85 protein-coding genes, 1 tRNA gene and 1 pseudogene (1 of these 87 running past the window's edge) are annotated in these 88,590 nt (G+C 64.4%); 49 read left to right on the forward strand and 38 right to left on the reverse strand.

The window, feature by feature from the left end:
• The 3 genes in view from AB4Y73_RS08040 to AB4Y73_RS08050 are tightly spaced (at most 7 nt apart) and all read right to left on the reverse strand, a layout consistent with a single transcriptional unit that may run on beyond the window.
• A protein-coding gene (locus AB4Y73_RS08040) for a COX15/CtaA family protein (RefSeq protein WP_441870655.1) crosses the window boundary here: on the reverse strand, positions 1-188 show its 5' portion. The gene continues 757 nt to the left of window position 1, outside the view; only the first 188 of its 945 coding nucleotides appear in the window; the start codon lies at positions 186-188; its stop codon lies off the left edge, out of view.
• A 7-nt stretch (positions 189-195) separates the two neighbouring features.
• A complete protein-coding gene (locus tag AB4Y73_RS08045; RefSeq protein ID WP_441870657.1) occupies positions 196-966 on the reverse strand; it encodes an ABC transporter permease in 771 nt (256 codons plus the stop codon).
• A complete protein-coding gene (locus AB4Y73_RS08050) occupies positions 963-1,928 on the reverse strand; it encodes an ABC transporter ATP-binding protein (RefSeq protein WP_441870659.1) in 966 nt (321 codons plus the stop codon). Before AB4Y73_RS08050 ends, AB4Y73_RS08045 begins: the two co-directional genes overlap by 4 nt.
• Before the next feature lie 104 nt (positions 1,929-2,032).
• Between AB4Y73_RS08050 and AB4Y73_RS08055 the strand changes: the two genes are divergently transcribed.
• From AB4Y73_RS08055 to AB4Y73_RS08080, 6 genes are all read left to right on the forward strand, one after another.
• A complete protein-coding gene (locus AB4Y73_RS08055) occupies positions 2,033-2,875 on the forward strand; it encodes a helix-turn-helix transcriptional regulator (RefSeq protein WP_441870661.1) in 843 nt (280 codons plus the stop codon).
• Positions 2,875-4,338 carry a Fe-S cluster assembly protein SufB gene (gene sufB / locus AB4Y73_RS08060; protein WP_108599660.1) on the forward strand — a complete coding sequence of 488 codons (1,464 nt, stop codon included), beginning with the start codon at positions 2,875-2,877 and terminating at the stop codon, positions 4,336-4,338. The genes AB4Y73_RS08055 and sufB overlap by 1 nt, the downstream gene beginning before the upstream one ends.
• 2 nt (positions 4,339-4,340) lie before the next feature.
• Positions 4,341-5,627 carry a Fe-S cluster assembly protein SufD gene (sufD, locus tag AB4Y73_RS08065; protein ID WP_441870663.1) on the forward strand — a complete coding sequence of 429 codons (1,287 nt, stop codon included), beginning with the start codon at positions 4,341-4,343 and terminating at the stop codon, positions 5,625-5,627.
• A 16-nt stretch (positions 5,628-5,643) separates the two neighbouring features.
• Positions 5,644-6,003 carry a non-heme iron oxygenase ferredoxin subunit gene (locus AB4Y73_RS08070; protein WP_441870665.1) on the forward strand — a complete coding sequence of 120 codons (360 nt, stop codon included), beginning with the start codon at positions 5,644-5,646 and terminating at the stop codon, positions 6,001-6,003.
• 88 nt (positions 6,004-6,091) lie between these two features.
• Positions 6,092-6,877, forward strand: a complete 786-nt coding sequence (gene sufC / locus AB4Y73_RS08075; RefSeq protein ID WP_441870667.1) for a Fe-S cluster assembly ATPase SufC — start codon at positions 6,092-6,094, stop codon at positions 6,875-6,877.
• A gap of 12 nt (positions 6,878-6,889) precedes the next feature.
• Entirely contained in the window at positions 6,890-7,222 is a 333-nt protein-coding gene (locus AB4Y73_RS08080) for a metal-sulfur cluster assembly factor (RefSeq protein ID WP_441870669.1), read from the forward strand.
• An 88-nt stretch (positions 7,223-7,310) separates the two neighbouring features.
• Here the strand turns inward: AB4Y73_RS08080 and ypfJ are convergent, their stop codons facing one another.
• Positions 7,311-8,195, reverse strand: coding sequence for a KPN_02809 family neutral zinc metallopeptidase (ypfJ, locus tag AB4Y73_RS08085; protein WP_441870671.1), 885 nt, complete (start codon positions 8,193-8,195; stop codon positions 7,311-7,313).
• 57 nt (positions 8,196-8,252) lie between these two features.
• Here ypfJ and AB4Y73_RS08090 point away from each other — a divergent pair, with 57 nt between their 5' ends.
• Both AB4Y73_RS08090 and AB4Y73_RS08095 read left to right on the forward strand, forming a co-directional pair.
• Positions 8,253-9,656, forward strand: coding sequence for a class I adenylate-forming enzyme family protein (locus AB4Y73_RS08090; protein WP_441870673.1), 1,404 nt, complete (start codon positions 8,253-8,255; stop codon positions 9,654-9,656).
• Position 9,657: 1 nt separating this feature from the next.
• A complete protein-coding gene (locus tag AB4Y73_RS08095; protein ID WP_441870883.1) occupies positions 9,658-10,851 on the forward strand; it encodes a thiolase family protein in 1,194 nt (397 codons plus the stop codon).
• Between the two features lie 48 nt (positions 10,852-10,899).
• On the opposite strand, the gene AB4Y73_RS08100 is transcribed toward AB4Y73_RS08095, so the two are convergent.
• Genes AB4Y73_RS08100 through AB4Y73_RS08110 form a run of 3 tightly spaced genes read right to left on the reverse strand, consistent with a single transcriptional unit; the run spans position 10,900 to position 12,875 of the window.
• Positions 10,900-11,523, reverse strand: coding sequence for an energy-coupling factor transporter transmembrane component T family protein (locus tag AB4Y73_RS08100; RefSeq protein ID WP_441870675.1), 624 nt, complete (start codon positions 11,521-11,523; stop codon positions 10,900-10,902).
• The gene (locus AB4Y73_RS08105; RefSeq protein ID WP_441870677.1) at positions 11,520-12,236 is read right to left on the reverse strand and encodes an energy-coupling factor ABC transporter ATP-binding protein; all 717 of its coding nucleotides are present in this window, start codon (positions 12,234-12,236) and stop codon (positions 11,520-11,522) included. The genes AB4Y73_RS08100 and AB4Y73_RS08105 overlap by 4 nt, the downstream gene beginning before the upstream one ends.
• A 6-nt stretch (positions 12,237-12,242) precedes the next feature.
• Positions 12,243-12,875 carry a biotin transporter BioY gene (locus AB4Y73_RS08110; RefSeq protein WP_441870679.1) on the reverse strand — a complete coding sequence of 211 codons (633 nt, stop codon included), beginning with the start codon at positions 12,873-12,875 and terminating at the stop codon, positions 12,243-12,245.
• Positions 12,876-13,144: 269 nt separating this feature from the next.
• Here AB4Y73_RS08110 and AB4Y73_RS08115 point away from each other — a divergent pair, with 269 nt between their 5' ends.
• Positions 13,145-14,743 carry an ABC-F family ATP-binding cassette domain-containing protein gene (locus AB4Y73_RS08115; protein ID WP_441870681.1) on the forward strand — a complete coding sequence of 533 codons (1,599 nt, stop codon included), beginning with the start codon at positions 13,145-13,147 and terminating at the stop codon, positions 14,741-14,743.
• Positions 14,744-14,771: 28 nt separating this feature from the next.
• Here the strand turns inward: AB4Y73_RS08115 and map are convergent, their stop codons facing one another.
• The 4 genes from map to AB4Y73_RS08135 all read right to left on the reverse strand — a co-directional run bounded on the left by map (position 14,772) and on the right by AB4Y73_RS08135 (position 17,382).
• Positions 14,772-15,545, reverse strand: coding sequence for a type I methionyl aminopeptidase (gene map, locus AB4Y73_RS08120; protein WP_441870683.1), 774 nt, complete (start codon positions 15,543-15,545; stop codon positions 14,772-14,774).
• 227 nt (positions 15,546-15,772) lie between these two features.
• Complete coding sequence (locus AB4Y73_RS08125; protein ID WP_441870685.1) at positions 15,773-16,666, reverse strand: SURF1 family cytochrome oxidase biogenesis protein; 894 nt, start codon at positions 16,664-16,666, stop codon at positions 15,773-15,775.
• On the reverse strand, positions 16,667-16,954 hold the full coding sequence (locus AB4Y73_RS08130) for a hypothetical protein (RefSeq protein WP_441870687.1): 288 nt from the start codon (positions 16,952-16,954) through the stop codon (positions 16,667-16,669).
• Positions 16,951-17,382, reverse strand: coding sequence for a DUF3099 domain-containing protein (locus AB4Y73_RS08135; RefSeq protein WP_441870689.1), 432 nt, complete (start codon positions 17,380-17,382; stop codon positions 16,951-16,953). Before AB4Y73_RS08135 ends, AB4Y73_RS08130 begins: the two co-directional genes overlap by 4 nt.
• Before the next feature lie 143 nt (positions 17,383-17,525).
• Between AB4Y73_RS08135 and AB4Y73_RS08140 the strand changes: the two genes are divergently transcribed.
• Positions 17,526-18,248 (forward strand): beta-ketoacyl-ACP reductase, encoded by a 723-nt coding sequence (locus AB4Y73_RS08140; RefSeq protein WP_441870691.1) that lies wholly within the window; start codon positions 17,526-17,528, stop codon positions 18,246-18,248.
• Positions 18,249-18,410: 162 nt separating this feature from the next.
• Positions 18,411-19,163 carry an SDR family oxidoreductase gene (locus AB4Y73_RS08145; RefSeq protein ID WP_441870693.1) on the forward strand — a complete coding sequence of 251 codons (753 nt, stop codon included), beginning with the start codon at positions 18,411-18,413 and terminating at the stop codon, positions 19,161-19,163.
• 1 nt (position 19,164) lies between these two features.
• Here the strand turns inward: AB4Y73_RS08145 and serB are convergent, their stop codons facing one another.
• The gene (gene serB / locus AB4Y73_RS08150; protein ID WP_441870694.1) at positions 19,165-20,079 is read right to left on the reverse strand and encodes a phosphoserine phosphatase SerB; all 915 of its coding nucleotides are present in this window, start codon (positions 20,077-20,079) and stop codon (positions 19,165-19,167) included.
• Between the two features lie 155 nt (positions 20,080-20,234).
• Between serB and AB4Y73_RS08155 the strand changes: the two genes are divergently transcribed.
• The 5 genes from AB4Y73_RS08155 to AB4Y73_RS08175 all read left to right on the forward strand — a co-directional run bounded on the left by AB4Y73_RS08155 (position 20,235) and on the right by AB4Y73_RS08175 (position 24,234).
• Entirely contained in the window at positions 20,235-21,020 is a 786-nt protein-coding gene (locus AB4Y73_RS08155) for an ABC transporter ATP-binding protein (RefSeq protein ID WP_441870696.1), read from the forward strand.
• A gap of 15 nt (positions 21,021-21,035) precedes the next feature.
• Positions 21,036-21,821: a sulfite exporter TauE/SafE family protein gene (locus AB4Y73_RS08160; RefSeq protein ID WP_441870699.1), complete on the forward strand. Its 786-nt coding sequence runs from the start codon at positions 21,036-21,038 to the stop codon at positions 21,819-21,821.
• 7 nt (positions 21,822-21,828) lie between these two features.
• Complete coding sequence (locus AB4Y73_RS08165) at positions 21,829-22,653, forward strand: TrmH family RNA methyltransferase (RefSeq protein WP_441870701.1); 825 nt, start codon at positions 21,829-21,831, stop codon at positions 22,651-22,653.
• A gap of 137 nt (positions 22,654-22,790) precedes the next feature.
• Positions 22,791-23,048, forward strand: a complete 258-nt coding sequence (locus AB4Y73_RS08170) for a type B 50S ribosomal protein L31 (RefSeq protein ID WP_024365679.1) — start codon at positions 22,791-22,793, stop codon at positions 23,046-23,048.
• Positions 23,049-23,142: 94 nt separating this feature from the next.
• Complete coding sequence (locus tag AB4Y73_RS08175) at positions 23,143-24,234, forward strand: lipoate--protein ligase family protein (RefSeq protein WP_441870704.1); 1,092 nt, start codon at positions 23,143-23,145, stop codon at positions 24,232-24,234.
• A 13-nt stretch (positions 24,235-24,247) separates the two neighbouring features.
• Here AB4Y73_RS08175 and pepN read toward each other — a convergent pair whose 3' ends face one another.
• Positions 24,248-26,866, reverse strand: coding sequence for an aminopeptidase N (gene pepN, locus AB4Y73_RS08180; RefSeq protein WP_441870707.1), 2,619 nt, complete (start codon positions 26,864-26,866; stop codon positions 24,248-24,250).
• 54 nt (positions 26,867-26,920) lie between these two features.
• A complete protein-coding gene (locus AB4Y73_RS08185) occupies positions 26,921-27,838 on the reverse strand; it encodes a YeiH family protein (RefSeq protein ID WP_441870886.1) in 918 nt (305 codons plus the stop codon).
• 269 nt (positions 27,839-28,107) lie between these two features.
• On the opposite strand from AB4Y73_RS08185, the gene AB4Y73_RS08190 reads away from it, so the two are divergent.
• The 3 genes from AB4Y73_RS08190 to AB4Y73_RS08200 all read left to right on the forward strand — a co-directional run bounded on the left by AB4Y73_RS08190 (position 28,108) and on the right by AB4Y73_RS08200 (position 31,517).
• Positions 28,108-29,667 (forward strand): circularly permuted type 2 ATP-grasp protein, encoded by a 1,560-nt coding sequence (locus tag AB4Y73_RS08190; protein WP_441870710.1) that lies wholly within the window; start codon positions 28,108-28,110, stop codon positions 29,665-29,667.
• 75 nt (positions 29,668-29,742) lie between these two features.
• Positions 29,743-30,669 carry an alpha-E domain-containing protein gene (locus AB4Y73_RS08195; RefSeq protein ID WP_441870713.1) on the forward strand — a complete coding sequence of 309 codons (927 nt, stop codon included), beginning with the start codon at positions 29,743-29,745 and terminating at the stop codon, positions 30,667-30,669.
• Positions 30,666-31,517 carry a transglutaminase family protein gene (locus tag AB4Y73_RS08200; RefSeq protein ID WP_441870716.1) on the forward strand — a complete coding sequence of 284 codons (852 nt, stop codon included), beginning with the start codon at positions 30,666-30,668 and terminating at the stop codon, positions 31,515-31,517. The genes AB4Y73_RS08195 and AB4Y73_RS08200 overlap by 4 nt, the downstream gene beginning before the upstream one ends.
• A gap of 12 nt (positions 31,518-31,529) precedes the next feature.
• On the opposite strand, the gene AB4Y73_RS08205 is transcribed toward AB4Y73_RS08200, so the two are convergent.
• The 3 genes from AB4Y73_RS08205 to glgC all read right to left on the reverse strand — a co-directional run bounded on the left by AB4Y73_RS08205 (position 31,530) and on the right by glgC (position 34,988).
• Positions 31,530-31,997, reverse strand: coding sequence for a pyridoxamine 5'-phosphate oxidase family protein (locus AB4Y73_RS08205; RefSeq protein ID WP_441870718.1), 468 nt, complete (start codon positions 31,995-31,997; stop codon positions 31,530-31,532).
• 48 nt (positions 31,998-32,045) lie between these two features.
• Positions 32,046-33,509: an SDR family NAD(P)-dependent oxidoreductase gene (locus tag AB4Y73_RS08210; RefSeq protein WP_441870720.1), complete on the reverse strand. Its 1,464-nt coding sequence runs from the start codon at positions 33,507-33,509 to the stop codon at positions 32,046-32,048.
• Between the two features lie 66 nt (positions 33,510-33,575).
• Entirely contained in the window at positions 33,576-34,988 is a 1,413-nt protein-coding gene (glgC, locus tag AB4Y73_RS08215; RefSeq protein WP_441870723.1) for a glucose-1-phosphate adenylyltransferase, read from the reverse strand.
• Between the two features lie 101 nt (positions 34,989-35,089).
• On the opposite strand from glgC, the gene glgA reads away from it, so the two are divergent.
• Complete coding sequence (gene glgA / locus AB4Y73_RS08220; RefSeq protein ID WP_441870725.1) at positions 35,090-36,286, forward strand: glycogen synthase; 1,197 nt, start codon at positions 35,090-35,092, stop codon at positions 36,284-36,286.
• 104 nt (positions 36,287-36,390) lie between these two features.
• On the opposite strand, the gene AB4Y73_RS08225 is transcribed toward glgA, so the two are convergent.
• Together AB4Y73_RS08225 and AB4Y73_RS08230 are read right to left on the reverse strand one after the other, a co-directional pair.
• Complete coding sequence (locus AB4Y73_RS08225) at positions 36,391-38,559, reverse strand: acyl-CoA dehydrogenase family protein (RefSeq protein ID WP_441870728.1); 2,169 nt, start codon at positions 38,557-38,559, stop codon at positions 36,391-36,393.
• A gap of 1 nt (position 38,560) precedes the next feature.
• Positions 38,561-39,241: a TetR/AcrR family transcriptional regulator gene (locus AB4Y73_RS08230; protein ID WP_441870889.1), complete on the reverse strand. Its 681-nt coding sequence runs from the start codon at positions 39,239-39,241 to the stop codon at positions 38,561-38,563.
• 88 nt (positions 39,242-39,329) lie between these two features.
• Between AB4Y73_RS08230 and AB4Y73_RS08235 the strand changes: the two genes are divergently transcribed.
• Genes AB4Y73_RS08235 through AB4Y73_RS08245 form a run of 3 tightly spaced genes read left to right on the forward strand, consistent with a single transcriptional unit; the run spans position 39,330 to position 42,955 of the window.
• On the forward strand, positions 39,330-40,697 hold the full coding sequence (locus tag AB4Y73_RS08235; protein WP_441870730.1) for an acetyl-CoA C-acetyltransferase: 1,368 nt from the start codon (positions 39,330-39,332) through the stop codon (positions 40,695-40,697).
• Positions 40,698-40,706: 9 nt separating this feature from the next.
• Positions 40,707-42,047, forward strand: a complete 1,341-nt coding sequence (locus AB4Y73_RS08240; RefSeq protein ID WP_441870732.1) for a 3-oxoacyl-ACP reductase — start codon at positions 40,707-40,709, stop codon at positions 42,045-42,047.
• Entirely contained in the window at positions 42,044-42,955 is a 912-nt protein-coding gene (locus tag AB4Y73_RS08245) for a MaoC family dehydratase (RefSeq protein WP_441870735.1), read from the forward strand. Before AB4Y73_RS08240 ends, AB4Y73_RS08245 begins: the two co-directional genes overlap by 4 nt.
• Here the strand turns inward: AB4Y73_RS08245 and AB4Y73_RS08250 are convergent.
• From AB4Y73_RS08250 to AB4Y73_RS08260, 3 genes are all read right to left on the reverse strand, one after another.
• A complete protein-coding gene (locus tag AB4Y73_RS08250; RefSeq protein WP_441870737.1) occupies positions 42,952-44,016 on the reverse strand; it encodes an FUSC family protein in 1,065 nt (354 codons plus the stop codon). The genes AB4Y73_RS08245 and AB4Y73_RS08250 overlap by 4 nt on opposite strands.
• Positions 44,017-44,124: 108 nt before the next feature.
• Positions 44,125-45,264: a glutathione S-transferase family protein gene (locus tag AB4Y73_RS08255; protein ID WP_441870739.1), complete on the reverse strand. Its 1,140-nt coding sequence runs from the start codon at positions 45,262-45,264 to the stop codon at positions 44,125-44,127.
• Positions 45,265-45,274: 10 nt separating this feature from the next.
• Positions 45,275-46,018, reverse strand: coding sequence for a M50 family metallopeptidase (locus AB4Y73_RS08260; RefSeq protein WP_441870741.1), 744 nt, complete (start codon positions 46,016-46,018; stop codon positions 45,275-45,277).
• Between the two features lie 102 nt (positions 46,019-46,120).
• Between AB4Y73_RS08260 and AB4Y73_RS08265 the strand changes: the two genes are divergently transcribed.
• Entirely contained in the window at positions 46,121-46,585 is a 465-nt protein-coding gene (locus tag AB4Y73_RS08265; RefSeq protein ID WP_441870743.1) for a GatB/YqeY domain-containing protein, read from the forward strand.
• Positions 46,586-46,691: 106 nt separating this feature from the next.
• Here the strand turns inward: AB4Y73_RS08265 and AB4Y73_RS08270 are convergent, their stop codons facing one another.
• On the reverse strand, positions 46,692-46,994 hold the full coding sequence (locus AB4Y73_RS08270) for a DUF4193 domain-containing protein (RefSeq protein ID WP_056339942.1): 303 nt from the start codon (positions 46,992-46,994) through the stop codon (positions 46,692-46,694).
• 428 nt (positions 46,995-47,422) lie between these two features.
• Positions 47,423-47,505: transfer RNA gene (locus AB4Y73_RS08275), tRNA-Leu, on the reverse strand.
• Positions 47,506-47,678: 173 nt separating this feature from the next.
• Here AB4Y73_RS08275 and AB4Y73_RS08280 point away from each other — a divergent pair.
• Together AB4Y73_RS08280 and AB4Y73_RS08285 are read left to right on the forward strand one after the other, a co-directional pair.
• A complete protein-coding gene (locus AB4Y73_RS08280) occupies positions 47,679-48,983 on the forward strand; it encodes a M20/M25/M40 family metallo-hydrolase (RefSeq protein WP_441870746.1) in 1,305 nt (434 codons plus the stop codon).
• A gap of 11 nt (positions 48,984-48,994) precedes the next feature.
• On the forward strand, positions 48,995-50,155 hold the full coding sequence (locus AB4Y73_RS08285) for an acyl-CoA dehydrogenase family protein (RefSeq protein ID WP_441870748.1): 1,161 nt from the start codon (positions 48,995-48,997) through the stop codon (positions 50,153-50,155).
• Here the strand turns inward: AB4Y73_RS08285 and AB4Y73_RS08290 are convergent.
• Positions 50,152-50,385: a DUF5703 family protein gene (locus AB4Y73_RS08290; RefSeq protein WP_190988403.1), complete on the reverse strand. Its 234-nt coding sequence runs from the start codon at positions 50,383-50,385 to the stop codon at positions 50,152-50,154. The genes AB4Y73_RS08285 and AB4Y73_RS08290 overlap by 4 nt on opposite strands.
• A gap of 39 nt (positions 50,386-50,424) precedes the next feature.
• Between AB4Y73_RS08290 and AB4Y73_RS08295 the strand changes: the two genes are divergently transcribed.
• Positions 50,425-50,691, forward strand: a complete 267-nt coding sequence (locus AB4Y73_RS08295) for a hypothetical protein (protein WP_441870751.1) — start codon at positions 50,425-50,427, stop codon at positions 50,689-50,691.
• Positions 50,692-50,737: 46 nt separating this feature from the next.
• On the opposite strand, the gene AB4Y73_RS08300 is transcribed toward AB4Y73_RS08295, so the two are convergent.
• Positions 50,738-51,673 (reverse strand): aldo/keto reductase, encoded by a 936-nt coding sequence (locus AB4Y73_RS08300; RefSeq protein ID WP_441870754.1) that lies wholly within the window; start codon positions 51,671-51,673, stop codon positions 50,738-50,740.
• Positions 51,674-51,723: 50 nt separating this feature from the next.
• On the opposite strand from AB4Y73_RS08300, the gene AB4Y73_RS08305 reads away from it, so the two are divergent.
• Entirely contained in the window at positions 51,724-52,557 is an 834-nt protein-coding gene (locus AB4Y73_RS08305; RefSeq protein WP_441870756.1) for an undecaprenyl-diphosphate phosphatase, read from the forward strand.
• A gap of 15 nt (positions 52,558-52,572) precedes the next feature.
• Entirely contained in the window at positions 52,573-53,850 is a 1,278-nt protein-coding gene (gene mshC, locus AB4Y73_RS08310) for a cysteine--1-D-myo-inosityl 2-amino-2-deoxy-alpha-D-glucopyranoside ligase (protein WP_441870759.1), read from the forward strand.
• Positions 53,851-53,918: 68 nt separating this feature from the next.
• Here the strand turns inward: mshC and AB4Y73_RS08315 are convergent, their stop codons facing one another.
• A complete protein-coding gene (locus tag AB4Y73_RS08315; protein ID WP_441870762.1) occupies positions 53,919-54,824 on the reverse strand; it encodes a PAC2 family protein in 906 nt (301 codons plus the stop codon).
• 150 nt (positions 54,825-54,974) lie between these two features.
• On the opposite strand from AB4Y73_RS08315, the gene AB4Y73_RS08320 reads away from it, so the two are divergent.
• From AB4Y73_RS08320 to AB4Y73_RS08405, 18 genes are all read left to right on the forward strand, one after another.
• Positions 54,975-55,700 (forward strand): HAD family hydrolase, encoded by a 726-nt coding sequence (locus tag AB4Y73_RS08320; RefSeq protein ID WP_441870765.1) that lies wholly within the window; start codon positions 54,975-54,977, stop codon positions 55,698-55,700.
• Entirely contained in the window at positions 55,697-56,860 is a 1,164-nt protein-coding gene (locus AB4Y73_RS08325) for a site-2 protease family protein (RefSeq protein ID WP_441870768.1), read from the forward strand. The genes AB4Y73_RS08320 and AB4Y73_RS08325 overlap by 4 nt, the downstream gene beginning before the upstream one ends.
• Positions 56,861-56,972: 112 nt before the next feature.
• Positions 56,973-58,031: a tRNA (adenine-N1)-methyltransferase gene (locus AB4Y73_RS08330; RefSeq protein WP_441870771.1), complete on the forward strand. Its 1,059-nt coding sequence runs from the start codon at positions 56,973-56,975 to the stop codon at positions 58,029-58,031.
• An 82-nt stretch (positions 58,032-58,113) separates the two neighbouring features.
• Entirely contained in the window at positions 58,114-59,865 is a 1,752-nt protein-coding gene (arc, locus tag AB4Y73_RS08335; RefSeq protein ID WP_441870774.1) for a proteasome ATPase, read from the forward strand.
• Complete coding sequence (gene dop / locus AB4Y73_RS08340; protein WP_441870777.1) at positions 59,862-61,535, forward strand: depupylase/deamidase Dop; 1,674 nt, start codon at positions 59,862-59,864, stop codon at positions 61,533-61,535. The genes arc and dop overlap by 4 nt, the downstream gene beginning before the upstream one ends.
• A gap of 85 nt (positions 61,536-61,620) precedes the next feature.
• Entirely contained in the window at positions 61,621-61,824 is a 204-nt protein-coding gene (locus AB4Y73_RS08345) for a ubiquitin-like protein Pup (RefSeq protein ID WP_441870780.1), read from the forward strand.
• Positions 61,825-61,903: 79 nt separating this feature from the next.
• Complete coding sequence (prcB, locus tag AB4Y73_RS08350) at positions 61,904-62,725, forward strand: proteasome subunit beta (protein ID WP_441870783.1); 822 nt, start codon at positions 61,904-61,906, stop codon at positions 62,723-62,725.
• A 1-nt stretch (position 62,726) separates the two neighbouring features.
• On the forward strand, positions 62,727-63,446 hold the full coding sequence (gene prcA, locus AB4Y73_RS08355) for a proteasome subunit alpha (protein ID WP_441870786.1): 720 nt from the start codon (positions 62,727-62,729) through the stop codon (positions 63,444-63,446).
• Between the two features lies 1 nt (position 63,447).
• Positions 63,448-64,812, forward strand: coding sequence for a Pup--protein ligase (pafA, locus tag AB4Y73_RS08360; protein ID WP_441870789.1), 1,365 nt, complete (start codon positions 63,448-63,450; stop codon positions 64,810-64,812).
• Positions 64,813-64,921: 109 nt separating this feature from the next.
• Entirely contained in the window at positions 64,922-65,893 is a 972-nt protein-coding gene (locus AB4Y73_RS08365) for an FKBP-type peptidyl-prolyl cis-trans isomerase (protein WP_441870792.1), read from the forward strand.
• Between the two features lie 38 nt (positions 65,894-65,931).
• Positions 65,932-66,327: an FKBP-type peptidyl-prolyl cis-trans isomerase gene (locus AB4Y73_RS08370; RefSeq protein WP_275214961.1), complete on the forward strand. Its 396-nt coding sequence runs from the start codon at positions 65,932-65,934 to the stop codon at positions 66,325-66,327.
• Positions 66,328-66,431: 104 nt separating this feature from the next.
• On the forward strand, positions 66,432-68,417 hold the full coding sequence (locus AB4Y73_RS08375; RefSeq protein ID WP_441870795.1) for a helix-turn-helix transcriptional regulator: 1,986 nt from the start codon (positions 66,432-66,434) through the stop codon (positions 68,415-68,417).
• A 10-nt stretch (positions 68,418-68,427) separates the two neighbouring features.
• The gene (locus AB4Y73_RS08380) at positions 68,428-68,784 is read left to right on the forward strand and encodes a hypothetical protein (protein WP_441870798.1); all 357 of its coding nucleotides are present in this window, start codon (positions 68,428-68,430) and stop codon (positions 68,782-68,784) included.
• A gap of 32 nt (positions 68,785-68,816) precedes the next feature.
• A complete protein-coding gene (gene tatA / locus AB4Y73_RS08385; protein ID WP_441870801.1) occupies positions 68,817-69,107 on the forward strand; it encodes a Sec-independent protein translocase subunit TatA in 291 nt (96 codons plus the stop codon).
• Between the two features lie 49 nt (positions 69,108-69,156).
• Positions 69,157-69,951: a twin-arginine translocase subunit TatC gene (tatC, locus tag AB4Y73_RS08390; protein WP_441870804.1), complete on the forward strand. Its 795-nt coding sequence runs from the start codon at positions 69,157-69,159 to the stop codon at positions 69,949-69,951.
• A 24-nt stretch (positions 69,952-69,975) separates the two neighbouring features.
• Positions 69,976-72,900: a DEAD/DEAH box helicase gene (locus AB4Y73_RS08395; protein WP_441870807.1), complete on the forward strand. Its 2,925-nt coding sequence runs from the start codon at positions 69,976-69,978 to the stop codon at positions 72,898-72,900.
• 85 nt (positions 72,901-72,985) lie between these two features.
• Positions 72,986-74,641: an amidohydrolase gene (locus tag AB4Y73_RS08400; protein ID WP_441870810.1), complete on the forward strand. Its 1,656-nt coding sequence runs from the start codon at positions 72,986-72,988 to the stop codon at positions 74,639-74,641.
• 104 nt (positions 74,642-74,745) lie between these two features.
• A complete protein-coding gene (locus AB4Y73_RS08405; protein ID WP_441870813.1) occupies positions 74,746-75,489 on the forward strand; it encodes a polyprenol monophosphomannose synthase in 744 nt (247 codons plus the stop codon).
• Positions 75,490-75,647: 158 nt separating this feature from the next.
• On the opposite strand, the gene AB4Y73_RS08410 is transcribed toward AB4Y73_RS08405, so the two are convergent.
• From AB4Y73_RS08410 to AB4Y73_RS08430, 5 genes are all read right to left on the reverse strand, one after another.
• Complete coding sequence (locus AB4Y73_RS08410) at positions 75,648-75,995, reverse strand: RNA polymerase-binding protein RbpA (protein ID WP_354216298.1); 348 nt, start codon at positions 75,993-75,995, stop codon at positions 75,648-75,650.
• A 271-nt stretch (positions 75,996-76,266) separates the two neighbouring features.
• Complete coding sequence (locus tag AB4Y73_RS08415; protein WP_441870817.1) at positions 76,267-77,208, reverse strand: SPFH domain-containing protein; 942 nt, start codon at positions 77,206-77,208, stop codon at positions 76,267-76,269.
• A gap of 56 nt (positions 77,209-77,264) precedes the next feature.
• On the reverse strand, positions 77,265-77,729 hold the full coding sequence (locus AB4Y73_RS08420; RefSeq protein ID WP_441870820.1) for an NfeD family protein: 465 nt from the start codon (positions 77,727-77,729) through the stop codon (positions 77,265-77,267).
• 102 nt (positions 77,730-77,831) lie between these two features.
• Positions 77,832-78,719 (reverse strand): putative RNA methyltransferase, encoded by an 888-nt coding sequence (locus tag AB4Y73_RS08425; protein WP_441870823.1) that lies wholly within the window; start codon positions 78,717-78,719, stop codon positions 77,832-77,834.
• A gap of 171 nt (positions 78,720-78,890) precedes the next feature.
• Positions 78,891-79,547, reverse strand: a complete 657-nt coding sequence (locus tag AB4Y73_RS08430; protein ID WP_441870826.1) for a peptide deformylase — start codon at positions 79,545-79,547, stop codon at positions 78,891-78,893.
• A 60-nt stretch (positions 79,548-79,607) separates the two neighbouring features.
• Between AB4Y73_RS08430 and AB4Y73_RS08435 the strand changes: the two genes are divergently transcribed.
• The gene (locus AB4Y73_RS08435; protein ID WP_441870829.1) at positions 79,608-80,027 is read left to right on the forward strand and encodes a nuclear transport factor 2 family protein; all 420 of its coding nucleotides are present in this window, start codon (positions 79,608-79,610) and stop codon (positions 80,025-80,027) included.
• 23 nt (positions 80,028-80,050) lie between these two features.
• Here the strand turns inward: AB4Y73_RS08435 and AB4Y73_RS08440 are convergent, their stop codons facing one another.
• The 4 genes from AB4Y73_RS08440 to AB4Y73_RS08455 all read right to left on the reverse strand — a co-directional run bounded on the left by AB4Y73_RS08440 (position 80,051) and on the right by AB4Y73_RS08455 (position 84,196).
• Positions 80,051-81,190, reverse strand: a complete 1,140-nt coding sequence (locus tag AB4Y73_RS08440) for an FAD-dependent oxidoreductase (protein WP_441870832.1) — start codon at positions 81,188-81,190, stop codon at positions 80,051-80,053.
• Positions 81,183-81,860 carry a class I SAM-dependent methyltransferase gene (locus AB4Y73_RS08445; RefSeq protein ID WP_441870835.1) on the reverse strand — a complete coding sequence of 226 codons (678 nt, stop codon included), beginning with the start codon at positions 81,858-81,860 and terminating at the stop codon, positions 81,183-81,185. The genes AB4Y73_RS08440 and AB4Y73_RS08445 overlap by 8 nt, the downstream gene beginning before the upstream one ends.
• 28 nt (positions 81,861-81,888) lie before the next feature.
• Entirely contained in the window at positions 81,889-83,106 is a 1,218-nt protein-coding gene (locus AB4Y73_RS08450; RefSeq protein ID WP_441870838.1) for a type III polyketide synthase, read from the reverse strand.
• Between the two features lie 172 nt (positions 83,107-83,278).
• Positions 83,279-84,196, reverse strand: coding sequence for a hypothetical protein (locus AB4Y73_RS08455; RefSeq protein ID WP_441870841.1), 918 nt, complete (start codon positions 84,194-84,196; stop codon positions 83,279-83,281).
• Positions 84,197-84,786: 590 nt separating this feature from the next.
• Here AB4Y73_RS08455 and AB4Y73_RS08460 point away from each other — a divergent pair.
• Complete coding sequence (locus AB4Y73_RS08460) at positions 84,787-86,013, forward strand: NAD-dependent epimerase/dehydratase family protein (RefSeq protein ID WP_441870844.1); 1,227 nt, start codon at positions 84,787-84,789, stop codon at positions 86,011-86,013.
• Positions 86,014-86,107: 94 nt separating this feature from the next.
• On the opposite strand, the pseudogene AB4Y73_RS08465 reads toward AB4Y73_RS08460, so the two are convergent.
• Both AB4Y73_RS08465 and AB4Y73_RS08470 read right to left on the reverse strand, forming a co-directional pair.
• Positions 86,108-86,258, reverse strand: a pseudogene (locus tag AB4Y73_RS08465) (IS5/IS1182 family transposase); the annotation flags it as partial.
• Positions 86,259-86,473: 215 nt separating this feature from the next.
• Positions 86,474-87,670 (reverse strand): aminotransferase class V-fold PLP-dependent enzyme, encoded by a 1,197-nt coding sequence (locus AB4Y73_RS08470; RefSeq protein WP_441870847.1) that lies wholly within the window; start codon positions 87,668-87,670, stop codon positions 86,474-86,476.
• Positions 87,671-88,590 lie beyond the last annotated feature (920 nt).

The raw sequence follows: 88,590 nt of genomic DNA on the forward strand, positions 1-88,590 counted from the left end.
GTACAGCGCGGCCAGGTGGGGCAGCCGAGCCCGGAGGCGGTCAGCCGGACTGCGCCGCCGGTGACCACCAGCAGGGTCTGGCCAACCAGTGAGGCCACGGCAAGCCGCCGTACGCGGGCGTCGACGGTACGGGGCAGCCGGGATGTCAGGCGGCCGGCAAACTCGGGGAGGCGTGAAGCCGTGCTCACGGATATCTCAATTCCACTTGAACCAACGGATGGCTGCCGCTCCGGCAAGGACTGTCCAGAGCAGCAATATTAGGGCGGCACCAAAATTAACGGTGCCGAAGAGGAAGGCCTCGCGCAAGGCCGCACCCAGTGCGCCCGAAGGCAGGTAATGCACAACCCCCTGGACGACGGCGGGCAGCCGGTCGGCGGGAATAACGATGCCTCCCAGCGCGCCGAGCAGGATCCACAACAGGTTGGTGATGGCCAGCGTGGCCTCGGGACGGACGGTGCCTGCGACCAGCAGCCCGAGCGCGGTGAACGCCGCTGCGCCCAGGACCAGAAACGCCAGGCCCGGGAGCCACCCGGCAGCGGGAGGGCTCCAGCCGAGAGGCAGCGCGACTGCCGTGACCACGGCGACCTGCAGCGCGAGCACGGTCAGGACCGCGAGCACCTTTCCTGCAATAAGGCCGGGGCGGCCAAGCGGTGTGGTGGAGAGGAATCGGAGGACTCCGTACCTGCGGTCGAACCCGGTGGCGATGCCCTGGCCCGTAAAGGCTGTAGAGAGTGCGCAAAGCGCCAGGATGCCGGGGACCGCGATGTTGATGCGGCTTCCCCCGAGTCCGTCCAGGAGCGGGGTAACGGTCAGGCCTACCAGCGCGAGCAGCGGCAGGACCACGGCGAGGATGAGCTGCTCACCGTTCCGGAGCATGGCGAGTGCTTCGTATTTGCCTTGAAGCAGGATGCGGCGGATGAGGCTCGCGGGCGCCTGGCGTGCGACGGCGTTCGGTGTGGCGGTCATCGGATTTCCTTTCCCGAAACATCCAGGAAGACGTCTTCGAGGCTTCGCGCCGCAAGACTGAGCGAGCTGGGCATTACCCCGTGGGCGGCCCACCACGACGCGAGTGCGGCCAGGTCCTGCGGCGTAAGCGGCCCATTGGCAACATAGCTGCCGGCGCGTGTTTCGCTGACGGTAATGGTCTCGGGAAGGACCCCGGCGAGGTTGAGCCCGGCTTCGGCTTCGAAGAGGAGCGTGCGGATATGCTCGCCGGACTCGACGGCGGGCTCCCGCTGGAGCAGCTGCGCCACGGTACCTTCCGCGACGTTCCGGCCGGCGTCGATGATGTAGACGTAGTCGGCCAGCCGCTGAGCGTCGTCCATGAGGTGGGTGGTGAGGATGATTCCCATGCCGGCGTCCCGCAGCTCGGCAATGAGCTCAAAGACGAGTTGCCGCGACTGCGGGTCCAGTCCGGCGCTGGGTTCGTCCAGGAAGAGGACCTCCGGATCGCCGATGAGGGCCGCTGCCAGGGCCAGCCGCTGCTTCTGGCCGCCGGAGAGCCGGCGCACGGACGTCCGGGCGAAGGAATAAATGCCAAGCCGTTCAACGAGTTCGTCAACGGAACGCGGCCGGGCGTACATCCCGGCAATGTGGCGCAGGAGGGGAATGGGCCTGGCCGACGGCGGGAGCCCGCCGTCCTGGAGCATCACGCCAACACGGGAGCGCAGGTCCGCCCCGGAACGACCGGGATCCTGTCCCAACAGCGAGATGGTTCCACCGCTGCGTGCCTGGAGGCCCTGGGCGCATTCGATGGTGGTGGTTTTTCCCGCCCCGTTGGCCCCCAGGAGTGCGGTCACCTGGCCGCGTTCAGCGATGAGGGAGACGCCGCTCACCACCCGGAGCATCTTTCCATCCAGGCTGGCCAGCGGACCAACATCTTTAATTAGCCCGCTGATGGACAGAACCGGGGATTCGGGGGATCGCACCCCAGCATTCTACGGGATGTAGTACTTCGGCCGGTGCCCGGCCGCCAGCGCAGGTCAGCCTCGCCTTACTGGATCGTGGGAGTAAATTACGACATGATTGTGTTGTGTATTCCATGACCAACGCTACTGCTGTGCCTGTTGCCGGGCTCGGAGCGCCGCGCACCACCCCGGACCGCGGCCACGTTGCCGTTTCCACGGTGGCGGATCCAGACGAGCGTACCCGTGACCGCGTGCTGGGTGCCGTTCTGGAGCATGGACCCATCAGCGCCGCGGAGCTCGGCGACATGCTCGGTTTCACCCCTGCGGCCGTCCGAAGGCATCTTGACCATCTGGACCGCAGCGGGGTCATTGAAGTCAAGCGCGTTGCCAAGGCGGGGGCCGGTGCCGGCCGCCCCGCACGCCGCTATGTCCTGAGTTCACAGGGCCAGTCAAAGCTTGGCAACGACTACCTTGATATTGCCACCCTCGCGCTCAAGCAGCTCCAGGAAGTGGCGGGCCAGGAAGCTGTCCGACAGTTCGCCGTCGAGCGCTTCTCGGACATGGAACGCCGCTACGCCCCGGAGATCGAGCAGGCCGGGCAGGACATCACTGCGCGTGCCCGGGTTCTGGCCGAGGCGCTCACCCGCGACGGGTTCGTCGCTTCGGCGGCGTCGATTGAGGCCAAGGCCCCGCTTCCGGCGGCCCTGTCCAGCGTTCAGCTGTGCCAGGGGCACTGCCCCATCCAGCAGCTCGCCGCCCATTTTCCTGTTTTCTGCGACGTGGAGACCGAAGTGTTCTCCCGGCTGGTCGGCGTTGACGTGCGGCGCCTGTCCACCCTGGCGCGTGGCGGGCACGTCTGCACCACCCACATACCCACAGGCCGACTGGCTGCCGGCGGACCCCAGGTCCCGCAGGCAGCCCCCGCCAGCCTGAATGAAGTAACCAACCATCAGCAAGAAAGGCCGTGATGACGGACCAACTATCAGAGAAAGCGGTAGCCGAAGACACTGTGATCTCCGAGATTCTGGAAAAGAATCCCGAGCTCCACGGCATCGGCACGTACGAATACGGCTGGTCCGACAAGAATGACGTCGGAGCCAACGCCCGCCGCGGCATCAATGACGAAGTCGTCCGTGACATTTCGGACAAAAAGAGCGAACCCGAGTGGATGCTCGACCTTCGCCTCAAGGGCCTGAAGTACTTCGACCGCAAGCCCATGCCCACCTGGGGTGCAGACCTCTCCGGCATCGACTTCGACAACATCAAGTACTTCGTCCGCTCCACGGAAAAGCAGGCTGCCACGTGGGAAGACCTGCCCGAGGACATCCGGAACACCTACGAAAAGCTGGGTATCCCGGAAGCTGAGCGCAGCCGCCTGGTTTCCGGCGTGGCCGCACAGTACGAGTCCGAGGTGGTCTACCACCAGATCCGCGAGGACCTGGAACAGCAGGGCGTCATCTTCCTGGACACCGACACCGCACTGCGCGAACACCCGGAGATCTTCCAGGAATACTTCGGCACCGTCATCCCCGTGGGCGACAACAAGTTCGCTTCGCTGAACACGGCTGTCTGGTCCGGCGGCTCCTTTGTGTACGTCCCCAAGGGCGTCCACGTGGACATCCCGCTGCAGGCATACTTCCGCATCAACACGGAAAACATGGGCCAGTTCGAGCGGACCCTGATCATCGCCGACGAGGACTCCTACGTCCACTACATCGAAGGCTGCACCGCGCCGATCTACACCTCGGACTCGCTGCACTCCGCCGTCGTCGAAATCATCGTGAAGAAGGGCGCCCGCGTCCGCTACACCACCATCCAGAACTGGTCCACCAACGTGTACAACCTGGTGACCAAGCGTGCCATCTGCGAAGAGGGCGCCACCATGGAGTGGGTTGACGGCAACATCGGCTCCAAGGTCACCATGAAGTACCCGGCCGTTTACCTGGTGGGCGAGCACGCCAAGGGCGAGACCCTGTCCATCGCCTTTGCCGGTGCCGGCCAGCACCAGGACACCGGTTCGAAGATGGTCCACATCGCGCCGAACACCAAGAGCTCCATTATCTCCAAATCCGTAGCGCGCGGCGGCGGCCGTGCGGCGTACCGCGGCCTGGTCCAGGTCAGGGAGGGTGCCAAGCATTCGGCCAACACGGTCCGTTGCGACGCCCTGCTGGTGGACACCATCAGCCGTTCGGACACGTACCCGTACATCGACATCCGTGAGGATGACGTGGTGATGGGCCATGAAGCAACTGTTTCCCGGGTCAGCGAAGAGCAGCTCTTCTACCTGATGTCCCGCGGCATGCGCGAAGACGAGGCCATGGCGATGATCGTCCGTGGCTTCATCGAGCCCATTGCCCGCGAGCTCCCGATGGAGTACGCACTCGAGCTGAACCGACTGATTGAACTGCAGATGGAAGGGTCCGTCGGATAACGATGACTGAAATCACTACTGAAAAGGCCCGCATCGGCGCGCCCTCGGCCCAGCCGTTTATCGACGGCTTCACGGAAGAGGGCGAAAGCCTGTCTCCGATCAACGCAGCCAACTCCAAGGCCCCGCTCGCCGGCGAGGCTGTCAAGAGCCACTCGCACGGCGGCGGCGTCGGCATTCCGGACAGCTCACGCGCCGGGCGGCTGACCTCCTACAAGCTGGCCGACTTCAAGCCGCTCACGGGCCTCGAAGAGGACTGGCGGTTCACGCCACTCAAGCGCCTCCGCGGCCTGCACAGCGAGGTCCTCGCCGGTGTTGCCCCCACCGTCACCGTCAGCGGCCCGGACCGCGTCACAGTGGAAACCGTGTCCCGCGACGATAAGCGCATCGGTTCCGCCGGCATCCCGGAGGACCGCGTATCCGCCAATGCCTGGGAGAACTTCACCGAGGCCACCGTCCTCACCGTCCCGGCAGAGTTTGAGGCCGACGCCGAGATCACCGTCGTGATCGAGGGCACCTCAACGGATGCCGCGGCGCAGCACCTGGTAATCGTTGCGCAGAAGTTCTCCAAGTCCGTCGTTGTCCTGGACCACCGGGGCTCGGCTGTGGTGTCCGAGAACATCGAGATCGTGGTTGAAGACGGCGCTGACCTCACCGTTGTTTCACTCCAGGAATGGAATGAAGATGCTGTGCACGCCTCCTCGCAGCAGGCCAGGATCGGCCGCGACGCCAAGCTCAAGCACGTGGTGGTCAGCCTCGGCGGGGACCTGGTCCGCGTGACGCCTTCGGCCCGTTTCACCGCTCCCGGCGGCGAGGCGGAAATGTTCGGCCTGTACTTCGCCGACGCCGGCCAGCACCTGGAGCAGCGCCTGTTTGTTGACCACGCAGTGGCCAACTGCACCTCCAACGTCCTGTACAAGGGCGCGCTGCAGGGCCGTAATGCCCACGCAGTGTGGGTGGGCGACGTCCTGATCCGCAAGGAAGCCGAAGGCACCGACAGCTACGAGGCCAACCGCAACCTGCTGCTCACCGACGGTGCCCGCGCCGACTCGGTTCCCAACCTGGAAATCGAGACCGGCCTGATCAAGGGAGCCGGCCACGCCAGTGCCACCGGCCGCCTGGACGACGAGCACCTGTTCTACCTGATGGCCCGCGGCATCCCTGAGGACGTTGCCCGCCGCCTGGTGGTCCGTGGCTTCCTCCACGAGATCATCCAGCAGATCAAGGTACCGGCCCTCGAAGAGCGGCTGACCGAGGCTGTTGAGCGCGAACTCGCCGTCACGAACAACTAAAGGCGCGGACCTACACATGACTGACCAGCCAAAGGGCGAACTTGTCTGCAAGACGGATGAAATCCAGCTTAAGCAGGCGCTGCGGATCCTGATCGACGACTACCCGGTAGCCATCGTCAAGGATTCCATGGGAGAAATCCACGCCATCGGGGACACCTGCTCGCATGCGGACATCTCGTTGTCCGAGGGCGAAGTGGAGGGGTGCATGATCGAATGCTGGGGCCACGGCTCCCAGTTCGACCTGCGCAGCGGCGAGCCGCTCCAGCTGCCCGCCTACGACCCCGTCCCGGTGTTCGCCGTCGAGATCCGCGGAGACGAGGTCTACGTGGACGTCACCAACGTCCTCAACGGGGCGGAAGCCCCGAACTTCAGCTAGCGCCAGTCTTTACCCAGCAACAGAACCAAACTTCCAGACACAGACCGCACCGCCGCCGAAGGGCCCGGTGCAGAGGAGAACAAGACGTATGTCTACTCTTGAGATCAAGGACCTGCACGTCAGCATTGACACGGAGCAGGGCACCAAGGAGATCCTGAAGGGCGTCAGCCTGACCATCAAGACCGGCCAGACCCACGCCATCATGGGCCCCAACGGTTCCGGCAAGTCCACCCTGGCCTCCACCATCGCCGGCCACCCGCGCTACAACGTCACCAGGGGCACCATTACGCTCGACGGCGAAGATGTCCTCGCGATGAGTGTTGACCAGCGCGCCCGCGCCGGAGTTTTCCTGGCCATGCAGTACCCGGTGGAGGTCCCCGGCGTCTCCATGACCAACTTCCTCCGCACAGCAAAGACCGCCATTGACGGCGAAGCACCCAAGCTGCGTACCTGGACCAAGGAAGTCAAGGACGCCATGGCCCAGCTGCGCATCGATGCGGACTTCGCACAGCGCAACGTCAACGAGGGCTTCTCCGGCGGCGAGAAGAAGCGTGTGGAGATCCTCCAGCTTGAGCTCTTCAAGCCGAAGTTCGCCATCCTGGACGAGACCGACTCCGGCCTGGACGTTGACGCGCTGAAGGTTGTCTCCGAGGGCGTCAACCGCGCCCACGCCACGGGCAACATGGGTACGCTGCTCATCACGCACTACACGCGGATCCTGCGTTACATCAAGCCTGACTTCGTCCACGTGTTCGTTGACGGCCAGGTTGTCGAAGAGGGCGGCCCGGAGCTCGCTGACCGCCTTGAAGAAGAAGGCTACGACCGTTACGCCACGGGCGCCGGCGCAGCCACCATCGCTGCAGCACAAGCCTAGTAAGGACTTGCCATGACCGAAATCAAAGCGGCCCAGACGGGCCTCGAGGATGTCGAAGAGGCTCTTAAGGACGTCATCGACCCGGAGCTTGGCGTGAACATCGTTGACCTAGGGCTGCTGTACGGCCTGAAGTACTCGGACGACGACGGCGCCCTGCTGATCGATATGACGCTCACCACGGCCGCCTGCCCGCTCACCGACGTGATCGAAGAGCAGGTGGGCAAAGCCCTGGACGGCATCGTGGATGACTGGCGCCTGAACTGGGTGTGGATGCCGCCGTGGGGTCCGGAACGGATCACCGACGACGGCAAAGATCAGATGCGGGCCCTCGGCTTCAACATCTGACCAGCTTCCCGAAAGTACGACGACGGCCGGTTACCTTCTCCGCGAAGGTCACCGGCCGTCGTCGTTCCGTTTTAGCGTGAAAACCGCGTTAAAGGCTAGGCGCCGAGAAGGTATCGCACTGGTTGATGTCGCCGGTCTGATACCCCCGGGCGAACCACCGCTGACGCTCTTCACTGGAACCGTGCGTCCAACCCTCGGGGGAGACCCGGCCGGTGGCCGCCTTCTGGATCCGGTCATCACCCACGGAGGAGGCGGCGGAGAGGGCGTCGTTGATGTCCTGCTGGGTCAGCTTTTCCAGGTACGGCTGACCGGTTGCCGGGTCCGGCGTGGAAGAAGCGTGCTTCGCCCACAGCCCTGCGTAGCAGTCTGCCTGCAGTTCGGTGCGGACAGAGCCGGATTCGGGCCCCTGCGGATCCTGCTGCGCCCGGTCCAGGTTGCCCAGAAGGTTCTGGACGTGGTGCCCGAATTCGTGGGCCACCACGTACTCCTGCGCGAGCGGGCCGCCCGATGAGCCGAACCGGTCCACAAGTTCCTGGAAAAAGCCCGGATCGAAGTAGGCGGTGGTGTCGGTGGGGCAGTAGAACGGACCCACCGCGGTTGTAGCCGCGCCACACCCGGTGTTGGTCCCGCCACTGAAAATTACAGCCTTGGGTTGTGGGTACTGCACCCCGTAGTCCTTCAAATAGGCCGGCCAGAACGCGTTCAAGCTGTTGACCGTCCCGGTAATACGGCAGTCCAACCGTGCGTCCGCGTCCGCGCCTGTTTTGCACGCCGGTGCCGTGCCCTGGCTCTGGTCGGGGGTACTTGCGCCACCGGTGAGGCCCTCCAGCAGGGCGGGGTTAACCCCGAGCAGGGCAGCCATGAGCAGGATGAGCCCGCCCCCGATGCCGCCGCCGACTTTGACGCCGCGGCCCATGCCACGACGGTCCTGCACCTGCGATGGGTCCAGTTGGACGTTGTCATTGAAGCTCATGAAGTCACAATAGCGCTTGCCGGAGCAGCTGAAGGGGTCCGCCGGTAAAGTTGAGAGATGCCTTTTCTCGACAAGATCCAGCGCTGGGCCGTTGAGCGCCCCCACGACACCGCAGTGGTGGTTGCGGGCCGCCGGATGCGCTGGGCCGAGCTTCGCGATGCCGCAAGGGCCGCTATCCCCGCCACTGCGGCTGTTAGCGTCCTGGCCGAACACAACTCGGTGGACTTCGCTGTCCGGTTCGCCGCCGCGCTGGCCGGTGAGCGTCAGTGCGCTGTCCTGGACCCCACCTGGCCAGAGGCGCTCCGCCGCGAAATCCGGGAAAGGCTCGACGCGGCAGCCCAACCAGGCGTGGTTTCCCGGGCGGATGCCCTGGCCGACGGCACGCCGGAATCGACCTTCCTGATCGGCCTCACCTCCGGCACCACGTCCGTGCCCAAGGCCTTCACCCGCACGCGGCAGTCCTGGCGCCAATCCTTCGACGCCTCCATCGAGTTCTTCGGCCTGCGTCAGGACGACGTGACCCTGGCCCCCGGCCCCCTTGCGGCCAGCCTCAACCTTTATGCTTTGGCCGAGTGCCTGTATGCGGGCTCGGAATTCCAGACGCTGGACGGTTTCGACGTCGGTGACGTCCACGCAGCGATAATGCACGACGGCGTCACCCGCCTGGTGCTGGTGCCAACCATGTTGCGGTTGCTCAGTGAGCGCGGCCTCACCGGCGGCGTGGATGCCGCCGGCGTGCGGACCATCATCTGCGCCGGCTCAAAGCTCGATGCCCGCACCCTTGAAGCCGCGCGCCGTTGGGCACCCCATGCCACCATCTATGAGTACTACGGGGCGTCGGAATTGAGCTTTGTGTCCGGCATGGGGCTGCCCGCCGGGGAGCTCGACGCCGGCGGCACCGGGATCGGCCGCCCGTTCCCGGGCGTGGAGGTCCGGATCCTCGACGACGACGGTTCCACCCGGCCGGACGGCGAGATCGGCAACATCTGCGTTCGCAGCGGCATGGTGAGCAATGGCTATTTGTGGGGTGACGACGGCCAGGCCCTCCGTTCATTCGGCGGCTGGCTTACGGTGGGGGACCAGGGCTACCTTGCCGGCGGCGAGCTGCACATCCTTGGCCGGCGCGCGGACATGATCGTCACTTCCGGCAAGAATGTTTATCCGCACGAGGTGGAGCTGGCGTTGGCGTCCGTCCCCGGCGTGGCTGCCGCCATAGCAGCCGGCATGCCCGACGACATCCGGGGCCAGCGGGTGGTGGCGGGCGTGGTGCCGGCCCACGGCGGCATCAGCGCGACGCAGCTGAAGGCCGGCGTCGAGAACTACCTGTCGCGCGACAAACGCCCGTTGCAGTATTTCTCGCTGACTGAGCTGCCCACCACCGACCGCGGCAAAATCAGCCGCAATATCCTGCTTGAATGGATCGGATCCCACGACACCAGGGTGCGCCAACTTGACGGCTGACATGCTGCCGGCAGACCGGCAACCCGTGATCATTGCCGCCCGGCGCACGGCTGTGCGTAGGGCCAACGGGTCCCTCAAGGACCTGCGTGCGCACCAACTGCTGGCGCCGGTCCTGCAGCAGCTCCTGACCGAGTGCCGGCTTTCCCCGCATGCAGTATCCGATGTCATGATCGGCAACGCCGTGGGCGGCGGCGGCAACGTAGCCAGGCTGGCCTTACTGGAGGCCGGGTTTCCTGTCAGCGTGCCCGGGCTGACGGTGGACCGGCAGTGCGGCTCGGGTCTGGACGCGATTGTCCTCGCAGCCAGGCTGGTGGCCGCCGGCGGCAGCCCTGTGTACCTCGCCGGGGGAGTGGAAAGTATCAGCACCGCCCCCTTGCGGGCGTACCGGAACGACGACGGCGAACCTGATTTCTTCGCGCGGGCCCAGTTTGTGCCGCACAGCTACGGCGACCCGGACATGGGCGTGGCTGCGGAGAACGTCGCCGCCCATTTTGAGGTGAGCCGTGAGCGGCAGGACGCCCTGGCACTGCGCAGCCATCAGCGTGCCCTGGCTGCCGCCGCGGCGGGCCATTTCAGCGGCGAGATTACCCCGCTGCAGACACCGGGTGGGACTGTCTGCGCCGACGACGGGCCGCGGCGGGGACTCAATGCCACAGTCCTGGCGCGGTTCCCCGCTGCCTTCGCGGGCGGCGGAACTGTCACCGCCGGGAACTCATGCTTCGACGCGGACGCCGCCTCCGCCGTCGTCATCACGTCGCTGCAGCGGGCCCGGGAACTCGGCGTGGCCGACGGACTCCTGGTGCTGGCAACGGAAACGGCGGGCGTGGACCCGGAGCTCCTGGGCATCGGCGCGGCGGTTGCCGCCGAGCGGATGCTGGCAGCCAGGCGAATTCCTGCGGCCAACGTGGACTTGGTGGAGTTCAACGAAGCTTTCGCTTCCCAGACCCTGGCTTGCCTGGACCGGCTGGGCATCGATCCGGAGCGGGTGAACCTCGACGGCGGTGCGCTGGCCTTGGGCCATGCCTACGGAGCATCGGGAGCGGTGCTGGTGACCCGGCTGCTGGCCCAGGCGCGGCGGTCCGGGAAGCACGGCTCACTGTCGCTGGCACTGATCAGCATCGCGGGCGGCATGGGGACTGCGGCGCTGCTGCGCTATGAAGCCATCACTGATCGAGCGGGGACGTCTCGGCGCTAAGAAACCGCCTTAAACCCGAGACGTCGCCGCTCGATGGCCGGGCACCTGTCAGTCCTCCGCCTCACCAAGTCCCCGGGCGGCCAGCGCCTCGCCGGTCTGGCGCGCGTACGCCACGGTGGTGATGAAGACAGGCAATACCAGCGCCCGCGGATTCCGTTCCAGCCCGCGGGCCCGGGCAGAATCCCGCACGTCCGCAAATGCGCCGGCAATGTAGGGGATGCTCCGCAGCATCACGCCGATGGTCAGCGCGAAGCGCTCCGGATCCGCACCGAAGCGGCGGAAGGGCATAGCCAAGGACACCACCCCGTCCAGGAGCCGCTGCATGGGGGTGGTGGCCGTCAACAGGGAGGCTGCCACCACACACACCAGGATGTTCAGGACAATGCGGGCGGCAGTTGGTCCGCCGAGCTGCCACCACTGGAACAGGCCGATGACCAAGAGCACCAGCAACAGGGGCCGGAGGGCATCCAGGAGCCGGCGCGGACCGGCGCCCGTCAGCAGGAAGAGTCCGCCCATCACGGCGAGGACGGCGGCGGACACCAGCCAGTCCACCACCAGGAACGACGCCAGGCCGCAGCCCACCACCAGCAGGAACTTCAGGGCCAGCGGCGCCCGGTGAATGATCGAATGGCCGGGGACGTAGTTCGCGAGCAGGAAGCCGTGCCCTCTCACGGCGCGGCCAGCCCGGTGGCGCACAGCGCACGGTACGTTTCGACGGCGGCTGCCGGGGCGCCGTCGAACACTACACGCCCCGCTTCAATCACCAGCACCCGGTCCATTTCCAGTGCCAGTTCAAGGTCGTGCGTGGACATGATGATCTGCTGCTCAAGCCCGGACAGCGTGCGGCGGAGCAGTTCGCGGTTCCGCAGGTCCAGCAGGGTGGACGGTTCATCGAGCACCAGCACCGACGGGTCCACGGCCAGTACTGCCGCCAGCGCCATCAGCTGGCGTTCGCCGCCGGAGAGCTCATAGATGCTCTGGTCTGCCAGGCCAAGCAGCCCGAACCGGTCCAGGGCTGCCCCGGCCAGGCGCCGACGTTCAGCACCGTTGCGGACCGAGCGACGGAGCGACAGTTCAACATCCTCGCGCCCCGTGGGCATTACCAGCTGCGAGAGCGGATCAGTAAAGACGAACCCCACCTGCCGGCGGACGGCCCGCACCGCCAGAACGGTATCGTCGCCGTCCACCGTCACAGTACCCGACGTCGGCTGGACCAGGCCGTTGAGCAGCCGCAGCAGCGTTGACTTGCCGGAGCCGTTGGCCCCGATCACGCCGATGCGCTGTTCGGTCAGGTCCAGCGTGACGTCAGCCAGCAGCGTCTTGGGCTCCGGGTGGCCGTCGACGGCCACTGCTACGGACACGTGCCGGAAGGAAATTGTTGCCATGGCTGGTTAGGCGCTGATCCGTTTGACCCGGCGGACCAGCAGGTCAGGAAAGGCGCGGTGCAGGGCGACTGCAATCACCGCGGCGACGATGTTCTTGATGACGTCGCCGGGGTAGAAGACCAGGTCGGCCAGGAAAGCCTCGCCAATGGTCGCTTTCGAGTTCACTGCCATGCCCAGGACACCGAGGGTGTGCACCAGGGCGATGCTTGTCACGGTGGCGGCCAGGAAAAACCACAACCCACGGGCTCGTGACGTGCGCCGGATGACGATGGTGGCGAGCCAGCCCACCAGGGCCGCAGCCAGGGGAAAAGCGATGATGTAGCCGGCCGACGGACCGGCTAGGATGCCCAGACCGCTGCGGCCCTGGCTGAAGATCGGCAGACCTGCAAGCCCCAGCAGCGTGTAAAGGCCGACGGCGGCGAAGCCGCGGGCAGGGCCAAGCATTAGCCCGGTAAGCATCACGGCGAGGGTCTGGAACGTGATGGGGACGCCGAACACGTTGGCCGCAATGCCGGGGACCAGCGCGGCACCGGCAACGAGCGCGGCGAACACGGCGATCAGGCCGAGGTCGGTGGCGTTCCAGCGGCTGCGTGCCCGGGAGGAGGCAGGGCCGGTGACGGCAGTGTCAGTCTGGCTCATGAGTAGTCCTGTTCGTGGTTGTAAAAGCGAAGCATGGGGATGATTCTGACGTTACCGGCCGCCGTCGGGCCCTATTTTGTAGGGGTGCTACTAAGCGGACGGCCGCAAGCTGACGGCTCGCCACAACAGCTCCCTTGACCGCGGTTATGGGCCGAAGCTGGGGCCGGTAGACTTGGACAGGCCGTTCTGTCCGGCCATTCTGCCCGGCTGCCTCCAGACTCCACCCGTTGAGCTCCGGCGTTTCCCTGTTGTGAAAGGCCTTACCTGCTGTGATTACTGTCCAGGATCTTGAACTGCGCGCCGGCGCCCGGCTCCTCATGGACCAGGTGAGCTTCCGCATCGACAAGGGCGACAAGATCGGCCTCGTAGGCCGAAACGGAGCAGGTAAAACCACCCTCACGCGGGTCCTGGCCGGTGAAGGCCTGCCTGCAGCGGGCAAGGTCACCCGCTCGGGCGAGATCGGCTACCTCCCGCAGGACCCGCGCACTCCGGACATGGAACAGCTGGCACGCGACCGCATCCTTGCAGCCAGGGGCCTGGACATCGCCGTTGGCAAGCTCCGGAAGGCGCACGATGAGATGGCCAGCGAAGACGCGGACGTCCAGCGCAAAGCCATGAACCGCTACGACCGGCTGGAATCGGAATTCCTGGCCGCCGGCGGCTACGCGGCCGAGGCTGAAGCGGCCGCAATCTGCTCCAACCTGGCGCTGCCGGACCGTATCCTGAACCAGCCGCTGAAGACCCTCTCGGGCGGCCAGCGCCGACGTGTTGAACTGGCCCGGATCCTTTACTCGGACGCCGAGACCATGCTCCTCGATGAGCCCACCAACCACCTTGATGCCGACTCCATCGCGTGGCTCCGGGAATTCCTCAAGAACCACCAGGGCGGCCTGATCGTCATCAGTCACGACACCGAACTCCTTGAAGCCACTGTTAACAAGGTCTTCCTGCTGGACGCCAACCGCGCGCAGATCGACTTTTACAACATGGACTGGAAGCGCTACCTCACCCAGCGTGAAACGGACGAGCGCGCCCGCAAGCGTGAACGCGCCAACGCCGAGAAGAAAGCCCAGGTCCTGTTCGACCAGGCCAACAAGATGCGTGCCAAGGCCACCAAGGCTGTTGCCGCGCAGAACATGGCCAAGCGGGCAGAGCGCCTCCTCAGCGGCCTGGAAGCCGTCCGCGAAAATGACCGTGTGGCCGCCTTGCGCTTCCCGGACCCGTCGCCCTGCGGCAAGACCCCGCTCACGGCCGAGGGGCTCAGCAAGTCCTACGGTTCGCTTGAGATCTTCACGGACGTGGACCTCGCCATTGACCGCGGCTCCAAAGTTGTCATCCTCGGCCTCAACGGCGCCGGCAAAACCACGCTCCTGCGGATGCTCGCCGGCGTTGACAAGCCGGATACCGGTGAAGTTGTTGCCGGGCACGGCCTCAAGGTGGGTTACTACGCCCAGGAACATGACACCCTGGACGTGAACCGGACCGTGCTGGAGAATATGCGTTCCTCCGCCCCGGACATGAAGGACGCGGAAGTCCGTGGCATCCTGGGTTCATTTCTGTTCTCCGGCGACGATGTCGAAAAGCCCGCGGGCGTCCTCTCCGGCGGCGAGAAGACCCGCCTTGCCCTGGCCACCATCGTCGCGTCCAGCGCCAACGTGCTGCTCCTCGACGAGCCGACCAACAACCTTGACCCGGCCAGCCGCGCTGAAATCCTCGGTGCGCTCCGGAACTACAGCGGCGCCGTCGTCCTGGTCAGCCACGATGAAGGCGCAGTCGAAGCCCTCAACCCCGAGCGTGTTGTGCTGCTTCCTGACGGGGTCGAGGATCACTGGAACGAAGACTACCTGGACCTGATTACGCTGGCTTAGGCCGTCCCGCCGGGTGTCACCGCCCGGTTTACTCGGTCGGCAGCGTGAGAATTTCGGCTCCGTCTTCAGTGATGGCGATCGTGTGCTCAGTGTGTGCTGTCCGGCAGCCAGTCGCGCTGCGGAGCGTCCACCCGTCGGCGTCAGTGACCAGTTCAGCGGTGTCGGTCATGACCCATGGTTCAAGCGCGAGCAGCAGCCCGGGGCGCAGTTTGTATCCACGGCCTGGCCGTCCGGTGTTTGGCACATGCGGGTCCTGATGCATCGTTGATCCGATGCCGTGGCCCCCGAATTGCGTGTTGACCGGGTAACCTGCCTCGCTGAGGACCGACCCGATGGCATGGGAGATGTCGCCGATGCGGGCACCGGGTCCGGCCGCGGCTATCCCTGCACCCAAGGCGCGCTCGGTCGCGTTGATCAGCGCCACGCTCCCGGCCGGCTTTGAGTCGCCCACTATGAAGCTGATGGCCGCGTCCGCGGCGACTCCTGCCAGGGAGACGGCGAGGTCCAGAGTCAGCAGGTCGCCGTCGGCAAGCGGGTAGTCGTGTGGCAGTCCGTGGAGCACTGCGTCGTTCACGCCAGTGCAGATGTAGTGTCCGAACGGGCCGTTTCCAAAGGAGGGCGCGTAGTCGACGTAACACGAGGCAGCGCCGGCCTCGAGGATCATGGCCTTGGCCCACTGGTCGATGTCCAGGAGGTTGGTGCCCACCATGCTTCGGCTCTTCAGCGCCTGCAGGATGTTAGCCACCAGCGTCCCCGTCTCTTTTGCCCGGCTAACCTCGGTGGGGTTCAGGATCTCGATCATGGGGCACCTTTCTCACGCATCCAATTCCGGCCTTTCACGGCCTCGCTGGCATACACCTAGCGCACCCTGAGCTCTTCGGCTTCAGTATTAGTTTTAGCTCATCGTAAGTGATGCTGAACATCGAATTGTGGCCTCCTGCCCCCGCCCAAAGGAAGGGGGGGCGGCCAAGGGCTCGTCCAGGAGGGTTCTCATCTTGGTGGGGCGGCAACTTCGAGCATGCTCATAAGTCAGTAGCCTTGTGCGTCCAGGAGGGCGTCTTCCTCTTCTTCGGACGTGGCGTGCTTGCGTTTGCGGGCCGCCGGCGTGCGACGGCGGGCTGCCGCGGCCGCGGAGTGGACGGGGCTCCCCGAATCCCGCGGCCCGTCCTCACTTTCGTCCTCATCTTCGGCATCGATGGCCGCGTTGCGGGCCTGCTGCCGCGCGGCGTAGCCGAACCCCACAAACATCAGCACCCCGAACGCGAACCACTGCAGCGAATAGGACAGGTGCGTCCCTTCCTCCGTGGCCGGCTTCGGGAACGGGAACGGCGAGTCGGCCGGAGCGGGAGATTCAGACGCCAACTGGCCGTAGGCGCCCGTGAGCACCGGGTAAGGCAACTGGTCCGCATAGGTGGGCAGGTCGATGGAGGCGAGCTGGCCGTCGGGCGCGCCGCGGTCCAGTTTGGGCTCGCCATGTTTCAGCCGGACAATCGCTGTCACGGGTCCGGACGGGGGCTCCGGAATGGAATCCGGGCTGCCCGGGTTCTTATTGCCGATGGGCAGCCAGCCGCGGTCAATCACCACGGTCTGGCCGGACTCGAGCTTAAACGGGACAACTACCTCGTACCCGGGCTGACCGTTCAGCGGACGGTTGCGGACAATCCGCTGGCCGTCGACGTCGTATGTACCCTTGAGCTCCACCTGCGTCCATTCCTTGGCGGGGTCCAGTCCGGAGAATTCTTCCCTGGCCTGGTCGAAGGAGATGGGCGTAGCCGAATAATTGGTGAGGACACGGTTGATCTCAGCAAGGGTCTCGGCGCGGCGGTCCATCTGCCACCTGCCCAGGAACACGCAGGCGGTGGCAAAGACGGCGGCCAGCAGGAGGTAACCCATCCATTTGCTGGAAAAGAGGAAGCGGTACATTCAGCCGTCCTGCCCCACCGGCGCCTGGCCGGATTCGCCGCCGGATTCGTGGCCGGCAACCAGGACAACAGTTTCCTTCCACAGCCCGCGGGTCTGCAGGTAGTCCTCCAGCCACTCACGGTGTTCCGCGCAGGCCAGCCAGATTTTGCGGCGCTCCGGGGTATGGATCTTGGGATTGTTCCACAACAGCTGCCACGAGGCTTCGCTGCGGCAGGCTTTCCGCGAGCACACGGGAGCCGTGGCTGGCGGGGGACCGGTGGTCCCTGCGGCCAGGTCGAAGATGTTCATGAAGCGCGCCGTTCCTGTCCGTGCGTTGGTTCGTCGTCGTCATCAATAAGTTCGCCCTGGAGCACCGCCGAGCCGTCTTCCTGCTCTGACTTCCATTGCGGGCTTTCCAGCTCACTCAGCGGCGCGTAGGCAAGGAGCGAGTCGCTGTGCACCTCTGCTTTGTCGCTGCCGTTGGCAATGACCACCGCAAACCAAGGGAGGAACACTGCGCCGGCCACCACAACAAGCTTGAACCAGCCGTCCACCACAAAAATGAGGATGAGGCAGACCATACGGATGCCCATGGCCAGCGCGTACTTCATCATGCGCCGGTGCATGTCCTCGGAGTGTGCCGTCGCGGCGTCCGTAATGCTGTGGACTGAGGTATCGCCGGAGAACCGTGGCAGGTTTCCGGGCACAAACTGTCCAGCATTGTTTTCAGGGGTCACGGCTGTTTGATCACGCTCCAAAGGCTTGCCTCCATTCTCCCACCATCGGCAGAAGCACCCAAACGGAGGCTAAGATCGGAGGCAGTAAAAATCCCACCTGTTTCTACAGCGGCGCTTTCTGCCGCAGATTCCCGGAGCGTCCCATGTCTGAAGCCACCACCGCCCGCAGCGTTCTCATTACCGGAGGCAACCGCGGCATCGGGCTGGCCATCGCTGAAGCCTTCCTGGCCAACGGCGACAAGGTGGCTGTGACGTACCGGAGCGAGTCCCAGTTACCGGAAGGAATCCTGGGCGTAAAGGCCGATGTCACCGATGAAGCATCCGTGGACGCGGCATTCACAGAGGTGGAGGCAGCCCACGGTCCGGTGGAGGTGCTGGTGGCGAACGCCGGGATCACCAAGGACACGCTGCTGCTGCGGATGAGCGAGGATGACTTCACCTCCGTGATTGACACCAACCTCACGGGCGCGTTCCGGGTCATCAAGCGGGCGTCCAAGGGCATGATCCGGATGCGGAAAGGCCGCGTGGTCCTGATTTCCTCGGTATCCGGGCTCTATGGTGCTCCCGGCCAGATCAACTATTCTGCGTCCAAAGCCGGGCTCGTGGGCGTAGCGCGCTCCCTGACCCGGGAACTGGGCTCCCGCGGCATCACCGCCAACGTTGTGGCGCCCGGCTTCATCAACACGGATATGACAGCCGAGCTTCCGGAAGGCACGCAGAAGGATTACCTTTCCAGCATCCCGGCGGGCCGTTTTGCCGAAGCTTCGGAGGTGGCGAACGTGGTCCGTTGGGTTGCCAGCGACGAAGCTGCCTACATCTCCGGTGCTGTCATTCCGGTCGACGGCGGCCTGGGAATGGGCCACTAACCGGTGTGAGCCTCTGCCCATCCGCCGGGTTTCCGGCGGCCCGTACCCAACTAGCCGGACCGCGCATCTTTGTGGGGGTCGCACAAGCGAACACTGGGCCGGCGCTGGCATGATGGACTGCAGACCCCGAGCGATTTAGACGTATCGAACAAAGGAGCCCTTGTGGGACTGCTGGACAACAAGACAGCCATTGTGACCGGATCCTCCCGCGGGATCGGCGCCGAAGTGGCCAAGATCCTGGCCGGAGAGGGTGCCGCCGTCGTCGTTAACTACCGTCAGAAGGCGCCGCGCGCCAACAAGGTTGTTGCGGGTATTGAGGCCGCCGGCGGCCGCGCCGTCGCCGTCGGAGCGGACCTGACGACGCTGGAGGGTGTTCAGGCCCTGGCCAGTGCGGCCATGGAGAACTTCGGCTCGTTGGATGTGCTGGTGCTGAACGCGTCCGGCGGCATGGAATCCGGCATGGCGGACGATTACGCGCTGAAGCTGAACCGTGACGCGCAGGTGAACATGCTCAACGCTGCCGTGCCGCTGATGAAGGCAGGGTCCCGGGTGGTCTTCGTGACCAGCCACCAGGCTCACTTCATCAACACGGTGCCCACCATGCCCGACTACGAGCCCGTCGCCCGCAGCAAGCGCGCCGGCGAGGACGCCCTGCGCGAACTCATCCCGCACCTGGCGGATATGGGCATTTCCCTGGTAGTCGTTTCCGGCGACATGATCGAAGGCACCGTCACCGCCACGCTGCTCGACCGATCCAGCCCGGGCGCTATCGAAGCCCGCCGCGCCGAGGCCGGCAAGCTCTACTCCGTGGAGGAGTTCGCTGAAGTAGTGGCCGGCATGGCCACCGCCGACGTCGAATCCGGCCACACGGAGTACGCCGGCGGCGCGGACTACTTCGGCAAGAGCGCCAAGTAAGTCACCACAGTCCGCGAGAGAGCAGTTCGCGGCAGTGTTCCASTGGAACACTGCCGCAGGGCATGTTGACGGCGGAATCTGCCACGGCGCGCACCGCGGGCTTGGCGTTGAACGCTACCCCGATTCCGGCGGCGCCGAGCATGTCGAGGTCGTTGGCGCCGTCACCCACCGCAATGGTGTGCTCCATGGCGATTCCCTCGGCGGCAGCCCATTCGCGCAGGTACTTCTCCTTGGCGGCCCGGTCAATGACGGCACCGAGCACCTTGCCGGTCAGGGCGCCGTCGACGATTTCAAGCTCGTTGGCAATCCAATAGTCCAGGCCGAGTTCCTCGGCGATGGGACGCAGGATCTGGTTGAATCCGCCGGAGACCACCGCCACCACGTGGCCCGCCTCCTTGAACGCGGCCACGAGCTCGGCGGCACCATCACTTAGCTTCACTTCGGCCCGGACGGACTCGACGACGGCGGCAGGCAGCCCTGCAAGCACCGCCACCCGCGCGTGGAGGCTTTGCGCGAAGTCCAGTTCCCCGCGCATGGCGGCTTCGGTGACGGCGGCCACTTCCTCGCGCTTGCCTGCGTAGGCCGCCAGAAGTTCAATGACTTCCTGCTGGATCAGTGTTGAGTCCACGTCCATGATCAGGAACTTCCGGGGAGCATCGCGCAGTGCCGCAGGAACGATGGCCGTGTCCAGCCCGTCCCGGGCCGTGTCTGCTACTGCCCTGCGAAGGGCCGCGATTCCGGCGGCGGTGGCGTCGGCCACGGCGAGCCCTGCGGTGATGACCTCAAACCTGTGGTCCCTGTTCCGCGACTCTGACTCGATGGTGGCGCCATTTCCGGCCCACAGGGAGCGCAGTCGCTCGAGCTCGGCGTCAGTCAGTTTGGGGCCATAGCTGACCGCAGTCACGTTCGGATTCATGGCTGCAATCTTAGCCAGCGCGGCACCGGGCCCCGAATTCGTGGCAAGTCATACAGGCATGACGGGCAACGTTTCGCCATGGCAGGTCCAAACACACGCAGCCGGCGGGGTATCAGTTATCAGTCGGCCCGGATTTTGTCCTAGTGTCTACTCCTATGAGTGATGTTCTTGAATTGGCTTCCGTCAGCGTTGTCCGAGGCAAAAAGACCCTGTTGGACAAGGTGGACTGGCAGGTCAATGAGGGGGAACGCTGGGTCATCCTGGGACCCAATGGCGCCGGCAAGACCACTCTCCTGCAGGTCGCGGCAGCGCGGCTCCACCCCAGCAGTGGGACGGCAGGGATTCTGGACGAGACCATGGGCCGCGTGGACGTTTTCGAACTCCGTCCCCGGATTGGCCTCTCGTCAGCCGCACTGGCCAGCCAGATTCCAGAGTCAGAGAATGTCCTGAACGTTGTGGTCACCGCAGCCTACGGCGTGACCGGCCGCTGGCGCGAAGGCTACGAGCGGCCGGACGAGCGGCGTGCTTTCCGTCTGCTGAACGACTGGGGTATGGGCCCGCTGCTGAACCGGACATTCGCCACGCTGTCCGAGGGGGAGCGCAAACGGGTCCAGATCGCCCGGGCCCTCATGACGGACCCCGAATTGCTCCTACTTGATGAGCCTGCCGCCGGACTGGATCTCGGCGGCCGCGAGGAACTCGTTCACAAGCTTGGCGAACTCGCCAGCGATGAGGGCTCGCCGGCCATGGTCCTGGTGACGCACCACCTTGAGGAAGTTCCGCCGGGGTTCACGCATGCCATGCTGCTGCGCGACGGCGGTGTCGTCGCCGCGGGCCCCATCAAGGATGTGCTCACGGACGAGCACCTCAGCAACACTTTCGGGCTGTCCCTGGACGTCACCGAAAACGCCGGCCGGTACACGGCCACTGCACGCCGCTAACGCGGCCCCGCCTCCGTGGAGCTTCTCAATAGCATCATTGTGTTTTTTGCCGGCCTGTGGGCCGGCACCATCAATGCCGTCGTCGGCTCCGGCACGCTGGTCACCTTTCCTGTCCTGATTGCCCTTGGCGTTGCACCGGTATCCGCCTCCATCAGTAACGCCATGGGCCTGGTAGCAGGCAATGCCGCCGGCGCATGGGGTTACCGGAAGGAACTCAAAGGCCGGGGCCAGCAGCTGCTCAGGCTGCTGCCTGCCTCCCTGCTCGGTGGCATCAGCGGAGCCTGGCTGCTGCTGCACCTCCCGGAAAAGGTGTTCTTTGTAGCCGCTCCGGTGCTGATTGTGCTGGCCCTGGTGATGGTGGTCTTCCAGCCCCGGCTCCAGCGGTGGGTACGGGCCAGGGAGGAAAACCCCGAGCACGCCATCAAGGACAAGAGCCACGGTGTGCTACTGATCGTGCTCGTGTACCTGGCCGGCGTCTACGGCGGCTACTTCGTAGCCGCCCAAGGCATCCTTCTGGTGGGCATCCTGGGCGTCTTCATGGCGGGAACCATCCAAAACGCCAACGCCATGAAAAACATCCTGGTCCTGGGCGTGAACATTGTGGCGGCGGCTTCCTACCTGCTGTTCGCGTTCGGGCGCATCAACTGGCCTGTGGTGGCCATCATCGCGGTCAGCTCGCTGATCGGCGGCCTCATCGGTTCCAAGGTGGGCCGCCGGCTGTCCCCGCCGGTCCTTCGCGGCGTGATCTTCGCGCTTGGCCTGGTTGCCCTGGGCTTCATGATCGCCAATCTGCTGAAATAATCAGCCGGTGACAATCCACTATCTTGAATCCGCCGCGGATCCCCGTGTGTCCGATTACACGCAGCTCACGGACGTCCACCTGCGGAAACTTCGCGAGCCGGCAGAAGGCATGTACATCGCCGAGTCGTCGCGGGTTCTGCGCCGTGCGCTGGCTGCCGGCCACCGACCGAGGTCGTTTTTCCTGGCCGAGAAATGGCTGGCAGACCTGCAGGATGTCCTGGGCGCCTACCCGGACGTACCCGCCTTCATCGGCAGCGCCGCCCTGCTCGAAGAGATCACCGGCTTCCACCTGCACCGCGGAGCCATGGCCGCGATGCATCGGCCGGCACCGGTGCCGCTCCACGAACTCCTGGCGGACGCGCGCCGGGTCGCCGTGCTGGAAGACATCGTGGACCATACCAACGTCGGTGCCATCTTCCGCTCCGCCGCTGCACTGGATATCGATGCCGTCCTGATTTCGCCGCGTTGTGGTGATCCGCTCTACCGCCGCAGTGTCCGCGTCAGCATGGGCACCGTCTTCCAGGTTCCTTGGGCGCGGCTGGAGTCCTGGCCGCAGGACATCTCGGTCCTCAAGCAGAATGGTTTCACGGTGGCCGCCCTGGAACTGACCGGGGACGCGGTCGACGTCGACCAGCTCGCGGCCCGCAACCCGGAGCGGCTTGCCCTGGTGCTGGGCACCGAAGGTGCCGGCATGAGCGCAGAGACGCTCGCCGCCGTCGACCTTGCCGTGAAGATCCCCATGCGTGCCGGGGTGGACTCCCTGAACGTGGCGGCGGCCTCGGCAGTGGCGTTCTGGGAACTCCGGCCGCGGAGTTCGCAGGGTCGGCGCTGATCCGCTATTATTAACAGCTGGCTGTCCTGCTCTTTCTGCCTCGCGTTTTTTAGACTTGCGGCAATGATGCGGGCACCAGCCATCCCATTCATACCTGGCAGCTGGCAAAATCCAGTTGTGCGAACAAAGGCCCCATTATGAAGTCTGATACACACCCGAAGTACGAAGCTGTTGTTTTCAACGACCTGGCTTCCGGCGTCAAATTCCTGACCAAGTCCACCGTGTCTTCCAAGAAGACCATCGAGTGGGAAGACGGAAACACCTACCCGGTCATCGACGTCGAAATCTCTTCAGAGTCCCACCCGTTCTACACGGGCAAGCAGCGCATCATGGACTCTGCAGGCCGCGTCGAGCGCTTCAACGCTCGCTTCAAGGGCTTCGGCGGCAAGAAGTAATTCACTTCCCCCAAGCTTTTCTCAAAACCCGCACCGGCAACGGTGCGGGTTTTGTTGTTTTCGGGAGTCAGGAGCGTGGGGGAGGATGGAGGACATGACTGCCACACCAAATGTGCCTGAAGACCGCTCCCGCAGCCACCACGGCGAGTACAAAGTCCCCGGCGGCAAACTTGTGGTGGTGGACTTCGATGTGGTGGACGGGGCCCTCTCCGATGTCTCCCTCAGCGGCGACTTCTTCCTGGAACCGGATGAGGCCCTGCAGGCCATCAACAAGTCCCTCACCGGCCTTCCGGAAAGCACGACGGCGGCTGACCTGTCCGGGGCAGTCACCGGTTCGCTGCCCCCCGACGCAGTCCTGTTTGGCTTCTCCGCCAACGCCGTGGCCACCACCGTCCGCCGAGCCCTGGCACAGGCAACTTCCTGGTCCGACCACCACTGGGACGTCATTGCGCCCACCGTGCTGCCCACGCACGTCAACGTAGCCCTGGACGAGGTGCTGACCGAAGAGGTGGGCGCCGGCCGCCGCAACCCCACGCTGCGGTTCTGGGACTGGGAGGAACCGTCTGTGGTGATCGGCAGCTTCCAGTCGGTGCGGAACGAGCTGCACCCCGGCGGAGTCGCCCGGCACGGCATCACCGTGGTGCGCCGGATCAGCGGCGGGGGAGCGATGTTCATGGAGGCCGGCAACTGCATCACGTACTCCCTCTACGTGCCCCAGACACTCGTGGACGGGATCAGTTTCGCCGACTCCTACGCCTTCCTTGATGCCTGGGTCATGGCCGCGCTGGAGAAGCTCGGCATCAGTGCCTTCTATGTCCCACTGAATGACATAGCCACCGAGCAGGGCAAGATCGGCGGGGCGGCGCAGAAGCGCCTGGCCAACGGCGGGATGCTGCATCACGTCACCATGAGCTACGACATCGACGCCGACAAAATGGTGGAGGTCCTGCGCATCGGCAAGGAAAAGCTGTCGGACAAGGGCACCCGCAGCGCCAAGAAGCGCGTGGACCCGTTGCGGCGCCAGACCGGGCTGGCGCGCACCGAGATTATCGCGGCCATGATGGACGTCTTCACGGAGCGGTACTCAGCCACTCCCTCGGAGTTGTCCAGCGCCGAGCTGGCCGTCGCCCGCGAGCGGGTGGCGGGCAAGTTCGGCACCGAGGAGTGGCTGCACCGCGTCCCCTGAGTATTTGCCCGGCCTATGACCTCAGCTGTGCGGTGAGCGCCCTAAGCAGGTGGCTGCGCTGTTCCACGATGATCCTCCGCAAAGCTCGGGGTGCATCTGCATTGGCCGCCAGCCAGGTGTCAGTGCGCTCCACCACTGGGTGCAGCTCCGGCTGGACGCCGGCCGGCAGGTCCTGCGCCGAGGGATACAGTCCCCGCACAATCCGGGTGGCGATCTCGATGCTCCGGTTCTCCCAGACGTCGCGGAGGCACTCGAAATACGGCTCCACATAGGGTTCCAGCAGCGCCGGGGCCGCAGTGGTGAAACCGGCGATGGTGGCGGTGAGGAGCTGGTTGGACAACTCAGTCCCGTGGACGGCTTCCCTCCACGCGGCAGCCTTCACCTCGGGATCAGGCCGGGCGGCCAGCGCCGTCGCGTGGCCGGCGCGGCCGGAGGCTGTGGTGTCGCGCGCCAGCTCGGCGTCCAGCTCCGCCACGGTGGCCTGGCCGTTGGCCGCCAGGGCGTGCCAGACGTTCCAGCGCAGTTCGGCGTCCACTGCCAGGCCCTCGTATGCCACAGTGCCGTCCAGGATGCCCCTGAGCCGGGCCAGGAGTGAGCTGTCGCGGCGGCTGACGGCAGCCACCGTCCTGGCCCAGCCAAGCTGGTGGTCCGAGCCCGGGGCGGCCAGTTCCAGTTGGCTGGCCGCAGCCGTCAGGAAGTCCCGGCGCACGGTGCCGCGTTCAGGCGCAGGGGTGTAGCGTTCGACGGCGGTCTCGGCGTTTTCGAGGATGTTCAGCAGCACGCCGATCCCGGTTTCGGACGGTCCGAACGCGGTGACCGCGTGCACGAAGCGCGTGGCGGGGCTGTCCGCGTCGCGGGCGGAGTTCCACAGCGCGGTCCAGCACAAGGCCCGGGCCATGGGGTCGTTAATCCGGCCCAGGGATGCCATCACTGTGGCTTCTGACACCGGATCGAGCCGGACCTTGGCGTAGGTCAGGTCGTCGTCGTTGAGCAACAGCAGCGCGGGCCGGCGCTGGCCGGCGAGCCCCGGTACCTCGGTCCTGGCGCCCACCGCGTCAGTTTCGACACTGCCCGTGCGGACCAGGGCACCGCCGTCGTCGAAGTTGTAGAGGCCCACGCGGAGCCGGTGCGGCCGCAGTTCCTCACGTCCGGTGACAGGGTCCAGGGCAGCCTGGACGATCGTCACCGAGCCGAGGACGTCGTCGTCGGCTGTTATATCCAATGACAGCGTGGAGATGCCGGAGGTCTGCAGCCATTGGGCAGCCCAGCCTGCCAGGTCCCGGCCCGAAGCCGCGCTCAGGGCGGACAGGAGGTCGGCCAGGCTGGTGTTTCCGTAAGCGTGGTCCCGGAAGTATTGCCGTGAGCCGGCGATGAACGCGTCGAAGCCGACATAGGCCACGAGCTGCTTGAGCACCGACGCGCCCTTGGCATACGTGATGCCGTCGAAGTTCTGCTTGGCGGCCTCGAGATCGGGGATGTCCGCGACGATGGGGTGGGTGGTGGGCAGCTGGTCCTGGACATAGGCCCAGCCCTTGCGTTTGTTCGCGAAGCCCACCCAGGCGGTCTTCCAGGCCGTGGCACGGTCAATGCCCAAGGTGCCCATGTAGTCGGCGAAGGATTCCTTGAGCCACAGATCGTTCCACCACTGCATGGTGACGAGGTCCCCGAACCACATGTGCGCCATCTCGTGCATCAGGGTGGTCGCGCGTGCCTGGTACTGGGCATCGGTGGCCCGCGAGGTGAACACGTAGCTTTCGGTGAACGTCACAAGTCCCGGGTTTTCCATGGCGCCCAGGTTGTATTCCGGCACAAAGGCCTGATCGTACTTGCCCCAGGGGTACGGGAAACCAAACAGCCGGTTGAAGAATGCCAGGCCGTCCTTGGTGAGGCGGAACAGCTCCGCAGTGTCGAAGGAATCCGCCATGGAAGCCCGGCAGTACAGTGCCAGCGGCACCTCAAGTTGCGTACCGTCGTCGAGCGTTCCGCTCCAATGGTCCTGCGCCTTGAAGTAGGGGCCGGCGAGGACCGTGGTGATATAGGTGGACATCGGCTTGGTGGTGGCGAAGTCCCAACGGCTGGTGTCGGGATCGCTCGTCAGCCGGGTCGAGGCGGCTTCCACCCCGTTGGAGGCGACTTCCCAGCCGGACGGGGCCATCACGTGGAAGGTGAATTCGGCCTTGAGGTCCGGCTGCTCAAAGTTGGCGAACACGCGGCGAGCATCGGCAGGTTCGTACTGTGTGTAGAGGTAGCACTGGCCGTCCGCGGGATCCACAAAACGGTGCATCCCCTCGCCCGACCGGCTGTACAGCGCTGTTCCCGTGACCGTCACCTGGTTCTCCGTCTGGAGGTTGTCCAGCCGGATGCGGGAACCCTCCACAATGTCCGCCACCGGCAGGGCCTTCCCGTTGAGGATCACGCTGTGCACCTCGCTGGAGATGAAATCCAGGAAGGTGGACGGCGGCTGCCCCTGGCCTGGGTCCGCGGCGGAGAAAGTGATGACGCTGCGGCTGGTGTACCCCGCCACGTCCGGATCCGCGGCTTGCCTCACGTCCAGGGAGACGTCGTAGCTGTGCGTGGCGATCAGGGCTGAACGGTGGGCGGCTTCGTTGCGCTGCAGATTCTCATGTGACACTGAGCTATCTAATCACGAGGGACCGACTGGGGAATGACGACGGCGGCCTGGTGGCTAGGCGGTGATGAGCAGTGCCGCTCCCAAGCCCAGCAGGGCGATCAGGAGCCACGCCGCGAGCGCAGCGAGCAGCGCCCGTGTTCCGGTGTGCAGGAGCGTGCGGATCCGCACTGCGGAGCCGAGACCGAAAAGCGCCGCGCCCAGCAGGACGTCCTGCAGCCCGGCGCCGGCGTCGAGCACTCCGGCAGGAAGCCATCCTGTGGACCGGAGGGCCACCATGGCCACAAATCCGATGACAAACAGCGGGATCACCGGCGGCATGGCGTGCTGTTGGGTCACGGTACTGGCCCGGTGGTGCATGCCAGCCACAGCCACCACCGGTGCAAGCAGCAGCACGCGGGTGAGTTTGACGATGACGGCGATCCCCAGCGCAGCTGTGCCGGCCGTCTGTGCCGTGGCCACCACCTGCCCGACGTCGTGCACGGACGCCCCGGTCCAAGCCCCGAACGCCAGAGGGCTCAGTTGCAGGGGATGCATCAACAGCGGCAGGAGGCCGATAGCGAGGGTGCCGCACAGTGTCACCAACGCCACGGGCAGGACGGTATCCACATGGCGGATGCGGCGCACTGCTGCCATGGCGCCAATGGCGGACGCTCCGCAGATCGAAAAGCCCGTGGCCACCAGCAGCGCGGTCTCACGCGGCAGCCGGAAGAGCCGCACCAGGAAGTAAGTGCCGGCGAACCCCAGCAGCACCACTCCGGTGATCAGGACCATGGCCAGCCAGCCCAGGCCCAGGATGTCCATGACGCTGACCTTGAGGCCCAGCAGGATAATGCCGCCCCTCATCAGGTGTTTGCCGGCGAAGTCGAGTCCCGGCCTGGCCCGGCCCGCGATCCACACTGCCGTGCCGGGCAGGTTCGCGGCGAGGAGCCCCAGGGCCACGGCAGCTGTCATGGCGGGCAATGCGGGCACCATGGCATGCAAGGCGAAGGCACCGGCCACGGCGAGGGCAGCCGTCAGCAGGCCCGGAAGCAGCCTGCCGGCATCCCGCGGCAGCCGGCCGGGGGGTCCTCCCCGGCGGCCACTGTTGCCTCCGCTTCCGGAGCTCCCTTTGTTAGTCTTCTCTGGCACTCACCTACCTTGCCGGATGTCGCGCGTATTCAGCGAACCGGCGGCAGCTGTGCAACACGCCACAATGGATGGCGGTAATGAATTCGAAACAAAAAGATGGTTGGCTAAAGGACATGTCAGACCTATTCCAGGATTACTCCGAGGCCGCCGGGCGGACCGGCGCCTACGACGAGATGTTCGCCCCCGGCCAGGAAGCCCGCGGCTCGTACGTTGAGGTGGCGGACGCGCTCCGCAAGCTTTCCCTCGCCGACGTCAGTGCGCGGGCGGACTCGATGGCGCGCACGTTCCTGGACCGTGGTGTGACCTTTGACTTTGCGGGGGAAGAACGGCCGTTCCCGCTCGATATCGTGCCCCGTGTCATTCCCGCCGATGAATGGACCGTGCTGGAAAAGGGCGTGGCGCAGCGCGTGCGGGCCCTGGAAGCCTTCCTTAACGACGTTTACGACAAGATGAACGTGGTGGCCGACGGCGTGATCCCGCGCCAGCTCGTTACCACCAGCGCCCACTTCCACCGCCAGGTGCACGGCTTTGAGCCCGCTGGCGGCGTCCGCGTGCACATCTCCGGCATTGACGTGGTCCGTGACGCCGCCGGAACGTTTCGTGTCCTGGAGGACAACGTGAGGGTGCCTTCGGGCGTCAGCTATGTCCTGGAGAACCGTCGCGCCATGGCCAAGGGCCTGCCGGAAGCCTTCGGCCAGCAGCTCATCCGGCCGGTGGAGGAATACCCGCGCCGGCTGCTGTCGGCGCTGCGCAAAACAGCGCCTGCCGGCGTCGACGATCCCACCGTGGTGGTCCTGACCCCCGGTGTCTTCAACAGTGCCTACTTTGAGCACACCCTCCTGGCAGGGCTGATGGGTGTGGAACTCGTGGAGGGCCGGGACCTCATCTGCCGCGGCAACCGCGTCTACATGCGCACCACGGCCGGCGAGCAGCGCGTTGACGTGATCTATAAGCGCATCGACGACGAATTCCTGGACCCGCTGCAGTTCCGTTCGGACTCCATGCTGGGTTGTCCGGGCCTGGTCAACGCTGCCCGAGCCGGCGGTGTGACGATCGCCAACGCCGTTGGCAACGGCGTGGCCGACGATAAACTGGTCTACAGCTACGTTCCGGACCTCATCCGCTACTACCTCAGCGAAGAACCCGTTATTGCCAACGTGGATACCTTCCGGCTCGAAGAAAAGGAAGCCCGGGAGTACGTCCTTGATAACCTCGCCGAGCTCGTAGTGAAGCCGGTGGACGGTTCCGGCGGTAAGGGCCTGGTGATCGGCCCGGACGCCTCCAACGATGAACTGGAAGCCCTCCGCCAGCGCGTCATCGCAGACCCCCGCGGCTGGATTGCCCAGCCGGTCCTGCAGCTCTCCACTGTCCCCACCCTCGGCGGGGACAAGTTCGGCCCCCGGCACGTGGACTTGCGCCCCTTCGCAGTGAACGACGGCGACGACGTCTGGGTACTGCCCGGCGGCCTGACCCGCGTTGCGCTGAAGGAAGGTTCCCTCATTGTGAATTCCAGCCAGGGCGGCGGGTCAAAGGACACGTGGGTGCTGGCCGGCTCGCCGCAGGTACCGGTAGAGACGCTTCCGCGGCCCACGATCTCCATCCGCGAGCGGGTGTCAGTCTGGCCGGTCGAAAGCAATTGGCGCGACCGCCAGCCGGAGCAGCAGCAGCAGTGAGCCGCGTTGTGAAACCGGCACTATTACCAATGGGTTCAACCCCACAGATTTCGGACGCCCAGGAGGTAGCCGCGAATGCTTAGCCGTATTGCTGAGTCCCTTTTTTGGATCGGACGGTATGTTGAACGCGCCGACGGTACTGCGCGCATCCTGGATGTGCACCTCGAACGCCTTAACCACTTGCCCATGGATGAGCGCCGCCGCGTGGCACAGGAACTGCTCGCGGTCATGGGCGCCAAGCCGCCGAGCGAAGATTTCGGCCTGCCCGAACTGTTGCACGCCCTGGCCTACGACAAAACCAGCGCTACGTCCATCGCGGGCTCCCTTGGCGCCGCCCGGGAAAACGCGCGGCGTGCCCGCGAGACCGTATCCTCCGGCCTGTGGGAGAGCCTGAACACCACGTACTACGGGCTGAGCCAGCACCGCAAGGACGTGGTGGGGACGTACCGGTTCTGCAACTGGACGCTGGAGCGGACGGCCATGGTCAGCGGCCTGGCCGACACCACCGTGAGCCACGACGAAAGCTGGCTGTTCCTGGTGCTGGGCCGCTCCCTGGAGCGCGCCGATATGACGGCGCGGATGCTTTCCACCCGGGATGTCCTGTCCGCAGGCATGTCCTGGGTGAACATGCTTCGCTGCGCCGGCGCCTACGAGTCCTTCCTGCGGACGCGGCGGGCAGCCTTCGGTGACCAGCATGCCGCCGAATTCCTGCTGTTGGACCGGCTGTTCCCGCGTTCCATTGTTTACGCCCTGCGTGACGCTGATGAGTGCCTCGCCAAGCTGGACCCATCCGCGCAGCGCGTGGGCTTCATCAATGACGCCCGCCGGATCGTGGGCCAGGCCCGCACGTTCCTCGAGTTCCACCGCACGGACGATCTGATGTCCGAACTGCCGGAGCATATGGAACGCGTGCAGAACGCCGTGGCCCAGGCTTCGGACGCCATTTCCCGTAAGTACTTCAATCAGGCGGACGAACTGGCCTGGGTGGGAGAAGTTTCATGACCCGGCTGAGTATCATCCACACCACGGCCTACAAGTACAACAAGCGCGTCACGCTGTCCTACAACGAGGCCCGCATGACGCCCCTGACGGATGCCCAGCAGGTGGTTCTTGAGTCGGTGCTCAAGGTGTCGCCCTCGCAGGCGGCCGTCAGCAGCTACCGTGATTATTGGGGCACCCGGGTAACCGCCTTCGACATGCAGATGCCGCATGACCACCTCGAGGTCGTTTCCAACATTACGGTCGAAGTGTACCGGGCAGAGAAAATCCCCTCCGAGGCGGACATCGTTGGCTGGGACGTGCTGGCATCGGATGAAACCCTGAACACGTTCAGCGATTGGCTGCCGCAGTCGCAGCTCAGCGGGCCGGGCGATGAGGTCCTGGGCATCATCCCAGGTGTGGTTGAGGGGAAGAACCCGCATGATGCCGCCATGGCCATTTTCGAGTGGATGCGCGGCGAGATGACGTACATGTCCGGTTCCACAGCGGTCACCACCAACGCGGAGGAAGCCTGGGGCCAGCGGCAGGGCGTCTGCCAGGACCTGGCGCACCTTGCCATCGGTGCACTGCGCAGCTGCGGGATCCCGGCGCGGTACGTGTCCGGCTACCTGCACCCGAGGTCGACGGCGGCGATCGGCGAGACAGTCGCCGGCCAGTCACATGCGTGGCTGGAGTTCTGGGACGGGGCGTGGCGCAGCTGGGACCCCACCAACCACAAGCCCGCGGGTGATTTCCATGTGACCGTGGCCAGGGGCCGGGACTACCGCGACGTGCCGCCGCTGAAGGGTATCCTCTCCGGCGGCGGCGGGTCGGCGCTGAGCGTGAGTGTGGAGATCAGCCGCCTGGCCTAGGCCGGCCGCGGATTACTCGGGGGAGGCCTTGGCCGCTCCACTGAGCTGGGTCCACCAGGTCATCGGAGCGGTGACCTTGAACCGGCGGCCGGTGAGGGTGTCGGGGCTGACCCGGATGAAGGTGTCCTTCTTGCCGGCCTGCCACGGGAACAGGTAGAGAGCGGCGGTGTCCAGGATGCCCTCGGTGCCCTTGACGACCACCGCGGGGCCCTTGAGCACCACGCTCCACGCGAGGCCGCTGACGGGGTCCACGCCGTCGGCCTCTACAGCCACCTGGGATCCACCGGAGGCACCGGCCAGCTTGGTCCCCTGGCCGGTGCGAAAGACGATGGTTCCGCCGTCCACGGTGTAGTTGATGGGGAAGATGTCCGGATGCCCGTCCACGAGGACGGCAAGCCGGCCCACGGAGACGGTCCGGAGGAGTTCCCAGCTCTCGTGGTGCTCCAGATTGTGAACTTCGGTAATTGATTCGCTGCTCATGACGCGAGCCTACGCTGTGCGGGCCTCCTCAGCACAGTGACCTTCTGCCTACCAGGGGCTGGGCTTGTAATCTTTCAGGAAAACCCCGTACTGGTCCTCGCCGTTCTCGCCCATCACGATCGGGTCATAAACCCGGGCGGCACCGTCCACCAGGTCCAGCGGCGCGTGGAAGCCCTCCTCCATGAGGCGGACCTTGGTGAAGTGCGGCCGCTCATCGGTGATCCAGCCGGTATCCACGGCTGTCATCAGGATGCCGTCGGCGTCCAGCATTTCCTGGGCGCTGGTCCGGGTCATCATGTTGAGGGCTGCTTTTGCCATGTTGGTGTGCGGATGCCCAGGGCCCTTGTAGGCGCGGGAGAACTGGCCTTCCATGGCGGAGACGTTCACGATGTACTTCCGGGGTGCAGTGGAACGCTTCATGGCGTCCCGGAGCCTGCTGACCAGCAGGAAAGGGGCAGTGACGTTGCAGAGCTGGACCTCGAGCATCTCCAGCGGATCCACCTCATCCACCACCTGAGTCCAGCTGTTGATGGTGGCAAGGTCCGGAACCAGCCCGCCGGCGTCGATCGCTGTGCCTGATGCGATGCGTTCCAGCGAAGCCGAACCGGTGGACAGCGCCAGCGAGGTGATGGCGTCGCCGGCCAGGACCGGATGATCAGTCACGCTGCCGGCCAGGGCGAGCGGGTGCTTGTCGTGGGCATGCCCGAAGGTCAGCAGCTCCGGGCCGCCGTTGGCGGGCTCCAGTTCGGCGGGCAGCGGTTCGTCTTCGGCGTCCACCAGCGGCTTGTATGCGTTGCCGGAACGCCGCACCGTCTGGGCCGCATTGTTGATGATGATGTCCAAAGGTCCGGCGGCATTCAGGGAATCCGTCAGTGCCATGACCTGTGAGGGGTCGCGGAGGTCAATGCCCACAATCCGAAGCCGGTGCAGCCAGTCACCGCTGTCCTCCATGGCAGCGAAACGGCGCGCCGCATCCTTGGGGAACCTGGTGGTGATGGTGGTGTGTGCTCCGTCTCGAAGCAGGCGCAGGGCGATGTACATGCCGATCTTGGCGCGTCCGCCCGTGAGCAGTGCCCGCCGGCCGGTGAGGTCCGTCCGGGCGTCCCGCTTGCCATGATTGAAGGCCGCACACTCGGGACAGAGCTGATGGTAAAACGCATCCACCTGCGTGTAGTGCTGTTTGCAGATATAGCAGGGCCGGGACCGGATGAGGTGGCCCGCGACTTCGCCGGTCGCCGAGGTGGCCAGCTTGTTGCCGCGCGTCTCGTCGTCAATACGGTCCGGCGCTGCAGTGGCTGTCTGGGCGATGACTGCCCGGTCGGCTTCGGAGATCAGGTCGCGCTTGGTGACGCGACGGTGGCGCTTCACTGCCTTGAACATTTTCCCGGTCGCCCGGCGCACCGAGACATAGTCCGGGTGTTCCTCGTCGTAGGCGTGGATGGTGTTCAGAACCTTGAGGCAGGCCTGGATTTCCTCAGGCGTCAGCCCGGCTGACAGATCGGGGGAGCTCATTGCCCCAATTTTACAGCCTGCAAGGAGCCCGGCCCAACGGCGGGAGTGCCGGGCTCCTGACGTGCCTTACGACTTGGTTGAGTGGCCGTGCACCGAGACTCCAACGGCGGCAGCCTGTACTTCGGCGACCTTGTCCACCGACTCCCGCAGCTCGGACCATCTTTCCGTTGCAGCCCGCACGGCGTCCGGTACCAGGATGAGGTTGGCAGCCGACAGGGCGCGCTCGGCTTCGTCCGGTTCGGGGACCGCCTGCCCTTTCGACAGCACGGTGATGCCGGAGTCGGTCACCTTGAAGCCGCGGGCCCGGTCGAGGTCATGATCGAGGCCGATCGCGGCGCCCGCCGGGACCTTGACGTTTTTGTCGATGATGGCGCGCTTGACCACGGCCCCTTCACCGATATTGACCTTATCCATCAGCACCGAGTCGAGGACGCGGCTGGACCTGCCGACGAACACGTCGTTGGAGAGCACCGAGCCTTCCACGATGCCGCCGGAGATCACGCACCCGCTCGCAACAATGGAATCCAACGCCGAGCCGACTGTATTGCCCTCGCCGCGGACGAACTTAGCGGGCGGCGAGATGCTTTGCCGCGTGTAGATGGGCCATTCAGAGTTGTACAGGTTGAAGATCGGCATCGGCGAGATGAGGTCCATGTGCGCGTCGTAGAAAGAGTCGATGGTTCCGACGTCGCGCCAGTACGTGCGGTCGCGTTCGGTGGAACCGGGAATGTCGTTGAGGGTGAAATCGTAGACACCCGCCTCACCCTGGCTGACGAAGTAGGGGATGATGTCACCGCCCATGTCGTGCTTGGTATCAAGGCGTTCGGCGTCCACATGCAACGCCTCCACGAGCGCATCGGCGTCGAAGACGTAGTTGCCCATGGAAGCCAGGAACTGGCTGGGGTCGGCAGCAAGGCCGGGCGTGGTGGCGGGCTTCTCTACGAATGCCGCAATCTTCTCCGGATCGTTCTGGTCCACTTCGATCACACCGAACTGGTTGGCCATGTTCAGCGGCTGGCGCACGGCGGCCACGGTTGCTTTGGCCCCGCTGCGTACGTGCTGGTCCACCATCTGGCCGAAGTCCATACGGTAGACGTGGTCCGCGCCCACAACGACGACGATGTCGGGGTTGGCGTCGTGGATCAGGTTCAGGGACTGGTAGATGGCGTTTGCGCTGCCCAGGAACCAGCTCTTGCCCACGCGCTGCTGCGCGGGGACGGAGGCCACATAGTTGCCCAGCTGGGTGGACATCCGCCATGCTTCGGATATATGGCGGTCAAGGCTGTGGGATTTATATTGCGTGAGGACCACGATTTGCAAATAGCGCGAATTCACCAGGTTGGAAATAGCAAAATCGATGAGGCGGTAACTGCCTGCAAAAGGCACAGCAGGCTTGGCCCGGTCCGCCGTCAGTGGCATAAGCCGGTTTCCCTCGCCACCTGCAAGGACAATGGCCAGGACTTTTTTGTTCAACGGCATTGTGGTCGCTCCTGTACGCCTTCGTAAATCCCCAAACAGTCCGGCATGCCCGGACTCCTTCACACTAGAACAGATACGGCGGAACGACTACCTTGGGTAACGTGCGAATAGACATTGTGACTAAAGAGTTCCCGCCGGAAATCTACGGTGGCGCCGGAGTCCACGTGGCCGAGTTGAGCAGGGTGCTTAGTAAGCATGTTGACCTGCAGGTTCGAGCTTTCGGGGCACCCCGCGACGCTGACTACCACGGCGCCGGGGTGACCTCCTATGCCGTGCCCGCGGACCTCGGTTCGGCCAACGCGGCCGTGCAGACCCTGGGCGTGGATCTGCGCATTGTGCCGGACATCGAGGGGGCCGATCTGGTCCACTCCCACACCTGGTACGCGAACATGGCGGGCCACCTCGCGTCCCTGCTGCACGGCATCCCTCATGTGCTCAGCGCGCACAGCCTGGAGCCGCTGCGGCCCTGGAAGGCTGAGCAGCTCGGTGGCGGCTATGCCTTGTCCTCTTGGGTGGAAAAGACCGCGTATGAAGCAGCAGCGGCGATTATTGCCGTTTCGGAGGGCATGCGCCAGGACATCCTGCGCAGCTATCCGAACGTTGATCCCGCCAAGGTCAGGGTGGTCCATAACGGCATCGACGTTGACCTGTGGCAGCGCGATGAAGGGGACGATGCCGTGCGTGCCCTGGGCATCGACCCGCAGAAACCCAGCGTGGTTTTTGTTGGCCGGAACACGCGCCAGAAGGGCGTTCCGTACCTGCTGCGGGCTGCCGCCAAGCTGCCTGCCGATGTCCAGCTGGTTCTGTGCCTGGGCGCAGCGGACACCCCCGAACTCGCGGCCGAGACTGCCCGCCTCATCGAGGAACTGCAGCGGCAGCGGACCGGTGTCATCCTCATCGAGCGGATGCTGCCGCGCCACGAACTCATCCAGGTCCTCAGCCACGCAACCGCGTTCGCGTGCCCGTCAATCTATGAGCCGCTCGGCATCGTGAACCTCGAAGCCATGGCCTGCGGAGCGGCCGTGGTAGCCAGCGCCACAGGCGGTATTCCGGAGGTGGTCCAGCACGGTGAGACTGGCCTGTTGGTTGACCTGGAGCAGGTCACCGACGGTACCGGGACGCCGCTGGACCCGGAGAAGTTCGTGACCGAGTTCGCCGCGGCCCTGACCGAGGTGGTGTCCGACCCCGAGCGGGCGCGCGCCATGGGACAGGCGGGCCGCCGCCGCGCCGAGGAGCACTTCTCCTGGGAGTCCATCACGGAGACCACCCTTGAGGTCTACCGCTCGGTGCTTTCCTAACGCCCCCGGCGGTAACTGACTGACAACGCACGACGGCGCCGTTCCCACCAATAGGGGAGCGGCGCCGTCGTGCGTGGGCTCGCTGGTGAATGAGCCTGCGGCGGTCAGTTTCGCCGGCCGCGGGCGGCGTTTGCCGTGCGTGCGAGCAGCACCTTCTCGTCAACAGGCGCTGTGCCGCTGGCCCGCTGCGCCCTGTAATAGGCCCGGGCCTCATCCTGCCGCGTCCTTTCGGCGCCGGTGGCAATCGCCGAGCGAATGTGTTCATCCCCGTAGCCGAAGGCGTCTACCAGGTCCAGGGCGTGTGGGCGGATCTTGACCAGGAGCCGGTTGATGTAGTCCCCCACTGTGCGCGCGCGCTGCATGGAGAGCCGCCCGTTCATGAGGTACCAGGAGAGGTTCTTTTCGATCAGTGACAGGCCGAACAGATCGCGGAGCCACGTCAGCACAACCTTGGTGCCGGGGTCGCTGACGTTGCGCAGAGCCTCCGTGAAGGCCTCCCACTGCAGGAGTTCAGCGTGAGCCTGCGCTGCGTCGATCAGCTCGTTCTGGTGCTGGTTGAAAAGGGCTGCACCTTTTTCGAGCGGAAGCTTGCCGGCACCCTTCAGGGCGGCTCCGACATCCGACACCATGGTCTGGACGCGGTCTGTGAGGAGGGCCCGCTGTCCCTCTTCGTCGCGGAGCGCGATGGCGGCCTTTTGCACTGAACCCGTGTCGGCGACGAACTGCGCCACCTGCCGTAGGCCGGTGCGGTGGATCGCCACACCGGTTGCCTGGGATACCACGTAGCGGGCCAGCACGCCGAAGTCGACGTTCCGGAACTCCTTGGCGTAGTCGGCCAGGAGCCTCTTGGCCACGAGCTGGAGCAGTACCGTGTTGTCGCCTTCGAACGTGACGTAGACATCCATGTCCGCACGCAGGGACGCCAAGCGGTTTTCGATCAGGAAGCCTGCACCCCCGCAGGCCTCACGGCATTCCTGCAGGGTGTCCAGGGCATGCCAGGTGCTGAGCGGCTTGAGAGCGGCCGCCAGCGTCTCCAGGTCCTGGCGGTCCTCATCGGTGTCATGGGCGCCGGAGAAGACGTCGTCGAACTTCTGCAGCAGCTGCTCGTGGGCAAATCCCGCGGCGTACGTTGTGGCAAGCCGGGTGAACAGCCGGCGCTGGTGCCGCTGGTAGTCCAGCAGGACTTCCTCGTCCGTGTGGGAGGACGCGTTGAACTGGCGGCGTTCGGTGGCGTAGCGGATGGCGGCCGCAAGGGCGATCTTTGACACCGCGACGGCCGCCCCGTCCAGCGAGACGCGGCCCTGGACGAGGGTGCCGAGCATGGTGAAGAAGCGGCGGCCAGGACTGGCTATCGGAGAGCTGTAGGTGCCGTCGGCCCCAACGTCGCCGTACCGGTTGAGGAGGTTGGTCCGCGGGATCCGGACGTTGTCGAAGTGCAGCCGGCCGTTGTCAATCCCGTTGAGGCCACCCTTGACGCCGTCGTCCTCGCCACCGATGCCGGGCAGGAACTCCTTGGTGTCGGGGTCCCGGAGGTCAACGTAGAACGCATGGACGCCATGGTTCACGCCCTGAGTCACGAGCTGGGCGAAAACCACGGCACCCAGACCGTCAATGGCCGCATTGCCGATGTAGTCCTTCCATGCGGCCCGGAACGGCGTGTGAATGACGAATTCCTCGGTTGCTGCGTCGAAAGTCGCCGTGGTGGCGATGCTGGCAACATCCGACCCGTGGCCGGTCTCCGTCATGGCAAAGCAGCCCGGGATAGCCAGACTCATGATGCCCGGCAGCCACTTGGCATGGTGGTCCTCCGTGCCGAGGTGCATCACGGCCGAACCGAAGAGGCCCCACTGGACGCCGGCCTTAATCTGCAGGGACGGGTCCGCGGTGACCAGTTCCTCGAACCCGGCAACGTTGCCGCCATGGTCGTCAGCACCATTTAGTTCCGCCGGGAAAGCCCGGTGCACGGCGTTGTGGTCCACCAAGTACTCCAGCTGCCCGAAGACCCGGGCGCGGTGTTCCGTGTGCGTGAGGCCCTCCGTCTTATGGAGTGCCGGGTCACCCGCCAGCGCACGGGAGTGCCGGCGGGCGTCCGCCCATTTGCCCAGGAGCTGCTCCCCGAGGGCAGCAACGTCGACGGCGGGCTGTGCGCCCGGCTGCACGCTGGCGCGGGGTCCCGCAGGCGATTCCTTGGCGCCGGTGTTGGTCCCGGCAGTCTTTCCGGCTTTGGTGTTTGCGGTTCTGCCGCCGCCGGGGCGGTCCACTACTTCGGTCATGTCAATGTCCTTCGTTGGTTCTGACAGGTGTTTCCAAAAGTTCGGGGGCGATGCCCACGCAGAGCCAGGCGGTAATCTGCTGGGCCATGGCTGCCTGGTCCGGTTTCGTCGCGGAGTCAGGAGTGCTGAGCCACTGTTCGCCGGCACTCCGGACCAGGCCGATGGCGGCGGTGGGCCAGTAGCCGATCACCGCTGCCCGGCCGTCGCCCAGGTGCGTCCGCATCGGGGCGGCGATCATTTCGGCGATGGAGTCGAAAAAGTGGCCCAGGGCCCCCGAGATCGCCACGGATCCGTGCTGGCTATCGGCATCCACCGGTGCGTAGCGGGTGACGAAGCTGTACACATTGGGGCTGGTTTCCGCCATCTGGAGGTAGGCCGAGATCATGGCCAACAGGCCTTCCCTGGGCGTTTGGGCAGCCTGTGCTGCTTCACGGATCTTGCGCTGCATCTGGCTGAGGACCACCTCACCGACGGCATGCTGCAGCCCGGCCTTGTCACCGAAGTAGCGGTAGAAGACCGACTTCGACGTGCCCGCGGCTGCTGCGATCTCCTCCATGGAAGCCTCGCTGCCCAGGGCGTGGACTGCCCGCCGCGCGGCTTTGATCAGCTCCCGGCGCCGCTCTTCCCGATGGGTCTGCCAACGGGCGGAACGGCCGTCGGCGTTTGGGCCGGCGGCTGGCATCGTCGGTTCGATGGGGAGCTTGTTCACGATACTCAGCGTATCAGGTACGCTGAGTATCGATAACCGTCCCAGATCAGAGGAGACACCCATGTCCGTCAACGGACCGTCCGCCACCGGACCCCAGGAATCCGCCAGCCCCGCGGCACCGGGTGCAACGCCCGCAGTCCGGCGGGCGGTGATCGTTGGCGGCAACAGGATCCCCTTTGCCCGTTCCGGCGGGGCCTACACCAAGTCCTCCAACCAGGACATGCTGACTGCGGCGCTGGACGGCCTGATCGCCAGGTTCGGCCTCCAGGACGAGCGGATCGGTGAGGTTGCCGCTGGCGCCGTATTGAAACACTCCCGGGATTTCAACCTCACCCGTGAGGCCGTCCTGGGCTCGGCATTGTCGGCGGAGACCCCCGCGTACGACCTCCAGCAGGCGTGCGCCACCGGCCTGGAAACCGTGTTGGGGCTGGCCAACAAGATCAAGCTGGGCCAGATAGATTCGGCAATCGCCGGCGGTGTTGACTCGGCCTCGGATGCCCCCATTGCTGTCAGCGAAGGCCTGCGCGCGGTGCTGCTGGACCTGAGCCGGGCCAAGACCCTTCCGCAGCGGCTGCAGGTACTCAGCAGGTTGCGGCCCAAGGACCTCGCTCCCGACGCGCCGAGCACCGGAGAGCCGCGCACTGGCCTGTCCATGGGTGAACACCAGGCCCTCACCACGGCGCAGTGGAACATTTCGCGCGAAGCCCAGGACGAGCTGGCCTTCAACAGCCATCGGAACCTGGCTGCGGCATATGATGCGGGCTTCTTTGATGACCTCCTGACGCCGTACCGGGGGCTCGCGAAGGACTCCAACCTCAGGGCGGACACCACGCTGGAGAAGCTGGCGAGCCTCAAGCCGGTCTTCGGGAAGAGCCTCGGCGCCGAAGCCACTATGACCGCCGGAAACTCCACGCCGCTGACTGACGGGGCCTCCACGGTCCTGCTGGCATCGGACGAGTGGGCCCGGGCCCATGACCTGCCCGTGCTCGCAACGGTGGTGGATGGGGAAGCCTCCGCGGTGGACTTCGTTCACGGCAAGGACGGCCTGCTGATGGCACCGGCGTTCGCGGTCCCGCGGCTGCTTGCGCGCAACGGATTGACCCTTGACGACTTCGACTTATTTGAGATTCACGAAGCCTTTGCCGGGACCGTCCTGAGCACGTTGGCGGCTTGGGAAGATGAGGAATTCGGCCGTACCCGGCTGGGGCTCGAAGGCGCCTTCGGCAGCATCGACCGCGCCAAACTGAACGTCAACGGCTCCTCCCTTGCGGCGGGCCACCCCTTTGCTGCTACTGGCGGACGCATCGTCGCTTCCCTCGCCAAGATGCTGCAGGCCAAAGGCACGGTGAACGGCAGGCCCGCACGCGGGCTCATTTCCATCTGCGCCGCCGGCGGACAGGGCGTCGTCGCAATTCTCGAAGCAGCGTAGGAGCACCGAATGACGGACACATACACCCGCCTGGTCAGCCAGGGATTGGGTAAAGACCTTGCCAAGCGGCTCGGCCTTCCGCAACCCGCGGTGTTGCGCCGCCACACGCCGGGCCAGGCTCTGGTCAACGGCCCCGTCCTGGTACAGGGGAGTACGCCCGGGGCGGACGAGCTGGCCGCCACGCTGCTGTCCTGGGACCTGGACGTACGCCGGCACGCAGTGCCCCGCGAAAAACTCGGTGCCATCATTCTTGTCCTGGACGGACTGACCGCGCCCGAAGACCTTGAAAAGCCTGTGCTGTCCGCTGCGGCCTCTCTCCGTGACCTCGGCCCGAGCGCCCGGTTCATCACCGTTTCCCGGCCGGCCGCAGAAGCCGGCGATCCAGCCGTGGCAGCGGCGCGGCAGGGTGTGGACGGCTTCGTGCGGTCTCTGGCCAAAGAACTCCGGGCCGGGGCAACGGCAAACGGCATCGTCTTGGCCGACGATGTACAAAGCACAAGTCCGAGCGCCCTGGGAGCGCTGCGATTCTTCCTGTCCGGCCGCTCGGCGTTCGTCGACGGCCAGTTCCTGACGGTCAGCAGCGACAACGGCACGCTCCCGGCCGATGCCGACCAGCCGCTCGCCGGAAAAGTGGCTGTGGTGACGGGCGCGGCCCGCGGTATCGGCGCAGCCATCGCCCGGACGCTGCACCGCGACGGAGCCACCCTGGTGCTCGTGGACATCCCGGCGGCCGGAGACCACCTGGCCGCAGTGGCCAACGATGTCCGCGGCACTGCCCTGCAGTTGGATATCAGCCGCGCGGACGCGGGACAGCGCATCCTCGAGCACGCACTTCAGCGGCATGGGCACCTGGACATCCTGGTGCACAACGCGGGTATCACCAGGGACAAGCTCCTGGCCAACATGGACCACGTGCGTTGGAACGCTGTACTGAACATCAACATCGCTGCTCAGCTCAGGATCAACGACGCACTGCTCGCCTCGGACCACTTCCGCGGCGCACCGCGCATCGTCTCGGTCGCCTCCACCAGTGGCATTGCCGGCAACCGCGGCCAGACCAACTACGCAGCCTCCAAAGGCGGGGTCATGGGGATGGTCCGGGCTACGGCTCCGTTGCTGGCTGAGCGGGGCGGCACCATCAATGCGGTAGCCCCCGGCTTTATTGAAACCGAGATGACTGCGCGGATTCCCTTTGCCGTCAGGGAGGTGGGGCGGCGGCTCAACGCCCTCCAGCAGGGGGGCCTCCCATCGGATGTGGCGGAGGCCATTGCCTTCCTTGCCAGCGATGCAGCCGGTGGGATCAACGGGGATATCCTGCGTGTGTGCGGACAGAACCTGGTGGGAGCATGAGTACCGCGCAACCGCTCATCCTGGGGGAGATGCCCTCGCTCTCCAAACTGTATGTCAATGCCGCAGCGCAGGCCGCGCGGCGCCGCGTGTTGGGGACCCACAGCGGCTCAACACTGCCGGACAGTGGCCATGAGGTGCGCGGGGTCAGGGCCGACGTCGGCAATCTCACCGCCTACCAGCACCTCATCGGGCTGTCGGCGAGGGACACCTTGCCCGCAGGCTACCTCCATGCGCTGGCTTTCCCGCTGGCCATGAGCGTGATGAACCGGGACGATTTCCCCTTGCCGCTGCTGGGTATGGTCCATCTGAGCAACTATGTCGAGCAGCACGCGCCGGTGATCTTCACGGATCTCCTGGACATCGAGGCCAGAGTGGAGAACCTCCGCGGGCACCGGGCCGGGACGCAGCTGGACGTGATCGCCGAGATCAGGGGCGCTGGAAAGCAGGACACCCGGTGGACCGGGCGCTCCACCTACCTCGCCAAAGGTGTCTTCCTGCCGGGCATCGACGTGCCATCACCCCAGAACGGCCGGCCCGATTTCGCGCCGCCGGACCCGACGGCGGTGTGGGACCTGGGGGTCGACACGGGACGCGCGTATGCTGCCGTTTCGGGTGACTTCAACCCGATCCACCTGAGCGTTCTGTCGGCCAAGGCCCTCGGCATGCGGCGCTCCATCGCCCACGGGATGTATCTTGCCTCCAGGGCCCTCGCAGACGTCGGGCCGGTGAAAGGCGAAGCTTTCGGCTGGGCGGTGACATTCGAGGCGCCGGTCTTCCTGCCAGGCCGGGTCGCGCTGGAAATCACCACAGGACAGTCACCAGGCGGTGGCTGGGAACGGTCCGACTACCTGGCATGGAATCCCCGCTCCGGCCGCAAACACTTCAGCGGTTCCGTGACGCCACTCTAGTTGGCCGGCCGCACGGCACGGAGAATCCGGTGCAGGCTCAGGAGGATGGACTCGGAGGCCGTCACGGCATCCTCGCTGCGGCGCCTTTCCTCCCCGGCCATGCAGTCGTCCACTGCCGACTTCGCCGCAGCGAACAGTCGCCGTTGCTCCGACTCATCGCCAGTCTGGAACGAGGCCAGTAATTGCCCGGTCTTGTCCAACGCCGCGGACAACGGTGCGCTGTCCTCGAACGGCACCTTATAGGGAACGTCGTCCGCCCAGATGGCATCTGAGAGGACTTCGGTCATGTCCTGGATGTGGAACGTGACCCGCTCAAGCTCACGCAGGTTGCGGTAATCGAGGTCCAGGTCCCGCGGGTGGAAGCGCCGACGCGGATTGGCCCGCCGGCTTTCGTCAGCTTCCCGGACCAGATGGCGAACTGTTCGAGCAGCTTCTGCAAGCTCTTGGGAACGGCGGGACCAGTCCTCATGCTCGGGCGGCCACTTTTCCGTTAGGGCTGCAGCCATATCAGTCAGTTGCTTGCCCAGTGCCAGCCGCAGTTCGCCCAGGCTGTGGGCGGCTGCTTCAAAGTGCAGCGGAGGAAAGACAAGGAAATTAACGGCGATGCCAACGGCGACTCCGGCGCCCATCTGGATCAGGTAACCAAACGAAAAGGCGTCCCGGTTGCTTCCACCCACCAACAGAACCAGCAGTGCCGCCGTCGGGATCCAGTCACTCCCGGAGCCAATCCGCGGGAGGCCGCCAAGCAGAACTCCTATGCCCATAAAAACCGCCACGGTCACCGGCGACGGATCACCGATGCTCACCAGAACAAAGGCCAACCCGATACCGATGGCGAGCCCGAGCAGCGTTTGAAGCCCCTGCCGGACTGATCCGGCAACATTGTGGTACATCGCCACAAGTGCACCCAGAGGGGCGTAGTAGGGGTACTCCGCGGCGGACCCGGGCATCAGTGGCGCGATGGCGAAGGCCACCCCTGCCGCCAGCGCTGACTTTGCGGCCAGTTGCAGCCGCTGGAGGGTGAAGGCGGCGGAGAGACCGGCGATGGCGTTTCGCAGCATCCGGGTCCCTTTAGACCGGGGCTGGCCCGGACCTGTGTGTGTATCACCCATTCCGCCCACGTTAGGTGCCCCTGTGCGGCAGGACAAGGCAGCGGTGTTGGTAGCGCTTCAGAGAGTGCGCTCCGGCCTTGCGGAGGCACCGTGGCCTGGGGCAACCTCTTCGCCGGGCCGGACAGGTCCCGGGGGAGTGCCGTCGCCGAACGGCCTGCCCCCCAGTGATTCCCGCCTGTGGGGCTCCAGCCAGCCGGACAGGTCCGGGCCCTGCGGCACTATTCCTGTTGGGTTGATGTCCTCGTGAACGATGTAATAGTGCTGCTTGATCTGGACGAAGTCGATCGTGTCGCCGAAGCCGGGAGTCTGGAAAAGGTCCCGCGCGTAGCCCCAAAGAGCAGGGAGTTCGGCTAGTTTCTGCCGGTTGCACTTGAAATGGCCGTGGTAGACCGCGTCGAAGCGGGCAAGGGTGGTGAAGAGCCGGACGTCGGCTTCGGTGATGGTGTCACCCACGAGATAACGCTGGCTCGTGAGGCGTTCCTCCAGCCAGTCCAAGGCTGTCCAGAGCCGTGCATACGCTGAGTTGTACGCCTCCTGGGAGCCTGCGAAGCCGCAACGGTAAACGCCGTTGTTAACTTCGGTGAAAACGCGCTTGTTGACGGCATCAATTTCCTGCCGGAGGTGTTCCGGGTAGAGGTCCGGCGCTCCGGGCCGGTGGAACTGTGTCCACTCGGTGGCAAAGTCCAGCGTTATTTGGGGGAAGTTGTTGGTCACCACTTCACCGGTGGCTATCTCCACGATGGCCGGGACCGTGATGCCGCGGGGGTAATCCGGGAACCGCCTGAAGTAGGCACTCTGCAGCCGCTCAATCCCCAGGACGGGGTCCACGCCGCCCGGATCCAGGTCGAAGGTCCACGACCGTACATCGTGGGTCGGTCCGGGTTGGCCAAGGGAAATGGCTTCCTCAAGACCCAACAATCGGCGCACGATCACCGTCCTGTTCGCCCACGGGCACGCCCGGGCGGCGATGAGCCTATAGCGGCCGGCCTCCACGGGCCAGCCGGGTTCGCCGTTGTCACCCGGGCGGCCGTCCCTGGTGATCCGGTCCTCGATGTAGTTGGTGTCGCGGTTGAATTCGGCGCCACCGGTCACGTAGGCGCCTCGGGTGCTGTGGACGCCACCATGTTCTGAGTTGCTGTTCGTGCCGTCTGCAGTACGTGTGGGGGCGGGCTGGGTGCCCGCTGTTTCGTGACTCATGCGGACAAGCCTAGGCTCCCGCGGCCAGAATGGAAGATATGGGTTGCCACGCCACCAGCCAGCAGCCGGCAACAACCGCCAGAAAGAGCGCGATCCAGATGCCGGACGGAACGGAGGTTGCGCGGTACAGAATGTACGCATCCGAACTGGCCAGCCTGTCCCGGCGCCGAAGGTGGACATGAGTGAGTTTGGCGAGGTCACGCACAGCAGCGACCAGCAGGGCCACTCCCAGGCAAATGGCCACGTGCCCGGTGAAGGCCCTCGGGACAAAGATGACCAGTACGGCGCCGGCAGCGATCGCGGCGCCGGTGATCAGGATCCCGGCGAAGTTCCGGATGAACAGCAGCGAAGCTATGAGGATCAGCGTTCCCGTGCCCAAGGCTGCAGGACCCCAGCCTGCGAATCCACAGGTTACGAGGGCAGCGCCGGTCAAGGCAGGAACAGGATATCCCCAAAACCCCGACCACACTGCTGCCAGCCGTCCGCGGCTGTAACTGGTGGTTGTTCCTGAGTGGTCCAGTTGCAGCTTGATACCGCCTAGCCGTTGACCGCTCACGATGGCGGCGAACGCATGCCCGAGTTCGTGAGTGGCGGTGGCGAGGAGCCCGAAATACTTCCAGGTTGCCCGCGGGATGGACAGGGCAATTGCCAACGCGAAAACCACGGCAAGTTCAATCAGCGTGACTTCCGGGACGGCAGCCCTGCCAAAGACCTCGGTGACGCGTTGCCACAGTTCCTCTGAACTCAAATTCATTGCCTGCCGTAGTAATTGTCAGCCATAGGCCTCTACCGTACTAGAGGGATGGTTCACCGCTGTCCCGCTGCCCTTGGGGCACTGAACGAAGCGAGGACCACTGTGACCAGCCTTAAAGAACGTCTGCACGCTGACGTTGTGACCCACATGAAGGAGCGGAACAAGACCGCTCTGACAACGGTACGCAACGTGCTGGGCGAGATCGAAACACGGGAAAAGTCGGGTAAAACGCCGATTGAGCTGGATGACGCCCAGGTGACCTCGCTGCTGCAGAAGGAGGCGGCCAAGCGGCGCGACACGGCGAAGATTTACACCGACGCCGGCGAAGCCGGGCGGGCTGCCGCCGAGCTCGCCGAAGCCGAAGTCATTGAGGCTTACCTGCCCAGTGCGCTGACGGCCGCGGAAGTTGAGTCGATCGTCGATGAAACCATTGCCGGGCTGCGGGCCGAAGGGGTGGAACCCGGACTGCGTCAGATGGGGGCCGTCATGAAGCCGGTAACGGCCCGGATTGCCGGCCGATTCGACGGCAAGGCCGTCAGCGAAATCGTCCGTAGCCGTCTGGCCTGATCCCCGTTCCAAGGGACAGGAAAGGCACGCCGACTATATGTGGGCGTGCCTTGGTCCTGCTGGCTGGGAATGCAGCCTGAACGGGTAATGCTGTGAAGCTCCGGGTTTAGCCTTCGCAGTCCGTGCAGTAGCTGTGGCCGTCCTTCTGCCGTGCGATCTGCGAGCGGTGCCGTACAAGGAAGCAGGAGTAGCAGGTGAATTCGTCCTCGGCCTGGGGGATAACCTGCACGACCAGTTCCTCGGCAACGAATTCGCCTCCCGGAACACCGGCGCCGTCCAGCCCGTCTGCCTCATCGAGCTCAAGCACAACGCTGCGGGCGTCCGGTGCGTTGGCGGACTGCAGAGCCTCGAGCGAGTTGTCCTGCGACTCCTTAACGTCGGAGCGAAGTTCATCGTAATCGGTTGCCACTTAGGTGTATCTCTTTTCTTTGGTTCGTCTGTCGCGTATGCAACGTACAGCATCCAGCTACTATTCCCCAATAGGCTGGCGGAAAAATTTTCTGTGGCGCCGGGGTCGGAACAACAAAACCGGCGTTCCAGGCTTCAAGGAGTTATCCCTCTGTGTACGGGGGAATCAAAAAGCGCGCTTCGGGGCGCTGTCCGGGCCACGAATGCCTGAAAGCGTGGGCGTTCTCTACCGGAAGGTCCGTTGGCGAACCATAAGAGTACTCCAATCCAGCCATAACGAGACACCGTGGAGCGCAGCGTATGTGGTTGGCCGCGGACCATCTGCTCTGCTGCCCCCACTCCGGGGTGCACCGGCAAGAACGGCGTGCCCGCATGGCCGGGTACAGAAAAACCCCTGGAATCGTTGGATTCCAGGGGCTTTCCCATTTGTGCGCGGAGGGGGACTTGAACCCCCACCCCCTTTCGAGGACTAGCACCTCAAGCTAGCGCGTCTGCCATTCCGCCACCCGCGCAGGTGGTAATTCGGTGAACGTTTCCGCCTTTCAGCGTTTCGCGTTTCTCCGAAGCAGCGAGAAAAACTCTAACACGAACTTTCCGGAAACATGGAATCGGGGCAGATGGGTAGGCTGAAGGCACACCGATTGCGCCTGGTTCTTCGCGCCCGTCCACTGCCCTAGGAGTTTCCATGTCTGACATCCGCGCCGAGGATGAAGTTGTCCGGATCTGCCAGGAGCTCATCCGGATAGATACCTCGAACTACGGTGACGGTTCCGGACCGGGGGAGCGGGCGGCCGCCGAGTACACCGCCGGCCTTATCGAAGAAGTGGGCCTGGCAGCGGAAATCTTCGAATCCGCCCCCGGCCGGGCAAGTGTTGTTACCCGCATGGCGGGTGAGGACCCCGCAGCCAGTGCGCTGGTGGTGCACGGGCACCTGGACGTCGTTCCGGCACTACGCGATCAGTGGTCCGTGGATCCCTTCGGTGCGGAACTGAAGGACGGCCTCATCTGGGGCCGCGGTGCCGTTGACATGAAGGACATGGATGCCATGATCCTGTCCGTCATGCGGGATCTGGCCCGATCCGGACGGAAGCCCAAGCGGGACATTGTCTTCGCCTTTTTCGCCGACGAGGAGGCCGGCGGTGAGTACGGCGCCCGATACGCCGTGGACAAGCGTCCGGAACTGTTTGAGGGCGCAACGGAGGCCATCTCGGAAGTGGGCGGGTTCTCGGCAACCATCGGCGGGCAGCGCACCTACCTCCTGCAGACGGCAGAGAAGGGCATCTCTTGGCTCCGCCTCGTGGCCCACGGCCGGGCGGGGCACGGTTCGCAGATCAACACGGACAATGCCGTGACCCGGCTCGCAGCCGCGGTGACCCGAATCGGTGAATACAAGTGGCCGATTGAGCCCACCCCCACCACCCGGCAGTTCCTGGACGGCGTGACAGAACTCACCGGCGTCGAATTCGACCCGGAGAACCCGGACCGGCTGCTGGACCAGCTCGGCACGGTGGCACGCTTCGTCGGCGCCACCCTCCAGAACACCACCAATCCCACACTCCTGAAGGGCGGCTACAAGCACAACGTCATTCCCGAGTCAGCGGAAGCCTTGGTGGACTGCCGGACTTTGCCCGGGCAGGAGGAACAGGTCCTCGAAATCGTTCGGGAACTCGCGGGATCCGGCGTCGATGTCAGTTACGTGCACAACGACGTCTCGCTCGAGGTTCCGTTCGCGGGGAACCTGGTGGACTCCATGATCGACGCCCTCCACTCCGAGGACCCGGGTGCCAAAGTTCTGCCCTACACGCTCTCCGGCGGCACCGACAACAAGTCCCTAAGCCGGCTGGGCATCACCGGCTACGGCTTCGCCCCACTGATGTTGCCTGACGAGCTCGACTTCACCGGAATGTTCCACGGCGTGGACGAACGCGTCCCGGTGGACTCCCTCAGATTCGGCGCCCGGGTCCTCAACACCCTCCTCACCAACTACTAGGGGCGGAGGACATGACGCCCGAGGAAGTCCTCCCGGATCAGTTGTTGGAAGCCATCCGCGCCCGCGCCGCGGGCTACGACCGGGACAATGCCTTTTTCTTCGAGGACCTTGAGGAACTGACCGCCGCCGGTTACCTGAAGCTTTTTGTTCCAACGTCCGACGGCGGCCTCGGGCTTGGGCTTGAAGCGGCAGCGCAGTGCCAGCGGAGGCTGGCGACGGCGGCGCCGGCCACTGCCCTGGCCATTAACATGCACCTGGTCTGGACCGGCGTCGCCCAGGTGCTGGCTGCCAGGGAAGACCACTCACTGGACTTTGTCCTCCAGGAGGCCGCCCGTGGCGAGATCTTCGCGTTCGGAAATTCCGAAGCAGGAAATGACTCGGTGCTCTTTGATTCGAAAACGGCGGCCACCCCGCTGCCCGGCGGAGGATACAGCTTCACCGGGACGAAGATCTTCACCAGCCTGTCACCCGCATGGACCCGGCTGGGTATCTTCGGCAAGGACGCCGGGGCCAGGGAAGGGGAGGGTGAGCTTGTCCACGGTTTTGTTGACCGGGACTCCGCCGGCTACACCATCCTGGAGGACTGGGACACCCTGGGCATGCGGGCAAGCCAGTCGAACACCACGGCCCTGGACGGCGCTCAGGTCCGCCCGGACCGGATCTTCCGGAAACTGCCGGTAGGCCCCAACGCCGACCCGCTGATCTTCGCCATCTTTGCCTGCTTTGAGTCACTGCTGGCGGCTGTCTATACAGGCATCGGCGAGAGGGCCCTGACCCTCGGCGTTGAGGCGGTAAAACGCCGCACGTCGTTCAAGAATGCTGGCAGAAGCTACGCACAGGACCCGGACATCCGGTGGAAGGTCGCCGAGGCGGTCATGGCCATGGACGCCCTCTACCCCCAGTTACTGGCCGTAACCCGCGACGTCGATGCCCTCACCGATCACGGGCCTCAATGGTTTCCCAAGCTCGTCGGCCTGAAGGTGAATGCGACGGAGACCGCACGCCGCGTGGTGGACCTTGCCATCAGGGTCAGCGGCGGTTCCAGCTACTTCCGCGGTTCGGAACTCGAGCGCCTGTACCGGGACGTCCTTGCCGGCATGTTCCATCCTTCAGATGACGAATCGGCGCACAACACTGTGGCCAACGCCTGGCTGGGGCCGCTGGAAGCTTAAACCGTCCGCTGGACCTGCATGACCCGCCTACGGAGCCAAAACCGCCTGCCGCCGCCCATATACAGCACGCTGCGCTCCAGTTCCCACTTGCCGTATTCGGAATGCTCCACGAGCCGGCGCCTGGCCTCAGGCAGTGAATCCACAGGGCTGACCGTCAGTACAAGATACTCGTACTGCTTCAGAATGTCCCGCTCCCGACGGACCGAGCTGGTGAGAAATTGTTCCTTCATTGCTCTCCATTTTCGTCCTTTTCCGGCTAACGTGAAGTCATGAGCATCGATCCGCGTGTCGCGCTTCAGTCCCTGACAACCGCCTTGGAAGAACACCTTATAGCAGCATCCGACAGGCGTGGGGATGGGGATCCCGCCGTCGAAGCGGCGTTTTTTGCGGTCGCAGATGCCTTCGAAGTTTATGAAGACGCGCTTTACGAGGCCTACAGCGAAGTGACGCCCCTTCAGGTTTTTGACGACGAAGAGGACGAGGACGAGGAATCCGGCATCGACGACGATGAGGATCTCGAGATCGTCGAGGAATAACGCGCTTCGCTCTTTAGTCTCCTCAGGCGCGGCGGTTCCCGCAACCTTAAGCGGGTTGGGACACGTCCTCCAGCGCACGCGCTATCTCCGGTGGAAGCCGGGTCAGCTGGGCGGAAAGAATCTCCTTCGCCTGGAGCGGAGTCCGGGGTCCGACTATAGCGGTGGCTACACCGTGCTGAGCCAGTAGCCAGCTCAGCGAAACGTCCAGTGGCGTTCTGCCCAGGCCCTTCGCGGCCATGGCCACTGCCTCCACCACGCTCGACGCCTGCTGCTCCAGATAGGGCTCAACGTACGGCGCGGTGTCAATGCGTGCGGCCCTGGAATCTGCCGGGATGCTGCCACGATATTTGCCCGTCAGCACCCCACGGCCCAAAGGTGCCCACGCCATCAGCCCCAGGCCCGCGTCCTCGACGGCGGGGACCAGTTCCGCCTCAGGTTTCCGCTGGACCAGTGAGTACTCGGCCTGCGCGGCCACGAGCGGAAATCCGGCAATGGCGGCTGCCTTGGCGCTTTGCCAGCCGTTGAAATTGGCAATACCTGCATAACGGGCGCGGCCGCTGCGGACCGCAAATTCGAGGGCGGACAACGTTTCGTCCAGGGGGACGTTGCCGTCCCATGCCTGGGCGAACCACACGTCCACATAATCGGTCCCCAGCCTTGCCAGGCTGGCGTCCAAAGCGCTCAGCATCGCGTTCCGGGAAGTGTCCACGGACCGCCGGCCCTCCGACGTCGATGTCCCCGCCTTGGTGGAAATTGAGACTTCAGTGCGGGAGACCAGGTCACCCAGCAACGAGCCGATCACCGCTTCGGCGCCGCCGTCGGAGTATGACGCCGCCGTGTCGATGTGCTTTCCGCCACCATCCACAAAGGTGCGTAACATCTCGGAAGCGTCCTGTTCGTCGGTTTCGTTGGCCCAGGACATGGTGCCGAGGGAGAGGGCCGAGACTCGCAATCCACTGTTGCCGACGTAACGCTGCTGCATAGCTGCAAGCTTACGGGGAATCAACAGGGCACATGACGTAGTGTCTTAGCGTGAACTGGATTGAGGCGGCCCTGCTGGGCCTGATACAGGGTCTGACCGAATTTCTACCGATTTCATCAAGCGCGCACCTGCGGATTGCGGGGCAGTTCCTGCCCAACGCGTCTGATCCGGGGGCGGCTTTTACGGCCATCACCCAGCTCGGAACCGAAACGGCAGTGGTGATCTACTTCTGGCGCGATATTGTCCGGATCGTCAAGGCCTGGGCAGCCTCGCTGACGGGAAAAGTCTCGCGCCAGGATCCTGACGCGCGCATGGGCTGGTTGGTGATCCTCGGCAGCCTGCCCATTATCGTGCTGGGCCTGCTGTTCCAGGACCAGATCGAGTCGGTGCTGAGGAGCCTGTGGATCGTCGCCACCATGCTGATCGTTTTTGGCCTGATCCTGGCCGTCGCTGACGCCGTCGGAAAACAGGACAGGGACTTGACCCAGCTCAGCTACAAGCACGGGATCCTGTACGGGTTTGCGCAGGCCATGGCTCTCATCCCCGGAGTCTCACGGTCCGGCGGCACCATTACTGCGGGCCTGCTGATGGGTTACACCCGCGAGGCCGCGGCCCGCTACTCGTTCCTGCTCGCCATCCCTGCGGTGTTCGGTAGTGGCCTGTATCAGCTGTACAAAGTGGTCTCGAAAGATGGCATCACCGGCCCGTTCGGCCTCCCGGAGACGGCGCTGGCCACGGTCATCGCCCTGGTGGTGGGCTACGTCATCATCGGCTGGTTCCTGAAATTCATCTCCACCCGAAGCTACCGGCTGTTCGTTTGGTACCGGATCTTCCTCGGCCTGGCCCTCTACCTTCTGCTCGGTTTCAATGTCATCAGCGCCTAGAAGTAGGCTTGGGCTGTGAAATCCTGGACTTCCCGCCCCGTTCCTGTGCTGCCCGGCACTATGCCGGCCATCCGTCTGTTCGACACCGCGTTGGGACGTGCGGTCAGCCTGCCGGCGAGTGGCGAGCAGTCGATGTACGTCTGCGGCATCACCCCCTATGACGCCACCCACATGGGCCATGCTGCCAGCTATGTGGCGTTCGACCTCCTGAACAGGGCCTGGCGCGACGCCAAACTAAAGGTCTCCTACGTGCAGAACGTTACCGACGTGGACGACCCCCTTCTGGAGCGTGCCACGGCCACGGGTGTCGACTGGCGTGACCTGGCAGCGAGCCAGATTGAACTCTTCCAGACGGACATGGAAGCCCTGAATGTGATCGCGCCGGACCACTACGTCGGCGCCGTCGAATCCGTGGCCCTGATCGTTCCCGCCATTGAGCGGCTGCTCAAGCTGGGACTTGCCTACCGCGTGGCCGGGGCCGCGGGGGAGCCCGACGGCGATGTCTACTACGACGTCGAGGCCGCCGGAAAGCAATCCATCGCCCCTGATGCATGGACCCTGGGTTCGATCTCGCGGCTTGGGGAGGCCGAAATGCTCGAACTGTTCGCCGAACGCGGTGGCGACCCCGGCAGGGCCGGCAAGCGTCAGGCTCTTGACCCCCTTCTTTGGAGGGTTGCCCGGGAGGGTGAGCCCAGCTGGCCGGGTGGAGAGCTTGGTCAGGGCCGGCCAGGGTGGCACATCGAGTGCACGGTCATAGCCCAGCAGTACCTTCCAGCACCCTTTACCGTCCAGGGCGGCGGCTCAGACCTGATCTTTCCCCATCACGAGATGGGTGCCGGCCACGCGTATTCGCTGGCTGGCGTCCCGCTGGCCCACCATTACGCCCACGCGGGCATGGTAGGGCTGGACGGCGAAAAGATGAGTAAGTCCAAGGGAAACCTCGTATTGGTATCCAGGCTCCGCGCAGACGGCGAGGAGCCGGCCGCCATCCGGCTGGCTATCCTGGCCCACCACTACCGATCGGATTGGTCGTGGACGGCGGAGGGGTTCGAGGAAGCCAAAACCAGGCTTGCTGCCTGGCGCCGCGCCCTCCCTGCTGCGCCGGCTGGCTCCGCCGCGGGCATGATCCGTGAAATGCGGTCCGCGCTGGCGGCAGACCTTGACGCGCCGGCGGCGCTGGCAGTTGTTGACCGGTGGGCCGCCACCGCGACGCAGTCAGCGGAAGCGGGCAGCCAGCAGGATCAAGCCCTGGTGAGCGACGCTGTCGAGGCACTGCTCGGCGTCGTTCTCTAAGTCACTGACGGCGCTTTAGCGCAGTGATCGCGGCAGCGTCGCGGCCGCGATCACTGAAGCCCTGGGCGTCAAGGTTTGTCGCGGCCCCGGCGTTTGAGGTAGCGCTCAAATTCGCGCGCAATGGACTCGCCACTCGCCTCCGGAAGGTCGGCGGTGTCCTTCGCTTCCTCCAGCTGACGGACATATGCCGCGATTTCCGGGTCTTCAGTGGCCAGCTCGTCCACGCCGCGTTCCCAGGCGGCCGCCTCCTCCGCCAACTCGTGGGTGTCCAGCGGCACCTGGAGAAGTTCCTCCACCCGGTGAAGGAGGGCAAGCTGTGCCTTGGGCGACGGGGCCTGGGCCACGTAATGGGGGACTGCGGCCCACAAGGAGAGGGTGGGAATACCCGCCAGCAACGCCACCTCCGACAGGACCCCCACAATGCCAACGGGGCCTTCGTACTGGGACGGTTCCAGATTGAGTCGTTCCCGCAGCGGGGCATCATCGGAGGAGGTACTCACCGGAATCGGCCTGCTGTGGGGGACGTCAGCCAGCAGCGCACCCACCAGCACCACGTAGTCCACCTTCAATGCCTCCGCATGAACCAGCAGTTCGGCCGTGTAAGCCCGCCACTTGTACGACGGCTCAATACCCTGGACGAAGATGACGTCCACATTCGAATCCGGCGCAGCCGCCTTGTAGATGCGAGTGGAAGGCCATTTGATCTTGCGTTCCCCTGAAGCGTTCCGGCGGACCGTGGGACGCGTGAACTGGAAGTCGTAGTACTCGTCCGCATCGATGGACGCAACCTTCTTGCCGCCCCACACCTTGTTGAGGTAGCGCAACGAGTCACTTGCGGCCTCACCGGCATCGTTCCAGCCCTCAAAAGCCGCCAGCATCACAGTGATGCGCTCCCCGTCAGCCACTGGCAGCAGGAATTGCTCCTGTTCAGGCGCGGCACCTGGTTCCGTGGTGTCTCCGTCGAAGCTATTCATTTCTTCACCCTACGTCCAAGGACCGGGACGATGCAGCGAATGCAGGCCCAAAAAGTGTGCCTGGCGCGATTCCACGGGTGCACGTCCGGCCATATTCGCCAAGGGCGTACCCGACGGCTGGCGTACAGCCTCGCACCGTAGACTGAACCCATGCGATCCTCAGCCCATTCACCGCTCCGCGCCGTTCTTTGGGACATGGACGGCACCATCGTGGATACAGAGCCATACTGGATCGCCGCGGAACACGCCCTTGTGGAAGCCCACGGAGGCAGTTGGTCCCACGATCAGGCCACCCAACTCGTAGGGCAGGCCCTGACATTTTCGGCCGGAATCCTGCAGGAGGCCGGCGTCCAGCTGGATACCAGGCAGATCATCGACACCCTGACCGCGGAAGTCATAGCGAGCGTTCAACGTGCCGTCCCCTGGCGTCCCGGCGCGAGGGAACTGCTCGATGACCTGCACCAAGCGGGCGTGCGGTGCGCGCTGGTCACCATGTCCGAGGCGCCGCTGGCCCGCGAGATCGTGGCAAGCCTGCCGAAGCCCTACTTTGAGTTCCTCGTCACGGGAGACACCGTCACGCAGGGCAAGCCCCATCCGGAGGCTTACCTGAAAGCGGTGGAGCTGCTGCAGGAGGCTGACCCGGGCCTGTCCATCGACCACTGTGTCGCACTGGAAGATTCGGCGCCCGGCGTAGCTGCGGCCCTCGCGTCAGGAGTCGCCACGGTGGCCATCCCCCATATCGTTCCCCTCCCCGACGATCCCAGGCACACAACCTGGGATTCACTCGCAGGACGTACCGTCTCAGAACTGGAGGCCATTGCGGCCGGCAGTCTGGCGTCCGCGTCAGGCCCGTCGACGCTTGGGGGCCTGTCTTGAGCGATACGCCCGCCCCTGCCCGAAGGGACGGAATCCGCCTCGGCCGGATCGCCGGGATCCCCGTCATCCTGGCGTACTCCTGGTTCGTCATCGCGGCCTTCACGGTCATCGTCTACGGACCCGTCCTGCAACAACGAAATCCGGCATTCGGCATTACCGCCTACTACGTGGCTTTCGCCTACGCGCTGCTCCTGCTTATTTCAGTCCTGGTCCACGAGCTGGCCCATGCCCTCACGGCCAAGATCTACGGTTGGCCCACGCAAAAAATTGTGCTGAATCTTTGGGGCGGCCACACCCAGTTCGAGAACTTCACGGCCACCCCGGCCCGCTCTGTGATCGTGGCCTTGGCGGGACCGGCCGCCAACCTGGTCCTCGCCGGCGGAGCCTGGCTGGTCCTGTCCGGCAGCAGCCTGGGCATTGTGGCTGATACCTTAACCAACATTTTCATGTGGGCCAACTTCGTCATTGGCATCTTCAACGTCCTGCCCGGACTCCCGCTGGACGGCGGCCGCATTGTGGAATCGGCCGTCTGGAAGGCCACCGGCAGCCAGGCCAAGGGCACCGTGGCCGCCGGCTGGGCCGGCCGTGTCATCGTGGTGGCTTTGGGCTTCTGGTTCATTGCGATGCCACTCCTGGCCGGTGTCACACCGGACTTCAGCCTCCTCATGATCACCATCCTCGTGGGCGGATTCCTGTGGATGGGCGCCAGCGCAGCAATTCAGCAGGGGACACTACGGGGCAGGCTGCACCTGGTGAGCGCAACCGCATTGGCAACTCCCGCCGTCGGAATTCCCGCGACCGCCACTGTGGCCGACATCCGGCGCCTGTCGACGGACGGGACTGCGGTTGTTACCTGCGGACCGGAGGGGCGGCCGGAAGGCGTGGTCGACTTGGGTGCCCTCGCCGCGGTTCCCGAGTCCGCTGCGGGTTCCACCCCGGCGACGGCGGTATCGTATGCCCTTGTGGCTGGCGCCTATGTTCCCGAGTGGTCCCAGGGCCAGGAACTGATCCAGTATCTTTCCCAGCTCGAGGGCCGTGAATATGCCGTGGTTGACCACCACGGCGTTGTGACAGGGCTGCTGTCGCAGAACGCGATAGTGAGCGCCATCACCGGCAAGCCGGTCCGGCCAAAGAAACATCCGCAGGGCCAAAACCGGTAGAGTTACGTGCCGGCCATGCACTGCCGCCGGAAGGCCGCCCGGGGGGACTGAACGCACCGCGCGGAAAGTTTCCATGCAGGCCCCACAGTCTTACAGGAGCGAGGAAAATTTCATGAGCAGCGAATCTGCCGCCGACACCGCAGTACCGTCCACCATCGGTGTTGCCGCCGGCGCCCAGCCTGTTGGGGCTGCCCGCCGCCGCGGACCCTTCCGTGAAGGCGAGCGGGTCCAGCTGACCGATGAACGCGGCCGCATGAACACCATCACTCTCGAAAGCGGTGGCGCCTTCCACACACACCGCGGTTTCCTGAACCATGACGAAATCATCGGGCAGGCAGACGGGTCGGTAGTGGTGAACAACGTTGGCCAGCAGTACCAGACCCTGCGCCCGCTCCTCTCGGACTTTGTCCTCTCCATGCCCCGCGGTGCCGCCGTGGTGTATCCCAAGGACGCCGGACAGATCGTCACGATGGCTGATATTTTCCCGGGTGCCAGGGTTGTTGAAGCCGGTGTGGGCTCCGGTGCCCTCTCCATCTCACTGCTCCGCGCCGTGGGCGACAACGGCTACCTGCACTCCTTCGAACGCCGTGAAGAGTTCGCAGACATTGCCCGCGGCAACGTGGAGACGATCTTTGGTGGCCCGCACCCCGCTTGGAAGATCTCGCTGGGCGATTTCCAGGAAGAAGTAGTCCGCAGCGAGGCTCCCGGTTCCGTCGACCGCGTGGTCCTGGACATGCTGGCACCCTGGGAGTGCCTTGACGCCGTGGCTACGGTGCTGGCGCCGGGCGGCGTCTGGATCAACTATGTCGCCACCGTCACCCAGCTGTCCCGGACCGCGGAGGCCATCCGTGCCGATGGCCGTTTCACTGAGCCGGACGCCTGGGAATCCATGGTCCGCGGCTGGCACCTCGAAGGCCTGGCGGTGCGGCCGGACCACCGTATGGTGGCCCACACCGGGTTCCTCCTGGTCACTCGCCGGCTGGCCGACGGCGTCACCGGTATTTCCGTCAAGCGCCGCCCCTCGAAAACCGACTTCAACGAGGACGATGTCAACGCCTGGACACCCGGTGCGGTGGGCGAACGGCTGGTTTCCGACAAGAAACTCCGCAGGGCAGCTCGTGATGCCATCGCCGGAACCAACGTCAAGGACGGTCCGGAGATCACGAACTAGTCCACATTTCGGGAGTCTCCAGCAGTACCTGCCAACTTGGGGCTAAGGTCTTAATAAGAACGCAGGAAGGGGCTGATGCATCATGGAGACGCCGAATCAGGACTCCGGACGTACACCGGCGGAGCAGGCTGCCGCCAATGAACTGTCGGTCGCGGACAGGCAGGTCAATGTCCTCCGGGACAAACTCAGGCACATCGACCGCCAGCTTGCCGCCGCGACGCAGAACAACACCAAGCTGGTCAGCATGCTGGAGGCGGCGAAAGCCGAGATTCTGCGCCTGAAGAACGCCCTGGATCAGGAGGGCCAGCCACCCTACAGCTTCGGCACCATCCTGCAGCTCAATCCCAGGCGCATGCCATCAGCCGGCAACAGTGGGCAGGCCGCCACCGAGGAGTCCGCGGACATCTTCAACGCGGGCAGGAAGATGCGCGTGGGAATCAGCCCGCTGGTGAACATCAGCCAATTGTCCGTCGGCCAGGAAGTCCTGCTTAATGAGGCACTGCTGATTGTTGCGGGCCTCGGCTATGAGCGCGCCGGCGAGCTCGCGACCCTCAAGGAAATGCTGGGTACGGACCGCGCGCTGGTGGTGGGCCGGGCTGATGAGGAACGTGTCATCAGGCTGTCCGGCGCCCTGCTCAGCGAAAAGCTCAGGGTTGGGGATGCACTGTCAATCGATTCGCGCACCGGTTATGCCCTCGAGAAAGTGCCCCGCTCCGAGGTGGAAAACCTGGTTCTCGAAGAAGTCCCAGACATCACCTATGAGGATATCGGCGGTCTCGGCCCGCAGATTGAGCAGATCCGGGATGCCGTGGAACTGCCATTCCTCCACCCGGACCTCTACCGTGAACATGGCTTGAAGGCCCCGAAGGGCATTCTGCTGTATGGCCCGCCAGGCTGCGGCAAAACCCTCATTGCCAAGGCCGTTGCCAACTCCCTTGCAGCGCGGGCGGCGGAGCGGACCGGCAATGTAGACCTGAAGAGTTACTTCCTTAACATCAAGGGCCCGGAACTCCTGGACAAATACGTGGGGGAAACGGAGCGGCATATCCGCCTGATCTTCTCGCGGGCCAGGGAGAAGGCCTCGGACGGCAGCCCGGTAGTGGTGTTCTTTGACGAGATGGATTCACTCTTCCGCACACGCGGCACTGGGATCTCCTCCGACGTCGAGACCACCATCGTGCCGCAGCTCCTGAGCGAGATCGACGGCGTGGAGCGGCTGGACAACGTCATTGTCATCGGGGCGTCCAACCGTGAGGACATGATTGACCCCGCCATCCTCCGTCCTGGCCGGCTCGATGTGAAGGTCAAGATCCAGCGGCCGGATGCCGAAGCCGCGGCGGACATCTTCAACAAATACATCACGACGGACCTGCCGTTCCACGAATCGGATTTGGCAGAACACGACGGCGACGTCCAGGCGACAGTGGACGCCATGGTCCAACGCACCGTTGAAGCCATGTACTCCACGGAGAAGTCCAATGAGTACCTGGAAGTCACCTACGCCAACGGTGACACCGAGATGCTTTACTTCAAGGACTTCAACTCCGGCGCCGTGGTCCAGAATGTCGTGGACCGGGCCAAGAAGTACGCCATCAAGGACCTCCTCACCCTGCATCAGAAGGGCCTCCGGATCGAGCACCTGCTGCGCGCAGTGGTCGACGAGTTCCGTGAACATGAGGACATGCCGAACACCACCAATCCGGACGACTGGGCGCGGATCTCCGGTAAGAAGGGGGAGCGGATCACCTACATCCGCACCATTGTGCAAGGCAAGGCGGGACAGGAGCCGGGCAAGTCCATCGAAACGATGCCCAGCACGGGACAGTACCTATGACCGCAGCCCCGGTACGCCCCGCCGGGGATTCGCTTCCCGTCGGCGGTGCCATGCGCGTCATGGGTGCGGAGACGGAGTATGGCATCCACGCCCCGTCCGCACCGGGAGCCAACGCCACCATGATGTCCGCGCGCGTTGTCCAGGCATACGCCCAGGTGACTCGGCAGCGGGCGGCAGGCGGGGCCGAAACCCGGTGGGACTACACGGATGAAGAGCCGCTGCACGATGCGCGCGGCTGGACCCTTGAACGTGCTTCTGCCCATCCCAGCCAACTCACGGACCAGCCGCCTGTGCTCGACGCCGAAGCGGTGGCGCTGGCCTACGGCCGCGAGGAACTCGAGTTGGACGGCGAGGACGACGCCGGCAGCCTGCTCATGAACATGGTGCTGGGGAACGGCGCCCGCCTCTACGTGGACCACGCCCACCCGGAGTATTCCAGCGCGGAGGTGACCAATCCCCGTGACGCAGTGATCTGGGATGCTGCCGGGGACCAGGTGGCCCTGGCAGCGGTGCGACGCCTGGCCGCGGACCCTGAGCTTCCACCGGTCAACCTGTACAAAAACAATACTGACAACAAGTCCGTCTCGTACGGCTCCCACGAGAACTACCTCATGCCCCGGTCCGTACCTTTCGGGGACATCGTGCGCGGGCTGACGCCGTTCTTCGTCACCCGCCAGGTCATGTGCGGGTCCGGCCGGGTGGGGCTCGGGCAGGACAGTTCCACGCCCGGCTACCAGATCAGTCAGCGGGCGGACTTTTTCGAAGCCGAGGTGGGGCTTGAGACCACCATCCGCCGTCCCATCATCAACACCCGCGATGAACCTCATGCCACTGCCGACAGATACCGGCGCCTGCATGTCATCATCGGTGACGCCAATCTCAGCCAGTCCTCGAATTACCTCAAGTTCGGCACCACAGCGCTCGTGCTGAGCCTCATCGAGGCCGGGCTGGCGCCCAAGGTGGAGGTCTACGAGCCGGTGCAGGCCCTTCAGGCGGTCAGCCACGACACGTCCCTGACTGCCAAGCTCAGGCTGTTGGACGGACGCCGGGTGACGGCTCTGGACTTGCAGTGGATTTACCACGAGGCAGCGGCCAAGCTGGCCCAGGACACAGGCGTTGCCGACGCCGTCGACGGGGACGGCCACACCCACGATGTCCTGGAACGCTGGGCCACCACACTGACACAGCTCGATTCCGACCGGAACGCCGCAGCAACCTCCGTTGAGTGGCTGGCAAAACTCTCACTGTTGGAGGGCTACCGGGACCGCGACAACTTAGCCTGGAATGACGCCAGGCTAGGCCTGGTGGATCTGCAATGGGCCGACATCAGGCCCGAAAAGGGGCTGTACTACCGCTTCCTGGCCAGAAACCGCATGCAGCGCGTCGTAGACGATGCCGCCATAGCCGCGGCCGTCACTGAACCGCCACCGGATACCCGCGCCTTCTTCCGCGGACGCTGTGTCAGCAGCTTCGGCAAGGACGTGGTGGGGGCCAGTTGGGACTCCGTCATCTTTGATGTCCCGGGCTACGGCCGCTTGCAGCGGGTGCCGACGAGGGAGCCGCTGCGCGGTACCAAGGCCCTCACGGGAGGACTCTTTACCCGGCACCGTACGGCCGGGCCGTTCCTCGCTGAACTCCTTGGGCACAACACCGCTCCGCCTCCGGCGTAAACCGCGCCAAGGGGCCCACAGCGTGGCAATATGGGCGTATCGGCAGATCCGCCCGGATCCGATGATTGCAGAAAGAGAGATTAAGATGTCAGGCCAGGAACAGCAGCAGCCGCAGTCGCGGGACAGCGAAGTCGAAGAAGACATCCCTGAGGCGCCACCGGCGGCCCCCGATGCGCAGGCTTCGGCCGCCACCCAAGGCGTCGATGACCTCCTGGACGAAATCGACGGAGTCCTTGAGTCCAATGCCGAGGAATTCGTCCGCGCCTTCGTCCAAAAGGGCGGCCAGTAACCCGGATCCCAGCGGGGCGGTAGCCGCACCGGCCGGAAGCTGTACCGACGTAGAAGGACCACGTTCAAGGAGTGCACCAGTGCAGGAATCAACCGCCAACCAGGTAGCCGGCAACGCGACGTCGTCATTTACCGAGCATCTGCAGCGGGACCGCCCGGACCTGCTTCCGTACAACCGTTCGCTGGCTCCGGCAACAGCGCCCGCTGCTCCGCTGCAGGTGCCACACGCCACCACCATAGTGGCGATGAGCTACGGCGGGGGCGTGCTGATGGCAGGGGACCGGCGCGCCACCATGGGCAACGTCATCGCCAGCCGGCACATCGAAAAGGTTTTTCCGGCGGACCGCTACTCAGTACTGGGCATCGCAGGCACCGCCGGTATCGCCATCGACCTGACGCGGCTCTTCCAGGTGGAACTGGAGCATTACGAAAAGATTGAAGGCACACTCCTCAGCCTCGACGGCAAGGCCAACCGGCTGGGCGCCATGATCCGTGGGAACCTGCCCATGGCCCTGCAGGGACTCGCCGTGGTTCCCCTGTTTGCAGGCTTCGATACCACGGCTGGCGTGGGGCGCCTTTTCTCTTACGACGTCACCGGCGGCCGGTACGAAGAACGGGAGCACCATACAGTGGGTTCCGGCTCGGTATTCGCCCGGGGCGCCCTGAAAAAGCTCTGGCGGCCCGGCCTGTCTGAAGCCGAGGCAGTTTCCGTGGCTGTCGAGTCCCTCTATGACGCGGCGGATGATGACTCCGCAACGGGGGGCCCTGACCCTGTCCGGCAGTTGTGGCCAGTGGTTTATGCGGTAAACCGCGATGGGGCAAGGCGCATCCCCGAATCGGAGCTTGCGGCAGTTGCGGGGAACATCATCGAAGCCAGGTCCGCTGAACGACGGGAGGCCTGAGATGACGCAGCAGTTTTATGTTTCGCCCGAACAACTGATGAAGGACCGTGCTGACTTCGCACGGAAAGGCATCGCCCGCGGCAGGTCAGTGGTGGTCATCAGCTGCCAGGATGGCATTGCTCTGGTCGCTGAGAACCCGTCTCCGTCCCTGCACAAGATCGGTGAGATTTACGACAAGATCGCCTTTGCCGCCGTCGGGAAGTACAACGAATTTGAAAGCCTGCGGCAGGCAGGAGTCCGGTACGCCGATGTCCGCGGATACTCCTACGACCGCGAGGACGTCACCGCACGCGGCCTCGCGAGCGTCTATGCGCAGAGCCTCGGCGCAGTATTCACCGCCGAGCAGAAACCATTCGAAGTGGAACTGGCCGTTGCCGAAGTTGGGCCGTCCCCGGAACAGGACCACCTCTACCGGCTGACGTTCGACGGGTCGATCGCAGACGAGCACGGCTTCATCGTGATGGGCGGGCAGGCAGAGCGGGTCTCAGCCGTCATCGCCGACGGCTGGCGGTCTTCGCTGCATTTCGCTGATGCGGTGCGATTGGCTATTGGCGGCCTCGCCAGCGGTACTGAGCAGGGCGAAGCAGGGGCAACCCTTCCGGCCAAGGCCGTGGAGGTTGCCGTCCTGGACAGGCAGTCGGAGACGGCCCGCGGATTCCGCCGGGCCTTCCGGCGATTGAACGACGCCGACATCACGGCGCTGCTGGCGGAGGAGGCCTGAGATGGACAAGAGGATCTTCGGTATTGAAACCGAATTCGGGATATCGTATTCGAGCCCTGATTCACGGCCGCTGGCGCCGGAGGAGGTGGCACGCTACCTGTTCCGGAAAGTGGTCAGCTGGGGCCGGTCGTCCAACGTGTTCCTGACTAACGGTTCACGGCTGTACCTCGACGTCGGCTCCCACCCCGAGTACGCCACCGCGGAATGCGATGACCTCGCACAGCTGATTGCGCACGACCGTGCCGGTGAGCTGATTCTCGACGACCTCGTGGATGAGGCGCAGGCGAGGCTGGCAGCCGAGGGCTTCAACGGCACCGTCTACCTCTTCAAGAACAACACCGACTCTGCCGGCAACTCCTACGGCAGCCACGAGAACTACCTGATACCGCGGCGCGGGGAATTCTCCCGGCTGGCGGAGATCCTCATTCCCTTCCTGGTCACCCGGCAGCTGATCGCGGGCGCAGGCAAAATCCTGAAAACGCCGCACGGGGCAACCTTCGCGTTTTCGCAACGAGCAGACCACATCTGGGAGGGAGTCTCGTCGGCCACCACCCGGTCCCGGCCCATCATCAACACCAGGGATGAACCGCACGCTGACGCTGAATTCTTCCGTCGGCTCCATGTCATCGTGGGTGACTCGAACATGTCCGAGACCACGGCCCTCATCAAGGTGGGCACCGTTGACTTGATCCTCCGCATGATCGAGGCCGGGGTGATCATGCGTGACATGCGGATGGAGAATCCCATCCGGAGCATCCGGGAGATCTCCCATGACCTCAGTGGCCGTGCGCTGGTCAGGCTGGCCAACGGCCGCCAGCTCACAGCCCTGGAGATCCAGCAGGAGTACCTGACCAAGGTCACGGCGTTTGTTCAGGAACATGGGGCGCACAACCCGCACGTTCCAATGATCCTTGACCTGTGGGAAAGGACGCTGAAGGCCATCGAGAGCGGCAACACCAGCACTATTGACACGGAAATCGACTGGGCCATCAAGAAGAAGCTCATGGACAACTATCGGGAGCGGCACGGCCTGGGCCTGGACGCACCGCGGATTGCCCAGTTGGACCTGACCTACCACGACATATCGCGGACGCGCGGCCTGTACTACCTGCTGCAGTCCAGGGGCGCAGTCCGCCGCGTCGTGGAGGACACCGTCATCAAGGACGCCGTGGACGCGCCGCCGCAGACCACCCGTGCCAAGCTCCGGGGCGATTTCGTACGGCGGGCACAGGAATTGGGCAGGGACTACACCGTGGACTGGGTGCACCTGAAGCTCAACGACCGCGCCCACCAGACCATCCTGTGCAAGGATCCTTTCCGCAGCGTCGATGACCGGGTGGACGCCCTCCTGGGCTCTATGGGCTGACGTTCAGGTTCAGGGGCTATCCTTGACAGGGCCATTCTTTGGCCCTGCAGCGGTGCCGGGCACCTGTTCCGGTATCGCGTCCACCCTGCCCCGACGAAAGTTCTCTTACGTGCGCCGACTCCTAGCAATCCTTCTCCCCGGTCTGCTGCTGCTTACCGCTTGTGGCGGTACGCCCGCGGCACCGGAACCCACCAGCCAGTCGGCCGGTGACACTGCCAAGTTCGACTCCCTGAAACTGACGGACAACGGGGACAAAAAGGCTCCCGGCGTGGAGTTCACCAAACCACTGGAAGTTACGGAGCCCACCGTCAAGGTGGTCACCGAAGGCGGCGGCGACAGGGTCAAAGCCAACCAGGTCGCCAACATCTCCATCCTCGCCGTGAGCGGCGCAGACGGCTCCACGCTCGAAGACACCTTCCCGAGCGAACCGGAGGCACTCGAGCTCAGCGATGCCATGAAGACCGGAAACGCCCTCATCTACAACGCTTTCGTGGGCGCCAAAATCGGTTCGACCCTGGCTCTCGCCGTTCCCGGCCAGGCGGCCGCGCCAGCAAGCGCCGCACCCGGCGGGGCCACACCAAGCCCCACACCCAGCAGCCCCGCCCAACCCACGCAGCTGCTGCTGATCAAACTGATCTCCGCCAAGGATGTCACCCCACCGCTTGAAAAGCCCGAAGGCGAGACCGTGACCCCGCCGGCAGGCCTCCCCACCGTCAAGGAAAACGACAAGGGCGTTCCCGAGATATCCGTGGACGGCGCCGCTGCGCCTACAGCCCTCATCGCCCAGGACCTGATCAAGGGCAAGGGCGTCGAAGTCAAGGAAACCGACACACTCACGGTCAACTACGTGGGCGTGAACCTCGTGGGCGGAACGAAGTTTGATTCAAGCTTCGACCGCGGCCAGCCCGCCAGCTTCCCCTTGACCGGTGTGATCAAGGGCTGGACACAGGGACTAGCAGGCAAGACGGTGGGCTCACGGGTCCTCCTCGTCGTCCCCAAGGACCTCGCGTACGGTGATGCCGGCCAGGGCGAAGCCAAGGGTGACCTGGTCTTTGTTGTGGATATCCTCGGGGTCAAGTAACTTCCAACCCATCACGCACTCAAACAGAAGGAGCAACCATGTCATTTGGTCAGCGCAATTTCGACCGCCAGAAGCCGGAGATCGATTTCCCGCAGGGCGACGTGCCCACCGAACTGGTCATCACTGACCTGATCGAAGGGGACGGTGCCGAGGCCAAGAAGGGTGATACCGTCTCCACCCACTACGTGGGCGTGGCCTGGTCCACGGGCGAGGAATTCGACGCCTCCTGGGGCCGCGGCGCACCGCTGGACTTCCGGGTCGGCGTCGGCCAGGTCATCCAGGGCTGGGACCAGGGACTGCTGGGCATGAAGGTGGGCGGCCGCCGTCGCCTGGAGATCCCCTCCGAGCTGGCGTACGGCTCCCGCGGTGCCGGTGGAGCAATCGGCCCCAACGAAGCACTGATCTTCGTAGTGGACCTCGTCGGCGTCCGCTGACCGGCACACCGTAAGACCGGTAAGCGCGGTAACAATCGGGACCTGTTTCCCTGTTGTTGCCGCGCTTTCCGCTTTCCCCGAAGGAATTTAGTAACGTAGCCAGAGTGTCCGTATCCCGTACTGAACGCCTGCTCAACCTGCTCATAGCCCTCCTGAACACCAAATACGGCCTGCGCCGCTCGGAGCTGCGGGTGAAGGTCTATCACGACACCTCCGGCAACGACGTCGCATTTGGCCGGATGTTTGAGCGGGATAAGAACGATCTTCGCCAGTTCGGCTTTGATGTGGAAACCGTGACTGACCACGGGTGGAGCGAGGATGACCCGGCCACCACCCGTTACCGCATTGGCAAGGAATCCAACCGCCTGCCCGACGTCCAGCTCAGCCCGGGGGAGTGGACAGTCCTTCTCCTTGCCTCCCAACTGTGGGAGCGCGCCGCCCTGGGCACCGCTGCGGCCAACGCCCTCCGCAAGCTCCAGGCCTCCGGGACCCTCTCCGACGTCGAGCTTCCCGTAGGCGTGCAGCCGCGGATCAGGCCGGCCGGACAAGCATTCGATGACGTGGTGGCAGCCATGCACGCCCAGCACCCGGTCAGCTTCCCCTACCTGGCCGGCACCACGGGCAAGGAAGAGCAGCGGACGGTCGAACCCTGGGGCCTCGGCAGCCGCTTTGGCCAGTGGTACCTGACCGGCTTCGACCGGTCCCGCCAAGCGCCCCGCCATTTCCGGCTATCCCGCTTCACCGGCCCTGTTTCCGTGTTGGAGAAGGAAACCTACTCACCGCCGCGGAACTTCAACGTTCGCAAGGAGCTGGACAAGCTCCCCGAACTCCCGCTCCGCACCGCCGTGGTGGATGTCCGGGACGGCCGCCTGCTGGGTCTGCGAAAGCGCGCGACGCCGGTGCCCGACAACAGCGCGGGAACGCCCGACGACGGCGACGAGCGGCTGCACGTGGATTTCAGGGACGTTGAGGTACTCGCTGAGGAGCTTGCCTCCTACGGTCCCGATGCCGTTGCCCGAGAGCCCGAAGAGCTGGTGGTGGCCGTGCGGCACCGCCTACAGAGCGCGGCAGCATTCTGCACGGCTCCGGTTCCCACTTACCGGTTCGCCGACTCCCCGCCTGGCCGGTCCATCCGCAAACGTACCTCCGAGGACCAGCTGAAGCGGATGCTGCAGCTGGTACCGTTCCTGGTCCACAACCAGGGCCTGCACATCCAGGATGTCGCCGCCCGGTTCGGGATCACGCCCGGCGAGCTCGAAAGTGATCTCCGGATACTCATTTGTTCGGGGTTGCCTGAGGGATACCCGGACGATCTGCTGGACATCCACTGGGACGAAGGCCACGTCTACATCACCCAGGACCTGGACCTTACCCGGCCGGTCCGGTTCACCGTGGACGAAGCCTGCGCCCTCCTGACTGGCCTGGAAACACTCAACGGACTACCTGAACTTGCCGAGGGGGGCGCCTTGGAGTCCGTTACCCTGAAACTCATGGCGGCGGCCGGGGAAGAGGGGCTGCGTGCGGCCTCGTTGGCCGGTCCGGAAGTCGGGCCCACCGATTCGGCCGTCCTGGACATTGTCCGGCGGGCCATCCGGGACCGGTCCCAGCTGCGGCTGGCCTATTTCTCTGCCCAGCGGGACCAGGTCACTGAACGGGACGTGGACCCGCTCCGCCTGTACTCGCTGGACAACACCTGGTACTTCGAGGCTTACTGCCATTCCGCCGCGGGCTTGCGGAACTTCAGGCTGGACCGGGTCCAGGAGATTCGGCCCAACGGTCAGCCAGCCTCCACACAGATCCGGCCTGAGGAAGGATTCCCTGCCAAGTTGTTCACGCCGAACGACGACGACACCACCGTCCTCGTGCAACTTACCAGGCAGGGCGCGGGGCTTGCTGACGACTATTACGCGGAAAGGGTGGCGCCCCTGCCGGACGGCGGGCTGGTGGCCGAAATCCGGTTCGGTAACACAGCGTGGCTGCCCATGTTCGTGGCCCAGCAAGGCGGCGCCGCCCGAATCCTCGAACCTTCAGAGCTTGCGGCTGCCGCGCGGAGCTGGATCGAGGCGGCCCTCGCCCGGTACGGCAGCTAGACTCGACAGCATGCCTTGGTGGTCTTGGATCCTGATCTGGATAGCGCTTGTTGCGGTCTCTGCACTCTTTTATGTCCTCCTGGGCATCCGGCTGTACCGCCAGGTCATGGCAGTACTGAAGGACCTTGGTGCCGCCGGTACAAAACTCGGTCACCTGGCCCCGGCCATGCCAGCACCCACCACCGGCGTGCTGCAGAGTGCCACACCGGACCAGCCAGGCGCGGCTGTTTTTGCCTCCCCGGCGCAGATGCGACATGATTACGACGCATCCAAGTCATCCCGCCGGGAGAACCGCCGCCAGAGGCGCGTGCAGCGAAAGAGTGACAGGGGCCAGCCCCAGTCACTTCGCGATCTGGATCTCAGTTAGACGTAGGATGTTGTAAGAGGAAAGGAATTCCCGTGGGAAGACTCTTTGATGGCCCGTGGCCAATTGTCATTATCATCGTTGTTGCGCTGTTGCTTTTTGCTGCGCCGAAACTCCCTGCCATGGCCCGTAGCCTCGGCCAGTCCATGCGGATCATCAAATCCGAAGTCAAGGAAATGAAGAACGACGGCAAGACCGACTCCACCGACACCGAGTCCGGCCCGGTGGAAGGCAAAATCGTTAACCACCCGCAGGCCAACCCTGCACCGACGCAGCCCGGTGAGCCGACCAACGGCACCGACGTTCCGCCGTCGAACCGCGCATAAACGAACAGTGGCACTGACGCGGGGCCGTAAATCCAACCCAGAGGGGCGGATGGCTCTTTGGGACCACCTCAAAGAGCTCAAGAACCGGCTGATCAAATCGGCAATTGCTGTGCTGCTTGCTGCCGTGGGCGGCTGGTTCCTTTACGACCCCGTCGTCATCAGCCTCTCGGCTCCGCTGATTTCGATAGCCCAGGAGACCGGCCGGACGGCCGTCCTGAACTTTGCAACCATCGCGGACCCCTTCGCCTTCAAGATCCAGATCGCCATCCAAATCGGGCTGGTGATCTCCAGCCCGGTGTGGATCTATCAGGTGTGGGCGTTCATTACCCCCGGTCTGACCAGTAAGGAGCGGGGCTACACTCTCGGCTTTATGGCCGCCGCCGTACCGTTGTTCCTGGCCGGCGTCTTTGTGGCCTGGCTGGTGTTCCCCACGGTAGTCCGGGCCCTGCTCCAGTTCACGCCCCAGACCGGCGCCAACAACATCTCGGCCACCGACTACCTCACGTTCGCCACGCAGATGCTGTTGATTTTGGGCATCTCGTTCCTGGTGCCTGTGATTTTGGTCGGCATCAATATGGCCGGGGTGGTGCGTGGACGGACCATCCTCAAAGCCTGGCGGATCATCGTTTTTCTGGTCTTTGTCCTGGCCGCCCTGGCCGCGCCCGGGACGGACGCCCTGTCCATGTTCCTGCTCGCCGCTCCGCTCCTCGTCCTGTTTTTCGCCGCGATCGGGCTGTGTATCGTCAACGACAACCGCCGGGATAAGCGGCAGGCTAAACGCGACGCCGAGACCGACGCCACTGCCGACATCGCGACCCCCGGCAGTGAACTGAATAACCTGTAGCGCGCAGCGCACTAGGCTTGAAGCATGTCCTCTATTTCCGGGCCGCTCTCGCCCTCCGAAAGTTACCGGGCCAGCAGGGAACGCACAGCCGAGGCGCGCACCTACCTTGGCGGGTTTGTCCGCACCCTCGATTTTGAACTCGACGAATTCCAGCGTCTTGCCTGCCAGTCCCTCCAGGAGGGCAGGGGAGTACTGGTGGCTGCACCGACCGGAGCCGGCAAAACCATCGTCGGGGAATTTGCCATCTACCTCGCGCTGGAGCGGCACCTCAAGGCGTTCTACACCACGCCCATCAAGGCACTGAGCAACCAGAAGTTCACAGAACTCGCTGAAAAATACGGGGCAGAGAACGTCGGGCTGCTGACCGGCGATACCAGCATCAATGGCGACGCCCCGGTGGTGGTGATGACTACAGAGGTTCTCCGGAATATGCTGTACGCCGACTCGGCAACCCTGGACGACCTCGGCTTCGTGGTCATGGATGAAGTCCACTATCTCGCGGACCGTTTCCGCGGTGCTGTGTGGGAGGAAGTGATCATCCACCTCCCCAGTGAGGTCCAGGTTGTCTCGCTCAGTGCCACGGTCTCGAACGCAGAGGAGTTCGGGGCGTGGCTGGATACCGTGCGCGGTGACACAGACGTCATCGTCTCCGAGCACCGGCCGGTGCCCCTGTGGCAGCACGTGATGGTAGGCCGGCAAATTGTGGACCTCTTCGCCGGGGAAACCACCTTCGACGAAATCGCGCCGCCGGCCGATGCCGAGACCGGAGCGCCCTTGGCGGTCCGGGAAGAGCTGGAGCCAGGGAGGAGTCTCGCTACCCGCGGTGGCGCAGCCGGCCGGGGGTTCGAGGTCAACCCCGACCTGCTGGCAATGGCCCGCAGCGAAAGCCAGGAAAGCTTCCGTGGCCGGTTCGGCCACGGCGGGCGTAACCAGCGCCGGCAGCACAAGCAGCGCTCTGATTCCCGCCCCGCACAAGGGTCCCAGCCCGGCGCCGTCCGGAAGGCCAGCCGGCCCCAGGTGATCGCCAGCCTGGACCGCCAGGACCTGCTGCCCGCCATTACGTTCATCTTTTCCCGGGCCGGCTGCGACGCCGCCGTGGCACAGTGCGTCTCCTCAGGTCTCTGGCTGACCACTGAGAAGGAGCAACGGGTTATCGCCCAACGCGTAGACGAGGCCGCGCAGGACATCCCGTCCGATGACCTCGACATCCTTGGCTTCTGGACGTGGCGGGACGGCCTGCTGCGGGGATTCGCCGCCCACCACGCGGGCATGCTGCCAACCTTCAAGGAAGTGGTGGAGAAACTCTTCGTCGAAGGCTTGGTCAAGGCTGTCTTCGCCACCGAGACCCTCGCCCTCGGCGTGAACATGCCCGCCCGTTCCGTGGTGCTGGAAAAGCTGGACAAATTCAACGGCGAAGCCCACGTGGACATCACGGCGGGGGAATATACCCAGCTGACCGGTCGGGCCGGCCGGCGTGGCATCGACGTCGAAGGCCATGCCGTGGTCCTCTGGCAGCCGGGTACAGACCCGGCGGCGGTGGCAGGCCTCGCCTCGCGCCGGACGTACCCGCTGAATTCAAGTTTCCGGCCCACGTACAACATGAGCATCAATTTGCTGGCCCAGTTCGGCAGGGCACGTGCCCGCGAAATTCTCGAATCCTCGTTCGCGCAGTTCCAGGCGGACCGCTCCGTGGTGGGCCTCGCCAAGCAGGTGCGCAGCAGGGAAGAGTCCCTCACGGGGTACGCCAAATCAATGACGTGCCACCTCGGTGATTTCACCGAGTACGCGCGGCTGCGCCGCGAACTCTCCGACGCCGAAAACGTCACCTCCCGCACCAAGTCCCGCGCCCGGAAGTCCCTGAACGAAGACTCACTGGCCCGGCTGATGCCCGGAGACGTGGTTGACGTGCCGGGAGGTCGGGCGCCCGGCCTGGCGGTTGTGCTGAGTTCGGACCATAGCGGCCGGGAGCCGCGGCCGGCCGTCCTGACCTTGGACAACCAGCTCCGCCGGATCGGCACCGAGGACCTTGAAGGGCCGATTTCTCCCCTGACACGGATTCGGATTCCCAAGGCCTTCAACGCCAAGGTCCCCAAGTCGCGGCGCGACCTCGCCGCTTCAGCACGGAATGCCTTGCGCGAAAACCGGCCACCAGCGCCCGGCCGAAGCACGGACTTTGGATTGGGCAGTGTCATGCCCAACCAGGAAAAACGGATCACCGAGCTGCGCCGGGCACTCCGGGCCCACCCGTGCCACGGCTGCAGCGAGCGTGAGGACCATGCCCGCTGGTCAGAGCGCTGGTGGAAACTGCGCCGGGAGGCGGACGGTTTGATCCGCCAGATCCAAGGCCGCACCAACACCATTGCCAAGACCTTTGACCGTGTGTGCGACGTCCTGTCGGCCTACGGTTACCTGGAGGCCGGTGCAGATGGTCGCCAGTCCATCAGTTCCGACGGCCAGCGACTCCGCCGGATCTACGGTGAGAAGGATCTCCTGATCTCCCAGTCACTGCGTTTGGGCGCCTTCAGCGACCTGGACGCCGTCGAAGTCGCAGCCCTGGCAAGCGTCCTGGTCTACCAAGCTAAACGCGAGGACAGGGGCCTCCGCCCCCGGATGCCGAGCATCGCGCTCGAAACGTCGGTGGACCTGGTGGTCCGTGAATGGTCAGCGCTTGAAGACGTGGAAGAACAGAACAAGCTGCCACTGACCGGCGAACCCGAGCTGGGACTCGTCTGGCCCATGTACAAGTGGGCGAAGGGCCGGCACCTCCAGGAAGTCCTGAACGGCACCGACCTGGCGGCAGGTGACTTTGTGCGCTGGGTCAAGCAGGTCATCGACCTCCTGGACCAGTTGGCGAAGATTCCCGGCCTGGATCCGCGGCTGGCCCGGCTGTGTTCGGAAGCCATTTCACTGATCCGACGCGGTGTTGTGGCCTACTCCTCCGTCCTCTGAGGCAACAAGCGGCAGGACCCCGCTAAAAATGCAGTTTCCCGTATAGGCAGCGTTTGCTGCGTCCCCCACCCAGGAGCCTTCCCCTATGACTGAACGTCCCACCGTGCCCGCCCCGTCCGAACGGAAGGTGGTCCTGTACCGCAACGGCTCTGTGTACTCTGCAGCGGATCCGCTGGCCACCGCCATGGTGGTGGACGGCGACACCGTCGCCTGGGTTGGATCCGAGCAGGCAGCGTCCTCGATAGCCGACTCCTCCATGGAAATCATTGACCTTCGCGGGGCCCTCGTGGCACCGGGATTTGTGGATTCGCACGTACATCTCACCGAGACCGGTATTGCATTGGATGCCCTGCAACTCGGCGGTGTCCGGTCCGCCCGGCAGCTCCTCGACGCGGTGGCTACCTCCCGGGGCGAAGGCCCGGTCCTGGGTCACGGCTGGGACGATTCCGTGTGGGAGGATCCTGCCCTGCCCACAGCCAATGAACTTGACCAGGCCGCCGGGGGCCGGCATGTCTTCCTGTCGCGGGTGGACGCGCATTCGGCCCTGGTTTCCTCCTCCCTTGTTGCCGACGCCGGACTTGCCGGCCTGGACGGCTATAACTCCGGCGCGCAGGTCCTGCAGGCTGCGCACACTGCGGCACGCCAGGCAGCGCGGCGTCTTCCCGAGTCCAGCCTCCGCGGATACCAGCAGCGTGCCCTCAAGGAAGCGGCCGCGAACGGCTACGTGGCCGTGGCGGAGATGGCGGCGCCCCACATCAGTGGAGTAGCCGATCTTCGGCTCGCCACCGCATGGAACACTGACACTGCCGGGCGGGCCGTGCCGGAAGTGCTTCCCTACTGGGGCGAACTGGCCACCTCGGAAGAACACGCCAAGCAACTGCTGGATGGACTCGGCGTCCCCGTGCGCGGTCTCGCCGGGGATCTGAACATTGACGGTTCCCTTGGTTCCCGGACTGCGGCCTTGCGGGACGGCTACACAGACGCGCCGGGGGAGCGGGGCAGCCTGTACGTTACGGCCGCGCAGGCCGGCGCCCATCTGGCCGCCTGTTCCCTCCTGGGCATTCAAGGCGGCTTCCACGTCATCGGTGACGCCGGCCTCGACGCCGCGCTGGAGGCCCTGGAGCTGGCCGCCGCTGAAGTGGGGGAGCAACGGATCCGTGCTGCCGGCCACCGTTTCGAGCACGTGGAATTGGCGGACGCCGGCGCCGTGCAACAGCTTGCCCGGTACTCCGTTACGGTCAGCGCCCAGCCCCGCTTCGACGCGGCATGGGGGAACGACGGTGGCATGTACCAGCAGCGACTCGGTGACCGGAGCCGGTCCATGAACGCGTTCGCCTCGTACTATTCGGCCGGCGTTCCCATCTGCTTCGGCAGCGACAGCCCGGTGACGCCGCTGCGGCCCTGGTCCAGTGTGCGGGCCTGCCTGGAACACCACAATCACGACCAACGGATCTCGGCACGCGCCGCGTTCCTCGGCCACACCCGGGCCGGTTGGCGTGCAGCCAAGTACCACAATCCGATGGCTGGCCAGCTGGTTCCCGGCGCCCCGGCCAGTTTCGCCGTCTGGGACGTGGAGGAACTGATGGTCCAGGTGGCGGATGGCCGGGTGCAGTCCTGGAGTACGGATCCGCGCGCACGCACCCCCTTGCTTCCGGCGCTGGACACTGGCACCGACCCGGTTTGCCTGCAGACCGTCAGGGACGGCCAGGAACTCTTTTCCAGTGCGGCGCTGCGTTCCTGATCCGATGCGCAGGTCAGCGCCCTATAATGGGTAGTTGCGCCTGCCAGCCAGCGAATCAGCTGATGATCAGGCGCTCCGACCGCTCCCGTCCAGGAAGGCCCTTTGTGCGCGTCCTTACCATTATTCCGACCTACAACGAGCTGGAATCGCTGCCCAAGACCCTCCAGCGCCTGCGGGCAGCCGTACCCGCCTCGGACGTTCTGGTGGTGGATGACAACAGCCCGGACGGCACCGGGCAACTGGCGGACAGCATTGCAGCCGAAGACGCGCAGGTCCACGTTCTGCACCGCAAGGGCAAGGAAGGCCTCGGCGCTGCCTACATCGCCGGCTTCAAATGGGGCCTCGAGGCCGGCTACGAGGTCCTGGTGGAAATGGATGCCGACGGCTCCCACCAGCCTGAACAGCTGCCCCAACTGCTGGAAGCCGTTGAACAGGGCGCCGACCTGGCCATGGGTTCCCGCTGGGTCCCGGGTGGCAGCGTGGTGAACTGGCCGCTGTACCGGCAGGCGATTTCACGCGTTGGCAGCACCTACGCACGGCTGATGCTGGGACTGAAGATCAAGGACGTTACCGGTGGTTACCGTGCCTTCCGGAGGTCCACCTTGGAAAGGCTCAACCTCGACCAGGTCGATTCGGTGGGTTATGGCTTCCAGGTTGACCTGGCATGGCGGGTTGCAAAAATGGGCCTCAGAATCGAGGAGCGACCTATCACGTTCGTCGAACGGGAACTGGGCGCCTCCAAAATGAGCGGCAACATTGTGGTTGAAGCCATGATCAACGTGACCCGGTGGGGCCTGCAGGCACGCTGGAATAAGCTCAGGGGCAAAAAGGAACCGGCGCAGAGCTAGCAGCACGTCCGCTCGCACGGCCCGCAGTCCGCGCCTGCACGCACTCTGGCGGTAACGAAAGGGCCGGCCCGGTGACGTTTCATCACGTCGCCGGGCCGGCCCTTTCAACTTTCAACTACTCAGTGTGCCTCGTCAACGAGGCTGGGACCGCCAGTGGGTCAGGCGCTGCGCCGTTCACCGCGGCGTTCGCGCAGGATGGTCAGCCGGTCCTCAAGAATCTGCTCGAGCTCCGGGAGGGAACGCCGCTCCAGGAGCATGTCCCAGTGAGTGCGGACAGCTTTCTCGTTGCTGGTATCGGGACGTTCGCCGTCTACCAAGAGCGCTTCCTTGCCGGTCTTGGATACCCACACAGGAGGAATTTCAGCCTCTGAAGAGAACGTGACAAAAACCTGCTCGCCGTCCGCGCACCGGTATTCGACACGCTGACGCGGAGCCGGCTCGACACCGGACTCGGTCTCCATGCTCTGTGCGCCAAGGCGCATACCCCGCAGGCTGCGATCGCTCATGTTTTCTCCCTCTGGTCGGTTCGCGGAGCAAGGCCCCACGCAAGCCGATGCGATGTAATCACACCGGACTACTGTGTGCACTGTGTTGCATCAATAGATTCAACGCATTGCGAAGCATTCTTGTTCCAGCGGATCTGGTCCTACCGGACAAACACTCAATTATACCGGTAGGCGGCCCTGCCACCAAACGTAGCCCGGGGCTGGGTAACAACGGCAACGGCCGCACCGCCAATGGCGGCACGGCCGTTGCCAGTAAAGTCCTGAGTCAGGCTCAGGGCTGTTTGGCGGGTTCCTCGTCGAAGAGTCCGCTGCCGGAGCGCGGGTCAGGATTGGTACCCCCGAGCGCGTTGCCAATGCCCTTCAGCGCCTCCCCGACTTCACTGGGAATGATCCACAGCTTGTTGGAAGACCCTTCCGCCAGCTTGGGAAGCGTCTGCAGGTACTGGTAGGCGAGCAGCTTCTGGTCGGGGTTCCCCTTGTGGATGGCGTCGAAGACCTTTTGGATGGCCTGCGCCTCGCCGTCGGCACGGAGAATGGCAGCCTTGGCGTCACCTTCGGCTGCGAGGATAGACGCCTGCCGCTGGCCCTCGGCCGTCAGGATGGCTGACTGCTTGGTGCCTTCCGCAGTGAGAATCGCAGCGCGGCGGTCGCGTTCGGCCCGCATCTGCTTCTCCATGGAGTCCTGGATCGAGTGGGGCGGATCGATCGCCTTCAGCTCGACGCGCGATACGCGGATTCCCCAACGGCCGGTGGCCTCGTCCAGGACGCCGCGCAGCTGACCGTTGATCTGGTCGCGGGAGGTAAGGGCCTCTTCGAGGTTCAATCCACCAACGACGTTTCGCAGAGTGGTGGTGGTCAGCTGTTCCACTGCCTGGATGTAGTTGGCGATTTCGTAGGTGGCCGCACGCGGATCGGTGACCTGGAAGTAGACCACCGTGTCGATGGAGACCACCAGGTTATCTTCCGTGATAACCGGCTGCGGCGGGAAGGAGACCACCTGTTCCCTGAGATCGAGGAGCGGCAGGAGCCGGTCCACAAAAGGAATCAGAATGGTGAGTCCCGGGTTGAGGGTGCGCTGGTATTTACCAAGGCGTTCAACGACGCCGGCCCTCGCCTGCGGAATGATCCGCACCGAACGAACCAGAACAATTATCACGAACACGATCAGGACCGCCAGCACAATGGCTAAGGCGACTCCTCCTGCGTTATCCATACATCTCCCTATCCCCAGTTATTGGGCTGTATCAAACACTGTTGGTGAGGCTGCAACTACGACGGGTCTGTTTGCTCATGCGGTGCGGATACAACTGCCGTGGCGCCATCGATGGCCGAGACAACGGCCTTTTGGCCGGCTGGCAGTACAACGCCGGCGGAGCGGGCGCTCCACATGTCGCCGCCGATTTTGACCAAGCCGCCGGTGGAACTGACTGCTTCCATCACAAGGGCTTGCTCGCCGATTAGCCGGTCCACGTTGGTCCGCTGTTCGGCGGGGCCCTTTTTGAGGTGGCTGAGGGCGACCGGGCGGACGAAAGCGATCATCAGCAGGGACACTACACAGAAGGCCACTATCTGGAGCCACAGGTCTGCGCCGGCAAAATCCGCGACGATGGCAGCGAGCGTTCCGCCGCCAAGCATGATGAAGAATAGGTCAAGGGTGATCATCTCGATGACCGCGAACGCTAGGAAAGCCGTGAGCCACAGGGCCCACCAATTTTCACCGAGCCATTGAAACATCCCGTCCCCCTTGACCATCCGGTAGCTGTCTATTTATCCTAGTCCGCCCTCTCGCGGCACGGCAGGTGGCCAGGAAGGGCTGACGGGAACGTGGCCAAGTCGTTACCCAGGGCGCCCTCCGGGTCGGAAGACGGTGATCCTGAACAGGGCCTCAACTTCGGAGGCCGTTTCCGGGGTGTCCAGTTTGGCGGCAAGAGCGTCGCGATCCAGGTGATGCCCGGCCGGACCCATGAACGCCAGGTCAGCCCTCTCCCTCGGGGTCAGCATCAGCCGGATATCAACGTCGCGGGTTGATTCCTGCACGAAGAACCCGGCGAGGGACTCTGCCAGCCGGGCATCCTTTTGGTCTTCGATGGCCAGCATCCCGGCTTTGGCGGCCAGCGAGGCCAGATGGCCGGGACGCGGTGTCACCACCACCAACCGGCCATCATGATGTAGAACGCGGGCGAATTCGGCGGCGTTGCGGGGTGCGAAGATGACCGTCACGACGTCGACGGCGGCCTCCGCCACGGGAAGGGGCTGCCACACGTCGCACGCGAGGTTGAAGGCTTCCGGGTTAAGGCGCGCGGCGCGCCGCAGAGCGAATTTGGAAATGTCGAGCGCGATGGCGGTGACGTCGTCGCTGACCCCCCTGACGGCGTCGAGCACTACCCGGAGGTAGTGGCCCGTCCCGGTTCCCGAATCGAGGACAGTGAACGGGGTTCCGGGACGCACCCGGGCGAGGACAGCGTCGGAGACCGCGTCTGCCAGGGGTCGGTAATGTCCGGCGTCCAGGAAGTTGAAACGGGCTGCCACCATGTCCGCGGAGTCTGCTTCGAACACTGTGCCCTTGCCCACCAGGAGGTTGTAGTAACCCTGGCGTGCGGCGTCAAAGCTGTGGCCTGCTCCGCACACCACCGACGGACGGGACCCTTCGCCAGTGAGAGTGTGGAGCGTCAACTGGCGCCCGCACAGCGGGCAGCGCAGCGGTGGGGCAGGGGAGGACGGCATAGCCACCATCTTAGGGCGGTTGAAACACGGTGCGTGGCCGTCGCCCGATGAGGCGCGGCACCGGCGGCAGCGGTTCGAGCACATCCTTCGCTGGTGGGCGCGGTTCCTCCCGACACCCGCGAATCCTGCCGAGGTTCCGAACGGGTAAAACCGGCTCAGCATTCGGGGATACTAGGGCAGGAATCCCAAGCCGGCGCGGGCCTTCCCAATGCCCGGCTCGGCCCAGTTGGCGGCATACTCGGCGTTACTGCTCAAGGACCTCATCTCGGCGAGGTCCACGTAGAGCGTGCCCTGCACATGATCTGTTTCGTGTTGGACGATCCTTGCCTGCCAGCCCTCGAATTCCTGCTCCGTCCCCCTGCCGTCAGGAGCTTCAAACTGGAGCAGCACCCGTTTGTGGCGCACCACCACGGCTTGCAGGCCGCTGAGCGAGAGGCATCCCTCAAAAAAGGCCGCCGTTTCCGTGCCCAAGGGCGCATAACGCGGGTTGAGGATAGCCAGGAAGTCCAGCGGCTTGCGGTGCCGCATAGCAGCCGACTCCGGGTCGACGTCGAACTGGTCCTCGAGGACCGCCAGTTGGAGCGGAATCCCAATCTGGGGCGCAGCGAGTCCTACGCCTGGCGCCTCATGCATGACGTTTTGCATGAGAAGTATCAGCTGTCGGAGCTCGGTGTCGCTGATCTGGCCGTCGAAGGCGGCGGCATGCTGGCGCAGCACGGGATGCCCGGCCTGGACGATGGGCGGCAAAGCACCTGCTGTCAGGATCTGCTCGACCCGCTCACGGATTTGCGCAGGCGTGAAGGGAGTGGGCGGTGAGACAGCAATCATGGGGAAAGCCTAACCGGCAGGAGACTGATGACGGGGGCCCGGTCGGCTAGTGTCGAAGCCATGGCAGACCTGACTCCGCTGGAACCCGAAGCACTGGAATGCGTCCTCGATTTTGTCCGGACCCTTGAGGCCGGAGGCGGCGGCGCGGCCATCCGGCCCTTCCTCGCTGCGAATTTTCGCCTGCTTGAGGCGCCGCATCTGCTTGCACCGGAAGGGTCCACCCGTACTTTGGCGCAGGTGCTTGCAGGCGCCGACCAAAGCAGCGAGGTGGTAGCCAACCAGAAGTTTGAGATCCGGCGAACTACCTGCCAGGGCGGCCGCGTTGTTTTGGAAGCGGACTGGTCGGCGACCGTCCTGATGGATCTGAAATATTGGGACGCCGGCGACACCATCCGCGCGCGCACCTCGTCAGTTTTTGAAGTCCGCCAGGGGCAGATCGTCAGCCAAGACAGTTACGACTGCTACTTCCTGAATTCCTGACCGAAGCAGGGCTGCCCTGGCAGTCATTGCATGGTGAACCGCCGGGCCATCAGCCTGTTCGCTGACGGAAATCCTGCCACCGTGCCGAAGGCCAGATTCCGGAGGCCCATAAGCGGCAGCGCCACAGGCCGGCCCAAGGACATGTTCACCCCCGCTTGCCAGCGTGCACGGCGCGCCGTCTTCCGCCTTCGGGAGACATAATCGTGGAGGTCACTGCCGACGGGCCTGCCTGCCAGGGCCGCACAGATAATCGTCGCCAACTCCGCCGCGTCAAGCCAGCCAAGGTTCATGCCCTGGCCGCCAATGGGGCTGATTTCGTGCGCTGCGTCGCCGACGAGCACGGCCCGACCCTCCACCAGTCTGCACGCCACCGACGACCGCGGGCTGAAGGCGCTCACCATGGTGTTCGTCGCCGGATCAGGCCGGACCCCGGTGCGGTCCTGAACCAGCCGGGACAGAGCGCCGGCGTCCATATTCAAGGCCGGGCGCTCCGTGCGGACTACCCAGCGGCGAAGGCCACCGGGAAGGGGAAAGGACTCCACTATCCCCTCGGCTTCCAAGTACAGGACAGCTTGCTGCTCGTGATTTCCGTCTGCCGCAAAATCGCCCATGACGTAGTGGTCTGGATAGGTTTTCGTGTTCACCGGGACGTTCAGCATGCTGCGTACCGATGACCGGGCCCCGTCAGCGGCGACGAGGAGGCGTCCGGTGATGCTGCCGCCACCGGCTTCCTCCGGCGCCGCAACCGCCACGGTGACCAGGCCGCCGTCGTCCGTTACACCAGAAACCCGGGCTCCCCGGGTCAGAGCGGACGCGTCGAGGTCGTGAACCCGCCGTTCAAGCAAGGATTCCGTCGTGAACTGGGGGAGGGACAGCACAAACGGAAAGCGGCCCGACACGGTGGCGAAGGACATCGACCCGACGGTCCTGCCCCGGCTCAGGGCCGTTCCACCAAGGATCGGCACGCCGGCACGCACCATGGAGCTGGCCACGCCCACTTTGGCCAGGGCTGAAAGGGCAGGCGGGTGGATGCCGATGGCACGGGAATGCTGTTCACGCCGTAGCCGCTGTTCCAGGACACGGACCTTCACCCCTTCCTGGAGAAGCAGGGCAGCGAGGTACAGGCCAACCGGGCCGCCGCCCACAATGACCACGTCAGTCATGGGGATGGCCCGGACGATGGACGAGGACCTGGTGGAAGGGCGGGTGCCGCCGGACGCGCCAGCCCGGGGGAGCAGCGGCCGCAAGTTCAACCGGTGTGTAGCTGCGACGGATGGAAACCAGGCCGTCGGCGCGGATGAACGACCCGCGGAACGGGAGTGCCGCGACTGAGAACAGGACGTAGGCCGCCGTGTTTCGGCGCAGGTCGTTGTGAAGGCAAAGCCGCCTTGCCAGGACCCGAGAGTCTGCGAGCAACTGTGCCAGGTCGGGCGGCTGCAGGTGATGGATGACGTGGTTGGAAATCACGACGTCGAATCGTCCCCCTTCGTGGACCAGCTCGCCGCTGCCCGCCTGCACGAACCTGACGTTTGGGGTGTGCGGGCGGCTGGCTGCGAAGCTGTGGGCGCGGCTGTCCGGGTCGATGCCGGTAACGTCGAGCTTCAGCTTGTCGCGTTGGGACCACTGCTCGAGGAGCCGTGCCAGGTCGCCTCCGCCGCTGCCGATGTCCAGGACGGTGGTGACGGTACTGGGGGAAAGAAGGGGCCGCAGTTCCTGGACGTAGAGCAGCCTCCAGCCGGAAAAGAGGCGGTTGACTAGACCGAACTGCCGGTAGGTCAATTCCAGTTTCGCGGGATCGCAGTCGGGCGCGTCCATGAGTTCCGCTGCATCCACAGCCCGCCGCCGTAAGAGCAAAATCAGCTCAAGCCCGTGAAGTGGCGGCCGCCCGCTCCTGGATCCGCTCCTCGGGGCGGGCTTTACTTGGCTCGACAGCGGTCTCCGGCGCGGCGGCCTGGCGAAGTTTGGTGAAGAGCCCTGTTTCCACGGTGAGTCCGGGGCCGAATGCCATGGAGCAGATGCGTTCATCGCCTTCCACGGGCGGCTGCTCCAGGATGTGCTTGAGGACGAACAGTACGGTGGCACTGCTCATGTTGCCGAACCTTCGCAGCGTTTCCCGGGCGGGGACCAACTGCTTGTCCGTGAGTTCAAGCCGCGTTTGGACCTTGTCCAGGATGCTCCGGCCGCCGGGGTGAATGGCCCAGTGGCGAATATCCCGGTAGCGGAGACCGAGCAGCGAGTCATCGCGGGACAGGAGGGGTTCGAGGGCGCCGATGATGTGGTCATCGATGATGTGCGGCACGTAGTTGCCCAGGACCATCTCAAAGCCATGATCACCGATGTTCCACGCCATTGATTCCTCGCCCACCGGAGTGAGTACGGTTTCGAAGTGGTCCAACTGAAGTAGGGCCAGCGCATCCGGAGCGTTTCGGGCGGTGACGATGGCGGCTGCCGCGCCGTCGGCAAACAGCGCGGAGCCCATAATGGTATCCGGATCGTTGGATGTCCGGACGTGCAGGGAACAGAGCTCAGCACAAACCACCAGCACAACAGCCTGCGGATCTGCCTCGCAGAACGACTTGGCCGCCCGCAACGCCGGGAAGGCCGCGTAGCAGCCCATAAACCCGAGGTGGTACCGCTGGACGGCGGGGTCCAGCCCCAGCGCACGGACAATCTTGTAGTCCGGGCCGGGATTGAAGAAACCGGTGCATGACACGGTGATCACGTGAGTTATGTCAAGTAAAGTGAGGTCCGGGCAGGCGTCCACAGCGGCCCGGGCGGACTCAATGAAGAGGGCAGTGGCCTGTTCGGCGAAGATCTCATTACGAACCTTGGTGGACGGATTCAGCAGAAGACCCGTGGCCGGATCAAAGAATTGCGGATCGTCCGAGCGGAAAGCCATGGTCATTTCTTCCACCGCTGTGTGCCGCGTGTCGATGGCTGCTGAATCGAAGCACGTGTTCACCAGGCGCGAGCCCAGCCTGGTCAGGCCGGGCTGAGCTGCGAAAACGTCCCGCGCTTCGGCCTGGATCAGCACAGTGGGCGGGACAGCAGTTTCCAGTGAACGCAGGTAGACCGTCATTGGTTCATTCTTGGCGAGCACCGGCGATAAGACAATGGCCGGGTCTGCGTGAAAAGCGTTCAATACCGATTCCGTGCCAGCTTGCGGTCCCGTCACATGACAAACGGGGGCCGGCGAAAATTCGCCGACCCCCGCGTGGCTTCCGGTTGTCTCCGGTGCCTGCCTCTTCTAGCTACTGCTTGACAAGGGTGTTGCCATAGCCGGCATCGCAAATGCCGTCATGAATCACGCCTGCGCCCGGCGCCACTGCATAGTTGCTCGCCGGGTCGAAGACGGCGGTGTGGACGTCCGTGACCTTGGAGGCGCACTCGTTGGCGCCGCTGGCACTCATGCTTTCGCCGCCGATCCACAGGTCGATCCAGATGGTGGAGTTGGTTCCGTTCGCGTTGACGCCCTGGTGGCAGGGGCCGTTCTGGGGATCGTTGCCGTCGCCGCAGGTGTCCTCGACAATAAAGTAGCGGCGCACGCTGGGCAGGTAGATCCGGGTGCCGGCCGGGAAGTCGAGCACGGACTGGCCGGTGGCCTTGGAGTGGCCCACGGCGATGGTGATCGGGTCCGCGTAGGTGCCGGTTCCGCCGGCTGTCTTGTGCAGAATCGGGTGGCTGATGATAGCGGAGCCGGCCGGCGTGTTGTCGTGCCACGTGTACGCCGTTGTGTACGCGGTGGTGACAATTCGCTCAGAAGACGACGCCGGTACGACGGGCGCCGGTGCGGGCTTCGGAGCTGGGGCTACCACCGCAGGCGCTGCAGCGGGTGCGGGAACGGCCGCCGGAGCGCTGGAAGGCTTTGGTTCTGCAGCTTTCTTGTCAGCTGCGGCTGCAGCGGCTGCCTCGGCTTCCTTTGCCTTCTCGGCCGTCTGGGCCTTCTCTGCAGCAGCAGCTGCTTCTGCCTGTACTTTTTCGGCCGCGGCGCGCTGAGTGGTACCGACCGCGTCGGCCGATTTGTCGTGCGTCGAGGTGGCTTCAATCCCGGCGTTAGCCGAAACCGAAGACTGTGCGGATGAGTTGGGGACGCCGGTCACGGAGCCACACGCCGAGGTGGCGAGTAGGACCGTGAGCATGCCGGCGGCCAGCAGATTGTTTCTGCGCATGGAAAACAAAGCCTCTTCATGGGAGTGCGGAACGGGCGGCGCCTGGGGAGGTACCCTGCCCGGAAAGGTCACGGTCTGCGGAACGCGAAGGCGCTGCCACCTGGGGCAGTAGCACAAGCAGAAACGTTTAGGGCGCTTCGTGAGGCGTGTGCGCTGACCGGTTACCCAAACGTTACCTTGGTTGGCGCGTGGGAAGCCAATCGTCGGCGCGCCGCCCTCACTGGCTTGACGGTGCGTCGGGCGGTGCCTCGGCTGCCGGCGGAACGTTCCGGGGTGGTGGCCGCGGTTGACGCCGCTCCGGCCCGTAATCTCCCGCGGATCCGGGGGCGGGGTCTGCGACGGGGATCTTTGCCTCGTCAGCCGCCGGCGGGGCCCTCCAGGCGGGGAGGATAGGCCGGGTTCATGCCCCAGCCATAAGCCCTGAACCGGTGGGTTTGAGAGCGACGAAGATGCACGGCTGAGACGGCAGGTGCACCTTCAGTCGTTAGCATTGACTTCCGGCAATGGCTGCTCTAAATTTCGTATCACATATCTGTATATAACGTGTCAATACAGAAAGTCAGTCTTACATGGGCTTAAACAAGAGTGAGTTGAACAGCAACACGGTCATGATACTTGGCGGTGACGGATATCTGGGCTGGACGCTGGGATTGGCTATGGCCAACCGCACTGACCGGCATGTGGTCTTGGTGGATAACCTCGTTAAACGCCGTTGGGAAAAAGAGGCTGGGGCAAAGGTCCTTGTGCCACTCAAGAGCCCCAAAGCCCGCATCGCCGAATACGAGCGGATCTTCGGTAAACGGAATCTGTCGTTTGAAAAAGTCGAGCTCCTGGACTCAAAGGCCGTAGAGAAGGTCATTGCCAAGTACCGGCCGGCTGTTGTCATTAACGCTGCCCAGCAGCCCTCCGCACCCTTCTCCATGAGCAGCGCTAAGAACGCCGCCGCCACGTTCTCGAACAATATCGTCGGCCACCTCAACGTTATTTGGGCCATCGCCCATATCAGTAAAGCCACCAACTACATCAAACTTGGTTCCGGCGGTTGCTACATGGCTACTGACACCGACTATGTCCCGCTAGGTAAGCACGACTTTACCTTCGAGCATCACGGCAAACAGCACAAGGTCCTGCAGGGCCTAATTCCCATGCAGGCCACCGACTTTTACCATCAGTCAAAGATTGCCGATCTGCTCATTGATGACCTCTGCTCCAAGATGTGGGACATGAAGGTCATCACCGTCCAGCAGGCGACAATTTTTGGGGCGACGATTCCCGAAAATCACTCTAAAGCGTGCGGGGGCCTAGCGGCTCGGTTCAATTATGATGCTGTCTTTGGCACCGTTTTCAACCGCTTCGTCTGCCAGATGGTCATCGGTCACCCTCTCACAGTTTATGGCGACGGCACCCAAAAGACCGGCTTGATCAGCCTGAGCGATACAGCCGAAAACTTCATCAAGTTAGCCAACCTCGACGTTGAGCCCGGCGAACATACTATTGTGCATAATTACACCCACCGCCTCAGCATTCGCGAAATCGCCCAAAGACTCGCAGATATCGATCCCTTGGCTAAGATTCACTACCTTGACAACCCTCGCCGGGAACCGACCTGCAAGCTCGACCTCCAAGTTGAGTTGCATGAGGCCGTCGAGGTCACCCAGGCCAACAAGGAAGCCCGACTTCAGGCAGAAATGGCCAACCTGCTTGAGTTCACGCACCGTTACAAGGACAACATAGATCCAGATATCATTTTGCCAAAAATCCAATGGTCGGCAGGGGAAACCAACGCCACTAGCCCAGGGTTCGTCAGGACCCTTTGAGGGGCGTGACTGTAGGCGCGGGACCAGGTACTTTTCCAACGAGCCTCACCGAGCATCACCCGTCGGTCTAAAACACGTACCTAGGCGTGTCTCCTTATTGGCGTAGCCAGATGACGACGGAATAGAGGACGACACCGGCTCGGTAGGTCAGTGCGAGTTTGTCGTAGCGGGTGGCGATGCCGCCACTGCTTGAAGAGGCTGAAGGACCTCTCGACAGTGTTGCGGCCTTTGTAAGTCGCGGCGTCGAAGTTCACGGGGCGCCCGCCGCGTGAGTACCGGAACGGGCGTCCACGCCGCCCGTCAGAACTCGGCAGCAATGGCTCGACCCGGGACCACTGATCATCACTCAAAACAGATGTTCTCGACACCGTTTAAGCATTCCAGCTGGCCCGCCCCCGATTTAGGAGACACGCCCTAGGCCTTTCACCGACGTGGCCGCGGGCCAGTCTGCCCTGATTATCTACAAGCGGCTCTGCGGGCGCCACCCGCCACCGCTTAGGAATTCACAGGTATGCCGGGCCAGCATTTCGACGTCTTCAAGCCTGGACTCATGGATGAAGGACACCCGAGCCACGTCTTGGATAGCCTTGATATAGATGCCCCTTTCCATCAAGAAATTGCATAATGCGTCCGGATCTGCGGTCCGCATCGAGATGATGTTGCTCTGGCGCGTACCATGATCGATAAATTCAATCTCATGTTCTCGCAGAATGGCCTTAATCGCCTCCAAAATCTGGAGATTCTTCTGTTGGATGACTTCCATGCCGATGGTATTGATTTCCCGGAGCGCCGCGTGGAGCGCAGCCAGTCCCGTAATGTTTTGGGTACCATCTTGGAAGCGGGCGGCCGTATTTTTTAGCACATATGAATCCTCATCAAAATATTCCATGCTGCGGATACCCGCCTGGCTGTCGCGCAGGGCGGGCATAACGGTACTATTGACGTACATAAAGCCAATGCCCATTCCGGCGCGCAGATACTTTTGGCCACCGCACACTAGTATGTCCACCGGCGTCTTGGCTAAATCAATCGTACGCACGCCAATGTGCTGCACAGCATCGATCACTAGAAAGATTCCCAGGTCACGGCATACTCCTGAGAGCAGGGTCAGCGTCGGCATAAATCCGTCGTAGCGTTGGGCGGAGGACATACTTATAACCTTGGTGTGGGGGCCGATGCTCTCGAGCAAACGCAGGAAAGCGGCTTCATTGTCGCGGCCCGCTATTACCTTTACCGCAATTCCGTCTTGACGCCTACGCAGCCATGGCAGCAGGTTGGCAGGATATTCATTGCCAAGGACCAGCACCTCGTCGCCCCGCGTTAGAGGTAGCGCCTCGCTCGCGATCATGATGCCCTCGCTCGTATTTTTCAAATACGTAATTTCCTCGGGCGAGCAGTTGACTAGCCGGGCAGCTTCAGTGGCCATGTCGTCTGCCAGCATGTCGTAACGGTAAAGCACTTCCGGCGGCCCGTACTTGTAAAAATCCGTCAAGCAAGTGCGCGCTGCCTCATAAGCGGTCCGGCTCATCGCCGCGACTGTAGCGTAATTGAAGAGTATTTTTTCAGATACGGGCTTCATACCAGTGCGGATCCGGACGCGGAGCGCGTCCGGCTCGATTGCCGGCGAGGTGGTGGCGTGGACTGTACTGCGCGGCATGTTGACTCCCGGGCTGGCACTGCTTCAAAAAGCGTGAAGGCGCTCAAACTATCAGCGTGTCAAGCCCAACGTCACGAGTAGTCGGTACCCGAAAAATTCATGGTGAGGAAAGGCCATTCCAAGTACCTACTCGGAACGAAAAGTGCGGCGGTGCCCTGGACTCAACCACTTGTTGGTGCGGTGTGTTGGGCGCCGGCAGCTGCTGATTCTGTGGCGTTGAGTGACGGGGCGTTCGATTCCAGTGGGGGAGTAGCCGGTCGTTTCTGCGGTCACCGCCTCGCGGCCGACGGGCAGCCAACGACCGGTGCCGACGGTCAACAAGCTCGTCGATGTGATCGACAATTCACTGTAGTTCCACCCGGGTGGACGCCAGTCGCTGCGCCGGCAGGCTCAGGATGCGGCAGGTAAGGAGCAGAGTTTCGGGCGACTCCTTACGTTCTGCCGATGCGGCAGGCCGGTGAGATTGTGCGTGCCGGCTCCCGGTAGGTTCTGCGTATGGAGACCATGAGACGTTGTTCAACTGAGCATTACGCGGCAGCGCTTGAGTCGTGGTCATTTCTTGAATTTTCCGACAAGCGGCCGTTGCTCCTCACCCTTTGGCGATGTGTTCTTTGATAGGTTGGCCACCGAAGCTGACAGCGCTGGCCTTTGACCTGGCGAAGCCGAGGTTTATAACTTTCGGGTTCCTCCGGCGCTTGGAGGCGGGGTGGCTCTAAACAGCCCTATCTACTCCCTTTCCTAGAACGCCGATAATCTACATTATGTAAAGTAGTAAAAAGGTTGTCCGCATTTTCTGCGAATATGTCCACTCTTGATAACGGCCGCGCAGGCGTGGGAATCCGCTCTGACCAGCCCGTTTACTCGCTTCGCCGTGGCAGGGATCTGCTCGGGCGAACCGGTGCGCCCTGCGCTGAACGGCT

Source organism: Pseudarthrobacter sp. TAF60_1, from assembly GCF_052113505.1.
In the GTDB taxonomy this organism is placed as follows: Bacteria; Actinomycetota; Actinomycetes; order Actinomycetales; family Micrococcaceae; genus Arthrobacter.

What these genes read in the sequence shown, in the direction of transcription:
- prcA (WP_441870786.1), top strand. Translation starts at nt 62,727, where the DNA reads ATGACGCAGCAGTTTTATGTTTCGCCCGAACAACTGATGAAGGACCGT.
- AB4Y73_RS08290 (WP_190988403.1), bottom strand. Translation starts at nt 50,385, where the DNA reads ATGAAGGAACAATTTCTCACCAGCTCGGTCCGTCGGGAGCGGGACATT.
- AB4Y73_RS08170 (WP_024365679.1), top strand. Translation starts at nt 22,791, where the DNA reads ATGAAGTCTGATACACACCCGAAGTACGAAGCTGTTGTTTTCAACGAC.
- AB4Y73_RS08140 (WP_441870691.1), top strand. Translation starts at nt 17,526, where the DNA reads ATGTCTGAAGCCACCACCGCCCGCAGCGTTCTCATTACCGGAGGCAAC.
- AB4Y73_RS08370 (WP_275214961.1), top strand. Translation starts at nt 65,932, where the DNA reads ATGTCATTTGGTCAGCGCAATTTCGACCGCCAGAAGCCGGAGATCGAT.
- AB4Y73_RS08415 (WP_441870817.1), bottom strand. Translation starts at nt 77,208, where the DNA reads ATGGATAACGCAGGAGGAGTCGCCTTAGCCATTGTGCTGGCGGTCCTG.
- AB4Y73_RS08080 (WP_441870669.1), top strand. Translation starts at nt 6,890, where the DNA reads ATGACCGAAATCAAAGCGGCCCAGACGGGCCTCGAGGATGTCGAAGAG.
- AB4Y73_RS08190 (WP_441870710.1), top strand. Translation starts at nt 28,108, where the DNA reads ATGTCAGACCTATTCCAGGATTACTCCGAGGCCGCCGGGCGGACCGGC.
- sufD (WP_441870663.1), top strand. Translation starts at nt 4,341, where the DNA reads ATGACTGAAATCACTACTGAAAAGGCCCGCATCGGCGCGCCCTCGGCC.
- arc (WP_441870774.1), top strand. Translation starts at nt 58,114, where the DNA reads ATGGAGACGCCGAATCAGGACTCCGGACGTACACCGGCGGAGCAGGCT.
- AB4Y73_RS08205 (WP_441870718.1), bottom strand. Translation starts at nt 31,997, where the DNA reads ATGAGCAGCGAATCAATTACCGAAGTTCACAATCTGGAGCACCACGAG.
- AB4Y73_RS08435 (WP_441870829.1), top strand. Translation starts at nt 79,608, where the DNA reads ATGGCAGACCTGACTCCGCTGGAACCCGAAGCACTGGAATGCGTCCTC.
- map (WP_441870683.1), bottom strand. Translation starts at nt 15,545, where the DNA reads ATGATCGAGATCCTGAACCCCACCGAGGTTAGCCGGGCAAAAGAGACG.
- AB4Y73_RS08185 (WP_441870886.1), bottom strand. Translation starts at nt 27,838, where the DNA reads ATGGTGCCCGCATTGCCCGCCATGACAGCTGCCGTGGCCCTGGGGCTC.
- AB4Y73_RS08045 (WP_441870657.1), bottom strand. Translation starts at nt 966, where the DNA reads ATGACCGCCACACCGAACGCCGTCGCACGCCAGGCGCCCGCGAGCCTC.
- AB4Y73_RS08400 (WP_441870810.1), top strand. Translation starts at nt 72,986, where the DNA reads ATGACTGAACGTCCCACCGTGCCCGCCCCGTCCGAACGGAAGGTGGTC.
- AB4Y73_RS08295 (WP_441870751.1), top strand. Translation starts at nt 50,425, where the DNA reads ATGAGCATCGATCCGCGTGTCGCGCTTCAGTCCCTGACAACCGCCTTG.
- dop (WP_441870777.1), top strand. Translation starts at nt 59,862, where the DNA reads ATGACCGCAGCCCCGGTACGCCCCGCCGGGGATTCGCTTCCCGTCGGC.
- AB4Y73_RS08095 (WP_441870883.1), top strand. Translation starts at nt 9,658, where the DNA reads ATGCTGCCGGCAGACCGGCAACCCGTGATCATTGCCGCCCGGCGCACG.
- AB4Y73_RS08175 (WP_441870704.1), top strand. Translation starts at nt 23,143, where the DNA reads ATGACTGCCACACCAAATGTGCCTGAAGACCGCTCCCGCAGCCACCAC.
- AB4Y73_RS08300 (WP_441870754.1), bottom strand. Translation starts at nt 51,673, where the DNA reads ATGCAGCAGCGTTACGTCGGCAACAGTGGATTGCGAGTCTCGGCCCTC.
- ypfJ (WP_441870671.1), bottom strand. Translation starts at nt 8,195, where the DNA reads ATGAGCTTCAATGACAACGTCCAACTGGACCCATCGCAGGTGCAGGAC.
- AB4Y73_RS08410 (WP_354216298.1), bottom strand. Translation starts at nt 75,995, where the DNA reads ATGAGCGATCGCAGCCTGCGGGGTATGCGCCTTGGCGCACAGAGCATG.
- AB4Y73_RS08330 (WP_441870771.1), top strand. Translation starts at nt 56,973, where the DNA reads ATGAGCAGCGAATCTGCCGCCGACACCGCAGTACCGTCCACCATCGGT.
- AB4Y73_RS08395 (WP_441870807.1), top strand. Translation starts at nt 69,976, where the DNA reads ATGTCCTCTATTTCCGGGCCGCTCTCGCCCTCCGAAAGTTACCGGGCC.
- AB4Y73_RS08450 (WP_441870838.1), bottom strand. Translation starts at nt 83,106, where the DNA reads ATGACGGTCTACCTGCGTTCACTGGAAACTGCTGTCCCGCCCACTGTG.
- AB4Y73_RS08320 (WP_441870765.1), top strand. Translation starts at nt 54,975, where the DNA reads ATGCGATCCTCAGCCCATTCACCGCTCCGCGCCGTTCTTTGGGACATG.
- AB4Y73_RS08420 (WP_441870820.1), bottom strand. Translation starts at nt 77,729, where the DNA reads ATGTTTCAATGGCTCGGTGAAAATTGGTGGGCCCTGTGGCTCACGGCT.
- AB4Y73_RS08070 (WP_441870665.1), top strand. Translation starts at nt 5,644, where the DNA reads ATGACTGACCAGCCAAAGGGCGAACTTGTCTGCAAGACGGATGAAATC.
- AB4Y73_RS08125 (WP_441870685.1), bottom strand. Translation starts at nt 16,666, where the DNA reads ATGTACCGCTTCCTCTTTTCCAGCAAATGGATGGGTTACCTCCTGCTG.
- AB4Y73_RS08105 (WP_441870677.1), bottom strand. Translation starts at nt 12,236, where the DNA reads ATGGCAACAATTTCCTTCCGGCACGTGTCCGTAGCAGTGGCCGTCGAC.
- AB4Y73_RS08155 (WP_441870696.1), top strand. Translation starts at nt 20,235, where the DNA reads ATGAGTGATGTTCTTGAATTGGCTTCCGTCAGCGTTGTCCGAGGCAAA.
- pafA (WP_441870789.1), top strand. Translation starts at nt 63,448, where the DNA reads ATGGACAAGAGGATCTTCGGTATTGAAACCGAATTCGGGATATCGTAT.
- AB4Y73_RS08315 (WP_441870762.1), bottom strand. Translation starts at nt 54,824, where the DNA reads ATGAATAGCTTCGACGGAGACACCACGGAACCAGGTGCCGCGCCTGAA.
- AB4Y73_RS08245 (WP_441870735.1), top strand. Translation starts at nt 42,044, where the DNA reads ATGAGTACCGCGCAACCGCTCATCCTGGGGGAGATGCCCTCGCTCTCC.
- tatC (WP_441870804.1), top strand. Translation starts at nt 69,157, where the DNA reads ATGGCTCTTTGGGACCACCTCAAAGAGCTCAAGAACCGGCTGATCAAA.
- AB4Y73_RS08230 (WP_441870889.1), bottom strand. Translation starts at nt 39,241, where the DNA reads ATGCCAGCCGCCGGCCCAAACGCCGACGGCCGTTCCGCCCGTTGGCAG.
- AB4Y73_RS08470 (WP_441870847.1), bottom strand. Translation starts at nt 87,670, where the DNA reads ATGCCGCGCAGTACAGTCCACGCCACCACCTCGCCGGCAATCGAGCCG.
- AB4Y73_RS08455 (WP_441870841.1), bottom strand. Translation starts at nt 84,196, where the DNA reads ATGCGCAGAAACAATCTGCTGGCCGCCGGCATGCTCACGGTCCTACTC.
- AB4Y73_RS08225 (WP_441870728.1), bottom strand. Translation starts at nt 38,559, where the DNA reads ATGACCGAAGTAGTGGACCGCCCCGGCGGCGGCAGAACCGCAAACACC.
- AB4Y73_RS08285 (WP_441870748.1), top strand. Translation starts at nt 48,995, where the DNA reads ATGACGCCCGAGGAAGTCCTCCCGGATCAGTTGTTGGAAGCCATCCGC.
- AB4Y73_RS08200 (WP_441870716.1), top strand. Translation starts at nt 30,666, where the DNA reads ATGACCCGGCTGAGTATCATCCACACCACGGCCTACAAGTACAACAAG.
- AB4Y73_RS08240 (WP_441870732.1), top strand. Translation starts at nt 40,707, where the DNA reads ATGACGGACACATACACCCGCCTGGTCAGCCAGGGATTGGGTAAAGAC.
- glgC (WP_441870723.1), bottom strand. Translation starts at nt 34,988, where the DNA reads ATGCCGTTGAACAAAAAAGTCCTGGCCATTGTCCTTGCAGGTGGCGAG.
- AB4Y73_RS08210 (WP_441870720.1), bottom strand. Translation starts at nt 33,509, where the DNA reads ATGAGCTCCCCCGATCTGTCAGCCGGGCTGACGCCTGAGGAAATCCAG.
- sufC (WP_441870667.1), top strand. Translation starts at nt 6,092, where the DNA reads ATGTCTACTCTTGAGATCAAGGACCTGCACGTCAGCATTGACACGGAG.
- AB4Y73_RS08280 (WP_441870746.1), top strand. Translation starts at nt 47,679, where the DNA reads ATGTCTGACATCCGCGCCGAGGATGAAGTTGTCCGGATCTGCCAGGAG.
- AB4Y73_RS08195 (WP_441870713.1), top strand. Translation starts at nt 29,743, where the DNA reads ATGCTTAGCCGTATTGCTGAGTCCCTTTTTTGGATCGGACGGTATGTT.
- AB4Y73_RS08130 (WP_441870687.1), bottom strand. Translation starts at nt 16,954, where the DNA reads ATGAACATCTTCGACCTGGCCGCAGGGACCACCGGTCCCCCGCCAGCC.
- AB4Y73_RS08255 (WP_441870739.1), bottom strand. Translation starts at nt 45,264, where the DNA reads ATGAGTCACGAAACAGCGGGCACCCAGCCCGCCCCCACACGTACTGCA.
- AB4Y73_RS08440 (WP_441870832.1), bottom strand. Translation starts at nt 81,190, where the DNA reads ATGACTGACGTGGTCATTGTGGGCGGCGGCCCGGTTGGCCTGTACCTC.
- AB4Y73_RS08425 (WP_441870823.1), bottom strand. Translation starts at nt 78,719, where the DNA reads ATGCCGTCCTCCCCTGCCCCACCGCTGCGCTGCCCGCTGTGCGGGCGC.
- AB4Y73_RS08110 (WP_441870679.1), bottom strand. Translation starts at nt 12,875, where the DNA reads ATGAGCCAGACTGACACTGCCGTCACCGGCCCTGCCTCCTCCCGGGCA.
- AB4Y73_RS08430 (WP_441870826.1), bottom strand. Translation starts at nt 79,547, where the DNA reads ATGATTGCTGTCTCACCGCCCACTCCCTTCACGCCTGCGCAAATCCGT.
- AB4Y73_RS08090 (WP_441870673.1), top strand. Translation starts at nt 8,253, where the DNA reads ATGCCTTTTCTCGACAAGATCCAGCGCTGGGCCGTTGAGCGCCCCCAC.
- AB4Y73_RS08380 (WP_441870798.1), top strand. Translation starts at nt 68,428, where the DNA reads ATGCCTTGGTGGTCTTGGATCCTGATCTGGATAGCGCTTGTTGCGGTC.
- AB4Y73_RS08345 (WP_441870780.1), top strand. Translation starts at nt 61,621, where the DNA reads ATGTCAGGCCAGGAACAGCAGCAGCCGCAGTCGCGGGACAGCGAAGTC.
- AB4Y73_RS08260 (WP_441870741.1), bottom strand. Translation starts at nt 46,018, where the DNA reads ATGAATTTGAGTTCAGAGGAACTGTGGCAACGCGTCACCGAGGTCTTT.
- AB4Y73_RS08250 (WP_441870737.1), bottom strand. Translation starts at nt 44,016, where the DNA reads ATGCTGCGAAACGCCATCGCCGGTCTCTCCGCCGCCTTCACCCTCCAG.
- AB4Y73_RS08235 (WP_441870730.1), top strand. Translation starts at nt 39,330, where the DNA reads ATGTCCGTCAACGGACCGTCCGCCACCGGACCCCAGGAATCCGCCAGC.
- sufB (WP_108599660.1), top strand. Translation starts at nt 2,875, where the DNA reads ATGACGGACCAACTATCAGAGAAAGCGGTAGCCGAAGACACTGTGATC.